Origin of the sequence: Burkholderia territorii (assembly GCF_902833055.1) — a bacterium.
Classification (GTDB): domain Bacteria; phylum Pseudomonadota; class Gammaproteobacteria; order Burkholderiales; family Burkholderiaceae; genus Burkholderia; species Burkholderia territorii.
This window is the reverse complement of sequence record NZ_CADFEJ010000006.1, coordinates 170,440-282,649: the sequence shown is the minus strand read 5'-3', so window position 1 is coordinate 282,649 and position 112,210 is coordinate 170,440. Positions and strand designations below refer to the sequence as shown.

The 112,210-nt window shown below is 65.9% G+C and carries 111 protein-coding genes, 1 other RNA gene and 2 pseudogenes (2 of these 114 running past the window's edge); 44 read left to right on the top strand and 70 right to left on the bottom strand.

The features are described from left to right. The 17 genes from HW466_RS15010 to ndk form a co-directional block, all read right to left on the bottom strand. Positions 1–1,214 carry the 5' portion of a potassium transporter Kup gene (locus tag HW466_RS15010; protein ID WP_059449860.1) on the bottom strand. 700 nt of this gene lie to the left of the window's left edge, so only the first 1,214 of its 1,914 coding nucleotides appear in the window; the start codon lies at positions 1,212–1,214; its stop codon lies off the left edge, out of view. 273 nt (positions 1,215–1,487) lie between these two features. Continuing rightward, positions 1,488–2,084 (bottom strand): phosphoribosyltransferase, encoded by a 597-nt coding sequence (locus tag HW466_RS15005; protein WP_059449861.1) that lies wholly within the window; start codon positions 2,082–2,084, stop codon positions 1,488–1,490. 8 nt (positions 2,085–2,092) lie between these two features. Next, positions 2,093–3,439, bottom strand: a complete 1,347-nt coding sequence (locus tag HW466_RS15000; protein WP_060348419.1) for an adenylosuccinate synthase — start codon at positions 3,437–3,439, stop codon at positions 2,093–2,095. A 113-nt stretch (positions 3,440–3,552) separates the two neighbouring features. Continuing rightward, positions 3,553–4,701, bottom strand: coding sequence for an ATP phosphoribosyltransferase regulatory subunit (locus HW466_RS14995; RefSeq protein WP_151005873.1), 1,149 nt, complete (start codon positions 4,699–4,701; stop codon positions 3,553–3,555). Between the two features lie 101 nt (positions 4,702–4,802). Continuing rightward, positions 4,803–4,994 (bottom strand): DUF2065 domain-containing protein, encoded by a 192-nt coding sequence (locus HW466_RS14990; RefSeq protein ID WP_009687995.1) that lies wholly within the window; start codon positions 4,992–4,994, stop codon positions 4,803–4,805. A gap of 36 nt (positions 4,995–5,030) precedes the next feature. Continuing rightward, complete coding sequence (gene hflC / locus HW466_RS14985; protein ID WP_151005871.1) at positions 5,031–5,930, bottom strand: protease modulator HflC; 900 nt, start codon at positions 5,928–5,930, stop codon at positions 5,031–5,033. A gap of 15 nt (positions 5,931–5,945) precedes the next feature. Continuing rightward, on the bottom strand, positions 5,946–7,301 hold the full coding sequence (gene hflK / locus HW466_RS14980) for an FtsH protease activity modulator HflK (RefSeq protein ID WP_060127628.1): 1,356 nt from the start codon (positions 7,299–7,301) through the stop codon (positions 5,946–5,948). 47 nt (positions 7,302–7,348) lie between these two features. Next, on the bottom strand, positions 7,349–8,524 hold the full coding sequence (gene hflX / locus HW466_RS14975; RefSeq protein WP_174906025.1) for a GTPase HflX: 1,176 nt from the start codon (positions 8,522–8,524) through the stop codon (positions 7,349–7,351). A 72-nt stretch (positions 8,525–8,596) separates the two neighbouring features. Further along, entirely contained in the window at positions 8,597–8,836 is a 240-nt protein-coding gene (gene hfq / locus HW466_RS14970; protein WP_006399927.1) for an RNA chaperone Hfq, read from the bottom strand. Between the two features lie 141 nt (positions 8,837–8,977). Then, a complete protein-coding gene (gene der / locus HW466_RS14965) occupies positions 8,978–10,315 on the bottom strand; it encodes a ribosome biogenesis GTPase Der (RefSeq protein WP_059449867.1) in 1,338 nt (445 codons plus the stop codon). A gap of 247 nt (positions 10,316–10,562) precedes the next feature. Continuing rightward, positions 10,563–11,708, bottom strand: a complete 1,146-nt coding sequence (bamB, locus tag HW466_RS14960; protein ID WP_060348417.1) for an outer membrane protein assembly factor BamB — start codon at positions 11,706–11,708, stop codon at positions 10,563–10,565. A 40-nt stretch (positions 11,709–11,748) separates the two neighbouring features. Then, positions 11,749–12,378, bottom strand: coding sequence for a tetratricopeptide repeat protein (locus tag HW466_RS14955; protein ID WP_059449869.1), 630 nt, complete (start codon positions 12,376–12,378; stop codon positions 11,749–11,751). Positions 12,379–12,434: 56 nt separating this feature from the next. Continuing rightward, on the bottom strand, positions 12,435–13,775 hold the full coding sequence (gene hisS / locus HW466_RS14950) for a histidine--tRNA ligase (protein WP_151005240.1): 1,341 nt from the start codon (positions 13,773–13,775) through the stop codon (positions 12,435–12,437). Between the two features lie 21 nt (positions 13,776–13,796). Then, positions 13,797–15,101 (bottom strand): flavodoxin-dependent (E)-4-hydroxy-3-methylbut-2-enyl-diphosphate synthase, encoded by a 1,305-nt coding sequence (gene ispG / locus HW466_RS14945; protein ID WP_059449871.1) that lies wholly within the window; start codon positions 15,099–15,101, stop codon positions 13,797–13,799. 106 nt (positions 15,102–15,207) lie between these two features. Then, positions 15,208–16,194: a helix-turn-helix domain-containing protein gene (locus HW466_RS14940; RefSeq protein ID WP_174906020.1), complete on the bottom strand. Its 987-nt coding sequence runs from the start codon at positions 16,192–16,194 to the stop codon at positions 15,208–15,210. Positions 16,195–16,330: 136 nt separating this feature from the next. After that, the gene (rlmN, locus tag HW466_RS14935; RefSeq protein WP_151005549.1) at positions 16,331–17,470 is read right to left on the bottom strand and encodes a dual-specificity RNA methyltransferase RlmN; all 1,140 of its coding nucleotides are present in this window, start codon (positions 17,468–17,470) and stop codon (positions 16,331–16,333) included. 55 nt (positions 17,471–17,525) lie between these two features. After that, the gene (gene ndk, locus HW466_RS14930; protein ID WP_006478674.1) at positions 17,526–17,951 is read right to left on the bottom strand and encodes a nucleoside-diphosphate kinase; all 426 of its coding nucleotides are present in this window, start codon (positions 17,949–17,951) and stop codon (positions 17,526–17,528) included. 250 nt (positions 17,952–18,201) lie between these two features. Between ndk and HW466_RS14925 the strand changes: the two genes are divergently transcribed. After that, positions 18,202–18,900, top strand: a complete 699-nt coding sequence (locus HW466_RS14925; RefSeq protein ID WP_151005547.1) for a Bax inhibitor-1/YccA family protein — start codon at positions 18,202–18,204, stop codon at positions 18,898–18,900. A gap of 67 nt (positions 18,901–18,967) precedes the next feature. On the opposite strand, the gene rlmD is transcribed toward HW466_RS14925, so the two are convergent. Continuing rightward, the gene (gene rlmD / locus HW466_RS14920) at positions 18,968–20,365 is read right to left on the bottom strand and encodes a 23S rRNA (uracil(1939)-C(5))-methyltransferase RlmD (RefSeq protein ID WP_081084495.1); all 1,398 of its coding nucleotides are present in this window, start codon (positions 20,363–20,365) and stop codon (positions 18,968–18,970) included. Positions 20,366–20,575: 210 nt separating this feature from the next. Between rlmD and HW466_RS14915 the strand changes: the two genes are divergently transcribed. Then, positions 20,576–21,430, top strand: coding sequence for an endonuclease/exonuclease/phosphatase family protein (locus tag HW466_RS14915; protein ID WP_151005545.1), 855 nt, complete (start codon positions 20,576–20,578; stop codon positions 21,428–21,430). Positions 21,431–21,457: 27 nt separating this feature from the next. On the opposite strand, the gene HW466_RS14910 is transcribed toward HW466_RS14915, so the two are convergent. The 10 genes from HW466_RS14910 to ffs form a co-directional block, all read right to left on the bottom strand. After that, the gene (locus HW466_RS14910) at positions 21,458–22,234 is read right to left on the bottom strand and encodes a 3'-5' exonuclease (protein ID WP_059449876.1); all 777 of its coding nucleotides are present in this window, start codon (positions 22,232–22,234) and stop codon (positions 21,458–21,460) included. A gap of 3 nt (positions 22,235–22,237) precedes the next feature. Next, positions 22,238–23,323 (bottom strand): RNA polymerase sigma factor RpoS, encoded by a 1,086-nt coding sequence (gene rpoS / locus HW466_RS14905; RefSeq protein WP_040144287.1) that lies wholly within the window; start codon positions 23,321–23,323, stop codon positions 22,238–22,240. An 11-nt stretch (positions 23,324–23,334) separates the two neighbouring features. After that, positions 23,335–24,216: a peptidoglycan DD-metalloendopeptidase family protein gene (locus HW466_RS14900; protein ID WP_059449877.1), complete on the bottom strand. Its 882-nt coding sequence runs from the start codon at positions 24,214–24,216 to the stop codon at positions 23,335–23,337. A 5-nt stretch (positions 24,217–24,221) separates the two neighbouring features. Next, positions 24,222–25,151, bottom strand: coding sequence for a protein-L-isoaspartate(D-aspartate) O-methyltransferase (locus HW466_RS14895; RefSeq protein ID WP_174906019.1), 930 nt, complete (start codon positions 25,149–25,151; stop codon positions 24,222–24,224). After that, complete coding sequence (surE, locus tag HW466_RS14890) at positions 25,148–25,909, bottom strand: 5'/3'-nucleotidase SurE (protein ID WP_060127618.1); 762 nt, start codon at positions 25,907–25,909, stop codon at positions 25,148–25,150. Before surE ends, HW466_RS14895 begins: the two co-directional genes overlap by 4 nt. Before the next feature lie 223 nt (positions 25,910–26,132). Then, complete coding sequence (locus tag HW466_RS14885) at positions 26,133–27,338, bottom strand: CaiB/BaiF CoA transferase family protein (RefSeq protein ID WP_151006440.1); 1,206 nt, start codon at positions 27,336–27,338, stop codon at positions 26,133–26,135. Between the two features lie 48 nt (positions 27,339–27,386). Next, positions 27,387–27,983 (bottom strand): recombination mediator RecR, encoded by a 597-nt coding sequence (gene recR, locus HW466_RS14880; protein WP_059449881.1) that lies wholly within the window; start codon positions 27,981–27,983, stop codon positions 27,387–27,389. Between the two features lie 49 nt (positions 27,984–28,032). Next, positions 28,033–28,359 carry a YbaB/EbfC family nucleoid-associated protein gene (locus HW466_RS14875; RefSeq protein ID WP_006755698.1) on the bottom strand — a complete coding sequence of 109 codons (327 nt, stop codon included), beginning with the start codon at positions 28,357–28,359 and terminating at the stop codon, positions 28,033–28,035. Positions 28,360–28,453: 94 nt separating this feature from the next. Beyond that, positions 28,454–30,811, bottom strand: a complete 2,358-nt coding sequence (gene dnaX, locus HW466_RS14870) for a DNA polymerase III subunit gamma/tau (protein ID WP_176316087.1) — start codon at positions 30,809–30,811, stop codon at positions 28,454–28,456. A 127-nt stretch (positions 30,812–30,938) separates the two neighbouring features. Further along, positions 30,939–31,037, bottom strand: an RNA gene (gene ffs / locus HW466_RS14865) — signal recognition particle sRNA small type. Positions 31,038–31,448: 411 nt separating this feature from the next. On the opposite strand from ffs, the gene trxA reads away from it, so the two are divergent. The 8 genes from trxA (at position 31,449) to HW466_RS14825 (ending at position 40,052) form a co-directional block, all read left to right on the top strand. Beyond that, positions 31,449–31,775 carry a thioredoxin TrxA gene (trxA, locus tag HW466_RS14860; RefSeq protein WP_006402348.1) on the top strand — a complete coding sequence of 109 codons (327 nt, stop codon included), beginning with the start codon at positions 31,449–31,451 and terminating at the stop codon, positions 31,773–31,775. Positions 31,776–31,969: 194 nt separating this feature from the next. Continuing rightward, positions 31,970–33,232 (top strand): transcription termination factor Rho, encoded by a 1,263-nt coding sequence (gene rho, locus HW466_RS14855; protein ID WP_006478662.1) that lies wholly within the window; start codon positions 31,970–31,972, stop codon positions 33,230–33,232. A 132-nt stretch (positions 33,233–33,364) separates the two neighbouring features. Beyond that, entirely contained in the window at positions 33,365–33,865 is a 501-nt protein-coding gene (locus HW466_RS14850) for a MerR family transcriptional regulator (RefSeq protein ID WP_059449883.1), read from the top strand. Continuing rightward, positions 33,862–35,418 carry an MFS transporter gene (locus HW466_RS14845; protein ID WP_060348410.1) on the top strand — a complete coding sequence of 519 codons (1,557 nt, stop codon included), beginning with the start codon at positions 33,862–33,864 and terminating at the stop codon, positions 35,416–35,418. Before HW466_RS14850 ends, HW466_RS14845 begins: the two co-directional genes overlap by 4 nt. Before the next feature lie 38 nt (positions 35,419–35,456). Then, positions 35,457–36,290, top strand: a complete 834-nt coding sequence (locus tag HW466_RS14840) for a M90 family metallopeptidase (protein ID WP_151005109.1) — start codon at positions 35,457–35,459, stop codon at positions 36,288–36,290. Between the two features lie 157 nt (positions 36,291–36,447). Next, entirely contained in the window at positions 36,448–36,711 is a 264-nt protein-coding gene (locus HW466_RS14835; protein WP_040144297.1) for a type B 50S ribosomal protein L31, read from the top strand. Between the two features lie 225 nt (positions 36,712–36,936). Then, entirely contained in the window at positions 36,937–38,694 is a 1,758-nt protein-coding gene (locus HW466_RS14830; RefSeq protein ID WP_059450028.1) for an ArnT family glycosyltransferase, read from the top strand. Between the two features lie 2 nt (positions 38,695–38,696). Further along, complete coding sequence (locus HW466_RS14825; RefSeq protein ID WP_174905996.1) at positions 38,697–40,052, top strand: MATE family efflux transporter; 1,356 nt, start codon at positions 38,697–38,699, stop codon at positions 40,050–40,052. 15 nt (positions 40,053–40,067) lie between these two features. Here the strand turns inward: HW466_RS14825 and lipA are convergent, their stop codons facing one another. The 5 genes from lipA to HW466_RS14800 form a co-directional block, all read right to left on the bottom strand. Further along, positions 40,068–41,033 (bottom strand): lipoyl synthase, encoded by a 966-nt coding sequence (gene lipA / locus HW466_RS14820; protein ID WP_174905995.1) that lies wholly within the window; start codon positions 41,031–41,033, stop codon positions 40,068–40,070. Between the two features lie 2 nt (positions 41,034–41,035). Then, positions 41,036–42,151: an acetoin dehydrogenase dihydrolipoyllysine-residue acetyltransferase subunit gene (locus HW466_RS14815; protein WP_151006438.1), complete on the bottom strand. Its 1,116-nt coding sequence runs from the start codon at positions 42,149–42,151 to the stop codon at positions 41,036–41,038. A gap of 4 nt (positions 42,152–42,155) precedes the next feature. Continuing rightward, complete coding sequence (locus HW466_RS14810; RefSeq protein ID WP_151006439.1) at positions 42,156–43,160, bottom strand: alpha-ketoacid dehydrogenase subunit beta; 1,005 nt, start codon at positions 43,158–43,160, stop codon at positions 42,156–42,158. Positions 43,161–43,228: 68 nt separating this feature from the next. Then, complete coding sequence (locus tag HW466_RS14805) at positions 43,229–44,212, bottom strand: thiamine pyrophosphate-dependent dehydrogenase E1 component subunit alpha (RefSeq protein WP_059449890.1); 984 nt, start codon at positions 44,210–44,212, stop codon at positions 43,229–43,231. Positions 44,213–44,313: 101 nt separating this feature from the next. Continuing rightward, positions 44,314–45,372 (bottom strand): ATP-NAD kinase family protein, encoded by a 1,059-nt coding sequence (locus HW466_RS14800; protein WP_174905994.1) that lies wholly within the window; start codon positions 45,370–45,372, stop codon positions 44,314–44,316. Positions 45,373–45,893: 521 nt separating this feature from the next. On the opposite strand from HW466_RS14800, the gene HW466_RS14795 reads away from it, so the two are divergent. Then, positions 45,894–47,825, top strand: coding sequence for a sigma-54-dependent Fis family transcriptional regulator (locus HW466_RS14795; protein ID WP_174905993.1), 1,932 nt, complete (start codon positions 45,894–45,896; stop codon positions 47,823–47,825). Positions 47,826–47,844: 19 nt separating this feature from the next. On the opposite strand, the gene HW466_RS14790 is transcribed toward HW466_RS14795, so the two are convergent. Together HW466_RS14790 and HW466_RS14785 are read right to left on the bottom strand one after the other, a co-directional pair. Further along, positions 47,845–48,279 carry a carboxymuconolactone decarboxylase family protein gene (locus HW466_RS14790; RefSeq protein WP_151007060.1) on the bottom strand — a complete coding sequence of 145 codons (435 nt, stop codon included), beginning with the start codon at positions 48,277–48,279 and terminating at the stop codon, positions 47,845–47,847. Beyond that, positions 48,263–48,724 carry a MerR family transcriptional regulator gene (locus HW466_RS14785; RefSeq protein WP_059503126.1) on the bottom strand — a complete coding sequence of 154 codons (462 nt, stop codon included), beginning with the start codon at positions 48,722–48,724 and terminating at the stop codon, positions 48,263–48,265. The genes HW466_RS14790 and HW466_RS14785 overlap by 17 nt, the downstream gene beginning before the upstream one ends. 285 nt (positions 48,725–49,009) lie before the next feature. Here HW466_RS14785 and HW466_RS14780 point away from each other — a divergent pair, with 285 nt between their 5' ends. Both HW466_RS14780 and HW466_RS14775 read left to right on the top strand, forming a co-directional pair. Then, positions 49,010–49,612 (top strand): ComEA family DNA-binding protein, encoded by a 603-nt coding sequence (locus HW466_RS14780; RefSeq protein WP_059790393.1) that lies wholly within the window; start codon positions 49,010–49,012, stop codon positions 49,610–49,612. An 89-nt stretch (positions 49,613–49,701) separates the two neighbouring features. Next, positions 49,702–50,133, top strand: a complete 432-nt coding sequence (locus HW466_RS14775) for a YidB family protein (protein ID WP_059449895.1) — start codon at positions 49,702–49,704, stop codon at positions 50,131–50,133. Between the two features lie 128 nt (positions 50,134–50,261). Here the strand turns inward: HW466_RS14775 and clpB are convergent, their stop codons facing one another. Both clpB and HW466_RS14765 read right to left on the bottom strand, forming a co-directional pair. Continuing rightward, positions 50,262–52,859: an ATP-dependent chaperone ClpB gene (gene clpB, locus HW466_RS14770; RefSeq protein WP_059449896.1), complete on the bottom strand. Its 2,598-nt coding sequence runs from the start codon at positions 52,857–52,859 to the stop codon at positions 50,262–50,264. A gap of 156 nt (positions 52,860–53,015) precedes the next feature. Then, positions 53,016–53,534: an Rrf2 family transcriptional regulator gene (locus HW466_RS14765; protein ID WP_151005898.1), complete on the bottom strand. Its 519-nt coding sequence runs from the start codon at positions 53,532–53,534 to the stop codon at positions 53,016–53,018. Positions 53,535–53,800: 266 nt separating this feature from the next. Here HW466_RS14765 and HW466_RS14760 point away from each other — a divergent pair, with 266 nt between their 5' ends. Then, positions 53,801–54,361 (top strand): group III truncated hemoglobin, encoded by a 561-nt coding sequence (locus tag HW466_RS14760; RefSeq protein WP_059798048.1) that lies wholly within the window; start codon positions 53,801–53,803, stop codon positions 54,359–54,361. 64 nt (positions 54,362–54,425) lie between these two features. Here HW466_RS14760 and HW466_RS14755 read toward each other — a convergent pair whose 3' ends face one another. The 6 genes from HW466_RS14755 to HW466_RS14730 all read right to left on the bottom strand — a co-directional run bounded on the left by HW466_RS14755 (position 54,426) and on the right by HW466_RS14730 (position 60,790). Next, on the bottom strand, positions 54,426–54,902 hold the full coding sequence (locus HW466_RS14755) for a molybdenum cofactor biosynthesis protein MoaE (RefSeq protein ID WP_059806662.1): 477 nt from the start codon (positions 54,900–54,902) through the stop codon (positions 54,426–54,428). 10 nt (positions 54,903–54,912) lie between these two features. Beyond that, a complete protein-coding gene (gene moaD, locus HW466_RS14750) occupies positions 54,913–55,170 on the bottom strand; it encodes a molybdopterin converting factor subunit 1 (protein WP_059456793.1) in 258 nt (85 codons plus the stop codon). 19 nt (positions 55,171–55,189) lie between these two features. Then, positions 55,190–56,437: a molybdopterin molybdotransferase MoeA gene (locus HW466_RS14745; RefSeq protein WP_059790399.1), complete on the bottom strand. Its 1,248-nt coding sequence runs from the start codon at positions 56,435–56,437 to the stop codon at positions 55,190–55,192. Positions 56,438–56,705: 268 nt separating this feature from the next. Further along, positions 56,706–58,157 (bottom strand): threonine synthase, encoded by a 1,452-nt coding sequence (thrC, locus tag HW466_RS14740; RefSeq protein ID WP_151006255.1) that lies wholly within the window; start codon positions 58,155–58,157, stop codon positions 56,706–56,708. Positions 58,158–58,171: 14 nt separating this feature from the next. Next, positions 58,172–59,500 carry a homoserine dehydrogenase gene (locus tag HW466_RS14735; protein WP_059449902.1) on the bottom strand — a complete coding sequence of 443 codons (1,329 nt, stop codon included), beginning with the start codon at positions 59,498–59,500 and terminating at the stop codon, positions 58,172–58,174. A 51-nt stretch (positions 59,501–59,551) separates the two neighbouring features. Continuing rightward, positions 59,552–60,790 (bottom strand): pyridoxal phosphate-dependent aminotransferase, encoded by a 1,239-nt coding sequence (locus HW466_RS14730; RefSeq protein ID WP_059503141.1) that lies wholly within the window; start codon positions 60,788–60,790, stop codon positions 59,552–59,554. A gap of 315 nt (positions 60,791–61,105) precedes the next feature. Here HW466_RS14730 and HW466_RS14725 point away from each other — a divergent pair, with 315 nt between their 5' ends. The 9 genes from HW466_RS14725 to HW466_RS14685 all read left to right on the top strand — a co-directional run bounded on the left by HW466_RS14725 (position 61,106) and on the right by HW466_RS14685 (position 69,472). Beyond that, a complete protein-coding gene (locus HW466_RS14725) occupies positions 61,106–61,480 on the top strand; it encodes an Mth938-like domain-containing protein (RefSeq protein WP_006754746.1) in 375 nt (124 codons plus the stop codon). A 136-nt stretch (positions 61,481–61,616) separates the two neighbouring features. Next, the gene (locus HW466_RS14720; protein ID WP_059503143.1) at positions 61,617–63,293 is read left to right on the top strand and encodes a glycosyltransferase family 39 protein; all 1,677 of its coding nucleotides are present in this window, start codon (positions 61,617–61,619) and stop codon (positions 63,291–63,293) included. Between the two features lie 13 nt (positions 63,294–63,306). After that, entirely contained in the window at positions 63,307–63,678 is a 372-nt protein-coding gene (locus HW466_RS14715) for an EamA family transporter (RefSeq protein ID WP_014896865.1), read from the top strand. A gap of 138 nt (positions 63,679–63,816) precedes the next feature. Next, entirely contained in the window at positions 63,817–64,968 is a 1,152-nt protein-coding gene (locus HW466_RS14710) for a DegT/DnrJ/EryC1/StrS family aminotransferase (RefSeq protein WP_151006091.1), read from the top strand. Between the two features lie 6 nt (positions 64,969–64,974). Continuing rightward, positions 64,975–65,997, top strand: a complete 1,023-nt coding sequence (locus HW466_RS14705) for a glycosyltransferase (RefSeq protein ID WP_151006090.1) — start codon at positions 64,975–64,977, stop codon at positions 65,995–65,997. Further along, positions 65,994–66,941, top strand: coding sequence for a formyltransferase (locus tag HW466_RS14700; protein ID WP_174905992.1), 948 nt, complete (start codon positions 65,994–65,996; stop codon positions 66,939–66,941). The genes HW466_RS14705 and HW466_RS14700 overlap by 4 nt, the downstream gene beginning before the upstream one ends. Then, the gene (locus tag HW466_RS14695) at positions 66,938–67,993 is read left to right on the top strand and encodes a bifunctional UDP-4-keto-pentose/UDP-xylose synthase (RefSeq protein WP_059464368.1); all 1,056 of its coding nucleotides are present in this window, start codon (positions 66,938–66,940) and stop codon (positions 67,991–67,993) included. Before HW466_RS14700 ends, HW466_RS14695 begins: the two co-directional genes overlap by 4 nt. Positions 67,994–68,005: 12 nt before the next feature. Next, positions 68,006–68,902: a polysaccharide deacetylase family protein gene (locus HW466_RS14690; RefSeq protein ID WP_059538091.1), complete on the top strand. Its 897-nt coding sequence runs from the start codon at positions 68,006–68,008 to the stop codon at positions 68,900–68,902. Positions 68,903–69,010: 108 nt separating this feature from the next. Beyond that, positions 69,011–69,472, top strand: a complete 462-nt coding sequence (locus tag HW466_RS14685; protein ID WP_006756046.1) for a peroxiredoxin — start codon at positions 69,011–69,013, stop codon at positions 69,470–69,472. Between the two features lie 192 nt (positions 69,473–69,664). Here the strand turns inward: HW466_RS14685 and HW466_RS32290 are convergent. Continuing rightward, positions 69,665–69,910: pseudogene (locus tag HW466_RS32290) on the bottom strand (hypothetical protein); the annotation flags it as partial. On the opposite strand from HW466_RS32290, the gene HW466_RS14680 reads away from it, so the two are divergent. Continuing rightward, positions 69,806–71,614, top strand: a complete 1,809-nt coding sequence (locus tag HW466_RS14680) for a PhoH family protein (protein ID WP_059450031.1) — start codon at positions 69,806–69,808, stop codon at positions 71,612–71,614. The pseudogene HW466_RS32290 and the gene HW466_RS14680 sit on opposite strands and share 105 nt — an antisense overlap. Positions 71,615–71,850: 236 nt before the next feature. After that, positions 71,851–72,909 (top strand): C40 family peptidase, encoded by a 1,059-nt coding sequence (locus HW466_RS14675; RefSeq protein ID WP_174905991.1) that lies wholly within the window; start codon positions 71,851–71,853, stop codon positions 72,907–72,909. Positions 72,910–73,029: 120 nt separating this feature from the next. Here the strand turns inward: HW466_RS14675 and HW466_RS14670 are convergent, their stop codons facing one another. From HW466_RS14670 to HW466_RS14625, 10 genes are all read right to left on the bottom strand, one after another. Further along, positions 73,030–74,040, bottom strand: a complete 1,011-nt coding sequence (locus tag HW466_RS14670; RefSeq protein WP_059449911.1) for an inorganic phosphate transporter — start codon at positions 74,038–74,040, stop codon at positions 73,030–73,032. Between the two features lie 10 nt (positions 74,041–74,050). Continuing rightward, positions 74,051–74,677, bottom strand: a complete 627-nt coding sequence (locus HW466_RS14665; protein WP_044847234.1) for a DUF47 domain-containing protein — start codon at positions 74,675–74,677, stop codon at positions 74,051–74,053. 146 nt (positions 74,678–74,823) lie between these two features. Next, entirely contained in the window at positions 74,824–77,247 is a 2,424-nt protein-coding gene (gene dnaB, locus HW466_RS14660) for a replicative DNA helicase (protein WP_059503147.1), read from the bottom strand. A gap of 139 nt (positions 77,248–77,386) precedes the next feature. Next, the gene (gene rplI / locus HW466_RS14655) at positions 77,387–77,839 is read right to left on the bottom strand and encodes a 50S ribosomal protein L9 (RefSeq protein ID WP_059449913.1); all 453 of its coding nucleotides are present in this window, start codon (positions 77,837–77,839) and stop codon (positions 77,387–77,389) included. 27 nt (positions 77,840–77,866) lie between these two features. Then, positions 77,867–78,142: a 30S ribosomal protein S18 gene (gene rpsR, locus HW466_RS14650; RefSeq protein ID WP_004193360.1), complete on the bottom strand. Its 276-nt coding sequence runs from the start codon at positions 78,140–78,142 to the stop codon at positions 77,867–77,869. A 4-nt stretch (positions 78,143–78,146) separates the two neighbouring features. Beyond that, positions 78,147–78,446: a primosomal replication protein N gene (priB, locus tag HW466_RS14645; RefSeq protein WP_006486250.1), complete on the bottom strand. Its 300-nt coding sequence runs from the start codon at positions 78,444–78,446 to the stop codon at positions 78,147–78,149. Positions 78,447–78,486: 40 nt separating this feature from the next. Then, on the bottom strand, positions 78,487–78,861 hold the full coding sequence (rpsF, locus tag HW466_RS14640; protein WP_060348399.1) for a 30S ribosomal protein S6: 375 nt from the start codon (positions 78,859–78,861) through the stop codon (positions 78,487–78,489). 229 nt (positions 78,862–79,090) lie between these two features. Next, positions 79,091–79,990 (bottom strand): anti-sigma factor family protein, encoded by a 900-nt coding sequence (locus HW466_RS14635; protein ID WP_176316086.1) that lies wholly within the window; start codon positions 79,988–79,990, stop codon positions 79,091–79,093. Beyond that, positions 79,980–80,639, bottom strand: a complete 660-nt coding sequence (locus HW466_RS14630) for an RNA polymerase sigma factor (RefSeq protein WP_174905729.1) — start codon at positions 80,637–80,639, stop codon at positions 79,980–79,982. Before HW466_RS14630 ends, HW466_RS14635 begins: the two co-directional genes overlap by 11 nt. A 162-nt stretch (positions 80,640–80,801) precedes the next feature. Continuing rightward, positions 80,802–81,713 (bottom strand): LysR family transcriptional regulator, encoded by a 912-nt coding sequence (locus HW466_RS14625; protein WP_059449916.1) that lies wholly within the window; start codon positions 81,711–81,713, stop codon positions 80,802–80,804. 171 nt (positions 81,714–81,884) lie between these two features. Here HW466_RS14625 and gcl point away from each other — a divergent pair, with 171 nt between their 5' ends. The 4 genes from gcl (at position 81,885) to lysM (ending at position 86,381) form a co-directional block, all read left to right on the top strand. Further along, on the top strand, positions 81,885–83,660 hold the full coding sequence (gene gcl, locus HW466_RS14620) for a glyoxylate carboligase (RefSeq protein ID WP_059449917.1): 1,776 nt from the start codon (positions 81,885–81,887) through the stop codon (positions 83,658–83,660). Positions 83,661–83,704: 44 nt separating this feature from the next. Beyond that, entirely contained in the window at positions 83,705–84,514 is an 810-nt protein-coding gene (gene hyi, locus HW466_RS14615) for a hydroxypyruvate isomerase (RefSeq protein WP_151005920.1), read from the top strand. A 25-nt stretch (positions 84,515–84,539) separates the two neighbouring features. Then, a complete protein-coding gene (locus HW466_RS14610) occupies positions 84,540–85,448 on the top strand; it encodes a 2-hydroxy-3-oxopropionate reductase (RefSeq protein WP_338144915.1) in 909 nt (302 codons plus the stop codon). Positions 85,449–85,910: 462 nt separating this feature from the next. Beyond that, positions 85,911–86,381, top strand: coding sequence for a peptidoglycan-binding protein LysM (gene lysM, locus HW466_RS14605; protein WP_021162125.1), 471 nt, complete (start codon positions 85,911–85,913; stop codon positions 86,379–86,381). A gap of 81 nt (positions 86,382–86,462) precedes the next feature. Here lysM and HW466_RS14600 read toward each other — a convergent pair whose 3' ends face one another. Next, positions 86,463–87,485, bottom strand: coding sequence for an asparaginase (locus HW466_RS14600; protein WP_059798054.1), 1,023 nt, complete (start codon positions 87,483–87,485; stop codon positions 86,463–86,465). A gap of 272 nt (positions 87,486–87,757) precedes the next feature. On the opposite strand from HW466_RS14600, the gene HW466_RS14595 reads away from it, so the two are divergent. From HW466_RS14595 to HW466_RS14585, 3 genes are all read left to right on the top strand, one after another. After that, complete coding sequence (locus tag HW466_RS14595) at positions 87,758–88,048, top strand: PsiF family protein (RefSeq protein ID WP_044843641.1); 291 nt, start codon at positions 87,758–87,760, stop codon at positions 88,046–88,048. A 320-nt stretch (positions 88,049–88,368) separates the two neighbouring features. Further along, complete coding sequence (locus HW466_RS14590) at positions 88,369–88,830, top strand: hypothetical protein (RefSeq protein ID WP_059449921.1); 462 nt, start codon at positions 88,369–88,371, stop codon at positions 88,828–88,830. Between the two features lie 236 nt (positions 88,831–89,066). Then, entirely contained in the window at positions 89,067–89,654 is a 588-nt protein-coding gene (locus tag HW466_RS14585) for a BPSL1445 family SYLF domain-containing lipoprotein (RefSeq protein ID WP_059449922.1), read from the top strand. Between the two features lie 99 nt (positions 89,655–89,753). Here HW466_RS14585 and HW466_RS14580 read toward each other — a convergent pair whose 3' ends face one another. From HW466_RS14580 to mltG, 9 genes are all read right to left on the bottom strand, one after another. Beyond that, complete coding sequence (locus tag HW466_RS14580; RefSeq protein ID WP_059449923.1) at positions 89,754–90,818, bottom strand: glycosyltransferase family 4 protein; 1,065 nt, start codon at positions 90,816–90,818, stop codon at positions 89,754–89,756. A gap of 289 nt (positions 90,819–91,107) precedes the next feature. Beyond that, positions 91,108–92,283 (bottom strand): AAA family ATPase, encoded by a 1,176-nt coding sequence (locus HW466_RS14575; RefSeq protein ID WP_059503156.1) that lies wholly within the window; start codon positions 92,281–92,283, stop codon positions 91,108–91,110. A gap of 33 nt (positions 92,284–92,316) precedes the next feature. Further along, positions 92,317–93,489 (bottom strand): mechanosensitive ion channel family protein, encoded by a 1,173-nt coding sequence (locus HW466_RS14570; protein WP_059503157.1) that lies wholly within the window; start codon positions 93,487–93,489, stop codon positions 92,317–92,319. A 97-nt stretch (positions 93,490–93,586) separates the two neighbouring features. Then, a complete protein-coding gene (locus tag HW466_RS14565; RefSeq protein ID WP_059449926.1) occupies positions 93,587–93,943 on the bottom strand; it encodes a Rap1a/Tai family immunity protein in 357 nt (118 codons plus the stop codon). Positions 93,944–94,062: 119 nt separating this feature from the next. Then, positions 94,063–94,773, bottom strand: a complete 711-nt coding sequence (locus HW466_RS14560; protein ID WP_059449927.1) for an ankyrin repeat domain-containing protein — start codon at positions 94,771–94,773, stop codon at positions 94,063–94,065. 43 nt (positions 94,774–94,816) lie between these two features. Next, a complete protein-coding gene (locus HW466_RS14555; RefSeq protein WP_151006955.1) occupies positions 94,817–95,596 on the bottom strand; it encodes a TatD family hydrolase in 780 nt (259 codons plus the stop codon). A 79-nt stretch (positions 95,597–95,675) separates the two neighbouring features. Continuing rightward, the gene (locus HW466_RS14550) at positions 95,676–96,704 is read right to left on the bottom strand and encodes a DNA polymerase III subunit delta' (RefSeq protein ID WP_059547420.1); all 1,029 of its coding nucleotides are present in this window, start codon (positions 96,702–96,704) and stop codon (positions 95,676–95,678) included. Positions 96,705–96,722: 18 nt separating this feature from the next. Then, positions 96,723–97,343, bottom strand: a complete 621-nt coding sequence (gene tmk, locus HW466_RS14545; RefSeq protein ID WP_059449930.1) for a dTMP kinase — start codon at positions 97,341–97,343, stop codon at positions 96,723–96,725. Further along, entirely contained in the window at positions 97,343–98,362 is a 1,020-nt protein-coding gene (gene mltG / locus HW466_RS14540; RefSeq protein ID WP_059449931.1) for an endolytic transglycosylase MltG, read from the bottom strand. Before mltG ends, tmk begins: the two co-directional genes overlap by 1 nt. 77 nt (positions 98,363–98,439) lie before the next feature. Here mltG and ygfZ point away from each other — a divergent pair, with 77 nt between their 5' ends. Both ygfZ and HW466_RS14530 read left to right on the top strand, forming a co-directional pair. Beyond that, on the top strand, positions 98,440–99,474 hold the full coding sequence (ygfZ, locus tag HW466_RS14535) for a CAF17-like 4Fe-4S cluster assembly/insertion protein YgfZ (protein ID WP_174905730.1): 1,035 nt from the start codon (positions 98,440–98,442) through the stop codon (positions 99,472–99,474). A gap of 76 nt (positions 99,475–99,550) precedes the next feature. Beyond that, the gene (locus HW466_RS14530; protein ID WP_059790427.1) at positions 99,551–100,396 is read left to right on the top strand and encodes an NRDE family protein; all 846 of its coding nucleotides are present in this window, start codon (positions 99,551–99,553) and stop codon (positions 100,394–100,396) included. A gap of 14 nt (positions 100,397–100,410) precedes the next feature. Here HW466_RS14530 and HW466_RS14525 read toward each other — a convergent pair whose 3' ends face one another. From HW466_RS14525 to HW466_RS14510, 5 genes are all read right to left on the bottom strand, one after another. Then, a complete protein-coding gene (locus HW466_RS14525; RefSeq protein ID WP_059449934.1) occupies positions 100,411–100,851 on the bottom strand; it encodes a GNAT family N-acetyltransferase in 441 nt (146 codons plus the stop codon). Between the two features lie 34 nt (positions 100,852–100,885). Continuing rightward, positions 100,886–101,845: an alpha/beta hydrolase gene (locus tag HW466_RS14520; RefSeq protein WP_151003713.1), complete on the bottom strand. Its 960-nt coding sequence runs from the start codon at positions 101,843–101,845 to the stop codon at positions 100,886–100,888. A gap of 40 nt (positions 101,846–101,885) precedes the next feature. Next, positions 101,886–102,020: a hypothetical protein gene (locus HW466_RS32105; protein ID WP_269112259.1), complete on the bottom strand. Its 135-nt coding sequence runs from the start codon at positions 102,018–102,020 to the stop codon at positions 101,886–101,888. A 109-nt stretch (positions 102,021–102,129) separates the two neighbouring features. Next, positions 102,130–102,609: a PaaI family thioesterase gene (locus HW466_RS14515; protein ID WP_059449936.1), complete on the bottom strand. Its 480-nt coding sequence runs from the start codon at positions 102,607–102,609 to the stop codon at positions 102,130–102,132. Next, positions 102,606–102,920 carry a Dabb family protein gene (locus HW466_RS14510; protein WP_059449937.1) on the bottom strand — a complete coding sequence of 105 codons (315 nt, stop codon included), beginning with the start codon at positions 102,918–102,920 and terminating at the stop codon, positions 102,606–102,608. The genes HW466_RS14515 and HW466_RS14510 overlap by 4 nt, the downstream gene beginning before the upstream one ends. Before the next feature lie 178 nt (positions 102,921–103,098). Between HW466_RS14510 and HW466_RS14505 the strand changes: the two genes are divergently transcribed. From HW466_RS14505 to HW466_RS14490, 4 genes are all read left to right on the top strand, one after another. Continuing rightward, on the top strand, positions 103,099–104,346 hold the full coding sequence (locus HW466_RS14505) for a tyrosine-type recombinase/integrase (RefSeq protein ID WP_151003711.1): 1,248 nt from the start codon (positions 103,099–103,101) through the stop codon (positions 104,344–104,346). A 304-nt stretch (positions 104,347–104,650) separates the two neighbouring features. After that, positions 104,651–105,844 carry a DUF262 domain-containing protein gene (locus HW466_RS14500; RefSeq protein WP_203385161.1) on the top strand — a complete coding sequence of 398 codons (1,194 nt, stop codon included), beginning with the start codon at positions 104,651–104,653 and terminating at the stop codon, positions 105,842–105,844. Then, positions 105,837–106,916, top strand: a complete 1,080-nt coding sequence (locus HW466_RS14495; RefSeq protein ID WP_151003709.1) for a DUF3696 domain-containing protein — start codon at positions 105,837–105,839, stop codon at positions 106,914–106,916. The genes HW466_RS14500 and HW466_RS14495 overlap by 8 nt, the downstream gene beginning before the upstream one ends. Next, positions 106,852–107,805, top strand: a complete 954-nt coding sequence (locus HW466_RS14490; RefSeq protein WP_151003707.1) for a hypothetical protein — start codon at positions 106,852–106,854, stop codon at positions 107,803–107,805. Before HW466_RS14495 ends, HW466_RS14490 begins: the two co-directional genes overlap by 65 nt. Positions 107,806–107,860: 55 nt before the next feature. On the opposite strand, the pseudogene HW466_RS14485 reads toward HW466_RS14490, so the two are convergent. Beyond that, positions 107,861–108,223: pseudogene (locus HW466_RS14485) on the bottom strand (DNA adenine methylase); the annotation flags it as partial. Positions 108,224–108,355: 132 nt separating this feature from the next. On the opposite strand from HW466_RS14485, the gene istA reads away from it, so the two are divergent. The 6 genes from istA to HW466_RS14455 all read left to right on the top strand — a co-directional run. Continuing rightward, entirely contained in the window at positions 108,356–109,834 is a 1,479-nt protein-coding gene (gene istA / locus HW466_RS14480; protein ID WP_151003704.1) for an IS21 family transposase, read from the top strand. Next, positions 109,824–110,633, top strand: a complete 810-nt coding sequence (gene istB, locus HW466_RS14475) for an IS21-like element helper ATPase IstB (RefSeq protein WP_151003702.1) — start codon at positions 109,824–109,826, stop codon at positions 110,631–110,633. The genes istA and istB overlap by 11 nt, the downstream gene beginning before the upstream one ends. A 123-nt stretch (positions 110,634–110,756) precedes the next feature. Continuing rightward, positions 110,757–110,894, top strand: a complete 138-nt coding sequence (locus HW466_RS14470) for a hypothetical protein (RefSeq protein ID WP_174905731.1) — start codon at positions 110,757–110,759, stop codon at positions 110,892–110,894. After that, positions 110,891–111,337: a hypothetical protein gene (locus HW466_RS14465; protein WP_174905732.1), complete on the top strand. Its 447-nt coding sequence runs from the start codon at positions 110,891–110,893 to the stop codon at positions 111,335–111,337. The genes HW466_RS14470 and HW466_RS14465 overlap by 4 nt, the downstream gene beginning before the upstream one ends. Positions 111,338–111,351: 14 nt before the next feature. Further along, positions 111,352–111,555 (top strand): helix-turn-helix transcriptional regulator, encoded by a 204-nt coding sequence (locus tag HW466_RS32285; protein WP_081712955.1) that lies wholly within the window; start codon positions 111,352–111,354, stop codon positions 111,553–111,555. Between the two features lie 469 nt (positions 111,556–112,024). Further along, a protein-coding gene (locus HW466_RS14455; protein ID WP_151003700.1) for an HD domain-containing protein crosses the window boundary here: on the top strand, positions 112,025–112,210 show its 5' portion. The gene runs 2,403 nt beyond the window's last position; only the first 186 of its 2,589 coding nucleotides appear in the window; it begins with the start codon at positions 112,025–112,027; its stop codon lies beyond the right edge, outside the window.

Below are 112,210 nucleotides of genomic sequence, written 5' to 3'. Positions count from 1 at the left end.
TTCCACACCTTCACCATCACGACGGCCGCGAGTACGGTCGTGATCACCATCGTGGCCGTCACCGCGATACCGTACGCGGCCGCGAGGTTGTCGGAACTCTTGAAGCCGATCACGATGCAGAGGATCACGAACAACAGAAGCCAGTTCACGACCGGCACGTAGATCTGGCCGATCGCCAGCTCGGACGTGTGCAGCACCTTCATGCGCGGCACGTAGCCGAGCTGGATCGCCTGCGACGTCAGCGAATACGCACCCGAGATCACGGCCTGCGAAGCGATCACCGTCGCGACCGTCGAGAGCACGACGAGCGGCAGCAGCGCCCAGTCCGGCGCCAGCAGGAAGAACGGGTTCTCGATCGCCTTCGGGTTCTGGATCAGCAGCGCGCCCTGGCCGAAGTAGTTCAGCACGAGCGACGGCATCACGAGCCCGTATGCGGCCAGCCGAATCGGCTTCGCGCCGAAGTGACCCATGTCCGCGTAGAGCGCTTCCGCGCCCGTCAGCACCAGCACGACCGAACCGAGCACGACATACGCCTGCAGCACGTGCTCCGACATGAACGACGCCGCGTAATACGGGTTGATCGCCGCGATGATGCCCGGCACGCGCACGATGTGATACACGCCGAGCGCCGCGATCGCGATGAACCACAACACCATGATCGGCCCGAACAGCTTGCCGACCGTCGCGGTACCGTGCCGCTGGATCCAGAACAGCGCGATCAGGATCACGATCGTGATCGGCATCACGAGATGGGACAGGTGCGGCGTCGCGATCTCGAGGCCTTCGACCGCCGACATCACGGAAATCGCCGGCGTGATCACGGCGTCGCCGTAGAACATGCACGCGCCGAAGATCCCCAACGCCATCAAAGCGCCCGCGACACGCGTTTTCGAGTCGAGCGGCCGCAACGACAGCGCCATCAGCGCAAGCACGCCGCCCTCGCCATTGTTGTCGGCCCGCATCACGAACAGCAGATACTTGATACCGACCACCAGGATGATCGCCCAGAACAACAGCGAGATCACGCCGAGAATCGAGCTTTCGGTGAGCGGAATGCCGTGTGCGGGGCTGAACGCCTCTTTCAGCGAATACAGCGGGCTGGTGCCGATGTCGCCGAATACGACGCCGATGGCCGCTATCGCAAGCGCCCGCATCGAATGTTGGTGCGTCGAATGCGCATGGGCTGCGTCGGTCGCCTGGATCGTGTCGTTCATATGAAGCTAAATAATCGGGTCCGGTTCGGACAAAACGAGCGCTATTCTACTCGCGCCCCCCTGAAAAACCGTCCTGCCCTGTTGCCCTGAAGCCACGTGATCCACGCTGCGCATGCAATCCTGCGCAAGCTGTGGCAGGGCTGCCATCATAGCCGGGGCCGCGCAATCTGCCTATCACGAGGCCCCATTGTGGCGCCCGCCGGCCCGGCGCCGCAATAAAAAACGGCGCCGCAAGCGGCGCCGTACAAGGCTTTCCTTCGATCGGCCGGCCGCTCACGCGCCCGAGCCGTCGCGCTGCGCGCGACCGCGCTTGATCCATGCCTCGAGATTGTGCGGACGAACCGTGTCCCACTCTTCGAACGGCTGATGAATCCACGGATTCGTCGGCAGATATTGCGTGTGATAGTCGGGCTTGACCTTGGAGCACCCCTTGTACCAGAGCACCGCCGAACGCACGGCCTTGACCGCCGGATAGCGCTCCTTCAGGTGCTCCTGCACGCGCGCGAGCGTAACGCCCGAGTCGACGAGATCGTCGACCAGCAGCACGTTGCCCTCGAGGTTGCCACGCGTCATCGTGATGTACTGCGCGATGTCGAGTTCGCCCTGCTGGGTGCCGGCCGCTTCGCGATACGAACTCGTCGCGAGGATCGCGAGCGGGACGTCGTAGATGCGCGAAAGCTGGTCGCCGACGCGCAGGCCGCCGCGCGCGAGGCACAGGATCTGGTCGAACTTCCAGCCCGATGCATGCACCTGGAGCGCGAGCAGCTCGATCAGACGATGGTATTCGTCCCAGCCTACCCACAGGTTCTTGTCGTCGTTGCGCGGATCGGTCATCAAGTCTGCCGCCGTCATCGTGATTTGCTGCGTCATGCTGAGAATTACACCTTGAACGGGTGGCGAAGCAGGATCGTCTCGTCGCGATCCGGCCCCGTCGAGACCATGTCGACCGGCACGCCGGCCACTTCCTGGACACGGGTCAGGTATGCCTGGGCATTCGCCGGCAGCGCATCCCACGTCTTGATGCCGACGGTGCTTTCCTTCCAGCCGGCGAACGTTTCGTACACGGGCTCGCAACGCGAGACATCGGCCGCGCCGCGCGGCAGGATGTCCACGTCCTTGCCGTCGATCTTGTAGCCGACGCACAGCTTCACTTCGTCGAGACCGTCGAGCACGTCGAGCTTCGTCATGCACAGGCCCGACACACCGTTGATCTGGATCGAGCGGCGCAGTGCCGCCGCGTCGAGCCAGCCGGTGCGGCGCGGACGGCCGGTGACCGAGCCGAATTCCTTGCCGACGTTCGCCAGCGTGACGCCGACCTGATCCTGGCGCTGCGGATTGTCCGCGTCGTACAACTCGCTCGGGAACGGGCCCGAACCGACGCGCGTGCAGTATGCCTTCGTGATACCGAGGATGTAGTTCAGCTTCTGCGGGCCGACGCCTGCGCCGGCCGATGCCGCGCCCGCGACGCAGTTGCTCGACGTCACGAACGGATAGGTGCCGTGGTCGATGTCGAGCAGCGTGCCTTGCGCGCCTTCGAACAGCAGGTTCTGACCGGCGTTGTTCGCGTCGTACAGGCGGCGCGACACGTCGGCCACCATCGGCTTCAGGCGATCGGCGTAGCCGAGCATCGTGTCGAGCGTGGCCTGGAAATCGACGGCCGCGCCACCCAGGTACTGGGTCAGCACGAAGTTGTGGAAATCGAGGTTTTCGCGCAGGCGATCCGCGAAGGTCTTCGCGTCGAACAGGTCCTGCACGCGCAGCGCACGGCGGCCGACCTTGTCTTCGTACGCGGGGCCGATGCCGCGGCCGGTCGTACCGATCTTGCCCGCGCCCTTGCGTGCTTCGCGCGCCTGGTCGATTGCGATGTGGTACGGCAGGATCAGCGTCGTGGCTTCGGAGATGAACAGGCGATCGCGCACGTTCACGCCGGCCTCTTCCAGCTCGCCGATTTCCTTGAACAGTGCCTCGGGGGACAGGACGACGCCGTTGCCGATGTAGCAGGCGACGCCTTCACGCATGATGCCCGACGGAATGAGGCGCAAGATGGTTTTCTTGCCGCCGATGATGAGGGTGTGGCCGGCGTTGTGACCGCCCTGGAAACGCACGACGCCCTTAGCGTGGTCCGTCAGCCAGTCGACGATCTTGCCCTTGCCTTCATCACCCCATTGCGTTCCCACGACGACGACATTGCGCCCGGGAGTCACGTTCACTGCGCTGGCAGACATGTTGATTCGTTAGCTGGTTAAAAACGTATTCTACCTATGTTCGCGGGCGATTCCGAATTTTTCCGTTTCGCTTCAACGATATGCACGCCGAACGACGGCCCGCGAACGCCTGTTTAACGGGGTTCGATCACCCATGCGCCGTTACGCTCGACGAGCGAACGGTCGCAGGCGAACTCGTCGAGCACGTGGTCGTGTCCCGGCAACGCCTGGATCACGACCTCGCCCGCATCGCGCAGCGCCGCGACGGCAGCGCTGAGCGCGTCGTCCTGCGCCCACGGCGCGAGAATCGCGGTGCCGCGTGCCTCGATCGGCGAAATCCGGGCGAGCTCGCGCAGGTCGAGCGAGAAGCCCGTCGCCGGGCGGGCGCGCCCGTACGCCTGCCCGACATGGTCGTAGCGGCCGCCGCGCGCGATCGCGTTCGGCACGCCGTCGATGTATGCCGTAAACATCGCTCCGCTGTGGTACGCGTAGCCGCGCAGGTCGGCGAGGTCGATCGCCACCTCGACGCCCTTCGCCTGCGCCGCGAGCTGCGCGAGATCGTCGAGCGCGCGCGTGATCTCCGGCAGCACCGGCAGGCGTGCGCGCGCCTCGTCGAGCACGCTCGCGTCGCCGTACAGATGCGGCAGCGCACGCAGCGCCGCGCGCGTATCGGCCCCGAGATCGTCGGTGAGTTCGTTCAGCAGCGGCACGTCCTTGCCGGACAGCGCGTCGTACAGCGCCTCGCCGCGCTCGGTGGCCTGCGCGTCGCGTGCGAGCAGCGCCGCGAGCACGCCCGCATGGCAAAGATCCAGACGAATCCGCGACAGCCCCGCGAGATGCAGCGCGTCGAGCATCAACTGCTGGATCTCGAGATCGGCTTCGAGCCCGGCATGCCCGTAGATTTCGGCACCGATCTGGATCTGTTCGCGCGTCGCATGCAGGCCGCGCGGACGCGTGTGCATCACGTGGCCCGCATAGCAAAGGCGCGTCACGCCCTGGCGGTTCAGCAGGTGCGCATCGATACGCGCGACCTGCGGCGTAATGTCCGCGCGCAGGCCGAGCGTGCGACCCGACAACTGATCGACCAGCTTGAAGGTGCGCAGGCGCAGGTCGGCGCCGCCGCTCGTCAGCAGCGACTCGAGATATTCGAGCAGCGGCGGCATCACCATTTCGTAGCCGTACGAACGGAAGCGATCGAGCAGCCTGCGGCGCAGCTCCTCGATCTTGCGCGCTTCCGACGGCAGTACGTCGGCGATATTCTCGGGAAGTAACCAGGTCGACATCGGTACGGTCCTACGACAGGAAACAGGGCGCGACACGCGCGCCGCGAGATGAATCGGAAATCGGAAATCGGGCGGAACGAACGGCGGGTGCGCCGTCCGGATCAGGTGGCGAGCAGCAGCAGGACGAGCCCGAGCGCCATCACGATGAGCCCGCCGATCCGGATATGATGCGGCGGCCGCTCCGCTATTCTACGAAACGTGTCGCGCCAGGCGACGGGAAACACGAAGGGGAACGCCCCCTCGATGATCAGCATCAGTGCTACCGCGAGCAACAACGAGCCAGCCAGATCCATGCGAGCGACGGCGCCGCTCGACGCGGCGCCCCAAGGTCAGTGTTTGCGGGGAGCGGGTGCCGCCGGTGCGGCACCGCCCGTCGGACTGCGCATGAAACGGAAAAACTCGCTGTCGGGATCGACGACGATGATGTCGTTGCGCTTGAAGGTATTCCGGTAAGCCTGCAGGCTCGCGTAGAACTGGTAAAACTGCGGATCGCGGCCGAATGCATCGGCGGCGATCGATGCGGCCTTCGCGTCGCCCTCGCCCTTGATCGTCTGCGCGGACTTGTACGCATTCGCGAGCACCGCCTGCTGTTCGCGTTCCGCGTCGGCCTTGATCTGCTCGACATCGGCGGCGCCCTCCGCGCGCACCTGTGCGGCCTGGTCGCGCAGCGCGGCGATCATCCGCTGATAGACGGCATCCGTCTGCGCGGCCGGCAAGTCCACGCGCGTCAACTGCACGTCGACCACGTCGATACCGACGCCGGACGCCGTCGCGCGCACCGCTTCGCGCACCGCATTGGCGACGTCGCGCTGGCCGCCGAGCGCGTCGTCGAGCGCGCGCTTGCCGAATGCGTCGCCGAGCGCGCTCTTCATCTCGCCGGCCAGACGCTCGGTGGCAGCCGCCGGGTCGCCGCCCGTCGCCGTGAAATACTTCATCGGATCGCTGATCCGGTACTTGACCACATACGCGACGAGCAGGTCGTGCCTGTCTTCGGTCGCCAGCTGCAGCGGATCCGACGACTCGAGCGATTGCAGGCGCGTGTCGATCAGCGTCGCCGTCTGCAGGGGCGGCGGCAATTTGAAATGGATGCCGGGGCCCGCGAGTTCGGGTTGCGCGCCATCGCGGCCCGACAGCACGGCAGTGTGGCGCGGGTCGACGGTCAGGACGGTCGACGACGCCGCGAAGGCGGCGATCACGATTGCGACGACGAGCGCAATGATTCGGTTCATGTTCTGCGCTCTCCGTTACTTCGTATCGTCTTCACGCGAGCGGCTGCGGAACGCTTCGCGCGACCGCAGCACGTCGCTGCCCGGCGCGGGCGCCGCCGCGGCCGAAGCCGAAGCCGCGCTCGCGGGTGCGCTCGATGCCGCGGCGGCCGGAGCCGACGCCGCATCGGGCGCCGATGCACCGGCGGGCAGGGCGGCATTCGCGGCGTTTTGCCGCCCCTGCTCGACGAGCTTGTCGAGCGGCAGATACACGACGCTGTTGCCGCCCTTGTTGCCGACGAACACCTTCGTCGCTTTCGAATAGATGTCCTGCATCGTCTCGAGGTACATCCGCTCCCGGATCACCGCGGGCGCCTTCGAGTACTGCGCATAGACCTGCTTGAACCGGTCGGCATCGCCTTCCGCTTCCGTGACCACGCGATCGGCATACGCCTTCGCCTCGTCGGCGAGTTTCGCGGCATCGCCCTGCGCCTTCGGCAGCAGGTCGTTCGCATAGGCCTGCGCGGCACGCTTCGCGGCCTCGCGATCCTCGCGCGCCTTCGCGACTTCGGCGTATGCGGCCTGCGTCTGCTCGGGCGCCGCGACGCTCTGCATCGTGACGGCCGTGATCTCCAGCCCTGACTGGTAGCGATCGAGATCGCGCTGGATCGCGGCGGACAATTGCTCGCGCAGGGCGTCGCGATCCTGGTTGAGCATGTCGGCGGCGCTGCGCGTGCCGACGATCGCGCGTACCGCGGCCTGCGCGGCCTGCGACACGCTGCGCTCGGGATCGACGCTGCGGAACAGGTAGTCGGTTGCGGAACGAATCCGGTACTGGACGATGAAACGGACATCGACAATGTCGGCGTCGCGCGTCAACATCGCCGCTTCCTTCACGTTTGCGAGGCGCACGACATTGTTGCGGCCGATCTCGATCGAACGGACCTGCGAAGTGTCGACGATTTCGTGCGACGCAAACGGATACGGCGCGCGCCAGTGGACGCCCTGCCCAACCGTGCCGGACAGCTTGCCGAACTGCAGCACGACGCCCGTCTGGCCGTCCTGCACGACGAACAGCCCGCTGCCCGCGTAGACCGCGACCAGCACGCCGATCACGATGCCGACGCCAACGCGCGCGGCCCGGCCGTTGTCGGGCCGGAAGCCGTTGCCGCCCTTGCCGCCGAACAGGCCGCTCAGACGCCGGTTGAAGTTGCGCCACATCTCGTCGAGATCGGGCGGACCGTCACCGTCGCCACCGGGCGGACGCTTCGATTCGTTCGCACGCGGACGGGATCCGTCGTTGCCCTTGCCGTCGCCGCGTCCCCAGCGGGGATCGTTGATCGACAGCAAGGCGCGCATCCGCCGCCAGGTACTCCGCTCGTTGTATTCGTTCACCAGAGTTTGTTCACCAGATTGGACGCCGGCGAACCGGCCGGGACCGGTTAGCGCCCGTGTTCGGAAATCGTGTGGTCTTCGCGTGGTTCAGCGGGTGCGCCGTCGAGCGCGCCGTTGGGTAACGTCGCGCCGGAAAGGTGTTCCGCGGAGGCGATCTCGGCGATGGCGGCACGCAACGTATCCAGACCTTGACCGGTGCGTGCGCTCAAAAAGACGCGCGAAATATTACCATACTCGTCCCGCTCGACCGCGTCGCCGCGGGCCGCCAGCTCGGGCACCGCGTCGATCTTGTTGAACACCAGCACCTGTCGGATCGTGTCCGCACCGATCTCGTGCAGCACGCCGTTGACCTGCTCGATCTGCTCGAGCCGCACCGCGCTCGACGCGTCGACGACGTGCAGCAGCAGATCCGCGTGGATCGTTTCCTCGAGGGTCGCGCGGAACGCGGCAACCAGTTGGTGAGGCAGTTCGCGAATGAACCCGACCGTGTCGGACACGACGATCTGGCCCGCCTCGTCGCCGAGGTACACCCGGCGCGACGTCGTATCGAGCGTGGCGAACAGCTGGTCGGCCGCATAGGCCTGCGCTTTCGTCAGTGCATTGAACAGCGTCGACTTGCCCGCGTTCGTATAGCCGACCAGCGACACCGACATCGTGCCGCTGCGCGCGCGCTGGCGTCGCTGCGTGCTGTGCTGCCGGCGCAACCGGTCGAGCCGCGACTTGAGCATCTTGATGCGCTCGCCGATCAGCCGGCGGTCGGTTTCGAGCTGGGTTTCACCGGGGCCGCGCAGGCCGATACCGCCCTTTTGCCGCTCCAGGTGGGTCCACGCGCGAATCAGGCGGGTCGACAGGTATTGCAGTTGCGCGAGCTCGACCTGCAGCTTGCCTTCGTGGCTGCGGGCACGCTGCGCGAAGATATCGAGGATGAGGCTCGTGCGATCGACCACCCGCCTGTTAAGCGCCTGCTCCAGATTGCGTTGCTGGGCCGGTGCCAGGGCGTGATTGAAGATGACGATTTCGACGTTGTGCGCGTCGCACGCGAGCCGCAATTCTTCGGCTTTACCGCTGCCGATGAACATCTTGGCATCGGGACTGGCGCGACGACCGGTGAGGGTGACGGCGGGACGGGCCCCCGCACTGGAGGCGAGAAGACTGAGTTCTTCGAGACTGGCTTCGAAATCGGTCTTGCCGAAATCGATGCCGACGAGCGCTGCGTTGATCAAATTATCGGGTGTCAAGATAAGGCGGCTGGCATCGGTCGCTCGCGGCGACCGGACGCCGGCCGCTGCGATGGGTTAGGACGAGGCTTCCGCGTCCGGGTGGAAATTCACCGGGCGCGCCGGCACGACCGTCGAGATGGCGTGCTTGTAAACCATCTGGGTCACCGTATTACGGAGCAACACGACGTACTGGTCGAACGATTCAATGTTCCCTTGCAGCTTGATGCCGTTGACGAGATAGATCGAAACGGGAACGTGCTCTTTGCGCAGTGCGTTCAAAAACGGGTCTTGTAACAATTGCCCTTTGTTGCTCATGGCGTACTCCATCTTGTTTTGCAGGTTGATCTGGATTGGCGACGAAGAAAAAGAGATCCGGCGCCAATCGCTACACTATAGCTGATTTTGCATGCCCCGCCCGGGCATAGGCCATGCGGCCTGGTCGTTGCGGGACCTGCTTCAGCCCTTGTCCGCGTACGGGTTGTTCGACGAACGGAACTCTATGCGCAATGGAGTCCCGGTCAGTGAGAAAGTTTCGCGGAATCGGTTTTCCAGGTAACGCTTGTAGGTTTCCGTCACCGCGTCGAGCGCGTTGCCGTGGATGACGATCAGCGGCGGATTCTGGCCGCCCTGGTGCGCATAGCGCAGCTTCGGACGCACCGGGCCGCGACGACGCGGCTGCTGGAACTCGACTGCCTCGATCAGCGCGCGCGTGAGCTTCGGCGTCGGCAGTTTCGCCATCGCGGCCGCATACGCGTCGTCGACCGAGCGCATCAGCGCGCCGATGCCGGTCTTCTTCGCGGCCGAAATGTAGTGCGATTTCGCGAAATCGAGGAATTTCAGCTTGCGGGTCAAATCCGCTTTCGCACGATCGCGCGCGTGGTCGTCGAGGCCGTCCCATTTGTTGACGCCGATCACGAGCGCGCGGCCCTGCTCGACGACGAAGCCGGCGATGTGCGCGTCCTGGTCGGAGATGTCCTGCTGCGCATCCAGCAGAAGAATGACGACGTTCGCGTCGGAGATCGACTGCAGCGTCTTCACGACCGAGAATTTCTCGATCGCCTCGAACACCTTGCCGCGGCGTCGCAGGCCCGCGGTATCGATCAGCGTGTACTTCTTGCCGTTGCGCTCGAAGTCGACGTAGATCGAATCGCGCGTCGTGCCCGGCATGTCGAACGCGATCACGCGGTCCTCGCCGATCAGCGCGTTCACGAGCGTCGACTTGCCGACGTTCGGCCGGCCGACGATCGCGATCTTGATGCCGCGCGACGGATCGTCCTCGTCCGCTTCCTCCGGCTGGCCCGCGTATGCGACTTCCAGCGCTTCGTTGATCATGTCGGTCACGCCGTCGCCGTGCGCGGCCGAGATCGCGCGCGGATCGCCGAGCCCGAGCTCGTAGAAGTCCGTCGCGACCGCCGTGTACTTCATCCCCTCGGCCTTGTTCACGACCAGGAAGATCGGACGGCCGGTCTTGCGCAGGTAGTCGGCGATCGACTTGTCCTGCGGCGCGAGGCCGTTACGGCCGTCGACGATGAACACGACGATGTCGGCTTCCTCGACGGCCTGCCGCGTCTGACGTGCCATCTCGTGCAGGATGCCGTCCTTCGCGACAGGCTCGAAGCCGCCGGTATCGACGACCAGGTAAGGCCGTGCGCCGACCCGCCCTTCGCCATAATGGCGATCGCGCGTCAGGCCGGGCAAGTCGGCGACCAGCGCATCGCGCGAGCGCGTGAGCCGGTTGAACAGCGTGGATTTCCCCACATTGGGGCGCCCAACGAGGGCAATGACCGGTTTCATCTGTGTTTTCTACGGTGATGCGCAGCAGCGGGAGGCCCGCTGCTGCGGGCGGCTGCGCTGAATGAAAATATCACGAATTCGCGCCGCGCCGGATGCGCGCGCCGGGCGCGCGTTGCGCGCCGTCGTCTTTCGTTTCGAACTGCCTTTCAAATACCGAGCGGCCGGGAACACCGGCCGCCTTCATGTCGCGCAACCGCGCGCGCGGGACGAGCCCGCCGCGCCGCGATTGCGCTCGTTGCCTGGCGCGTCAGCGCGGACGGAACCCGTACAGGCCGCCGTCCTGCGTCTGCACGACGAGCGTGTTGCCCGCCAGGACCGGCGCCGCGGTAATCGCGCTGCCGTCGGTCTTCATCCGGGCGATGAAGCTGCCGTCTTCGCGCGACAGGAAGTGCACGAAGCCCTGGTAGTCGCCCATCACGACCGCATGGCCGAGCAGGTAAGGCACGCCGACGTCGCGGCTCTTCAGCTTGTCGTTGCGCCAGAGCTGGTTGCCGGTCGCCGCATCATAAGCCGACACGACCGACCAGTCGTCGCCGCCGGCAACGACCGAATCGTCCTGCGCGAGGCCGCTGCGGCTCGAGAATGCCTTTTCCCACAGCGGGCGACCCGAGTTCGCGTCGAAGCAGCCGAGCTGACCCTGGAACGTGACCGCGCACGTTTCGGCACCCACGAGCGTCGGCGGACCGCTGACGTCGTTGATGCGCTCCACTTCGGTCACGCCCTTCGGGAACGACACGGGCGTCTGCCAGAACGGCTCGCCCGTCTGCAGGTTGATCGCGACGAGACCGCCACCGGGGAAGCCCGCCAGCACGGCCGCATCGCCGGCGAACGTCATGCCGGCCGACACGCGCAGGTTCAGCGGCACCGCGCGGTTGCGGTAGTTCCACTTCTGCTCGCCCGTCTGCGCGTTGAACGCGATCACCTGGCCGTCGATCGTGCGCACGATCACGAGACCGTTGCCGACCAGCGGCGGCGAGAAGATCTCGCCCTGCACGTTCGTCTTCCACAGCTGCTTGCCGTCCGCGCCCAGCACGAACACGCCGCCCTTCAGCGCGCCGACCGCGGTCAGGTTGCCGTCGCTGCCGACACCGGCCGACAGGTCGGAACCGACCTTCGTGCGCCACAGCGTCTGGCCCGTCTTCGCATCGATCTTCTCGACCGAACCGTTCTCGCCCGCCGCGAAGACGGCGTCGCCAACGGCCACCGGCGAGAACAGGTAGCGCCCGCCCTTGCCGACGCTCGCCTTCCAGACCTGTTGCACGTCCATGACGGGCTTGAACTCGGTGAGCGGCGTCGGCACGCGGCGCGCGTCCTTCGACGACGAGCAGGCCGCCAATGCCAGGACAGCCGCCGCGCAGGCTACGGGCACAGCGTAACGTTTCAGCAAATTCATCGGTTAGCGAAGCAGAGTTAAGAGGTTGAGGGGGCCGGGATCAGCCGCCGAGCGCATCGAGCTTGAACTGCACGAGCTGACGCGCGGACTGGTCGTCCTGCGACAGGCCGTCGAGCGCAAGCTTGTACGCGGCGCGCGCATCGTCGGTCTTGCCTTGCGCCGCCAGCAGATCGCCGCGGCGATCGGCCACGAGGCCCTTGAATGCATCGACCGGCGTGCCGGACAGCAGCGCGAGGCCCGCATCGTACGCCTTCTCGTCGAGCAGCAGCGATGCGAGACGCAGTTTCGCAATCTGCTTGTATTCGTCGTCCTTGGCGTGATCGACGGCCCATTGCAGCTGCGCCTTCGCACCGGCGGCGTCGCCGGCCGCGTACAGCGTCTTGGCGGCCGTCAGCGCGGTCATCTGCGCATACGGCGTGCTGCCGAACTTGTCTTCCATGTCGGCGGCCGCGCGGGCCATCGTCGCCTTGTCGTTCGCGGCGGCGGCCTTCTGCACCTGCTCGTACAACCCGGAAGCCTCGGCGGCCTGACGGCGCTGCCAGTAATTCCAGCCGTTGAAACCGGCCGCGACGACCAGCGCCGCAAGCACGATCCACGTGGTGAGATTGCCCCAGCGGGCCCACCACGCCTTCAGACTTTCAATCGATTCTTGTTCGTCGTGATAACTCATCGGCGAGCGATTCCTTCCTTTTTCAGGCTTTTCTTGTCGAGCGAATGCCAGCGCGATCAGTCGTCGCCGTCTTCGGCGGATGCAACCATCGCATTGATTAGGAATTCGGTCAAGCTTTCGACCGCTACGGTCTGCTGAACGTTCTTTTCCCCGTCCTCGCCCGTGCCGCGCAACGCTTTCACGCCCACCGTGCCGTTCGCGACCTCTTCTTCGCCGAAGATCACCGCGAATGCGGCACCGCTCGCATCGGCCCGTTTCATCTGCGACTTGAAGCTTGCCGGGCCGCCGTCTGCGCTGCAGTGGAAAATCACGTCGAGGCCCGTGTCGCGCAGACGCTCGGCCGCGATGAACGCCTGTTCGCGCGCCGTCTCGCCCTGGTGCACCACGTAGACGTCGACACCTTCCTGCTCGGGCGCGAGATCCTCTTCCTTCAGCAACTCGAGGATGCGCTCGATGCCCATCGCCCAGCCGCACGCGGCGGTCGGCTTGCCGCCGAGTTGCTCGATCAGCGGATCGTAGCGACCGCCGGCCGCGACCGTGCCCTGCGCGCCGAGCTTGTCGGTCACCCACTCGAACACGGTCAGATTGTAGTAGTCGAGGCCGCGCACGAGACGCGGGTTGATCTTGAACGGGATGTTGTTCGCGAGCAGCAGGCGCTGCAGCCCTTCGAAATGGGCACGCGACTCGTCGCCGAGGAAGTCGATCAACTTCGGCGCGTTCTGCGCGATTTCCTGCAGCGCGGGGTTCTTCGTGTCGAGCACGCGCAGCGGGTTCGTATACAGGCGACGCTTCGCGTCCTCGTCCAGCACATCGACGAACTGCTCGAGATACTTGATCAGTTCGACGCGGTGAGCGGCACGCTCCTCGGCGAGGCCGAGCGAGTTGATCTCGAGCTTGATGCCGGTCAGGCCGAGGTCGTCCCACAGGCGCTGGCACATCATGATGATCTCGGCATCCGCGTCCGGGCCCGCGAAGCCGAGCGCCTCGACGCCGACCTGGTGGAACTGGCGATAGCGGCCGCGCTGCGGACGCTCGTGACGGAACATCGGGCCGATGTACCACAGGCGCTTCGGGCCGTCGTACAGCATGTTGTGCTCGATCGACGCGCGCACGACGGCCGCGGTGTTTTCCGGGCGCATCGTCAGGTTCTCGCCGTTCAATGCGTCGGTGAAGCTGTACATCTCCTTCTCGACGATGTCCGTGACCTCGCCGATGCCGCGCGTGAAGAGCTGCGTATGCTCGACGATCGGCGTGCGGATGTTCTGATAGCCGTACGCGCGCAGCAGCGATTTCACGGTAGCTTCGAAGAACTCCCAGAGGCCGGCATCCTGCGGAAGGATGTCGTTCATGCCCTTGACGCCGGTGAGCTTCTCGATCTTGCGTTTCTGTTCAGTCATCGTTCGTGTGTGTGGACGAATTTAATTCAGGGCCTCGGTGCGGCCGTAATTGCGTGCGACGTAGTCGCTGACGATCTGCTGGAATTCCTCGGCGATCCGCTCACCGCGCAGCGTCCTGACCTTCTCGCCGTCGATGAAGACGGGCGCGGCCGGGTTTTCGCCCGAACCCGGCAGGCTGATGCCGATGTTCGCGTGCTTCGACTCGCCCGGGCCGTTGACGATGCAGCCCATCACCGCGACGTTCATCTTCTCGACGCCCGGATATTCCTTGCGCCAGACCGGCATCTGCTCGCGCAGATACGTCTGGATCTGCATCGCGAGTTCCTGGAACAGCGTGCTCGTCGTGCGGCCGCAGCCCGGGCACGCGATCACCATCGGCGCGAACGAGCGCAGGCCCATCGTCTGCAGGATTTCCTGGCCGACGACCACTTCGCCCGTGCGCGATGCGCCCGGCTCCGGCGTCAGCGAAATGCGGATCGTGTCGCCGATTCCTTCCTGCAGCAGCACGCCGAGCGCGGCGGTCGACGCGACGATGCCCTTCGAGCCCATGCCGGCCTCGGTCAGGCCGAGGTGCAGCGCGAAGCCACAGCGGCGGGCGAGCTCGCGATACACGGCGATCAGGTCCTGCACGCCGCTGACCTTGCACGACAGCACGATGCGGTCGCGGCCGAGACCCAGCTCGACCGCGCGCTCGGCCGAGCCGATCGCCGACTGGATCAGCGCTTCGTACATCACGCTCTGCGCGTCCCACGGCTGCGAACGCGCGGCGTTCTCGTCCATCATGCGCGCGAGCAGGTCCTGGTCGAGACTGCCCCAGTTCACGCCGATCCGCACCGGCTTGTCGTACTTCGCCGCCGCTTCGATCATCTGCGCGAACTGCGTGTCGCGCTTCGCGCCCTGACCGACGTTGCCCGGGTTGATCCGGTACTTCGACAGCGACTCCGCGCAACCCGGGTAGTCGCGCAGCAGCAGGTGCCCGTTGTAGTGGAAATCCCCGACGAGCGGGACGGTCACGCCCATCCGGTCGAGCTGCTCGCGGATCGCCGGCACGGCGGCGGCCGCCTCCGGCGTATTGACCGTGATGCGCACCAGCTCGGAGCCCGCATTCGCGAGCTCCTTGATCTGGATCGCCGTGCCGATCGCGTCGGCCGTGTCGGTATTCGTCATCGACTGCACGCGCACCGGCGCATTGCCGCCGATGGTCACGAGCTGCCCGCCCCAGCGAACATCCACCGCATGCGACACGCGACGCGGCTGATGCCCGCCGAACACCGGCTCGGTTGAACAAATCTGACTGCTGCGTGGGGATTGAGCTTCGGATTGCATCGATAGATCCATTTACGCGGAATGCGCCGCAAGGCGGCGCATGAATTGAAATAGCGCCGTGCCCCAGCGACCCGTCCAGGACGGGCCTGCGTCACGGCGCTTGACGTCAGGGCAACGTGAACCGCGCCACGTTACCCCGCGCTGCCGAATATTTCGCCGGATCGACAGGTTTTCCGTCGAACGCGACCGTATCGAGACCGGCCTTGTTGCCGATCGTGACCTTGAACGGCCCGTCGCCGGCGACCTGCTTCGTTTCGCCGGCCCGCACCAGCGCCGAGAACAGCTCCTTGCCGTTCTTGTCGCGCACGCTGAACCAGCAATCCTGCTTGACCTTCAGTTCGACCATCGACTGGCCTGCCGCCACGACGACGCTCGCGGGCTGCGCCGACTCGGCCGCGCTGCTCGCCGCTGCCGTCGCGACGATCGGTTGCGACGCAGGTACGGCGGCCGTCGGGGCCGGCGCCGAGGCGGACGCTGCGCCCTGCGCCGGAACTTCGTTGCCGGCGGCCGTCGATGCGCCGCCCGCGGCCGCCTCTTCGGCGGAAGACGCCGCCGGCGCGCTCGCCGCCGATGCGTGTTCGGTCTCGGCGCCGCCCTTGAAGCGCGCAAGCCAGCTCGACGAGTCGCCGCCAGTGTGCCACATGAGTACCGCGATCACCGCGACGACGACGATCGCCGTTCCCCACAGCCACGGGTGATGGCGCGACGAGCCGCCGAGCGGAATCGACACGCGGCCGCGCGGCAGATCGGTGCCCGACGACGCGGGCATCGACAGATCGACTTCCGGCACCCCGCGCTCCCGGCGCAATGCCTGCGCAAACGGCTCGGGATCGACACCGAGCATCTTCGCGTAGCTGCGCACGACACCGAGCGCGAACGTCACGCCCGGCAAATGGCTGATATCGCCTGCCTCGAGCGCACGCAGCTTCTGCGGCGCGACCTTGAGCCGCGCCGACACGTCGTCGACCGTCCAGCCCTTCGCTTCCCGGAGCTGCGCCAGCCGGCTGCCGACGGCCGCCAGCGATTCAAGCCCTGCCTGCGCCGGCTTCGCGGCATTCGTCTCTGCGCCGTTTGTCGGCTGCGGCTCACTCATCCTTGTCCTCGCGTCGATTCTTCTTCACTGGCGGGCGCCGCCGGCTCCCGCAACCGTCCATATCATGCGCGGCGCAGAGGCACCGCGACCGATCGCTATTCGCGTGTTGTACCGCCAAAAAGTCCGGGCATCCCCGTCAAACCGCCCGAATCTCGATGATTTTTGCTGCTGCGCCCGTTCGCTCCGCCAGGCGCGTGCGGTCCTTCACGGCGCCGGCCAGCTGGCCGCACGCGGCGTCGATGTCGTCGCCGCGCGTCTTGCGCACGGTCGTGACGACACCCGCGTCGATGAGGACCTGTGCGAAGCGCTTGATCTGCTCCGGTTTCGAGCGGATGAGGCCCGACTCCGGAAACGGATTGAACGGGATCAGGTTGAACTTGCAGGGCACGTCGCGCGTGACGGCCAGCAGTTCGCGCGCATGCGCTTCGGTGTCGTTGACGCCGTCGAGCATGCAGTATTCGAAAGTAATGAAGTCGCGCGGCGCAACTTTCAGATAACGCTGGCACGCAGCCATCAGCTCGCGAAGCGGATGCTTCTTGTTGAGCGGCACCAGCTCGTCGCGCAACGCGTCGTTTGGCGCGTGCAGCGAAACGGCGAGTGCAACCGGCAGTTCGGCGCCGAGGCGGTCCATCATCGGCACCACGCCGGACGTCGACAAGGTGACGCGGCGGCGCGACAGCCCGTAGGCGTTGTCGTCGAGCATCAGCCGCATCGCGGGCACGACCGCGCTGTAATTCAGCAGCGGCTCGCCCATGCCCATCATCACCACGTTGGTGACGACCCGCTCGGCCTTGCCGTTCGGACCGGGTGCGCGACCGAGCGACGCACGCAGCGCAAATTCGGCCATCCGGAGCTGGCCGATGATTTCGGCTGTCGACAGGTTGCGGGAGAAACCCTGCTTGCCCGTCGAGCAGAAGCGGCAGTTGACCGCACACCCGGCCTGCGACGACACGCACAGCGTGCCGCGCGTCTCTTCCGGGATGAAAACGGTTTCGACCGCATTGCCGTTTCCGACGTCGATCAGCCACTTGCGCGTGCCGTCGGTGGAAACGTGATCGCTGACGATATCGGGCATCACGATCGACGCACGGCCCTTGAGCTTTTCTCTCAGGGACTTCGCGAGATCGGTCATGCCGTCGAAATCGGCAGCGTTGTACTGATGGATCCAGCGCTGCAACTGCTTGGCGCGGAACGGCTTCTCGCCGAGGCTGCCGCAGTACGCGACAAGGCCCTCGGCATCGAAGTCGAGAAGATTGACGGAAGTTTCGCTCGTCATGATGTGCTGCCTTGCCGCGTGCGCTGAATCCTGCCTACGTATTGCCAGCCAGGGCTTAGCGCGAGTAGACGTTCATTTCCGGGAAGAAGAACGCGATTTCGACCGCGGCCGTTTCGGCAGCGTCCGAGCCGTGCACGGCGTTCGCGTCGATGCTGTCGGCGAAGTCGGCGCGGATCGTGCCCTTTTCCGCCTTCTTCGGATCCGTCGCGCCCATCAGGTCGCGGTTCTTCAGGATCGCGCCTTCACCTTCCAGAACCTGGATCATCACCGGGCCCGAGATCATGAAATCGACGAGATCCTTGAAGAACGGACGTGCCGCGTGAACTGCGTAGAACTTCTCTGCGTCCGCACGCGACAGGTGTGCCATGCGCGATGCGACGATCTTCAGGCCGGCGCCTTCGAAACGGCTGTAGATCTGGCCGATCACGTTCTTTGCCACCGCATCCGGCTTGATGATCGACAGGGTGCGCTCGATTGCCATAAAAACTCCAAGAAATTAAGAAGTTACAGGTTCAAATGAATCCGCTATTGTAGCACGATCCCGTGTATCATTGCGATTGAACCCTTACACGAATGAAAGGTTCAGAATCCATATGTTTTTGCGCCGCGCGGCCATTGAAACCTCGAGGCACGGAACGTATCTTAGCCATAGCTGCTCCGGTTTGCTGCGCCGCACACCGCGTGCGCCGAACCGGCCCCGGACGCCCACGCGTTCAATGTTAGGAGAAACCATGAACGACTATCCGTACAATTTCGGCCGCGGCGGCTCCGTCAGCACCGCGGAGCTTCGCAATCGCGTGCTGCGGAACACGTACTGGCTGCTCGCGCTGTCGATGGTGCCGACGGTGCTGGGGGCATGGGTCGGCGTCGCGACGGGCTTCTCGCTGTTCGCGGCCACGAGCCCGATGATGAGCCTGCTCGCGTTCTTCGCGATAGCGTTCGGCTTCATGTTCGCGATCGAGCGAACGAAAAACAGCGCGGCCGGCGTATTCGTGCTGCTCGGCTTCACGTTCTTCATGGGCCTGATGCTGTCGCGCCTGTTGAGCTTCATCCTCGGCTTCTCGAACGGCCCGTCGCTGATCATGCTCGCGTTCGGCGGCACCGGCATCATCTTCGCCGCGATGGCGACGATCGCCACGGTCAGCAAGCGCGACTTCTCGGGGCTAGGCAAGTGGCTGTTCATGGGCGTGATCGTGATCCTGCTTGCGTCGGTCGCGAACATCTTCCTGCAACTGCCGGCGCTGATGCTCACCGTGTCGGTGCTTGCGATCGCGATCTTCTCGGCCTACATGCTGTTCGACGTCCAGCGCGTCGTGAACGGCGGCGAGACGAACTACATCTCGGCCACGCTTGCGATCTACCTCGATCTGTACAACGTGTTCACGAACCTGCTCGCGTTGCTCGGCATCTTCGGCGGCAACCGCAACTGACGGTCGCTGCCTCCCATGAAAAAACCGGCCTCGAAGGCCGGTTTTTTTACGTCCACCGCCCGTCCGCTCAGTCCCGCTCGAACAGCGCGATCGACTCGACGTGCGACGTATTCGGGAACATGTTCACGACCCCGGCGCCCTTCAGCCGATAGCCGGCCTCGTGCACGAGCAGCCCTGCATCGCGCGCGAGCGTCGACGGATTGCACGACACGTAGACGATACGCTTCGGCAGCGGGCCTTCGCCGCTCTGCGCGATTTCGGCCAGCGCCTTCGACACCGCGAGCGCGCCTTCGCGCGGCGGGTCGATCAGGAACTTGTCGAACGCGCCGAGCGCACGAAGGTCGTCACCCGTAACCTCGAACAGGTTCCGGCACGCGAACGTCGTGTGGCCGTCGACGCCGTTCTCGCGCGCATTCGCCAGCGCGCGCGTGGTCAGCGTCTCGCTGCCTTCGATGCCCATCACCTCGCGCGACAGCCGCGCGAGCGGCAGCGTGAAGTTGCCGATCCCGCAGAACAGGTCGAGCACGCGATCGTCGCGCGACGGCGCGAGCAGGCGCAGCGCGCGGCCCACCAGCACACGGTTGATCTGATGGTTGACCTGCGTGAAGTCGGTCGGCTTGAACGGCATGCGGATACCGAACTCCGGCAGCGTGTAGTCGAGCGGCACGTCGAGCGGATAGAACGGCGTGACCGTGTCCGGGCCCTTCGGCTGAAGCCAGAACTGCACCTTGTGCTCGTCGGCGAACGCGCGCAGCAGCGCTTCGTCGTCCGCGTTGATCGGCTCCAGCACGCGCAGCACCAGCGCCGTGACTTGCGAGCCGACCGCGAGCTCGATCTGCGGCATCCGGTCACGGATCGACAGCCCTTCCACCAGCCGACGCAGCGGCACGAGCATCGCCGACACGTGCGGCGGCAGCACTTCGCAGCTCGTCATGTCGGCGACATAGCTGCTCTTCCTTTCATGAAACCCGACCAGCACGCCGCCCTTCTTCGCGACGTTGCGCACGGTCAGGCGCGCACGATAGCGGTAGCCCCACGACGGGCCGTGGATCGGCGCGAACACCGTTTCGGCGCGCAGCTTCGACAGGTGCCACAGGTTGTCCTCGAGCACGCGCTGCTTGATCGCCACCTGCGCGCGCATGTCGAGATGCTGCATCGAGCAGCCGCCGCAGGTGCCGAAGAATTCGCACTTCGGCTGCGTGCGCAGCACGCTCGGGCGCAGAATATCGACAACGGTCGCCTGCTCGTAGCTCGGCTTGCGCCGATAGCTCGAATAGGTCACGCGCTCGCCGGGCAGCGCGCCTTCGACGAAGATCACCTTGCCGGGCGAGCCGTCCTCGGTCGCCGTGCGGCCGACACCGCGCGCTTCCATGTCGAGCGATTCGATCTCGAGAACCGGGGCAGGCCCGGGCGCGACGGGCGCATTTTTCGATTTGCGCGCAGAAGTGGGGACGGCTTCGGACACCAGCTTTTCCTGACAAAACGTTGAAGAAGGCGAGATTGTAGACGACGAAAGCCCGCACCGCCCGCTTTCGTCGCGCAAGCATCGATACGGATACGTCTGCCGCATCGCGTGATGCACGAAGGCGCTGTCGGCACCTGCATGCGCGGCGTCTCGCAGGCCACCGGGCGGCACAAGCCCTGCTCACTCGCACGAGACTCAGGAGACTCGACCATGAGACTGATCGACTGGAATGTTCAATGGGGTCGGGACGCCGATGGCGTCGTCGATCTCCCGCGCACCATCGCCGCCGCCCGCCAGCTCGGCGACTTCGACGTGTTGTGTGTGCAGGAAGTCACGCGCGGCTTCGGCGCACTGCCCGGCCGGCCGGGCCCCGACCAGTTCGCCGAACTGGCGGCGTTGCTCCCGGGCTATACGGTCGTCGACGCGATCGGCGCCGACCTGCCGGCGCTCGAACCCGGCGCGCCGCGCCGCCAGTTCGGCAATGCGATCGCCACCCGGCTGCCCGTTCGGCGCGTACTGCGCCAACTGCTGCCATGGCCGGCCGACGCAGGCGCGCCGTCGATGCCGCGTGTCGCGCTCGACGTCGAGGTGGTGACGCCGTCGGGCTCGCTGCGGGTCGTCACGACGCACCTCGAATTCTATTCGGCGCGCCAGCGACTCGCGCAGGTCGATGCGTTGCGCGACCGGCACCGCGAAGCCTGCGCCCACGCGGATCGGCCCGCGCCGGCGGAAAATGCGACGGGCCCGTTCAGTGCGACCAACCAGCCGCGCGATGCGATCGTCTGCGGCGATTTCAACAGCGCGTTCGGCAGCGACGCGTACCAGCGCATGCTGGCGCCGCTCGCGGACGCGCCGTCGTTCGTCGATGCGTGGGTTGCCCGCCACCCGGGCTGCACGCCGCCGCCGACTGCCGGCGTCTACGACACGGCGCAATGGTCGGAAGGACCGCTCACGTGCGATTTCGTGTTCGTGACCGATACGCTGCTGCCACGGGTCACGCGCTGCGAGATCGACGCAGGCCTGCGCGCGTCGGATCACCAGCCCGTCGTGCTCGAACTCAACTGATCGCTGCCGCAGCGCGGGCCGCCCGCGTCACACGTCGAAACCGGCCAGATATTCGGCCCAATGCGACGCGGGCTCCTGTGCCAGCGCGTTCTTCACGAGCAGGATCTCGTCGGCATACTCGCTCGGCGTCAGGCCGCCGCGCATCAGCTGGAATCGGCAATACAGCAGGTAAGTATTGACGACGTCCGTTTCGCAATAGTTGCGGATTTCCTCGATCCGGCCGTCCTGGAACGCGGGCCACACCTGGCTGCCGTCCATCCCGAGCTTGCCCGGAAAGCCGCACAGCTTCGCGAGCGCGTCGAGCGGCGCATTCGCGCGCGCCTGATACATCGCGAGCACGTCCATCAGATCGGTGTGCCGCGAGTGATAGCGCGAGATGTAGTTGTTCCATTTGAAGTCGCGGTCGTCCTCGCCCAGATCCCAGTAACGCGTCGCGGGGATGCCGTGCACGAGCGCACGATAATGGAGCACCGGCAGGTCGAAGCCGCCGCCGTTCCACGACACGAGCTGCGGCGTGTATTTCTCGATCACGCGATAGAACGACTGGACCAGCGTCGCCTCGTTGTCCTGCGGCGTGCCGAGCGAGCGCACGCGAAAACCGTTGTTGTCGCGGAACACGCAGGAAATCGCCGCGATCCGCTGCAGGTGATGCGGCAGAAAATCGCTGCCCGTCTTCTCGCGACGTGCGGCGAACGCATGTTCGGCCACCGCGGCATCGTCGAGCGTCGCGGGCAGATCTTCCAGACGGCGAATGCCGTCGACATCGGGAATGGTCTCGATGTCAAAAACGAGAATCGGAGTCATCAGTTACAGAACGGCGTCCTTGCGCACGCCGTTGGAGGCAAAGAACCGCTTGAGGCGCACCAGCGCTTCCTGCTGGATCTGTCGCACGCGTTCGCGCGTGAGGCCCATCTCGTCGGCCAGCTCCTCGAGCGTGGCGGGTTCGATGTGGTTCAAGCCGAAGCGGCGCTCGATCACGTGCCGATGCTTGTCGGACAGACGCGACAGCCACGCGCGCGTGAGCGTCTCGAGTTCGCGGTGCTGCACCTCGGCATCGGGCGACTGGCTCTGGTCGTCGGGCAGCAGGTCGAGCAGGCTGCTCGCGGGATCGAGATCGAGCGGTGCGTCGAGTGACGCCGTGTGCTCGTTGAGCGCGAGGATGTCGGTGACTTCCTCGGCGGTCTTGCCGGTGAGATAGGCGATGTCGTCGATACTGGCTTCGCGGCGCTCTGCCGCCTCGCCCGTCGACATCGAATTCTTTTCGAGGTGGCGCTTCGCGCGCAGCACCTGGTTCAGTTCGCGGATGACGTGCACGGGCAGGCGCACGGTGCGAGCCTGGTTCATGATCGCCCGCTCGATGCTCTGCCGGATCCACCACGTCGCATAGGTCGAGAAACGAAAGCCGCGCGTCGGATCGAATTTCTCGATCGCATGCATCAAGCCGAGGTTGCCTTCCTCGATCAGGTCGAGCAACGGCACGCCGCGGTTCAGGTAGCCCTTCGCGATGCTGACGACGAGACGCAGGTTGCGCTCGATCATCACCTGCCGTGCCTCGAATTCGCCGGCCTTCGCGAGACGCGAATAGCGCTGCTCCTCCTCGACGGTCAGGAGCGGCTTCACGCTGATGCGATTCAGGTAATGCTGGATCGTGTCGGCCGTGAGTTCGGCCTGCAGCAATGCGCGAAAATCGTCGACGTCGGGCGCGGCTTCCGCGCGGCCTTCGTGCTCGTCGTCGCCGTCCGCTTCGGCGTCGCGTGCCTCGAGATCACGTTCGTTTTCCGCGACGTCGTCTTCGTCGTCCGTCGAAGCGCCAGCTCGCTCCACCGATGCTTGCGTGGCACGACTGATCTTCTCAGACTCGGCTTGCGGCTCGTGGCGCTTCGATTTCGGCATGGTCGTCTCGGTTATTGAGGCGGCAAATACTTCAGCGGATCGACAGGTTTACCCTGACGGCGAACCTCGAAATGCAGCATCACGCGGTCGGCATCGCTGTTACCCATCTCGGCGATCTTTTGCCCTTTCGTTACCGCGTCCCCCTCTTTTACCATCAAAGCGCGATTGTGTGCATACGCCGTGAGGTAAGTTGCATCGTGTTTGATGATAATGAGATTGCCGTAGCCACGCAGGCCATTGCCCGAGTAGACGACGCGGCCGTCGGCCGCCGCCTTCACGGCCTCGCCCGACGTGCCGCCAATATTGACGCCCTTGTTCTTCGCGTCGTCGAAACCGTTCAGCACCGGTCCGCGCACGGGCCATGCAAACGTCACGGGGCCGCTCGGCGCGGCAGCCGTGTCGCTCGATGCGGCGGCAGCCGGCGGCGTGACCGCGGACGACGAGCCAGCGGCCGGCGTGGCGGGACCGCTGCTGAGCGGTGCGGTCGCGACGGCGGCGCCGGCGATCGGCGCGGCGACCGGCGAGCCGGCCACTGCGGCACCGCCCGGCGGCGCGACGCGCAGCAACTGGTCGACTTCGATCTGGTTCGGGTTCGCCAGATTGTTCCACGCGGCGATGTCGCGATAGTTCTGCCCGTTTTCGAGTGCGATCCGGTACAGCGTGTCGCCCGGTTTCACGCGGTAGAAGCCGGGCGGTGGCGGGCCGAGCGGCACCGCCGGCTGCGCGGCGGCGGTCGTGCCCAGTGCGCCGGAGCGATCGACGACGGGCGCGTTGTCGAGCCGCGTCGCACAGGCGGCCAGTAGCGTGGAGAACGCAGCCACACAGATCGCGCGCTGGGCGAACGTGAGCGGTTCCCTGGTTCGGTTGTTTTGCATCGCGCGCAACATACTCATCGGTTTCAAATCACTCCGGATTTTAAAGGGACAAAGAAAACGCGATCAAGCCGCGACTCCCGCCATTGCGCGTGCGCGACGCGCTCGACGAGCGTCAGCACCTGGGGCTGCCCGCTCTGCGCGCCGACCGGCGCGACGAGCCGCCCGCCGATCGCGAGCTGCTCGAGCAACGCCTGCGGCACGTCGAGCCCCGCCGCCGCGATCACGATCGCGTCGAACGGGCCCGCTGCCGGCAGGCCGACACGCCCGTCGCCGTAATGCAGACGGATGTTCGGCACGCGCAGCGGCCGCAGGTTCAGCTTCGCGCGCTCGTAGAGCGGCTTGATGCGTTCAATCGAATACACGTCGCGCGCCACGTGACTGAGCACCGCGGCCTGGTAGCCGCAACCGGTGCCGATCTCGAGCACGCGCTCAAGCGTGCGGCCGGCCATCGCGAGCTCGATCATGCGCGCGACGACCGACGGCTTTGAAATCGTTTGCTGGTGGCCGATCGGCAGCGCGGCATCCTCGTACGCCTGCGTCGCGAGCCCGGGATCCACGAACATGTGGCGCGGCACCGCGGCCATCGCATCCAGCACGCGCGCGTCGGTGACGCCGTTCGCGCGCAGGCGTTCGACCATGCGCTCGCGCACACGTTCCGACGTCAGCGCGAACGTACCGGCCGGCGCGACGCTCGGCGCGGCCGGCTTGGGCATCGCGGGCTTCGGCGCGGTCGGTTTCGGCGCGCTCGCAGGCTTCGCGGTGGTCGTGCCGGACACCGTGCGGGCCATGCCGGCCTTCACCGCCACGGGTTTCGGCACGGCGGCGGACTTGTCGACGGCCTTCGCCACCACGCCCGCCGCATGGCGATCGCCGGCCCGACCTTCCGATTTGCGTGGCGCTCGCTTGAGATCTTCGAGCGCGAGCGGAAACCGCTTCGCGCGCTCGCCGCTCATGAAGCCCGCCCTCCTGCACGCGCCCATTCGCGCGTTGCAGGCAGCATTTGCGTATGCGTGAGATCGAGTTGCAGTGGCGTGATCGATACGAAACCGTTTGCGACGGCGTGAAAATCAGTGCCCTCGCTCGCGTCCAGCGCCGCACCCGCGGCACCGATCCAGTAGATTGGCTCGCCGCGCGGGTCGGTCTGGCGAATCACCGGCTGGGACGGGTGACGCTTGCCGAGACGCGTGACCTGCCAGCCTTTCAGTTCGTCGTACGGCAGATTCGGAATATTGACGTTCAGCAACGGATGACCGGGCAGCGGATGCGCAAGATAGTGTTCGACGATTTCCGCGGCGACGCGCGCCGCATCCGCCAGATGCGCCCAGCCCTTGTCGGCCAGCGAAAACGCGATGGCCGGCACGCCGAACATGATGCCTTCGGTGGCGGCTGCAACTGTCCCTGAATAGAGCGTGTCTTCGCCCATGTTCTGGCCGTTGTTGATCCCGGACACGACGAGGTCCGGCCTCGCGTCGGCCATCCCCGTCAACGCGACGTGCACCGAATCGGTGGGCGTGCCGTTCACGTAGAAGAAACCCGTATTCGCCGCGCGCTGCACCGACAGCGGCCGCGACAGCGTGAGGGAATTCGATGCGCCGCTGCAGTTCTGCTCGGGCGCGATCACCGTGAGGTCGGCCAGCGGCTGCAGCGCGTCGCTGAGCGCGGCGAGACCGGGGGCGAGATAGCCGTCGTCGTTGCTGAGTAGGATTCGCATCCGGCGATTGTAACCGAGGAAAGATGGCGCGAGAGCGACAGTCCGGCGGCTGCGCGCAGGCCGAAACGCACGACGTGCGCGCGGTGCGCCGCCGCATTGCGGGCCGGCGTTGCGCGCGTGCGAGACGACGTTGCGCCGGCCTGCGTTTTCCGGCCCGAAGGGTTGCCTCTCCGGAGACGCCGTCTCGCGAAAGCCCGGCGCGACGCGCCCGGCCTCGTCACACTCAGATCGCGCCAGCCTCACGCAGCGCGGCAATCTGCTGCGCGTCGTAGCCGAGGCCACGCAGCACCTCGTCCGTATGCGCGCCGAGCTCGGGCCCGAGCCAGCGCGTTTCGCCCGGCGTGTCGGAGAGCTTCGGCGTGATGTTCGGCAGCGGAATGTCGGTGCCGTCGGCCAGCTTGAAACGCTGGATCATCTGCCTCGCGACGAACTGCGGATCGGTGAACATGTCAGCAGCGCTGTAGATGCGCCCGGCCGGCACGTCCGCCGCGTTGAGCACGACGAGCGCCTCGTCGATCGTGCGCGGTGCGAGCCACGCGGCGATCGCATCGTCGATTTCCCGGGTGCGCGGCACGCGTCCGTCGTTGCTTGCAAGCGCCGGATCGCCGGCGAGGTCGTCGCGCTCGATCGCCTTCATCAGCCGCTTGAAGATCGGGTCGCTGTTGCCGCCGATCACGATGCTGCCGTCGCGGCACGCGTAAGTGTTCGACGGCACGATGCCCGGCAGCGACGCGCCGGTGCGCTCGCGCACCATCCCGTACACGCCGTACTCGGGCACCACGCTTTCCATCATGTTGAACACCGCTTCATACAGCGCAACGTCGACCACCTGCCCCGCGCCGCCATTCACCTTGCGGTGGTGAAGTGCCATCAGCCCGCCGATCACGCCGTGCAGCGCGGCGATCGAGTCGCCGATCGAGATGCCGATGCGCGGCGGCGGCAGGTCGGGATAACCGGTGATGTGACGCAACCCGCCCATCGATTCGGCAATCGCGCCGAACCCCGGGCGGTCGCGGTAGGGGCCCGTCTGCCCGTAGCCGGACAGGCGCACCATCACGAGACCGGAGTTGTCGGCCGACAGCACGTCGTAGCCGAGGCCGAGCTTCTCGAGCAGCCCCGGGCGGAAGTTTTCGATCACGATATCGGCCTCGCGCGCGAGTTGCCGCGCGATCGTCTTGCCTGCATCGGATTTCAGGTTGAGCGTGACCGATTTCTTGTTGCGCGCCTGGACCGACCACCACAGCGACGTGCCGCCCTGCTCCGGATACAGCTTGCGCCACTTGCGCAGCGGGTCGCCGCCATTCGGATCCTCGATCTTGATGACTTCCGCGCCGAATTCGGCAAAGAGGCGCGACGCGAACGGCCCCGCGATCAGCGTCCCGAATTCGAGCACTTTGACGCCCGCGAGGGGGCCCTGGCTGGTGCTCATGTGTCTCCCTGACATGAGGAACGGCGCCGCCGGCCGGCGGCGCCCGGCTTAGATCGTCCGGCGGTCGAGCATCGCGCGGGCGATCGTGCCCGCGTCGACGTATTCGAGCTCGCCGCCCACCGGCACGCCGCGCGCGAGGCGCGTGACCGCCAGCCCGCGTGCCTTCAGCGTCTGGCCGAGGTAGTGCGCGGTGGCCTCGCCCTCGTTCGTGAAGTTGGTCGCGAGCACGACCTCCTTGACGATCCCGTCGGACGCGCGCCGCACGAGACGATCGAAATGGATTTCCTTCGGACCGATTCCGTCGAGCGGGCTGAGCCGCCCCATCAACACGAAGTACAGCCCGCGATACGTCATCGTCTGCTCGAGCATGATCTGGTCGGCCGGCGTTTCGACGACGCACAGCAGCGTCGGATCACGCTCCTCGTCGCTGCACACCTCGCAGATCTGCGCTTCCGTGAACGTGTTGCACTTCTCGCAGTGCTGCAGGTGCTCGGTCGCGAACAGCAGCGACCGGCCGAGCCGCTCCGCGCCCTCCCGATCGTGCTGCATCAGGTGGTACGCCATGCGCTGCGCGGACTTCGGCCCGACGCCGGGCAATACGCGCAGCGCTTCGACGAGCGCTGACAGGGCGGACGGCTGTTTCATACGGCGGCTGAAAGCTGAACGAACGGATCGGGCTGAACGGACGCTGCGCTCAGAACGGCAGCTTGAAGCCCGGGGGCAGCGGCAGGCCCGACGTCATGCCGCTCATCTTTTCCTGCGACGTCGCCTCGGCCTTGCGCACGGCATCGTTGAACGCGGCCGCGACCAGATCCTCGAGCATGTCCTTGTCGTCCGCGAGCAGGCTCGGGTCGATCGCCACGCGACGCACTTCGTTACGGCAGGTCATCGTCACCTTGACGAGGCCCGCACCCGACTGCCCTTCGACTTCGATCTGCGCAAGCTGCTCCTGCATCTTCTTCATGTTTTCCTGCATTTGCTGCGCTTGCTTCATCAGTCCGGCGAGGTTGCCTTTCAACATGGGAATACTCCTTCTTGATCGTGTGAAAACCGGCACGCGGCGCGTGCCGGTCAATGTGTGCGGGCGTGATTGTGCCTGTCGCGGTGCGATTCGTTCAATGCAGCGTCGGCGGCGTGCCGTCCGGCGCCGAATCGGCGAGCGGCCGCACCGAGCCTTCGACGATGCGCGCACCGAAGTCACGCACGAGTTGCTGGACGAACGGATCGCCATGGATGTCCTGCTCGGCCTCGCGCTGGCGTGCCGCCCGCGCGGCCGCGTCGAGCGCCGCCGCGGTGCGCCGCGCGGGCCCGACCTCGACCGCGACCTCGACGGGCTTGCCGAGCGCGTCGGCCAGGGCGGCCTTCAGCTTCGCGACCTGGGCGGCGTCCGCATACTGCGGCACCGGCACGGACAGTTTCAACGTCGTCGCGTCGACGGCCGTCAGTTCGCTGTTGAACGCGAGCTGATACGCGACGCCCTTCAGCGGCAACCGCGCGGCCAGCGCCGGCCATTCGCCGTCGAAGCCGACCGGATCGAGCGCGATCGCGGGCGGCAGCGGACGCGTGTCGACCGGCGCGGACGGGCGCGCCTCCGCCGGCTTCGGCGCAATGCGCACGTCGTCGGGGCCGCTGTCGAACACGGGCACGAAGCCGTCGTCCGCCGCGCCGCCGAACATCTCGTCCGCGCTGAGCGGCACGTATTCGTCCGGCGGGATGTCTTCCCACGGCGGCGGGGCCTGACGCGTGTCGGCCGGCTGCGGCGCGCGGGCCGCAGCGCGCGGCGTCGGCACCTGCACGGCGGGTCGCGATGCCGCCGGTTTCTCAGCGGCCGGCGGGGCCGCCGCCGGTTTCGGCGCGACGCCCGCCCGCGAGCGGTCGGACGACACGCGCATGCCGGCATTGCGCAGCACGTCGAGTGCGGCGGCCGCACCGCCACGGGCCGCCGGGCGCACGGCCGGCTCGGCCGGGCCAGCACGCGGCGCCGGTTCGGCAGCCGGGGCCGGTTCGTCGTTGCGCTTGGCGGCGGCAGGCGCTTCGGGTTCGTTGCGGACGGCGGGCAGCGCATCGCTTGCCGGCGCCGCCTGCGGCGCCGGGGCCGCTTCCGGCTGCGGCGCGACCGGCGCTGCGGCAGCAGGCGCAGCCTGCGTCGGGACAGGCTGCGCAGCAGGCGAAGCCGCTGCATCGCCGGACGCACGCGCAACCGCAGCGACCGGAACGGCCGGCGTAACCGGCGCGGCCGCTTGCGGGCGTGCTGCGGGCTCGGCGGCTGCCGGCACGGAAGACGGCTTGGGTGCCGCCGACGCGGCCGCAGCCACGCGCGGCGCAGGTGCAGTTGCGGCACGCGGCACGGCCGACTGACCGCCCGGCGCACTGCCGGTGCCGGTGCCGACGGTCGGCTCGAACGCGAGCATCCGCAGCAACGTCATCGTGAAGCCGGCGTATTCGTCCGGCGCGAGGCCGAGCTCCGCGCGTCCGACCGTCGCGATCTGATAGAACAGCTGCACCTGCTCGGGGCTCAGCGTCTCCGCGAAGCGGCGCAGGTCGGCCGCTTCCGGCCATTCGTCGAGGACCGAGCCCGGTGCGAACTGCGCCCACGCGATCCGGTGCAGCAGGCTCGCAAGATCCTGCAACGCGGTGGAAAAGGACAGGCTGCGCAGCGACATCTCGTCGGCGATCGCGAGAATCTCCGGGCCATTGGCGGCCGCGAGCGCATCGAGCAGGCGCACCATGTAGGTCTGGTCGAGCGCGCCGAGCATGCCCGACACGGCCGCTTCGGTCACTTCGTTGGCCGAATAGGCGATCGCCTGATCGGTCAGCGACAGCGCATCGCGCATGCTGCCCTGGGCGGCACGCGCGAGCAGGCGCAGCGCCTGCTGCTCGAACGAGATCCGCTCTTCGCCGAGGATGCGCTCGAGATGCGACACGATGTGCCCGGCCGGCATCTGCTTCAGGTTGAACTGCAGGCAGCGCGACAGCACGGTGACGGGAATCTTCTGCGGGTCGGTGGTCGCGAGGATGAACTTGACGTGCGGCGGCGGCTCCTCGAGCGTCTTCAGCATCGCGTTGAACGCGTGATTCGTCAGCATGTGCACTTCGTCGATCATGTAGACCTTGAAGCGCGCATCGACGGGCGCGTACACCGCGCGCTCGAGCAGCGCGGCCATTTCGTCGACGCCGCGGTTGCTCGCCGCATCCATTTCGACGTAATCGACGAAGCGGCCTTCGTCGATCTCGCGGCACGCACGGCACACGCCGCACGGCTGCGACGTGACGCCGGTTTCACAGTTGAGCGCCTTCGCGAAGATCCGCGACAGCGTCGTCTTGCCGACGCCGCGGGTTCCGGTAAACAGATAGGCGTGATGGAGACGCCCGCCGTCGAGCGCGTGCGTGAGCGCCCTGACGACGTGCTCCTGGCCGACGAGCGAAGCGAAATCCTTCGGACGCCACTTGCGTGCGAGAACTTGATAGGTCATCGGGAAATTGTATCAGTAACGCTGCGTCGCGCCGACACGCGAAACGGTGCCGAAAACGGGCAACGCGCACGAAACAACGGAGAATGATGCAGAAATAAAAAATGCCCGGCGAACGGGGCAAGAGGAAGGTGACGAGCCCGACCCTCGGCACTGGCGGAAAACGATTGTGGCTGCTTCGTTCCCGACCTGACCAGGTTCACCGCCCCACCATGCGAGGAGGCCCGTCACGGCATATTCTATCACCGCTTCTGCCCGAATGCGACCGTTTGTTCGCAACAACGCGAAAGATCGAACAAACCGACGCGCTGCGGGCAGGCCGATCCGGCGCGAACTTGCGGATGTATCGCAACCATCGGCGTCTCTTGTATTTCGTACGCCAGCCTCCACCTTCGGAGGGCAGTGGTCGAACGGCGCGTCGTACCCCTACTCGCGTAGCGGCTACTATCGCCGCCCGCAGCAGATAGCAATTTAGGCTAATATGACGCCCGAACGACCCGCGAGCCGCGCCATGCAGCGCTTACGCCCCTCCTTCCGGGGAGCGGAGTGACCTGCCGCAGCGGCCGGCAGCCGACGAGGCCGCCGGAGCGCCGCAACGCGCCGAGCAGGCAGTCCCCGAACCGTAAGAGGTATTGACCCAATGAGCGAACAGATCAAACACATCAGCGACGCATCGTTCGAACAGGACGTCGTCAAATCCGACAAGCCCGTGCTCGTCGACTTCTGGGCCGAATGGTGCGGCCCGTGCAAGATGATCGCCCCGATCCTCGACGAAGTCGCGAAGGACTACGGCGACAAGCTGCAGATCGCGAAGATCAACGTCGACGACAACCAGGCAACGCCCGCGAAATTCGGCGTGCGCGGCATCCCGACGCTGATCCTGTTCAAGAACGGCGCGGCCGCCGCGCAGAAGGTCGGCGCGCTGTCGAAGTCGCAACTCACCGCATTCCTGGACAGCCACCTGTAATACCGGCCGTCGCGCGGACGTGTTGTCAACCGACAACACGTCCGCCGTCAAGCCGCCGATCGGCCGCTCAGGCGCGAATCGGCGTATGCTAGAATCAAAAAACGTCTACAAGACGCATTAAGTCTCAGAGCGCTTCCGCTCGCCCTCCTCCCTTATTTCTTTTCGTCGCTTCTCCTCCCTGGCGGGTTCTCCGTATGCATTTATCCGAGCTCAAGTCTCTGCACGTGTCCGAACTGATCGAAATGGCCAATGGCCTGGAGATCGAAAACGCGAACCGCCTGCGCAAGCAGGAGCTGATGTTCGCCATTCTCAAAAAGCGCGCCAAGACGGGAGAGACGATCTTCGGCGACGGCACGCTCGAAGTGCTGCCGGACGGTTTCGGCTTCCTGCGCTCGCCGGAAATGTCGTACCTCGCGAGCACCGACGACATCTACATCAGCCCGTCGCAGATCCGCCGCTTCAACCTGCACACCGGCGACACCATCGAAGGTGAAGTCCGCACGCCGAAGGACGGCGAGCGCTACTTCGCGCTGGTGAAGGTCGACAAAGTCAACGGGCAGCCGCCCGAGGCCTCGAAACACAAGATCATGTTCGAGAACCTCACGCCGCTGCACCCGAACAAGCCGCTGTCGCTCGAACGCGAAATGCGCGGCGAGGAAAACGTCACGGGCCGCATCATCGACATGATCGCGCCGATCGGCAAGGGCCAGCGCGGCCTGCTCGTCGCGTCGCCGAAGTCGGGCAAGACCGTGATGCTCCAGCACATCGCGCATGCGATCAAGCAGAACCATCCGGACGTCATCCTGTTCGTGCTGCTGATCGACGAGCGCCCCGAGGAAGTGACCGAAATGCAGCGCTCGGTCGCCGGCGAAGTGATCGCGTCGACGTTCGACGAACCGGCCACGCGTCACGTGCAGGTCGCCGAAATGGTGATCGAGAAGGCCAAGCGCCTCGTCGAAATGAAGCACGACGTCGTGATCCTGCTCGACTCGATCACGCGTCTGGCACGCGCATACAACACCGTGATCCCGGCGTCGGGCAAGGTGCTGACCGGCGGTGTCGACGCGAACGCGCTGCAGCGCCCGAAGCGCTTCTTCGGCGCGGCGCGCAACATCGAGGAAGGCGGCTCGCTGACGATCATCGGCACCGCGCTGATCGAAACCGGCAGCCGCATGGACGACGTGATCTACGAAGAGTTCAAGGGCACCGGCAACATGGAAGTGCACCTCGAGCGCCGTCTCGCGGAAAAGCGCGTCTATCCGTCGATCAACCTGAACAAGTCGGGCACGCGCCGCGAAGAAATGCTGATCAAGCCCGAGATCCTTCAAAAGATCTGGGTGCTGCGCAAGTTCATCCACGACATGGACGAAGTCGAGGCGATGGAATTCCTGCTCGACAAGATCCGCCAGACGAAGAGCAACTCCGAGTTCTTCGACCTGATGCGCCGCGGCGGCTGATCGCCCCGCTCCGCAACGAATGGCCGCCCGCGCATGTCGCCCGGCGGCCGTTTTTTCATCTCAACCTGAACGTGAACGTACAGGTTGATCTATAATCGCGCCATTGCCACCTCCCGAAGCCCAGCGATTCCGATGCCGAACGATGCCTCCCCCTCGCTGCTGACCGTGAGCGACGCCGCGTCGCGGCTCGGCGTCACGCCTCGCACACTGAAGTATTACGAAGAGCGCGGGCTCGTCACGCCGTCACGCAGCGGCGGCCGCTATCGCCTTTACGACGAAGCCGATCTCGAGCGCTTCGCCCGCATCCTGCGGCTGCGCGCACTCGGCTTTTCGCTACACGGCATCACCGAGATGCTCAAGCGCCCGCTGGAAGAAACGGGCGACGGCCGGCGTCGGTATTCGGACGCGTCGTTGCGCGACATCCGTTCGGGCCTTGCCGGGCAAATCGACACGCTCGACAAGCGGATCGCGGCCGTGCAGCGTGAGCTGAAGGAGGCCGTCGCGCTGCGCAAGGAACTGCAGCACGACATCGACTACATCGAACGGCGGCTCGCCGGCGAAAACCCGGACAAGCTGATCGCGCAGCGGCAAGCGCAAGCCGGCACGCGGCGCGCGCGCAAGGACCGGGAATGAACGTCGCGCCCGGTCGCCCGCCGCTGTGGAGCCGCGCGAACCTGCGCGCGGACCTGTTCCCGTGGGCGCTCGCGCTCGTCACCGGCATCGACTACTTCGACAACGCGGCCTTCTCGTTCTTCGCGAGCTACATCGCGGGCGGCATCAATGCATCGCCCGACGAACTCGTGTGGTCGTCGAGCGCGTATGCAGTCACGGCCGTGCTCGGGATCCTGCAGCAGCAATGGTGGGTCGATCGCCTCGGGCATCGCCGCTACGTCGCCGGCTGCATGCTGATGTTCTCGTTCGGCGCGATCGCGGCCGCGCTCGCCGACACGTCGCTCGAGCTCGCGTTCGCGCGCGGCTTCCAGGGCTACTTCATCGGCCCGATGATGGGCGCATGCCGGATCCTGATCCAGATCAGCTTCAAGCCGCAGGAGCGGCCGCCCGCCACACGCGCATTCCTCATCATGATTCTGCTCGGCAGCGCGCTCGCACCGATCGTCGGCGGGTTGCTCGTCGCGCACTCGACGTGGCGCGCGCTGTTCGCGTGCACGGCACCCGCGGGCATCGCGTTCGCGATTCTCGCGCTCCTCACGCTGCCCGATTCCGGCAGGACGCCCGACGACGAACGCGGCTCCGGACACTTCTGGCCGTACGTCGTGTTCGCGCTCGCGCAGGGAGCGCTGCAGATCGTGCTGCAGCAGGTGCACTACCAGCTCTACAGCGGCTCGCCGATGCTGATCGCGCTGACCTTCGCGGGCCTCGGCGCGCTCGCATGGTTCGCCTACCACCAGTGGAACCATCCGACGCCGCTCGTGCGGCTGCACGCGTTTCGCGAGCGCACCTTCCAGGTCGGCCTGCTGCTCTACATGTTCTATTACTACGAGTCGACGGGCTTCAGCTATCTCACTTCCCGCCTGCTCGAAGGCGGCCTCGGCTATCCGGTCGAGAATGCCGGGCGACTGGTCGGCACGATGTCGCTGATCTCGGCGACCGCGCTGTTCGTCTACCTGCGCCATGCGAAGCGCGTCACGCACAAGAAATGGTTCGTCGTGCCCGGGTTCGCGATCGCGATCACGGCCGCCCTGTGGATGACGCGAATGACGCCGCAAGTCGGCGAAGCGGCGCTGATCGTGCCGCTGCTGCTGCGCGGGCTGTTGCTGCTGTTCATCGTGCTGCCGGTCGCCAACCTCACGTTCCGCATCTTCGCGATCGACGAATACACGCACGGCTACCGGCTCAAGAACATCGTGCGGCAACTGACGATCTCGTTCGCGACGTCGTCGGTAATCATCGTCGAGCAGCATCGGCTGGCCGTCCATCAGACGCGGCTCGTCGAGCGCGCGAACGTGTTCGATCCGCTGTTCCAGCAAACCGTCGACGCGCTCGCGCACGGCTACGCGGCTGCCGGCCATGCGCCGAACGAAGCGCACGCCCTCGCGATCGCGTCGATCGCGCGGATGGTCGCGCAACAGGCGTCGTTCCTCGCGTCGCTCGACGGTTTCTATTTCCTCGCGGGCGTCGCGCTCGTCGGCGGCCTCTTCGCGGCATGGCAAAAAGAGATCGATTGAGTTAAAAGACAGGCTTTGGATTATCCCGCGCCGCCTCCATGCTCTCGAAACTGACCCGCTGGTTCGACGACCGCCGCCGCGACCGCGCGCTGCGCAGCCACCCGATTCCGGATACGCTGTGGCAGGACACCGTCGCGCGCCTGCCGTTCCTCGACGCGCTGCCGCCTGCCGACCTCGCCCGGCTGCGCGAGCTGACGAGCCTGTTCATCGCGAAGAAATCGTTCTCGACCGCGCACGGCCTCGAGCTGACCGACGAGATGATCGTCGCGATCGCCGCGCAGGCTTGCCTGCCCGTGCTGAACCTCGATTTGTCGCTGTACGACGGCTGGGTCGGCGTGGTCGTGTATCCGGGCGAATTCGTCATCCGCAAGACGGTGCAGGACGAGGACGGCGTCGTTCACGAAGTCGAGCAGGATGCGAGCGGCGAAGCGTGGGAAGGCGGCCCGGTGATCCTGTCCTGGGAAGACGCGCAGATGACGGACGGCCGCGACGCGTACAACGTCGTGATCCACGAGTTCGCGCACAAGATCGACATGGTCAATGGCGCGGCCGACGGGTATCCGCCCCTTTTTCGCCGCTGGCATGCGCCGCACCTCGACGCGCAGGCGTGGGCCGACGTGTTCGAGCACGCGTACGACCAATTCTGCGCGCGCGTCGATGCGGTGCCGGAGCGCGCATGGGCGCGCTTCGAGCGCGACTCGCTGATCGATCCGTATGCGGCCGACCACCCGTCGGAGTTCTTCGCCGTGTGCAGCGAGGCGCTGTTCGTGCGGCCGCGCGCGTTCGAGTCCGAATTTCCGGAGCTCTACCGGCTGCTCGCCCGCTACTATCGGCAGGATCCGGCCCGGACTGGGGCCCTCGACGCGCGATGAAAATTATTCGTCAACCGTCTGATTTTCTGGCATAATCGCCGTTTTTCGACCTTAGGCAAGTGGCTCGCGCCGGGCTTGACGTCGGCTGAATCGTGCAAATGCGTGCGGTCCGGCACGGCAAGCGGCGGGTTGGCTACCGCTCTCACCAAGGAAAATCATGAAACCTGGCATTCACCCGGACTACCGCGAAGTCGTCTTCCAAGACATGTCGAACGGCTTCAAGTTCATCACGCGCTCGACGATCCAGACGCGTGAAACCATCGAACACGAAGGCAAGACCTACCCGCTCGCCAAGATCGAAGTGTCGTCGGAATCGCACTCGTTCTACACGGGTCAGCAAAAGATCATGGACACGGCAGGCCGCGTCGAGAAGTTCAAGAACAAGTTCGGCGCACGCGCCAGCGGCAAGGTCGCGAAGTAAGCTTCGCACCGCTCCGGTGGTTGCAACGCACCGGTACCGCACGAAAGGGCAGCCCAGGCTGCCCTTTTTTGTCTCCGCTCGCCGGAAAGCGCCGTGCGGTCGGCAGGCGGCCCGGCAATCATCTGACGCGCACCGGCCGGCGCGTCTACAATGCCGGATGCTCGAATCCCGCGCCGTCGGCGCATGACCGCGCCGGCCGCCGCCCATAACAAATCGCTCATCTGCATGAAGCCAGTCGTTCGTCTCACCGCCTCCGCCACGCGCGCGCTGCCGCGCTGGCTGCTGCTCACGCTCTGCCTCGTCTACGCGGCGTTCGGCCTGTTCGGCCGCGACCCGTGGAAGAACGAGGACGCAGCAGGTTTCGGCGTGATGTGGACGATGGCCACCGGCAGCTGGCACGACTGGCTGCTGCCGAATCTCGTCGGCAAGTTCATCACGACCGACGGGCCGCTCGGCTACTGGCTCGGCGCGCTGTCCATCCGCGCGCTGGCGCCGTGGGTCGACGCGAGCAACGCGTCGCGCATCGACACGGGCGTGCTGTTCTGCGTCGCGTGCGCGTTCGTCTGGTACGCGGCCTACCTGCTCGGCCGGCGCGCCGAAGTCCAGCCGTTCAAATACGCATTCGGCGGCGAGCCGGAGCCGCGCGATTACGGCCGCACGCTCGCCGACGGCGCGCTGCTGATCCTCGTCGCGTGCTTCGGGCTCGCGGAGCGCGGCCACGAAACGACGCCGCAGCTCGCGCAGTTCGCGTGGATCGCGATGTTCGTGTACGGCATCGTGCGCGGCATCGACAAGCCGATGCAGGGTGCGCTCTGGTGGGGTGTCGCGATCGGCCTCGTCGCGCTGTCCGGCAACCCGGTGCTCGTCGTCGCGCTGCTCGCCGGCACGGCCGCGCTGTGGCTCGTCACGCCGGAGATGCGGAACCTGCGGCTGCCGCTGATCGGCCTGCCGCTCGCTGCCGCGATCTTCGCGCTGTGGCCGCTCGCCGCGCTGCGCGCGGCACCCGACGACGCCGCGTGGTTCTTCAATCAGTGGATCCACGGCAGCCTGATGCGCTTCTCGGGCCCGCCGACCGCGGTGCTCGCCTACGCGGCGAAAAACCTGCCGCTGTTCACGTGGCCCGCGTGGCCGCTCGCGATCTGGGCCTGGTGGAGCTGGGCCGGCATGCGCCGCCGCGCGCATATCGCGATTCCGCTGTCGGTCGTGGTGCCGCTCGTCGCGCTCGTGATCCTGCAGAGCCAGCAGTCGAACCGCATGTACATGCTGCTGTTGCCGCCGCTCGCGGTGCTCGCCACCTTCGCGCTGCCGACGCTCAAACGCGGCGCGATCAATGCGTTCGACTGGTTCGCGGTGCTGAGTTTTACGATCCTCGGCACGTTCGTGTGGCTCGTCTGGCTCGCGTCGCTCACCGGCTTCCCGCACCCGCTCGCACGCAACCTCGCGCGCCTCGTGCCGGGCTACGAACCGCATTTCAAGATCCTGTCGTTCATCTGCGCGGTGATCGTCACCGGATGCTGGTGCCTGCTCGCGCGCTGGCGCATCTCGCGCCAGCCGAAGGTGCTGTGGCGCAGTGTCGTGCTGTCGGGCGCCGGCACCACGCTGATGTGGGTGCTGCTGATGACGCTGTGGCTGCCGATCGTCAACTATGGCCGGACCTACAGCGACGTCGCGCAACAGATCGCGTCGCATCTGCCGAAGGACTACGAGTGCATCTCGCCGGTGCGGCTCGGCGACGCGCAGATCGCGACCTTCGCGTACTTCGGCGACATGCACTTCGAATTCTCGGGCGACTGCGACGTGATCCTGCGCCAGGACCGCGCCGACTTCGGCGAGCCCAGCGCGATGTCGCAATACGTGTGGCGCCTCGTGTGGGAAGGCCGCCGCGTCGCCGACCGCGACGAACGCTTCCGCCTGTACGAGCGCATCGAGCGGCCGACGACGCCCGCCAAGCGCCGCGGCCCGCGCCACCGGACGGTCGATTGACGATGTTCGCCGACATCCGCCGGATCGTCAGTCTCGCGTGGCCGGTGCTCGTCGGCCAGCTCGCGATCATCGCGTTCGGCGTGATCGACACGGCGATGGTCGGCCGCTACTCGGCCATCGACCTGGCCGCACTCGGGCTCGGTTCGTCGATCTACGTGTCGGTCTACATCGGGATGACGGGCATTCTGTCCGCGCTGCAGCCGATCACCGGGCAGCTTTACGGTGCGCGACACTACGCCGAAATCGGCGAGGAGGTCCGCCAGGCGCTGTGGCTCGCGCTGATGCTCGCGGTGCCCGGCTTCCTGCTGCTGCATTTTCCCGAACCGCTGCTGCGCCTCGCGCACGCGCCGCCCGCGCTGCACGAGCGCACCGTCGATTACCTGCGGATCCTGTCGTATGGCCTCCCGGCGAGCCTCGTGTTCCGGATCTACAACGCGCTGACCAACGCGGCCGGCAAGCCGCGCCTCGCGATGATCCTGCAGGTCGGCGCGCTGCTGCTCAAGTTTCCGCTCAACGTGTGGTTCATCTTCGGCGGCTTCGGCGTGCCGGCCCTCGGCGGCCCCGGCTGCGGGCTCGCGAGCACGCTGATCAACTGGGCGCTCGCGCTGATCGGCTTCACGCTGCTCGCGAAGCTCGACGTGTTCTCGCCGCTTTCGATCTTCTCGCGCTTTTGCTGGCCCGTGTGGGCTCGCCAGAAGGCGATCCTGAAACTCGGCGTGCCGATGGGCCTGTCGTACCTGATCGAGGTCACGTCGTACACGTGCATGGCGCTCTTCATCGCGCAATTCGGCACGACGACGCTGGCCGGCCACCAGATCGCCGGCAACATCGGCGCGGTGCTGTACATGACGCCGCTGTCGATCGGCGTCGCCGCATCGACGCTGGTGGCACGCGCGCTCGGCGCCGGCCGCCCGGACGAGGCGCGCCTGCTCGGCCGGCACAGCGTGATGCTCGCGTGCGCGATCGCGGCCGCCTACGGCGTGCTCGTGTTCACGCTGCGTCCGCTGATCGTCGGCGCCTACACGCCGAACCCGGCGGTGGCCGCCGCCGCGCTGCCGCTGGTCGCGATCGTCACCTGCTACCACTTCTTCGACGCGCTTCAGATCACGTCCGCCTTCGTCCTGCGCGCGTACAAGGTCGCGATCGTGCCGACCGTGATCTATGCGGTCGCGCTCTGGGGCGTCGGGCTCGGCGGCGGCTACGTGCTCGGCTTCGACGTCGGCGGCATCGCGCCCGCATGGCTGACCGGCGCGCGCGGCTTCTGGTTCGCGAACATGGTCAGCCTGTTGCTCGCGGGCGCAGGCCTTGCCCTCTACCTGCGCCACGTCAGCCGCACGCACCTTGCCGTGCAGCCCTGACGCGCGGCGCGCGACCTACGCGTCCTCCAGCACGTCGGCCGCGTGATACGACGACCGCACGAGCGGGCCCGCGACGACTTCCCTGAAACCGAGCGACAGCCCCTCGTCGCGCCACGCGGCAAACGCCTCGGGGCTCACGTAGCGGCGCACCGGCAGGTGATGCGCGGACGGCGCGAGATACTGGCCGAGCGTCAGCACGTCGACCTCGTGCGCGCGCAGGTCGCGCAGCGTGTCGCACACCTCGTCGTCGCGCTCGCCGAGCCCGAGCATCAATCCCGATTTCGTCACGAGCGTCGGGCGCGCGGCCTTCGCCTGCGCGAGCAGTTCGAGCGAACCGCGATAGTCGGCGCCCGGCCGCGCCGCCCGATACAGCGACGGCACCGTCTCGATGTTGTGATTGAACACGTCCGGCCACGCCGACGAGAACGCATCGAGCGCCCGCGCGACGCGGCCGCGGAAATCGGGCGTCAGCACCTCGACGCCGATGCCCCGCACGCGCGCGCGCACCGCCGCGATGCAGGCCGCGAAATGCGCAGCGCCGCCGTCGCGCAGATCGTCGCGATCGACCGACGTGATCACGACGTAGCGTAGTTCGAGCGCCGCGACCGCGTCGGCGAGCCGCGCGGGTTCGTCGGGGTCGAGCGGCTCGGGCCGGCCGTGCGCGACGTCGCAGAACGGGCAGCGCCGCGTGCACAGTCCGCCCATGATCATGAAGGTCGCGGTGCGCTGCGCGAAGCATTCCCCGATGTTCGGGCACATCGCCTCCTCGCAGACGGAATGCAGCCGGTGATCGCGCAGCACGGCCGCCATGTCGGCGACCGCCCCGCTCATCATCGGCCGCGCCCGCAGCCACGGCGGCTTCGGCAGCGCCGCGCCGGCCGCGGGCTCGACGCGCACCGGAATGCGCGCGAGCTTGTCGCGGCTGCGCGCGCCCGGCTGGCCGAGTGCGGTGAGGCTGGGTCGTTCGAGCGCGGCGGTCATCGTCAGTCTCCGAGAAACGCGACGATCAGGCGGTTCACGTCGGCAGCCGCCTCCATCTGCACCATGTGGCCGCTGCCGGCGATCACCTCGACCCGCACGCCGTCCGGCAACCCGTGCGCGTGCTGCACCGGAATCACCTGGTCGCGCTCGCCCCAGATCACGAGCGTACGCGGCGCGAGCGATGCGACGCGGTCGCGGAACACGCGCCGCTGCGACGCGCCGTCGAACGCGGCATTCGCGATCTTCTCCAGCGCGGCCTGCACGCCTTCGAGCCGCTTGTACTTGACGAGATCCTCGACGAGTTGCCGCGTGACGAGCGCGTTGTCGGCGAACAATGCGCCGAGGTGCGGCTTCAGCGTATTGCGGCTGTTGCCGGCGACGAAGCCGTCGATGTAGCCGCGATTGATGTCGGTGCCGAGCCCGGCGCTCGCGATCAACGTCAGCGAGGCCACGCGTTGCGGCGCGCGCTCCGCCGTCGCCATCGCGACCGCGCCGCCCATCGAATGCCCGATCAGGTGCGCGCGGTCGATATGCTGCGCGTCGAGCAGCGCGAGCACTGCGTCGGCCAGCTCGTCGAGGCTGCCGGTGTCGACCGCCTTGCCGGACTCGCCGTGCCCGGGCAGGTCGAGCGCCCAGACGGGCCGATGCGCGGCCAGCTCCGCATGGTTGAACAGCCAGTTGTTCAGGTCGCCGCCGAAGCCGTGGATCAGCACCGCGGGCGTGCCCGGACCGTCGCCCAGCTTCAGGAACCGGAGCGTGCGTCCGCCGATCTGCGCCTTCTCGGGTTGCGGGCCCGCCGTGTCGTCGGCGGCCGCGGCCGGCACGAAATCCCGCTGGAATTCGGCGATCGCCGCGTCGATGTCGGCATCGCTTGCGTCGGCCGTGGCCACCACGCCGAGCAGCGCACCGACCGGCAGCGTCTCGCCTTCCTGCGCGACCTGCCGCCGCAGCGTGCCGTCGAACGCGCACTCGACGCCCGACGAAATCTTGTCGGTCTCGACGTCGAGCACTTCGTCGCCCTTCGTCACGCGCTCGCCGACCGCCTTCAGCCAGCCGTTGACCTGCCCCTGCTCCATCGAAAGCCCCCACTTGGGCATCGTGATCATGTGAATCGACATCGTGTCAGCTCCTCGTCTTCAGAACCGCCTGCGCGATCGCGTCGGCGGACGGGATGTAAAGGTCTTCCAGCACGCCGGCGAACGGTGCGGGCGTGTGCGGCGCGGTCACGAGCTCGATCGGCGCCTTGAGCGACCGGAACGCGCGCCGTGCGACGAGCGCGGCGATGTCGGTCGCGATCGAGCAGCGCGGGTTCGCTTCATCGACCACCACGACGCGCCCGGTGCGCTCCGCGCTTTCGAGGATCGTTTCCTCGTCGAGCGGCGACGTCGTGCGCAGGTCGATCACGTCGACCTGGATGCCGTCCTTCGCGAGCCTGGCGGCCGCGTCGGTCGCCAGATGCACCATGCGGCCGTACGTGACGATCGTCGCGTCGTCGCCGTCGCGCACGACGTTCGCCTCGCCGAACGGGATCGCATAGGATTCCTCGGGCACGTCGCCTTCGCGCGTGTAGAGCAGCTTGTGTTCGAGGAAGATCACGGGATCGTTGTCGCGGATCGACTGGATCAGCAGCCCCTTCGCGTCGTAAGGCGTCGACGGGCACACGACCTTCAGCCCGGGGATGTGCGTAAACAGCGACGTGAGCATCTGCGAATGCTGCGCGGCCGCGCGCAGGCCGGCGCCGTACATCGCGCGGATCACGACCGGCGTCACGGCCTTGCCGCCGAACATGTAGCGGAATTTCGCGGCCTGGTTGAAGATCTGATCGAAGCACACACCCATGAAATCGATGAACATCAGCTCCGCGACGGGCCGCATTCCGCACGCGGCCGCACCGACCGCCGCGCCGATGTAGCCGCCTTCCGACAGCGGCGTATCGAGCACGCGGCCCGGAAACTTGTGGAACAGCCCCTTCGTCACGCCGAGCACGCCGCCCCACGCGTCGTCCTCGCCCGGCGCGCCCGCGCCGCCCGCATTGTCCTCGCCCATCACGATCACGCTGTCGTCGCGCGCCATTTCCTCCGCAAGCGCCTCGTTGATCGCCTGCGAATAAGTGATCTTTCTTGCCATGTCCGTCTCCTGGAATATTGGTTTCGCCATGCCGGCCGCGGGCCGGTGGCCGCCATGTCACATCGCGCTCACGGGTACGACACGTACACGTCGGTCAGCAGGTCGGCCGCGTCGGGCAGCGGCGCGGCCTTCGCCTGCGCGACCGCGTCGTCGATCAACGACTTCACCTGCGCATCGACCGCGCGCAGCTCGTCGGTCGTCAGCACTTCGGCACGTACCACGCGCGCTTCGAAATGCTTCAGGCAGTCCTTCTCGTCGCGCAGCTTCTGCACTTCGCCCGGCGCGCGATAGGTCTGCGCGTCGCCTTCGAAGTGACCGAAATAGCGGGTGAACTTCACCTCGACGAGCGTCGGGCCGCCACCGTTGCGCGCGCGTGCGACCGCTTCGCCGAGCGCCTCGTGCACCGCGAAGAAGTCGAAGCCGTCGACGATCACGCCCGGCATCCCGAAGCCGTTCGCGCGGTCGGCGATGTTGTCGGTCGCGACCGACCAGCTCGACGACGTCGCTTCCGCATAACCGTTGTTTTCGGCCACGAAGATCGCCGGCAGCCGCCACACCGACGCGAGGTTCATCGATTCGAAGATCACGCCCTGGTTCGACGCGCCGTCGCCAAAGAAGCACACGCCGACGCCGCCCGTCTTCTTGTGCTTGGCCGCGAGCGCCGCGCCGCACACGAGCGGGCCGCCCGCGCCGACGATCCCGTTCGCGCCGAGCATGCCCATCGACAGGTCGGCGATGTGCATCGAGCCGCCCTTGCCGTGGCAGACGCCCGTCTTCTTGCCGTAGATCTCGGCCATCATCCCGTGCACGTCCACGCCTTTCGCGATGCAGTGGCCGTGTCCGCGATGCGTGGTGGCGACATAGTCTTCAAGGCCGAGGTGCAGCATCGTGCCGACGGCGGAGGCCTCCTCGCCGGCGTACAAATGAACGAAGCCGGGGATTTCGCCGGTCGCGAACTCGACGTGCAGGCGCTCCTCGAATTCGCGGATCGTGCGCATCAGCCGGTAGGCTTCCAGCAGCGTGTCCCGGCCGAGATGTGTCGAAACGGTCATGTGTGTCTCCTGAGTAGGTCTGACTGCGAATGCCGCCGCGGCAACGCCCCGGCGACGGATTGCACGGCGGCCGCGGCCGCCGGTGAAACGTGAAGCCGTGGTCAGCCGCGCCACCCGCCGGCATCGCGCAACAACTGCCGCGACGACGCGTAACGCAGCGTGCGGCCGACATCGACGGTCAGCGGCCCGCGCCAGTCGAGCGCGATCTCGTAGCGGTCGCCGCGCGTGACCTCGATCTCGCGCTCGCCATCGAACGCGAGCGTGCCGTGCTCGAACGGGATCGTCTGCCACGCGCCCGGTTCGAGCCGCTCGCAGCTGCGCATCACGACACGATCGACGCGCCCGGGGGCGATCGGCGCGACGAGCGGCGTGCCGGCGTGCTTGCCGTCGGCGGCGAAACGCATCGCGAGCCCGTGCGGCGCGCTGCGCTCGAGCGGCGCCCACGCGCCGCCGAGCGCGGACAGGCCGATGCCGTCCGGCTCCGCGAAAGTCAGATAGAGCGAGTCGATGTCGTCGGGCCCCGAGATCGCGCGCGCACCGATGAAGCGCTGGCGGGCCGCGCACACGTCGACGAGCGCGATCTCCTCACGCCCCGCGCTCGCGCCTGCCGTGCAGCGCACGACGAGCCGCTTGTTGCGCGCGAACGCGACCTCGGCCGGCACGACGCCGGTCGCGGCGAGCCCTGCCGCGACGCCCGCGACGGTCGCCTCGCGATACTCGGGAAACGCGTTGTTGGTGCCGGTGGACAGCGCGACGAGCGGCGTCGCGCCGCAATGCGCGGCGACCGCGCGATGGGTGCCGTCGCCGCCGAGCACGACGATCAGCGCGACTTCCATCCGGCGCATGTAGGCGGCGCCCGCGTGCGTGTCGGCGACGGAATCGGAGATCGGCAGGTCGACGAATTCGACGGCGGGCCAGCGCTCGTGCGGCGCGACCGCGCGATGCGTATCGAGCGCACGCATCAGCAGCGTCGAGATGCCCGTCTTGTCGCGCAAGGTCAGCACGCGCTCGACGCCCATCGCGCCGAGGCCGGCAAGCAGGCGCACGACCATGTTGGCTTTCTCCGCCGTCGGGAACACGGATGCATGCGTCGTCAGGCGGCGGATGTCGCGCCCCGATGCGGGGTTCGCGATCACGCCGACGGTCACGGGCGTCGTCACGGGTTTGTCTCCATCCAGTGGACCGGCGCTCGCGCCGGCCCTGCATGTGTCGTCCGCCGTCGTCGAGGGCAGCGGACCGTCGTCGCCGACGCAACCGCGCCGGGCTTGCCGTGACATCTGCAAGCGGCGTGCCACCGCGCGTGCAACGACCGCGAAACCCGCTTGCAGACTGGCGCGGCGGCGGTGCCGCCCATCGCCAGCCTGCTGCCGCGATCGCCCGACGCCCGCGAAATCGTCCGCGCGTCTCACGCCGTCGATCTCCCGGCGCGCCGGTTTCGGCACCTTCGCCCGGATGCGCGTCGCGCCGGCAAGCCGCGCGCATCGCGGCGCGGCGCGCAACGCCGTGAGGTTGGTCGCCCGCACGCGTGGCATGCCCGTGCGTCTCAGCGTCGCGAGAGCGGCTGAGATGCCGCTGAGACGAACGTCTCACGTCGCGCGCGTGCTGCGATGCAATGTGATCGGCGCAGGCGGATGTGCTACAAGAACATCGAATTCCCCGCCGTACGGAACCGGAGCCGACCATGCCCTATGCCGTCCCCCAGGCCCAGCACGCCGACCGTGTGCTCGGCGCGCTCGCCGGGCGCCTGCCCGCGCCGGCCGATTCCGCGCGCCTGGTGTCGTCGTGGCAGCGCTCGCTCGAGCGCTACGCGCTCGACCCCGCGTCGTCGATCGGCCCGCGCGTGCTGACCGCGGCCGAGCTGCGCGAGGTGCGCGACAAGGAGGAAGCGTTCCTGCGCGCATCGGGCCAGTGCCTGACGCGCCTGCACGACATGATTCGCGTCGCCGATTACTGCGTGATGCTGACCGACGCGCACGGCGTGACGATCGACTACCGGATCGATCGCGAACGTCGCCACGACTTCCGTCATGCGGGGCTGCACATCGGATCGTGCTGGTCGGAAAGCGAGGAAGGCACCTGCGGGGTCGCGAGCGTGCTGACCGATCTCGCACCGATCACCGTGCACAAGACCGACCACTTCCGCGCCGCGTTCACCACGCTCACCTGCAGTGCGGCCCCGATCTTCGCGCCCGGCGGCGAACTGATCGGCGTGCTCGACGCGTCGGCCGTCCAGTCGCCGGACGGCCGCGACAGCCAGCGTCTCGTGTACCAGCTCGTTCGGCAAAGCGCGGCGCTGATCGAGGACGGCTACTTCGTGCACAGCACCGCACAGCACTGGATATTGTTTGGGCATCCGAATCGTCATTACGTCGAGGCGCAGCCCGAATGGCTGATCGCGTTCGACGAATGCGGCAACATCGTCGCGTCGAACCGGCCGGCACGCGACGCGCTGCCCGCGCTGCGCGAACCGCGCCATATCGACGAGATCTTCGATGCGACCGAAATGCCGCTGCGCGATGCCGCGCGGCTCGATACGATCATCGCGCTGCGGCTGCGCGCGACCGGCGCTCCGCTCTATGCGCGGCTGCGCGCGCCGCTACGGCGCACCGGCCGCGAAACCGGCACGGCACGGGCCGCCCCGGCATCGCGCCGCCCCGGCGCCGCGCAGCGCCACGTCGGCGCGCTGACACCGTTCCTGCACAGCAGCGACACGCGCGTCGCTCAACAGGCCGAACTTGCGTTGCGGGTCGCGAGCAAGCGGCTGCCGATTCTGGTGCTGGGTGAAACCGGCGCCGGTAAGGAAGTATTCGCCCGCGCGATCCACGATGCCGGTGCACGGCGCGCACGGCCGTTCGTCGCGGTCAACTGCGGCGCGCTGCCCGAGGCGCTGATCGAAAGCGAGCTGTTCGGCTACGCGGCCGGCGCGTTCACCGGCGCACGCAAGCACGGCGCACGCGGCAAGATCGCGCTCGCCGACGGCGGCACGCTGTTTCTGGACGAAATCGGCGACATGCCGCTCGCGCTCCAGACGCGCCTGCTGCGCGTGCTCGCCGACGGCGAAGTCGTGCCGCTCGGCAGCGATACGCCCGTGCGCGTCGATCTCGACGTGATCTGCGCGACGCACCGCGATCTCGCCGCGATGGTGGCCGACGGCACGTTCCGCGAGGATCTGTATTACCGGCTGAGCGGCGCGACGTTCGAACTGCCGCCGCTGCGCGAGCGCGCGGACGTGCGCGACGTGATCGCCGCGGTATTCGCCGAGGAAGCGCAGGCGACGGGCCACGTGCTCACGCTCGACCCGGCGCTCGCCGAACAACTCGCCGCGTACGCGTGGCCCGGCAACGTGCGCCAACTGCGCAACGTGTTGCGCTACGCGTGCGCGGTGTGCGATACCGCGCGCGTGACGCTGCGCGACCTGCCGGCCGATCTCGTCGCGCGGCTCGGTGCCGGTCCGGCCGGCGCGCTGCCCGACGACGAACGCGGCCGCATCGTCGCGGCACTCACCGCGCACCGCTGGCGGCCCGACGCGGCCGCGCACGCGCTCGGCATGTCGCGCGCGACGCTGTACCGGCGCATCGCGAAGCACCGGATCGTCGCGCCGCACCGCGCGTGACGCGTAAGCGCACGCTTCGTCATGCGGGCTGCCCGGCCGCTTCGTTCGCGGCGTCCGTCACGCCGGCCGCCTCGTCGCGCCGCTTGAATACCTCGTGCGCGGCAAACAATGCGTTCAGCGCGGCCGGCATCCCCGCATACACGGCCATCTGCATGAACACCTCGACGATCTCGTTGCGCGTGCAACCGACGTTCAGCGCGGCCTCGATATGCACCTTCAATTGCGGCTGCGCGTTGCCGAGCGCGGCCAGCGCGGCGATCGTCGCAATTTCGCGCGCTTTCAGGTCGAGCTGCGGCCGGCTGTAGATGTCGCCGAAACTGAATTCGACCAGGAGCCGCGCGAAGTCCGGTGCGATCGGCGCAAGCGCCGCGATCACGCGTTCGCCCACTTCGCCGTCGATTTCCTTCAGTTTGTTCCAGCCGCGCGTGTAGCGATCCTCAACGAGTCGTTCCATCGTGTCCGTCCTGTTCCGATAATGAGAGAGAAGGTTTCGCCCGTCGTGCCGTTTCCCGTCCCTGCGCCTCGTAGTACGCGATCTTGTCGCCGATCGCATCGAGGTTCGCCTGCAGCTCCGCGATATGCGCACGCACCGCGTCGCGATGCGCGACCAGCAAGTCGCGCCGCGCGCCGAACGTCGACTCGCCCTGCTCGCGCAGCACCGCGAACGCCTGGATCTGCGCGATCGGCATGCCGGTCGCCTTCAGGCGCATCACGAAGGCCAGCCCGGCAAGGTCGGCCGGCGCATAGAGCCGGTGCCCGGCCGCCGTGCGCGAAATCGCGCGCAGCAGGCCGGCCTGCTCGTAGTACCGCAGCGTGTGCGTCGACACGCCCGTCAGTTCGGCGACTTGCCCGATCGTCAGCGGGCCTGCGGCGGAAGGTTGGGATACGGTTTTCGACATGGCAGGAACAAGGTTAGGAGTTAGAGTTCACTCTAAGTCAAGCGTGATCGCACGACCAGCGCGACGACGATCCGCTCGCCCCCTCAACACCGTAAACAATGGTCAAAATCGGCGACTGGCGCCGGTTTCGGCCTTTACAGCATCGCAAGCCTTCAGCAAGATTCAGTCAGCCTGTCTTAAAAAGGGCACGCATTTGTCCTATGCTTAACGGCGACGCCCGGCCAGGTCTCGCCGCGCCGTCCGTTGCAACAGCCATTCATCCGTCAGAACCAGGGAGCCCTTGCCATGCTGAAAAAGCTGCTGATGCTGTTCGTCGCGCTGTCGCTGTCGCTCGCCGCCGGCCTTGCCGCGGCCGTCGAAGTCAACACGGCCGACCAGGCCGCGCTCGAATCGGTGAAGGGCCTCGGGCCCGTGAAGTCGAAGGCGATCATCGACGAGCGCACCAAGAACGGCCCGTTCAAGGACGCGGACGATCTCGCGAACCGCGTGAAGGGTCTCGGCACGAAGTCGGTCGGGCATCTCGAGGAAAACGGCCTGACGATCGGCGGCTCATCGGCGCCGCCGAAGGGCGTGAAGCTGTCGAAGCCGGCCGCGACGACGCCGGCGACCACCTCGGCCACGACGTCGGCCGGCACCGCTGCGACGTCGCCGGCCGCTACGCCGGCGCCCACGCCGGCCCCGGCCGCCAGCGCGCCGGAAGCGGCGTCGAAGCCGGCCAAGAGCAAGCGCGCGTCGAAGAAGGAAAAGGCGGCCGCGGCTGCAGCGGCATCCGCCGATGCGGGCGCGAGCGCGCCGGCCGCAGCGTCGTCCACGAAGGCGACGAAGGGTTCGAAGAAGAAGAGCAAGAAGGACAAGGCCGCCTCCGCCGCTGCGGCGTCGGGCGCCTGATGTACGCCGCGCGCACGCGTCGCGTGAGCGCGGCATTCGATCAACGGGCGCCGTCGTTGCGGCGCCCTTTTCTGTGAAGGTGAAGAACCATGGGTCTCCTCGACATCGTTGGCGGTCTGATCGGCGGCCAGTCCGGCGGCAACTCGCAAAGCGCGCTCATCACGACCGCGCTCGAATTCATCAACAACCAGCCGGGCGGCCTGAACGGGCTGATCGAGAAGTTCAAGGCCGGCGGCGCCGGCGACATCATCGGCTCGTGGGTCGGCAACGGCGAAAACCAGCCGATCTCGCCGGACACGCTGCAGAACGTGCTCGGTTCCGAGGTCGTCGGCTCGCTGGCAAGCAAGGTCGGCATCGACCCGTCCCAGGCATCGTCGATCCTCGCGCAGGTGCTGCCGCACGTCGTCAACGGCGCGACGCCGAACGGCGAAGTGCCGGCCGGCGGCCAGATCGATACGTCGAACGTGCTCGGCACGCTCACGCAGCTCGCCGGCATGTTCGGCGGCAACAAGCAGGCCTGAGCACGCATCGCGCCGCCTGACGGCCGCGACGGCGGTTTCGGCCGCCCCATATGCAAACACCCCGCCTGGGCGGGGTGTTTGTTTTTGTGCGCCCGGTGCGAACCGGGCGCGCGGGCGGCCACCGGCGATCAGTGAACGACGCGGTCGAACACGAACGTGCCGTCGTTGACGTCGACCGGGATCACGTCCTTCGGACCGAAGCGGCCCGCGAGGATCAGCTTCGCGACCGGGTTCTCGATCTCCTGCTGGATCGCGCGCTTCAGCGGCCGCGCGCCGAACAGCGGATCGTAGCCGACCTTCCCGATCTGCTCGAGCGCCGCCGGCGACACGTCGAGCGCCATGTCGAGCTTCGCGAGCCGGTCGTGCAGGCGCGCGAGCTGGATCTTCGCGATCGATTCGATGTTGCTGCGATCGAGCGCGTGGAACACGACGACGTCGTCGATCCGGTTCAGGAACTCGGGGCGGAAGTGCTGCTTCACTTCGAGCCACACGGCGTCCTTGATCTCTTCCTGCGGCGAACCCGTCATTGCCTGGATCACCTGCGAGCCGAGGTTCGACGTCATCACGATCACCGTGTTCTTGAAGTCGACCGTGCGGCCCTGCCCGTCGGTCATGCGGCCGTCGTCGAGCACTTGCAGCAGCACGTTGAACACGTCCGGATGCGCCTTCTCGATCTCGTCGAGCAGGATCACGCTGTACGGCTTGCGGCGCACGGCTTCCGTCAGGTAGCCGCCTTCCTCGTAGCCGACATAGCCCGGCGGCGCGCCGATCAGCCGCGCGACGCTGTGCTTCTCCATGAACTCGCTCATGTCGATGCGGATCAGGTGCTCTTCCGAGTCGAACAGGAACGATGCGAGCGCCTTGCACAGCTCGGTCTTGCCGACGCCAGTCGGGCCGAGGAACAGGAACGAGCCGTACGGGCGGTTCGGATCGGCGAGACCGGCGCGCGAACGACGGATCGCGTCCGCCACCGCGCTGATCGCCTCGTCCTGGCCAACCACGCGCTCGTGCAGCTTTTCCTCGATGTGCAGCAGCTTCTCGCGTTCGCCCTGCATCATCCGCGACACCGGAATCCCGGTTGCACGCGACACGACCTCCGCGATTTCTTCCGCACCGACCTGCGTGCGCAGCAGACGCGGACGCGTCGGGTTGTGCTGCTCCTGCTCTTCGGCCTGCGTGACCTGCTTCAGTTGCGACTCGAGTTGCGGCAGCTTGCCGTACTGCAGCTCGGCAACCTTCTCGAGCTTGCCTTCACGCTGCAGGCGCGCGATGTCGGCCCGCACCTTCTCGATCTCTTCCTTCAACTGCGCGCTGCCCTGCACCGCTGCCTTCTCGGCGGTCCAGATCTCTTCCAGGTCCGCATATTCGCGGCCGAGGCGTTCGATCTCTTCCTCGATCAGCTGCAGGCGCTTTTGCGACGCCTCGTCCTGCTCCTTCTTCACGGCCTCGCGTTCGATCTTCAGCTGGATCAGCCGGCGATCGAGCTTGTCCATTTCTTCGGGCTTCGAATCGATCTCCATCTTGATCTTCGACGCAGCCTCGTCGATCAGGTCGATCGCCTTGTCCGGCAGGAAACGGTCGGTGATGTAGCGGTGCGACAGTTCGGCCGCGGCGACGATCGCCGGGTCGGTGATGTCGACGCCGTGGTGCAGTTCGTACTTTTCCTGCAGCCCGCGCAGGATCGCGATCGTCGCCTCGACGCTCGGCTCGTCGACGAGCACCTTCTGGAAGCGGCGCTCGAGCGCGGCGTCCTTCTCGATGTACTTGCGGTATTCGTCGAGCGTGGTCGCGCCGATGCAGTGCAGCTCGCCACGCGACAGCGCCGGCTTCAGCATGTTGCCCGCGTCCATCGCGCCTTCGGCCTTGCCGGCACCGACCATCGTGTGGATCTCGTCGATGAACACGATCGTCTGGCCTTCGTCCTTCGCGATGTCGTTGAGCACGGCCTTCAGGCGCTCCTCGAACTCGCCGCGATACTTCGCGCCGGCGAGCAGCGCGGCCATGTCGAGCGACAGCACGCGCTTGCCCTTCAGCGTCTCGGGCACTTCGCCGTTGACGATCCGCTGCGCGAGACCTTCGACGATCGCGGTCTTGCCGACGCCCGGCTCGCCGATCAGCACCGGGTTGTTCTTGGTCCGGCGCTGCAGGATCTGGATCGAGCGGCGAATTTCGTCGTCGCGGCCGATCACCGGATCGAGCTTGCCCGCGCGGGCGCGCTCGGTCAGGTCGACCGTGTATTTCTTCAGCGCCTCGCGCTGGCTTTCCGCATCCTGGCTGTGCACCTGCGAGCCGCCGCGCACCGCCGCGATCGCGGCTTCGAGCGCCTTGCGCGTGAGGCCGTGCTGACGGGCAAGCTTGCCGGCTTCGCCCTTGTCGTCGGACACGGCGAGCAGGAACATCTCGCTCGCGATGAACGTGTCGTTGAGCTTTTGCGCTTCCTTGTCGGCCTGGTTCAGCAACCCGGCCAGCTCACGGCCGACCTGGATGTCGCCGCCCGTGCCCGTGACTTGCGGCAGGCGCGAAATGGCTTCGTTCAGCGCGCCTTGCAGCGCCTGCACGTGAACGCCCGCGCGCGACATCAGCGAGCGGGCGGAGCCGTCCTGCTGCGCGACCAGCGCCGCCAACACGTGAACGGGTTCGATGTATTGATTGTCGCGGCCGGCCGCGAGGCTTTGCGCGTCCGCGAGTGCTTCCTGGAACTTGGTGGTGAGCTTGTCGATTCTCATTTGGCGAGACCTCCAATTTTCGATTAACACCAAGATGAGGATGGTTATACGGGTTTCAAGCGAAATTCCGGTTGATTCAGCGCAAAAATCGCCGTGCGGCGACGCGACGGCTCGTGGGAGACCCGGTACCCGAATGGCGGCGGCGGTGCGGGCGCGTCAACCGACCTTCGACGGCGATTCGGCCGACGCGACTGCGTCATCGCCTGACGGCTCGCCACGAACCGGCGCGACCGGACGAATGCCGAGCAGCGCGACGAGCGGCGACGCGGGCGCGGCCAGCTCACCGATCGTAAGACGGTCGAGTTCGGCGAAGAACGCATCGCGCGCGGCAGCCAGCACGCCCTTGAGGCGGCACTGCGGCTCGATCACGCAGCCTTTCGACTCGCCGCCGTCGGCCGTAAAGCAGCCGACCAGCGCGAAATCGTTCTCGGTCGCGCGCACCACCTGGCCGACCGTCAGCTTCAGCGATTCGCGGAACAGCCGCAGCCCGCCGTTGCGGCCGCGGACGGTATCGACCCAGCCGAGCTCGCCGAGCTGCTGCACGACCTTCATCAGATGGTTCTTCGAGATGCCGTAGGCGTCCGAGATCTCCTGGATCGTCGCGAGCCCTTCGCCGCGCACGGCGAGGTACAGCATGACGCGCAGCGAATAGTCGGTGTAGTCGGTGAGTCTCATGAGCGAATACGGAAAATGGGCGATCGCGCCCCGATCAACCAGGCCGGGCCAATCGGAGCGCGCGCCGGCACGGTTCGCGACGCCGCTCGGGGGCGCCGGGTTGCCGGGACGACCTGTGCGCAATAAGATGCATAATATCTACGCATTTTTCAGGCATTGGTGGACGCTATTTTGCGTCAAAATTCCGTCCGCGTCCTGCGCGTTGCCCGCGCGGCCGCGCCGACGGCACGCCACCGACGCCCTGATCTTCCCGGCCCTTTTTTGCCATGACCGCCCTGCCTGCCTCGCCCGATACCGCCCCGGCCCGTCCTCGCGACGCCGAACCGACGGAAGACAACATCCGCGACCTCGTGTACGCGTTCTACGACCGCGTGCGCGCCGATCCGCTGCTCGGCCCGGTGTTCGACGCGAAGCTGGACGGCCGCTGGGACGACCATCTGCCGAAGATGGTGAACTTCTGGTCGAGCCTCGTGCTTGGCACCAAGGGCTATCGCGGCAACGTGCAGCAGGCACACCAGCCGCTCGACGGGATCGAGCCCGCGCATTTCAGCCGCTGGCTGTCGCTGTTCCTGAAGACCGTCGAGGGGCGCTACACGCCGCCCGCGGCCATCCGCTTCATGGAACCGGCGCTGCGTATCGCGCAGAGCCTGCAGTTGAGCCGCTTTGGCTGGGATTACCAGATTCCGCCCGAGCAGCAGGCGCTGCTCGACGCGATCGCGCCACGCCGGCGCGACACGGGCGACGATCCGCATGCGCTGCCGTCACGGGCGCGTGGCGAGCCGTTCCCGGCGAAGATCATCGGGCGCGGCACGGATCCGGACGCCTGAACGACGAATCGCTGGGTCGGCGCGCGTGCCTGCGGTGCATCGCCGCACGACACAAACGCCGCGCTCAACGCGGCGTGTTGCCCGATTCGACACCCCAGCGCGCGAGCGCCGCGTCGTCGGTGCTGCGGGCATCGACCCAGCGCTCGCCGTCCGGCGTCGTTTCCTTCTTCCAGAACGGCGCCTCGGTCTTCAGATAGTCCATCACGAACTCGCACGACGCGAACGCATCGCCGCGATGCGATGCGACCGTCGCGACCATCACGATCTGGTCGAGCGGCAGCAGCCGGCCGACGCGATGCACGATCGCGACGTCGATCCCGGGCCAGCGCCGGCAGGCCTCGGCGGCAATCTTCTCGAGCGCCTTCTCCGTCATCCCCGGATAGTGCTCGAGCTCCATCGCGGCAACCGATTCGCCTTCGTTCAGGTCGCGCACGGTGCCGACGAAGCAGGCAAGCGCGCCGATCTTCGGGTTGCGCGCGCGCAGCGCCGCCACCTCGGCGTTCAGGTTGAAATCGCCGGTCTGCACTCGTACCGTAGCCATCGCCTGCCTCTCAACCGCCCGTCACGGGCGGAAAAAACGCGACTTCGCAACCGTCGGTGAGCCGCGTATCGGCGTCGGTCATCTCGTGATTGCATGCCATGCGCAGCGCGCGCCCTTCGGCGAGCGTCTCGGCCCACGCGCCGCCGCGCAGGCGCAGCCACGCACGCACGTCGCCGACGGTCGTCACGCCGTCCGGCACGTCGGCCTGTTCGTCGGACACGCCCAGCGCCTCGCGCACGCTTGCAAAGAATTTCAGCTGAATCTTCATGGTTCGGGAAGCCGCCGCGTTACGACAGCAGTTCGGAAAACGGAATGAAACGCACGGTCTCGCCCGCGCTGATCGCGTGCTGCGGCGGATTGTCGATCAGGCCGTCGCCCCAGACGGTCGATGTCAGCACCGCCGAGCTCTGGTTCGGGAACAGGTCGAGGCCGCCGGCCGCGTTCACGCGCGCGCGCAGGAATTCGTTGCGCCGGTCGCCCTTGCTTTGCGAGAAGTCCGCACGCAACGACAGCGCACGCGGCGCGACGTCGCGCACACCGGACAGGCGCAGCAGGAATGGCCGGACGAACAGCAGGAACGTGACGAAGCTCGACACGGGATTGCCGGGCAGCCCGATGAAGTGCGCGTCGGGCCGCGCATCGCCGCGGCGCACCGCGCCGAATGCGAGCGGCTTGCCCGGCTTCATCGCGATCTGCCAGAGCGCGATCCGCCCTTCGGCCTCGACAGCCGGCTTCACGTGATCCTCGTCGCCGACCGATACGCCGCCGCTCGTCAGGATCACGTCGTGATCGCGCGCGGCCTCGCGCAGCGTGTCGCGCGTCGCGGCGAGCGAGTCGGGCACGATCCCGTAGTCGGTCACGTGGCAGCCGAGCCGCTCGAGCAGCCCGCGCAGCGTGAAACGGTTCGAGTTGTAGATCGCGCCGGGCTTCAGCGGCTCGCCCGGCATCGTCAGCTCGTCGCCGGTGAAGAACACCGCGACGCGAATCCGCCGCGCGACCGACAGCTGCGCGCAGCCGACCGACGCGGCCAGCCCGAGCGCCTGCGGCGTAAGCCGCGTGCCGGCCGGCAGGATCACCGAACCCTGGCGGATGTCCGCGCCCTGCGCGGTGATCCATTCACCGGCCTTCGGCGTGTGGAGGATTTCGACCGCATCGCCGTCGGCCGACGTCTGCTCCTGCATCACGACGGCATCGGCGCCGGGCGGCACCGTCGCGCCGGTGAAGATCCGCGCGGCCGTGCCGGCCGCGAGCGGCGCGGCCGGGTGGCCGGCCGGAATCCGCTGCGACACCGGCAGGCGCCGCTCGCCGTGCAGCAGGTCGGCCACGCGTACCGCATAGCCGTCCATCGCGCTCGTATGCATCGGCGGCACGTCGAGCGGCGAGCTCACGTCGGCCGCCAAGACGCGGCCGAGCCCGTCGAGCGTGGCGACGGTTTCGGCGCCGGGCAGCGGCGTCGCGGCTTCGAGCAGCGCGGCGAGCGCTTCGGCGGTCGACAGCATCGGCGCGCGCGGCGCCGCGGGATTCGGGTTCGACATCGATGGAATCGGGGATCGTTGGAATCAATACGCCATTGTAGCGACGCCGTCGCGCCCACGCGCGATATGCCGGCCATGCGAGAACTGTGATCGGCACGAACGCGCGGCACTGGCACTTGTTTCGCTCGCGATCCGGCAATTCGCGTGCGCGCGGCCGCCACGAAGCGAAACGGCCGGAACCCCGATCCGTGCGACGAATCGGCATTCCGGCCGTCCTGCAGCGCCGGGCTGGGGGCCCGGGGCCGCCCGGGTGCTACCCGGCGCTACGTTATGCGCCCGTGTGCGCGGCGATGAAGTCCTTCACCTGCTGCGCATCGGCCTTCACGACCTCGAAACGCTGCGGCAGCGCCTCGAGCCCGTCGAACGCGGCCGGCCGCTCGGCCTCGCGATCGAGTGCTTCGCGGATCGTCTCGCCGAACTTGATCGGCTGCGCCGTCTCGAGGACGACCATCGGCACGCCCGCGTCGAGATGCTCGCGCGCGACCTTCAAGCCGTCGGCCGTGTGCGTGTCGATCATCGTGTCGTAGCGCGAGAACACGTCGCGGATCGTGGCGATGCGGTCAGCGTGGCTGCTGCGGCCCGACACGAAGCCGAACTCGGCCACGCGCGCGAAATCGCCGCTCGCCGCGAGATCGAAACCGCCCTTCTCCTCGACGTCGCGGAACAGCTGCATCACGCGGGCCGGATCGCGGCCGAGCAGGTCGAACACGAAGCGCTCGAAGTTCGACGCCTTCGAGATGTCCATGCTCGGGCTGCTCGTGTGATACGTGTTTTCCGCGCTGCGCACGCGATATGCGCCGGTGCGAAAGAACTCGTCGAGCACGTCGTTCTCGTTGGTCGCGACCACGAGCTTCGCGATCGGCAGGCCCATCATCCGCGCGATGTGGCCCGCGCAGACGTTGCCGAAGTTGCCCGACGGCACCGTAAACGACACGCGTTCGTCGTTGGACGTCGTCGCCGCGAAATAGCCCTTGAAGTAGTACACGACCTGCGCGACGACGCGCGCCCAGTTGATCGAGTTGACCGTGCCGATCTTGTGACGCGCCTTGAACGCGTGATCGTTGGACACGGCCTTCACGATGTCCTGGCAGTCGTCGAACACGCCTTCGACCGCGAGGTTGAAGATGTTCGGATCCTGCAGGCTGAACATCTGGGCCGTCTGGAACGCGCTCATCTTCTTGTGCGGCGACAGCATGAACACGCGCACGCCGGCCTTGCCGCGCATCGCGTATTCGGCCGCGCTGCCCGTGTCGCCCGACGTCGCGCCGAGGATGTTCAGCGCCTGGCCGTGCTTCGCGAGCGTGTACTCGAACAGATTGCCGAGCAGCTGCATCGCCATGTCCTTGAACGCGAGCGTCGGGCCGTTCGACAGTTCGAGCAGCGAGACCGGCGCACCGTTCTCGGTGCCGAGCGTCTTCACCGGCGTGATGTCGGACGCGTTCTCGCCGTGGCGCGTGTTGCTGTACACGGCGGCCGTATACGTGCGGCGCGTGATCGCGCGCAGGTCGTCGGCCGGCACGTCGTCGCAGAACTTCGACAGGACCTCGAACGCGAGATCCGCATACGGCAGCGTGCGCCAACGCGCGAGTTCGTCGGCCGATACCTTCGGGTACTCGGCCGGCAGGTACAGCCCGCCGTCTTTCGCGAGACCGCCGAGCAGGATGTCGGAGAACGTGTGGCGCTCGCCGATGCCGGCGCCGCGCGTGGAGATGTAGTTCATGTCGTTCCTGGTCCTCAGTTCAGCGCTTCCATGCGCAGCTTCGTCACCTTCGAGACCACCGTCGCGAGGCCTTCGATCTGCGCGATCGCCGCGTTCACGTGCTTTTCCTGCGTCTCGTGCGTGATCAGGATGATGTCAGTCTCGCCGTTCGCGTCGTCGACCTGCTCCGATTCCTTCTGCAGCAGCGCGTCGATCGAGATGCCCGTCGCGGCGAGAATGCGCGTGATGTCCGCGAGCACGCCCGTCTGGTCGGCCACGCGCAGGCGCAGGTAGTAGCCGCTCGTCACTTCCTCGATCGGCAGGATCGGCGTGTTCGACAGGCTGTCCGGCTGAAACGCCAGATGCGGCACGCGATGCTCGGGGTCGGCCGTGTGCAGGCGCGTGACGTCGACGAGATCCGCGACGACCGCCGACGCGGTCGGCTCCGCGCCCGCGCCCTTGCCGTAGTACAGCGTCGTGCCGACCGCGTCGCCGTGCACGACGACCGCGTTCATCGCACCCTCGACGTTCGCGAGCAGGCGCTTCTCGGGAATCAGCGTCGGATGCACGCGCAGCTCGATGCCGTTTTCCGCGCGGCGCGCGATGCCGAGCAGCTTGATCCGGTAGCCGAGCTCTTCCGCGTAGCGGATGTCCGTCGCGTCGAGCTTGCTGATGCCTTCGACGTACGCGCGGTCGAACTGGACCGGCACGCCGAACGCGATCGCGCTCATGATGGTCGCCTTGTGCGCGGCGTCGACGCCTTCGATGTCGAAGGTCGGATCGGCTTCCGCGTAGCCGAGCTCCTGCGCGGCCTTCAGCGCGGTCGCGAAGTCGAGGCCGCGGTCGCGCATTTCCGACAGGATGTAGTTCGTCGTGCCGTTGATGATGCCCGCGATGTACTGGATGCGGTTCGCGGTCAGGCCTTCGCGCAGCGCCTTGATGATCGGGATGCCGCCGGCAACCGCCGCCTCGAACGCGACCATCACGCCCTTCTCGCGCGCCGCCTCGAAGATCTCGGTGCCGTGCACCGCGAGCAGCGCCTTGTTCGCCGTCACGACGTGCTTGCCGTTCGCGATCGCGCGCAGCACGAGCTCGCGCGCGATGCCCGTGCCGCCGATCATCTCGGCGATGATCGAAATCGACGGATCGTCGACGACCGCATTGAAATCGTCGGTGATCTGCGCGGCGCCGGCATGAGCGCCGAGCGCTGCCTGCGCCTTGGCCGGGTTGCGCACCGCAATGCGCGCGACCTCGATCCCGCGCCCCGCGCGTCGCTTGATTTCTTCCTGGTTGCGGTGCAGCACCGTGAAGGTGCCGCTGCCGACGGTGCCGAAGCCCAACAGGCCAACTTTGATCGGTTCCATGCTGCGTGTGATCGATGAGTAAGAATGAATGAATGCCGAGGAGCGTGCCGCTCAGACCGAATGGCGCTTGCGATAGCCGTCGAGGAAGCGCGCGATCCGGTTGATCGAATCGGTCAGATCGTCGAGGTTCGGCAGGAAGACCACGCGGAAGTGATCCGGCGCCGCCCAGTTGAAGCCCGTCCCCTGCACGAGCAGCACGCGCTCCTCGAGCAACAGGTCGAGGATGAACTGCTGGTCGTTCTGGATCGGATAGAGCTTCGGATCGAGGCGCGGGAACATGTACAGCGCGGCCTGCGGCTTCACGCACGTCACGCCCGGGATCGACGTGAGCATGTCGTACGCCAGCTCGCGCTGCTTGTACAGGCGCCCGGTCGGCACGATCAGCTCGTTGATGCTCTGATAGCCGCCGAGCGCGGTCTGGATCGCGAACTGCCCGGGCACGTTCGCGCACAGGCGCATCGACGACAGGATCCCGAGCCCTTCCAGGTAATCCTTCGCGCGCCGGCGGTTGTCGCCGCCGAGGCCGGACACGGCCATCCAGCCCGCGCGGTAGCCGCACGAGCGATAGCTCTTCGACAGGCTGTTGAACGTGACGGTGATCACGTCTTCCGACAGCGAGCCCAGCGCCGTGTGCTCGAGCCCGTCGTAGACGATCTTGTCGTAGACCTCGTCGGCGAACACGATCAGCCCGTGCTGGCGCGCGATCTCGAGCAGCTCCAGCAGCAATTCGTCGGAATAAAGCGCGCCGGTCGGGTTGTTCGGGTTGATCACGACGATCGCCTTCGTGTTCGGCGTGATCTTGCGGCGGATGTCGTCGAGGTCGGGCATCCACGCGTTCTGCTCGTCGCACACGTAATGCACGGGCGTGCCGCCCGACAGACTCACGGCGGCCGTCCACAGCGGGTAGTCGGGTGCCGGCAGCAGCACTTCGTCGCCGTCGTTCAGGAGCGCCTGGGTCGCCATCACGATCAGCTCGGACGCGCCGTTGCCGATGTAGATGTCGTCGAGACCGACGCCGACGACGCCCTTTTGCTGCGTATAGTGCATCACGGCCTTGCGGGCCGAGAACACGCCCTTCGAATCCGAATAGCCGGACGACGCCGGCAGGTTGCGGATCATGTCCTGGATGATTTCGTCCGGCGCGTCGAAACCGAACGGCGCGAGGTTGCCGATGTTCAGCTTGATGATGCGGTGGCCTTCTTCCTCGAGGCGCTTCGCGTGCTCGAGCACCGGGCCACGGATGTCGTAGCAGACGTTGAGCAGCTTGTTCGACTTCTGAATCGGTTTCACGACGACACGGTTCCTGGGTTGGCCTTGCGGCCGGGGGACGGGATCAAAACTGGAGAGCGGCCGGTCTGTGCGCGCTGTCTAGACTGGGAAAATGCGGGCGATCGGACGCAGCTTGTGGCAATGCCCGATGCAAGTGGCGCCCGGGGGCGACCAAAAAGTTATAATTTAGCGGATTTTGGCCGACTTTCGCAATGCACCATGGCCGCTGCGGGCCCGCGCCGTCGGGCGTCCCGTGCGCGGCGCCCGCGAAACCGGCCGCCCGGGCCCGTGCGGCCCGTGCCACACATTTCCTCCACGGAACCGCGGATTACCGATTTGAAACTGCACCAGGACACGAGCGGCGCGCTCAACACCGTCACCGGCTACGGCCCCGATTATGTCGACGTCAACCTCCAACGCCACGAAGGCAGCGTCATCGTGCTGCCCGGCGCACCGGTGCGGGACTGGCCGGTGTCGTCGTTCGACGCGCTCGCGCCCGAGCATTTCGCGATGCTGCTCGACCCGGCACCCGAACTCGTGATCTTCGGCAGCGGCGCGCGGCTGCGCTTCCCGCACCCGCGCCTCGTGGCCGCGCTCACGGCCAAGCGGATCGGCGTCGAGACGATGGATTTCCAGGCGGCCTGCCGCACCTACAACATCCTGATGGCCGAGGGCCGCAAGGTCGCCGCCGCGCTCTTAATTGAACGTTAATCACCGATGCGGTAAAACACGGGCCGGCACCCCGGGTCGATCCCCGGATCGTCGTCCGGCTCGATGACCGGCAAGCCGGCCGCCGTCGGCGCAACCCGCCAACGGCTCTTACAACAACCAACAGGCTGAAAAATCCATGAACGATACGCCGTCGAGGCTACCGCTCAATCGCATCACGCTCGTCCTCCTGCTCGTCGCGTTCGCGATCGTCTGGTTCGCGCCGCTCGGGCTGCGGCACCTGATCCCGAGCGACGAAGGCCGCTACGCGGAAATGGCGCGGGAAATGTTCGTCACCGGCGACTGGATCACGCCGCGCTACAACGGCTACAAGTACTTCGAGAAGCCGCCGCTGCAGACCTGGCTGAACGCGCTGACGTTCGCGTGGTTCGGCATCGGCGAATGGCAGGCGCGCCTCTACACGGGCCTCGCCAGCTTCGCCGGCGTGCTGCTGGTCGGCTTCACGGGCGCGCGCCTGTTCAACCCGCTGTCCGGCCTCCTCGCGGCCGTCGTGCTCGCATGCTCGCCGTACTGGAACCTGATGGGCCACTTCAACGCGCTCGACATGGGCCTCGCGTTCTGGATGGCGCTGTCGCTCTGCTCGTTGCTGCTCGCGCAGCGGCCCGGCCTGCAGCCCGGCGCGACGCGCGGCTGGATGTGGGCGTGCTGGGCCGCGATGGCGTTCGCCGTGCTGTCCAAGGGCCTCGTCGGCGTGATCCTGCCCGGCGCCGTGCTGGTGCTCTACACGCTGATCGCCCGCGACTGGGCACTGTGGAAACGGCTGTACCTGGTCAGCGGCCTTGTGATCTTCTTCGCGATCGTCACGCCGTGGTTCGTGCTCGTCCAGCAGCGCAATCCCGAATTCTTCAACTTCTTCTTCATCGTCCAGCAGTTCCGCCGCTACCTGACCCCGGAGCAGAACCGCCCGGGCCCGCTCTACTATTTCGTGCCGGTGCTGCTGGTGGGCTTCCTGCCGTGGCTGTCGGTCGCCTGGCAGAGCATCCGCCACGCGCTGCGCATGCCGCGCCAGCCGAACGGCTTCTCGCCGATGCTCGTGCTGCTGATCTGGAGCGCGTTCATCTTCCTGTTCTTCAGCGCGTCGCACTCGAAGCTGATTTCCTACGTGCTGCCGGTCGCGCCGGCGCTCGCGCTGATCATCGGCGCCTACCTGCCGCTGATGAGCGCCGAACGGTTCCGCCGTCACCTGCTCGGCTACCTCGTATTCTTCGTGGTCGCGGCATTCGGGATCATCTTCCTCGCGTATCAGGGCGACGCCCGCACGCCGAACGCGCTGTACCGCGCGTTCCAGCTGTGGCTGTACGCGGGCCTCGCGGTGGCCGGTGCGCTCACGCTCGCGGCCGCATGGCTGAACCGCCGCGCGGGCGTCACGGCCGCGATCACCGCGTTCGGCGCCGCGTGGCTCGCGTTCGGCACGATCGGCGGCACCGGTCACGACGAATTCGGCCGCTACAGCTCGGGCGCGCTGCTCGCGCCCGCCGTACGCGCCGAACTCGCGAAGCTGCCGCCCGACACGCCGTTCTACTCGATCGAGATGCTCGATCACACGTTCCCGTTCTACATGGGCCACACGACGATCATGGTCCAGCGCCAGGACGAACTCGCATTCGGGATCTCGGTCGAGCCGAACAAGTGGATCCCGACCGTCGACCAATGGATCGAACGCTGGAAGCAGGAAACCCATGCGCTCGCGATCATGCCGCCCGGCCAGTACGACACGCTGGTCGGGCAAGGCGTGCCGATGCGCGTGATCGCGCGCGACAACCGCCGCGTGATCGTCGAGAAACCGCAATCGTAAGGACGCCCGCCGCATGAATCCCGTTTCGTTCGTCTGCATCATCACCGGCGTGATGCTCAACGCCTGTGCGCAACTTCTGCTGAAAGCCGGCGTCAACGCCGTTGGACACTTCGAATTCAGCCGTGCGAACATCATCCCGGTCGGCCTGAAGATCGCGACCCAGCTGCCGATCATCGGCGGCCTCGGCTGCTATGTACTGAGCGTCGTCGTGTGGATCCTGGGGCTGTCGCGGGTCGACGTGTCGATCGCGTACCCGATGCTGTCGCTCGGCTACGTGGTCAACGCGTTCGCCGCCTGGTACCTGTTCGGCGAGGTGCTGTCGGTCCAGCGGCTCGTCGGCATCGGCATCATCCTGATCGGCGTGCTCGTGCTCGCGCGCAGCTGAGCGGCCCGTCGTGGATTGCGCATTAAGCGTTCGCCTACAAAAAATCACGGAACGAATCCGGCAACCGGTGTTTAATGCCGGTTTCGGGCCGGATCGCCCGACTCCTTTATTACCAGCCATTACAGGCCACAAGCTTTCATGAGCCAGACTACCGCTCCGTTTCTGCCGTTCACCCGCCCCGAGATCGACGAGGAAACCATCCAGGGTGTCGTCGAGGTGCTGCGCTCGGGCTGGATCACCACCGGCCCGCAAAGCCAGAAATTCGAAGCCGCGCTGTCCGAGTATTGCGGCGGCCGCCCGGTCCGCGTGTTCAATTCGGGTACCTGCACGCTCGAGATCGGCCTGCGCATCGCGGGCGTCGGCCCCGGCGACGAGGTGATCACGACCCCGGCGTCGTGGGTGTCGACCAGCAACGTGATCCTCGAGACGGGCGCGACGCCCGTGTTCGCCGACATCGACCCCGTCACGCGCAACATCGACCTCGACAAGCTCGAGCAGGCGATCACGCCGCGCACGAAGGCGATCATCCCGGTCTACCTGGCCGGCCTGCCGGTCGACGTGGACCGCCTGTACGCGATCGCGCGCGCGCACAACCTGCGTGTGATCGAGGACGCCGCACAGGCGCTCGGCTCGTCGTGGAAAGGCAAGCGCATCGGCGCGATCGGCGACATCGTGTCGTTCAGCTTCCACGCGAACAAGAACCTGACGACGATCGAAGGCGGCGCGCTCGTGCTGAACAACGAGGACGAGGCGACGCTCGCGCAGAAGTACCGGCTGCAGGGCATCACGCGCACCGGCTTCGACGGAATGGACTGCGACGTGCTCGGCGGCAAGTACAACCTGACCGACGTCGCCGCGCGCGTCGGCCTCGGCCAGCTGCCGCACCTCGAGCGCTTCACCGCGCAGCGCCGCGCGCTCGTGCGTGCGTACTTCGCCGCGCTCGACGGCGGCCCGGCCGTGAAGCTCGGCCTCGGCCTGCCCGTGGCCGAGTTCGAGAACGGCAACTGGCACATGTTCCAGGTCACGCTGCCGCTCGAGCGGCTGTCGATCTCGCGCGCCGATTTCATGGCGCAGATGAAGGAACGCGGGATCGGCACCGGCGTGCACTACCCGGCCATCCATCTTTTCACGCTGTATCGTGCACGCGGCTTCAAGGAGGGCATGTTCCCCCACGCCGAACGATATGGCGCATCGACCGTCACGCTGCCGCTCTTCACGCAGATGACGGAAGACGACGTGCGTCGCGTGGCCGACGCCGTCAATCAGATTTGCGAACAATACGGAAAATAAGCGTACATGAATCACCTTGAAGCACGCGCCGGGCATCCGGGCGCCGCGAACCCGGAGGTATCGGTCATCATCCCCGTGTACAACGAGGAAGACGGCCTGGCCGCGCTGTTCGCGCGGCTGTACCCGGCACTCGACGCACTCGGCACGTCGTACGAAGTGATCCTGATCAACGACGGCAGCCGCGACCGCTCGGCCGCGATGCTGGCGGACCAGTTCCACGTGCGCCCCGACACGACGCGCGTCGTGCTGCTCAACGGCAACTACGGGCAGCACATGGCGATTCTCGCCGGCTTCGCGCAGTCGCGCGGCGACATGGTCATCACGCTCGATGCGGACCTGCAGAACCCGCCCGAGGAAATCGGCAAGCTGATCGCGAAGATGCGCGAGGGCTACGACTACGTCGGCTCGATCCGCAAGCAGCGTCAGGACAGCCTGTGGCGGCGCAAGGCATCGCTGATGATGAACCGGCTGCGCGAGCGCATCACGCGGATCAAGATGACCGACCAGGGCTGCATGCTGCGCGCGTACAGCCGCCGCATCATCGATACGATCAACGTGTGCGGCGAAGTCAACACGTTCATCCCCGCGCTGGCCTATACGTTCGCGCAGAACCCGACCGAAATCGAGGTCGCGCACGAGGAGCGCTTCGCGGGCGAGTCGAAATACTCGCTGTACAGCCTGATCCGGCTGAACTTCGACCTCGTGACGGGCTTCTCCGTCGTGCCGCTGCAGTGGCTGTCGTTCATCGGCGTGATCCTGTCGCTCGGCTCCGCCGCGCTGTTCGTGCTGCTGCTGGTGCGCCGCTTCATCGTCGGCGCGGAAGTGCAAGGCGTGTTCACGCTGTTCGCGATCACGTTCTTCCTGCTCGGCGTGATCATCTTCGCGCTCGGCCTGCTCGGCGAATACGTCGGCCGCATCTACCAGCAGGTGCGTGCACGGCCGCGCTACCTGATCCAGGCCGTGCTCGAGCAGCATGAAGGCGTGCCGCCGGTGCCGGCTGCCGCGAACCGCGCGGGAGCCGTGCAATGAAGCCGCGCGCGGTCGTCTTCGCGTATCACAACGTCGGCGTGCGCTGCCTGCAGGTGTTGCTGGCGCGCGGCGTCGACGTCGCGCTGGTCGTCACGCACGAGGACAACCCGAACGAGAACATCTGGTTCGGCAGCGTCGCCTCGGTGGCCGTCGAGCACGGGATCCCGGTCCTCACGCCGGCCGACCCCGCCGATCCGGCACTGCGCCGCGCGGTATCCGACGCCCGGCCCGACTTCATCTTCTCGTTCTACTACCGCCACATGCTGCCGGTGGACCTGCTCGCGATCGCACCGCGCGGCGCGTACAACATGCATGGCTCGCTGTTGCCGAAATACCGGGGTCGGGTACCGACCAACTGGGCGGTGCTGAACGGCGAGACGGAAACCGGCGCGACGCTACACGAGATGGCCGCGAAGCCCGACGCCGGCGCGATCATCGGGCAGACCGCGGTGCCGATCCTGCCCGACGATACGGCCGCGCAGGTGTTCGACAAGGTGACGGTGGCCGCCGAGCAGACGCTCTGGCGCGTGCTGCCCGCACTGCTCGCGGGCGATGCGCCGCATCTGCCGAACGATCTCGCGAACGGCAGCTACTACGGCGGACGCAAGCCGGAGGACGGCCGCGTCGACTGGTCGAAGCCGGCCGCGCAGGTCTACAACCTGGTTCGCGCGGTCGCGCCGCCGTATCCGGGCGCGTTCACCGACGTCGGCGGCACGCGCTTCGTGATCGCCCGCGCGCGCCTCGCGGCGCCCGGCAGCGCGATCGCCGCGGCCGCGGCGGATTTGCCGCCCGGCCTGCACGTAAGCGATAATGCGCTATTCGGCGTCTGCGGCGACAGCCGCGCCCTATCCATTCTCGAGCTGTGGCAGCAGCGCGACGGTAGCGAAACCGTCGTGACGCCCGCGCAATTCGCGCAGTTCATTCATTCTTCCCGTCATTCATGAAAGCAAAAAAAGTCCTGATCCTGGGTGTGAACGGCTTCATCGGCCATCACCTGTCGAAGCGCATTCTTGAAACCACCGATTGGGAAGTGTTCGGCATGGACATGCAGACCGATCGGCTGGGCGACCTCGTCAACCACGAGCGGATGCACTTCTTCGAAGGCGACATCACGATCAACAAGGAGTGGGTCGAGTATCACGTGAAGAAGTGCGACGTGATCCTGCCGCTCGTCGCGATCGCGACGCCCGCGACCTACGTCCAGCAGCCGCTGCGCGTGTTCGAGCTCGACTTCGAGGCGAACCTGCCGATCGTGCGTTCTGCCGTCAAGTACGGCAAGCACCTCGTGTTCCCGTCGACCTCCGAGGTCTACGGCATGTGCTCGGACGAGCAGTTCGACCCGGACGCGTCGGCCCTCACCTACGGCCCGATCAACAAGCCGCGCTGGATCTACGCGTGCTCGAAGCAGCTGATGGACCGCGTGATCTGGGGCTACGGGATGGAAGGCCTGAACTTCACGCTGTTCCGCCCGTTCAACTGGATCGGCCCGGGCCTCGACTCGATCTACACGCCGAAGGAAGGCAGCTCGCGCGTCGTCACGCAGTTCCTCGGCCACATCGTGCGCGGTGAGAACATCAGCCTCGTCGACGGCGGCTCGCAAAAGCGCGCGTTCACCGATATCGACGACGGCATCAGCGCGCTGATGAAGATCATCGAGAACAAGAACGGCGTCGCGTCGGGCAAGATCTACAACATCGGGAATCCGAAGAACAACTTCTCGGTTCGCGAGCTCGCGCACAAGATGCTCGAACTGGCCGCCGAATATCCGGAATACGCGAGCTCCGCGAAGCAGGTTCAGCTCGTCGAAACGACGTCGGGCGCGTACTACGGCAACGGCTACCAGGACGTGCAGAACCGCGTGCCGAAGATCGACAACACGATGCAGGAGCTCGCGTGGGCGCCGCAATCGACGTTCGACGATGCGCTGCGCAAGATCTTCGAAGCCTATCGCGGCCATGTCGCCGACGCGCGCGCGCTGGTCGAGCAGCAGAACTGACGGGACGCTCGCTTGGCTCGTATCGTCCTCAAGATCGACGTCGACACGCTGCGCGGCACGCGCGAAGGCGTGCCGAACCTCGCGCGCATCTTCGACCGCTTCAGCGCGCGCGCGACCTTCCTCTTCAGCCTCGGGCCCGATCACACGGGCTGGGCGCTGCGGCGCGTGTTTCGCCCGGGCTTCCTGAAGAAGGTGTCGCGCACGTCGGTGGTCGAGCATTACGGCGTGAAGCAACTGATGTACGGCGTGCTGCTGCCGGGCCCCGACATCGGCCGCCGCGCGATCGCCGACATGCGCGCGATCCACGAGGCCGGCTTCGAATGCGGGATCCATACATGGGATCACGTGTACTGGCAGGACAACGTGCGCGTGCGCGATCGCGACTGGACCGCGCGTGAAATGCAGAAGAGCCACGCACGCTTCGTCGACATCTTCGGCGCGCCGCCCGTCACGCACGGCGCAGCCGGCTGGCAGATGAACGACGCGGCGTTCGAGCAGATCGACGCATGGGGCATGCGCTACGCGTCCGACGGCCGCGGCCATTCGCCGTACCTGCCGGTCGTCGGCGGCCGCACGCTGTCGCACGTGCAGATGCCGACCACGCTGCCGACGCTCGACGAAGTGCTCGGCATCGACGGCATCGACACGCACAACGTCGCCGCGCATATCCTGAAGTTCACGCAGACCAATCCGCACGACCAGGTCTTCACGCTGCATGCGGAACTGGAAGGCCAGAAGCTCGCGCCGGTGTTCGAGCAACTGCTCGCCGGGTGGCGCGCGCAGGGCCATACGTTTGCGACGATGGGCGATTACCACGCGACGCTGGACCGCGACTCGCTGCCATCGTACCCTGTCACGTGGGGCGAAATTCCCGGCCGCTCCGGCGAACTGATCGTCCAGCCCGACTGAGTTCGCGCGCGCCGGCGCAGCCGGCCCTGCCCTTGCGGTGTGCCGCCGCGACGTCCCGCCGTACCGCGCCGCCCGAGCGGCGCCTTTCCATAACAACAGGAGAAACACGTGTCCGTCGAAGTTGACCGTCAAGTTCCCGATTTCACCGCACCGGCGACGGGCGGCGACATTTCGCTGTCCGACCTGAAAGGCAAGAAGCTCGTCCTGTATTTCTATCCGAAGGACAACACGCCGGGCTGCACGACCGAGGGCCTGCAGTTCCGCGATCTGTATCCGAAGTTCAAGAAGGCCGGCGCCGAAGTCATCGGCGTATCGCGCGACAGCCTGCGCTCGCATGACAACTTCAAGGCAAAGCTCGAACTGCCGTTCCCGCTGATCTCCGATGCCGACGAAGCGCTGTGCGCGCTGTTCGATGTCATCAAGATGAAGAAAATGTATGGCAAGGAAGTACGCGGCATCGAGCGTTCGACGTTCCTGATCGACGCCGACGGCGTGCTTCGCCAGGCATGGCGCGGCATCAAGGTGCCCGGCCACGTGGACGACGTGCTAAGTGCTGTACAAGCGCTTTGAGCCGCGTTATATTGGGCCGCAATGAATGCCAGTTCGCCCCATATTTCTCGTAGCTGCACCGGTGCCCGTTGCGATGCTTCCCGGCACCTGACGCGCATTACGACGGTATCAGCCGAGCCGCATGCCCCTGTCGACGGGGCAGCGGCTTTTTTTATGGATTGCGCGCCGGCCCTCGGTCCGGCCCTCACCCCGTCAAGGAGCTGATCGACACTTAGGCGAACCGGCTAAACGATATTCCTTGTGCGCCACCGCGCGCAAACTGCATGCGTGTACGTCACGCAGGATGCGATCAGCGGCGCACTTCATGCGACACGATTCCTCCCGAGGGACACCATGCCTTTGCCTACTCCCCCCAGCAAGCTCGGCAGCCTGCTGCCGCCCGACGAATACAAGGCGAAAGCGCGGCCCGCGAAAGCCGCGAAGAAATCCGCCGAAGGGGACGCATCCACAGCCGGTGACTATGGCCCGGCCAGCGTGGCCCAACCGATGACCGAAGCCGCGAACACGGCCGCGCCGCTGCGCGCTGTCGCGTCGTCGGCGCAACAAGCCGCGAGCACGCCTGCACGCGGCCGCAAGAGCAAACAGACCGCGGCGCTGTTGCAGCCGATGCAGGCGCCGGTCGAGACGGCACCCGCCGCACCGGTCGAGGCACGTCACGACAAGCCCGCCGCCGCGAAACCGGCCGCCGCGCCCGCGCGCGATGCCGGCGCCGCGACGAAGTCGCGCGGCCGCAAGCCGGCCGACGCCGAACTGCAGAAGCTGTTCGTGCTCGACACCAACGTGCTGATGCACGACCCGAGCAGCCTCTTCCGCTTCGAGGAACACGACGTCTATCTGCCGATGATGACGCTCGAGGAACTCGACAACCACAAGAAGGGGATGTCGGAAGTCGCGCGCAACGCGCGCCAGGTGAGCCGCACGCTCGACGCGCTGGTCGCCGACGCGGGCCCGATCACGAACGGCATTCCGCTGTCGCGCCTCGGCAGCCGCGAGGCGCTCGGCCGCCTGTACTTCCAGACGACGCTCACCAACATTCCGCCCGTCGAGGGCCTGCCGGAAGGCAAGGCCGACAACCAGATCCTGGGTGTCGTGCGCGCGCTGCAACGCGACCGGCCGGACCGCCAGGTCGTGCTGGTGTCGAAAGACATCAACATGCGGATCAAGGCGCATGCGCTCGGCCTGCCCGCGGAAGACTACTTCAACGACCAGGTACTCGAGGACAAGGACCTCCTCTATACCGGCGTGCGCGAACTGCCGCAGGACTTCTGGACCAAGCACGCGAAGGGCATGGAGAGCTGGCAGGACACGAAGACGGGCACCACGTATTACCGCGTGACGGGCCCGCTCGTCGCGTCGATGCTCGTCAACGAGTTCGTCTATCTCGAGCCGCAGAACGGCGAGCCGACCTTCCATGCGATCGTGCGCGAGCTGAACGGCAAGACGGCACTGCTGCAGACGCTGCGCGACTACAGCCACCACAAGAACAACGTGTGGGGCATCACCGCGCGCAACCGCGAGCAGAACTTCGCGCTGAACCTGCTGATGAACCCGGAGATCGATTTCGTCACGCTGCTCGGCCAGGCCGGCACCGGCAAGACGCTCGTCGCGCTCGCGGCCGGCCTCGCGCAGGTGCTCGACGACAAGCGCTACAACGAAATCATCGTGACGCGCGCGACCGTGCCCGTCGGCGAGGACATCGGTTTCCTGCCCGGCACCGAGGAAGAGAAGATGCAGCCGTGGATGGGCGCATTCGACGACAACCTCGAAGTGCTGCAGAAGACCGACGACGCAGCCGGCGAATGGGGCCGCGCGGCGACGCAGGAGCTGATCCGTTCGCGCCTGAAGGTGAAGAGCATGAACTTCATGCGCGGCCGCACGTTCGTCGACAAATACCTGATCATCGACGAAGCGCAGAACCTCACGCCGAAACAGATGAAGACGCTCGTGACGCGCGCGGGCCCCGGCACGAAGATCGTGTGCCTCGGCAACATCGCGCAAATCGACACGCCTTACCTGACCGAAGGCAGCTCGGGCCTGACCTACGTGGTCGACCGCTTCAAGGGCTGGGGCCACAGCGGCCACGTGACGCTGGCGCGCGGCGAGCGCTCGCGCCTCGCCGACTACGCGTCGGACATCCTGTAACGCGCGACCGGCCGTCTGCCGGCCGTCGACGCCATGCGGCGCTCCGTTTCCGGAGCGCCGTTTTTATTTTGGGGGTCGGAAACATTAGTCATGCTCTGTTACGCAATGACCTCACTTACGCGCGAAACTTCAAGTAAATTCTCAGGAATGGTTGCCTAAGCCCCGCCGGAACGTCTACCATCGGGTCTGTCTGTTGTCATACGATTCGCGAGCGCGCCGCGCTCGTCCGCCTTGTCATGCTTCGAATCTGGGTTCCCGTCGCCGTCGTTTCACTGCTCGCGGCCTGTTCCAGCGTGCCGCCGCAGTCGGCTTCGCGCACCTCCGGCATGAAGATCACGACGCCGCGCGCGTTTCCCGCGCCGGCCAATTTCCCGAAATTCGTCGATCACAGCGTCGGCCAGGAAGAGATCTCGATCCAGGCGATGAGCCTCGTCGGCGTGCCGTACCGCTGGGGCGGCAACACGCCGACGAGCGGCTTCGACTGCAGCGGGCTCGTACGCTACGTTCTCGGCCGCGCGGCCGACGTGAACCTGCCGCGCACGACCGCCGACATGAGCAGCCGCGGCGTGTCGATCGACCCCGAACAGATCGCGCCGGGCGACCTGATCTTCTTCAACACGACCGGCCGCCCGCATTCGCACGTCGGCATCTACGTCGGCAAGCTGCGCTTCGTGAACGCGCCGTCGACCGGCGGCACGGTGCGGCTCGACTACCTGACGAACCCATACTGGTCCAAGCGCTTCGACGGCATTCGCCGTGTCGCGCCGCCGCGCGGCACGCCGGCACCGTTCGATGCACCGACCTACGAGGCGCGGCGCGATGCACCGGCGGCCACGCCGGCGCCGGTTGTCGTGGCCGCCACGCCTCGGCAGCCGGCGTACGCGTCGTCGCAAGCCGGCGCGGCGCCGGCGACGGCGCCGGTCATGCAGGCGGCTGCGGTCGATACGACCGCAGCCGTTGCGCCGGCAACTGCAACGGCCACGGATCCGTACGAACATCCGCCGGCGCGCATGCCGGCAGCCCGGCAGCAAGCGGCATCCGCGAATGGCGACATGGCGGCCATGACGGCGAACGCAGCCCCGACGGAGATCGGCACGCAGATTCCGACGATGGCACTGACGGCCGCCGAGGCTGCCGCGTTCGATGCCGAGCCGCCGCCCGCGGCGGCCGCACCCTCGCCGCGCGGCACCGAGCCCGTGCAGGTGCTGCGTGCGTCGACGCAATCCGCGCCGCTCGCCCCGCGCACCGGTACTGCGGATGACCCGATCGCCCGCTTCGCGAACGGCAGTTACTGATCGCGCGCATCGCGACGGCAACCCCGCCATCCGCGGCCCCTCCCTTTCCCGACCACCAAAGAAAATGCGCCGCAACCTTTCGGTTTGCGGCGCATTTTGCGTCGTCCGGCTGTGTCGGAATCAGAAGATCTGATGACCGACCCACCATCCGCCCGCGGCGATCAGCGCGGACGCCGGAATCGTCAGCACCCAGGCCCACACGATATTGCCGGCCACGCCCCAACGCACGGCCGACAGCTTCTGCGTCGCGCCGACGCCGACGATCGCACCGGTGATCGTGTGCGTGGTCGACACCGGAATGCCGAGGAACGACGCGATGAACAGCGTGATTGCCCCGCCGCTCTCGGCACAGAAACCGCCGACCGGCTTGAGCTTCGTGATCTTCTGGCCCATCGTACGCACGATGCGCCAGCCGCCGAACAGCGTCCCGAGGCCCATCGACAGGTAGCACGCGCCGATCACCCACGCGGGCGGCGCATCGGAGGTCGCCGATGCATACCCCGACGCGATCAGCAGCATCCAGATGATGCCGATCGTCTTCTGCGCGTCGTTGCCGCCGTGGCCGAGGCTGTACAGGCCGGCCGACAGCAGCTGGAGCCGGCGGAAGCGCCGGTCGACCTTGCTGGGCGCGGTACGGAAATACAGCCACGACACGCCGAGCATGAACAGCGAGCCGAGGATGAAGCCGAGCAGCGGCGAGATGAAGATGAACGCGACGGTCTTCATCAGGCCGTCGATATTCAGCGAGCTCCAGCCCGACTTGGCGAGCGCGGAGCCGACGAGGCCGCCGATCAGCGCATGCGACGAGCTCGACGGAATCCCGTAATACCACGTGATCACGTTCCAGCCGATCGCACCGACCAGCGCGCCGAACACGACATAGTGGTCGACGATCTCGGGATCGATCGTGCCTTTACCGACCGTCTGCGCGACCTTCAGGTGGAAGATGAAATACGCGATGACGTTGAACGCGGCCGCGAACACCACGGCCTGCTGGGGTTTCAATACCCCGGTCGACACGACGGTGGCGATCGAGTTCGCCGCGTCGTGGAAGCCGTTCATGAAGTCGAATACGAGCGCGACGAGCACGAGCGTCGCGACCATCCATAGGGCGAGTTGTATCGAATGCATCGTGGTCCGCTCAGGCGTTTTCCAGCACGATGCCTTCGATGATGTTCGCGACGTCCTCGCACTTGTCGGTGATCTCCTCGAGCAGTTCGTAGATCGCCTTCAGCTTGATGAGCGTCTTCACGTCGTCTTCTTCGCGGAACAGCTTCGACATTGCCGCGCGCAGCACGCGATCGGCCTCCGACTCCCAGCGGTCGATCTCCTCGCACTGCTTGAGAATCTGTGCCGACTGTTTCATGTCGGACAGCAATCCGACCGCCTGCTGCACGTGCTGGGCCGACTGCGTGACGATGTGCGCGAGCTGGCTCGCCTCGGACGTGACGGACTGCACGTCGTACAGCGACACGGCCGTCGCGACGTCCTCCATCAGGTCGAGGATGTCGTCCATCGTCGTGATCAGCTTGTGGATCTCGTCGCGATCGAGCGGCGTGATGAAGGTCTTGTGCAGCAGATCGATCGCTTCATGCGTGAGCTTGTCAGCGGCCTTCTCGGCGGTCTGCACGTTTTGCTTGTGAATCTCGGCGTCGGCGAGATTGTCGATCAGCAGTTCGAGCTCGCGGCCACCGGAAACGATGTGCTTCGCGTGCGCGTTGAAGAGTTCAAAGAACTTGCCCTCGGTGGGCATGAATCGACCGAACATGGGATTCCTGAGAGATTGTCAAACGACTGTCACGAAAACGGGCGATATTGTACCGTTTTCGGTTGCGACGCGACGCGCGCATATGCGCGCGCCGGGATTGGATACAACGCTTGGTGAAATAACGGTTTACATCCGGCGAAGAAGTGTTACTCGCCGTAGAAGTTCTGCGCCCCCGCAAAGTTGTCGAACTTCGTGTATTGGCCTAGGAACGTGAGCCGAACGGGCCCGATCGGGCCGTTACGCTGCTTGCCGATGATGATTTCGGCCGTGCCCTTGTCCGGGCTGTCCGGGTTGTAGACCTCGTCACGATAGATGAACAGGATCACGTCGGCGTCCTGTTCGATTGCGCCCGACTCGCGCAGGTCGGACATCACCGGCCGCTTGTTCGGACGCTGCTCCAGCCCGCGGTTCAGCTGCGACAACGCGATCACCGGGACGTCCAGCTCCTTGGCCAGACTCTTCAGCGATCGCGAGATTTCCGAAATTTCGGTCGCACGGTTCTCGCCCTGCGACGAACCCGACATCAGCTGCAGGTAGTCGACGATGATCAGGCCGAGCTTGCCGCACTGGCGTGCCAGACGCCGCGCGCGCGAGCGCAATTCCATCGGGTTCAGGCCGCCCGTCTCGTCGATGAAGAGCTGCGCCTCGCTCATCTTCTGCACCGCGTGCGTCAGTTTCGGCCAGTCCTCGTCGGTCAGGCGGCCGGTACGCATCCGGTGCTGGTCGAGCCGGCCGATCGAGCCGAGCATACGCATCACGAGCTGGGTGCCCGGCATTTCCATCGAGAACACCGCGACCGGCAGCCCGTACTCGACCGCGACGTATTCGCCGATGTTCATCGAGAACGCCGTATTGTGGGTCACGACGTAATCGTCGGTCACGTAGAGCCGCGACGGATGCGAGACCGAAATGCACTGCGTGGCCGTCCGGCGCGTCGGCTCGATACCGGCGATGACCGGCATCTTGCGGCGCGCACGCCCGCCCGTGAGCCGCTCGCGCTTGCCCTCGAACAGGAACAGGCTCTGCGGATCCGGGTGACTGATCGTGCAAACGTAGGCCATCGCACCGGCCTTGCGTTCGCCGTCGACCGTGAAGCTCGTCGCCTTTTCGGTAATCTGGCACCACGCACCGAGCGAACGCGCCAGTTCGCGCACGTCGCTCGCCAGTTGCGCGCTGGCGGTCGAATAACGCACCGTGCCCCACGATTCGACCCAGCCGTCCGTGTCGAGCAGCCCACGCAGCAAATCCAGCCGCGCGCCCTTGTCCGCATCGAGGTAGATGCGCGGGATGAACTTGTCGTAGCTCGTCGCCCCCCACACACCGAGCTGCTCGAGCGCAGCCTTGAGCGGATTGGCGGACGGCCGGACCGCGCCGGCCGTCGATGACCGACGCTTGATGCGCCAGTCGTACTGGCCCGCGTATTCGAGTTCGAGCGATGCGTCGACGCGCGCGCGCATCCGGTTCAACGTTTCCTCGGCCTTCACACTGAAACGCACGGCCGTACCGCCGAGCGCACCGTCGCCCAGCAGCGCGCCGAGCACCCACGGATCGACGGGCAGCGCCTCGCGATGACCGAATTCACCGCTCGGCATGTCGATCCACAACCGGTTCCGGTAGCGCTCGCGCGTGAGCAGCGTGCGAATCTCCGCGGTCGACAGCACGCGCGGCTTTTCCCACTCGCGGAAATGGACGCACCACAGGTGCTCGTCGCAGCATTCGGCCGAGCGCCCATCCGAAAAGCTGACCCGGTAGACCTGGCGTTCGCCCTGCGGGTAGATGCCGGTCACGATCGACGGCGCGCCGTCGACCGAAGCAAGCGCATCGCCGACCGCCAGCTCGCCCATCGGCTTCCAGCCCGTCAGCGTCCGGACGCGCGCGTCGAGCGGCTGGGCCTTACCCATCGACGGTCGTCCCGCGACGATGATCAATTCGCCGCCGTGCATCCCGGACGTCATCCGGTCGAGGTCGACGAAGCCCGTCGGCGTGCCCGTGACGTCGCTTGGGTTCGCGGTGTGATACAGCGTGTCGATGCGCTCGACGACCTGCGTGAGCAGCGGGCCGATCTCGAGAAAGCCCTGGTTGCCGCGCGCACCCTCCTCGGCGATCGAGAACACCTTCGATTCGGCCTCGTCGAGCAGTTGGCGAACCTCCTTGCCCTGCGGATTGAACGCGTCGGCCGAGATTTCGTCGGCGACCGACACGAGCCGGCGCAGCACCGCGCGGTCGCGCACGATTTCCGCGTAGCGGCGGATGTTCGCGGCGCTCGGCGTGTTCTGCGCGAGTGCGTTCAGGTAGGCGAGACCGCCGACGTCCTCGGCCTTGCCCGACGTGGTCAGCGCTTCGTACACGGTCACGACGTCGGCCGGGCGTGTCGACGCGATCAGCCGGCCGATGTGCTCGTAGATGATCCGGTGGTCGTAGCGATAGAAGTCGCCCTGCGACAGGAAGTCGGCAATCCGGTCCCAGGCCGCGTTGTCGAGCAACAGGCCGCCGAGCACCGACTGCTCGGCTTCGACCGAATGCGGCGGGACTTTCAGCGATTCGATTTGAGGATCTTGCGGCGCGTTCATGGGTTGGGATTATCGCGAATTACACAGCTCGGCGCCATACCGGCCACCCGTGATGCGGCAATAAAAAAGGCAGGCCCCGGTTGCCCGGGCGCCTGCCCTTGTCCGGACGGCGGAAGCCGCCCGGCAAGCTTGCGTACGCTTACGCGTGGTCGCCGATCACGTTGATCGTGACGTCGACGACGACGTCCGTGTGCAGCGCGATCTGAACGACGTGCTCGCCGATCATCTTCAGCGGGCCTTCCGGCATGCGAACTTGCAGCTTCTCGACTTCGAAACCTGCCTTCTTCAGCAGTTCCGCGACGTCGCCGTTCGTGACCGAGCCGAACAGACGGCCGTCGACGCCCGACTTCTGCGTGATTTCGAACGACTGGCCGTTCAGCTTCTCGCCGACTGCCTGCGATGCCGCCAGCTTTTCAGCAGCGATCTTTTCGAGTTCGGCGCGGCGAACTTCGAATTCGGCGATCGCTTCCTTCGTTGCACGGCGAGCCTTGCGGTTCGGGATCAGGAAGTTGCGAGCGTAACCGTCCTTGACCTTGACGATATCGCCGAGGTTGCCCAGATTGGCGACTTTTTCCAACAGAATGATTTGCATTCGAATTCTCCTTATTGCGTCGCCTGATTACGCCTTGTGCTGATCGGTGTACGGCAGCAGCGCGAGGAAACGCGCACGCTTGATTGCCGTATCCAGCTGACGCTGATAGTGCGCCTTCGTACCCGTCAGACGAGCCGGCGTGATCTTGCCGTTTTCGCCGATGAAGTCCTTCAGCGTTTCCGTGTCCTTGTAGTCGATCTGCTCGACGCCGGCAGCCGTGAAACGGCAGAACTTCTTGCGCTTGAAGAGCGGGTTTTGTTGCTGACGACGCTTGTCGAATTTCTTACCAGTCGGGCGGGCCATGATTTCAGTCCTTTCCTATGTCCTGCAATGCAGTGATGTGAAACACCAAGGTTCTCGCGTTGCGGCTTTTCTTTGCCAGGAAGCCCGTGAACAGCGTTTCGACGCCCATTTCACGGCTTTCCAGCTTGCCGCTCGCCTCACCGGCCGCCACCGCCTCGATCGTCATTTCGACCTGACGGGGAATGCCTGCTTCGACGACTTCCGTGCGGTGATGCAACGTGGCGCTTGCAATCGGAACACCTGCCGGCGTATATCGCACCGGTGCGCGTTCGACGACGCTCGCCGTCAATTGCAACCTGTTCACGTGAGTGGCGCGCTCCTTGATGGCTTAATGAGTGACGAACTTAAGCCTGCGCTTCGGTCGGCTGAGCTGCAGCCGCCTTCTTGGCTTCTTCGCGCTGAACTTCCTTCATCATCGGCGACGGGCCGGTTTCGGCCTTCTTCATCTTGACGATGAGGTGGCGCAGCACGGCGTCGTTGAACTTGAACGCGTGTTCGAGTTCGTCGAGCGTCGTCTGGTCGCACTCGATGTTCATGCAGACGTAGTGAGCCTTCGCGAGTTTCTCGATCATGTAGGCCAGCTGGCGACGGCCCCAGTCTTCGACACGGTGGACCTGGCCGCCGTGCGTCGTGATTGTGGTCTTGTAACGCTCGATCATCGCGGGCACTTGCTCGCTCTGATCGGGGTGCACGATGAATACGATTTCGTAATGACGCATTACACACTCCTTGTGGATTGAAGCCACCCGGGCGTCTGAACCGGTGTGGCAAGTGAGAAGCCGAAGATTCTAACCCGGATACGGGGCGCATGCAACATCGATCGGCGATTTCCGACCGGATTCGGCCATGTTTTCAACGACTTGAATGGCTCCGGCCGCTGAAAGCGGTGCGAAAGCCAGTTCGCAAATCGGGGGCGGAGCATCCCGCGCGGGGCGACGGGCGCCGCAGTCACTCGCTGCGCACCCCGCCCAGCCGCGTGTCGAGCGCCGTCCTGAACGCGGCCAGCGCCGACGGCTCGGCATCGGTCACGGCCCACCACGTCATCCCGGCCGCATCCCAGCGGTCGAGCGCGTAACCCTGCGACACGGTCGCGTACGGCGCCGCCTGCCGCCCGACGCCGGCCGGCCACACGTACACGTCGATCACGTGCTGGCGGTATCGGTAGACCAGCACCGCGACGCGGCGCCGCCCCACGTAGTCGAGCCGGCCGCCGGCCAGCGGAAAGCCGCTCGCGGACAGGTCCTCGACCGGCGGCGCATAGTCGAGCCGACCGTTGAACCACGGCTTGACCGTATGCCGGTCGGTGGGGATCACGTCGATGTCGCGCGCCGACAGGCCGGCCCGCACGTGGCTCGAGACCAGTTCATCGACCGTCTGGCCGGTTTCGGCGCGGTGCGCGGACACCGCCATCCCGGCAGCCGCGGCCAGCGCGACCAGAAGCGCCACGCCCCAGCCGAGCCCCGGCAGCGCGGGCGCACGCGCTCCCGGCCCGGCGGGCGCCGGGCGAGCCGGCTCGCCGCGCCCGGTCGGCCATGAGAACCAGCGCCGGCCGTTCGGCCGGGGTCGCGGCCGCGCCGCCCCGTCGGGCCGCGCTTGCGCACGCGTCTGCGTGCGCGCTCCCGCGCCGCCCGCCGCCGGCAGCTGCGCGACGATGCTCGCGCGCAGCGCGTCCGGCGCGCGGTGATAATCGGCCTGCCGCACGATCCGCCCCAGCGCGACGATTCGTTCGCGTTCGCGACGGCACGCGTCGCACCCTTCGACATGCCGCTGGACGCGCAATGCGTCGGGCGCCGACAGCTCGCGGTCGACGTCCGCGTCCAGCAGCGCGCGCGCTTCGTTACAGTCCATCGATCGCCTCCGATGCGGTTCCGCTTGCCGACGCACGTCCCGGCGCGGGTCTGGACGCCGACGCCGACGCCGACGCCGGCCCCGCCGCGTCGCCCAGCAGCGCGGCGAGCCTGCGCCGGCCGCGCGCGAGCCGCGACATCACCGTGCCGACGGGCACGTCGGCAATCGTCGCGATCTCGCGGTAACTCAAATCCTCCATCTCGCGCAGCACCAGCACCTCGCGATATTCGGGCGGCAGCTTCGCGAGCGCCGCGTTCACGAGCCGCACGTTCTCGCCGCGCAGCAGCTGTGCGAGCGGATCCTCGGTCGCCGGCTGCCAGTCGTCGGGCGCCTCCGCGTCGTCGAGCGTGTCGGGCAGTGCCACTTCGTGCGCGTGAGTGCGGCGGCGCCACTCGGTGTACCAGGTGTGGCGCACGATCGTCAGCAGCCACGGCCGCGCGTTGTCGCCGCGACACGAATCGACGAAGCGCAGCGCGCGCATGCACGCATCCTGGACGACGTCGTCCGCGTCGCCCGCGTTACCGCTCAGCCAGCGCGCGAGGTTGTACGCGGCGTCGAGATGCGGCAGCACGAGCGCGCGAAAACGCTCGCCGCGCGCGAGCGCGTCGTTCTCCGTCCGTTCATCGACCGCCTGTCCGGCTTGCCCCACGTGGCCTCCCTGGTCCCGGCGGCCGAAGCCGCGCCCGTTCCGCGCCCGGTGCCCGGACAGACCGGCAGCGTGCGCACTCGATGACCTTACCGTCGCTGCGTCGAGTTTATTCCCGCGTGAAGCCGATGACGCGCAAAAAGATGCCGGAACCGGCCCCGCCCGTTACGGCGTGCTGCTCCAGTAACCGGGGCGCGCATACGCTTCGCGCAGATAGTCGATGAAGTAGCGCACGCGCGCGGGCACGTAGCGCTGCTGCGGATAGACCGCGAGGATGTCGTAGTCGGGCAGCGCATATTCGTCGAGCACCGTCTCGAGTTCGCCCGTTTCGAGCTGCGCGGCGATCTCCCAAGTCGAGCGCCAGCCGAGCCCGAGGCTTTCGGCGACCCAGCGGTGCAGCAGCTCGCCGTCGTTGCAGTCGAGATTGCCGGTCACCCGCATCGTCACGATCTTGCCGTGGCGCTGGAAATACCAGCCGCGGTTCTGCCCGCCCTGCAGGTTGAAGGCGAGACAGTTGTGCTTGAGCAGGTCGTCGAGCGACTTTGGCCGGCCGTGGCGGCGGAAGTACTCGGGCGTGCCGCACACGACGCGCCGGTTCGACGCGAGCTTCACCGCGACGAAGTTCGGATCGACCGAGCCGCCGATCCGGATCGACAGGTCGTAGCCTTCGCGCACAAGATCGACGACGCGATCGGTCAGGTTGAACGACAGCTGCATTTCCGGCTTGTCGGCGAGGAAACCGGGCGCGTGCGGCGCCACGTGCTTGCGACCGAACGCGGCCGGCGCCGACACGATCAGGTGCCCGCTGACCGCGCGGCGGCCGGCGGCCAGCTCGTTTTCGGCCTGGTCCCATTCCGACAGCAGCCCGCGGCAGCGCTCGAGGAACGCGGCGCCCTCCTCGCTGACCACCAGCCGCCGCGTCGAGCGGTACATCAGCTTCACGCCGAGGCGCTTCTCCAGCGCGTCGATGCGCCGCCCGAGCACCACCGGCGACACGCCCTCCTCGAGCGCGGCCGCCGCGAGGCTGCCCGCGTCCGCGACGCGCACGAACGTCTCGATCTGCTTGAAACGATCCATCTCCCGTCTCCGTCCCGGCTCCGACACCGGCGGGAAACCCCGTCCGGCCGTCATTCCATACTTTTAGTTTCGAAATAAGCGACTTCGGCTGATCTTATCAAACCTTTCCTGCATCCCTAAAGTGTCCCCAACAGACCGATTCGCAAGATCCGCACATTCAAGGAGACATTCATGGCCAAGATGAGAGCCGTCGACGCAGCCGTACTCGTGCTCGAGAAGGAAGGCATCCAGACCGCGTTCGGCGTGCCGGGCGCGGCAATCAACCCGTTCTATTCCGCGATGCGCAAGTCGGGCGGCATCAGCCACGTGCTGGCCCGCCACGTCGAGGGTGCATCGCACATGGCCGAAGGCTTCACGCGTGCCGCGCCGGGCAACATCGGCGTGTGCATCGGCACGTCGGGCCCCGCCGGCACCGACATGATCACCGGGCTCTACTCCGCATCGGCCGACTCGATTCCGATCCTCGCGATCACGGGCCAGGCGCCGCGCGCACGTCTGTACAAGGAAGACTTCCAGGCCGTCGACATCGAGTCGATCGCGAAGCCCGTCACCAAGTGGGCCGTCACCGTGCGCGAGCCGGCGCTCGTGCCGCGCGTGTTCCAGCAGGCATTCCACCTGATGCGCTCGGGCCGCCCGGGCCCGGTGCTGGTCGACCTGCCGATCGACGTGCAGCTCGCCGAAATCGAATTCGACATCGACACGTACGAACCGCTGCCGGTCTACAAGCCCGCGGCGACCCGCGCGCAGATCGAGAAGGCGCTCGCGATGCTCAACGACGCGGACAAGCCGCTGATCGTGTCGGGCGGCGGCGTGCTCAACGCGGCGGCCGAGGACCTGCTCGTCCAGTTCGCCGAAACGATCGGCGTGCCCGTGATCCCGACGCTGATGTCGTGGGGCGCGATTGCCGACGACCACCCGCTGATGGCCGGCATGGTCGGCCTGCAGACGTCGCACCGCTACGGCAACGCGACGATGCTCGCGTCCGACTTCGTGCTCGGCATCGGCAACCGCTGGGCGAACCGCCACACGGGCAGCGTCGAGGTCTACACGAAGGGCCGCAAGTTCGTGCACGTCGACATCGAGCCCACGCAGATCGGCCGCGTGTTCGGCCCGGACCTCGGCATCGTGTCCGACGCGAAGGCCGCGCTCGAGCTGTTCGTCGCCGTCGCGCAGGAATGGAAGGCTGCCGGCAAGCTGAAGGATCGCAGCGCGTGGGTGTCCGAGTGCCAGGAACGCAAACGCACGCTGCAGCGCAAGACGCACTTCGACAACGTGCCGGTCAAGCCGCAGCGCGTGTACGAGGAGATGAACAAGGTGTTCGGCCGAGACACGTGCTACGTCAGCACGATCGGCCTGTCGCAGATCGCCGCCGCGCAGTTCCTGCACGTGTTCAAGGCGCGCAACTGGATCAACTGCGGCCAGGCCGGCCCGCTCGGCTGGACGATCCCCGCCGCGCTCGGCGTGCGTGCGGCCGACCCGCGCCGCCCGATCGTCGCGCTGTCCGGCGACTACGACTTCCAGTTCATGATCGAGGAGCTGGCCGCCGGTGCGCAATTCAAGCTGCCGTACGTGCACGTCGTCGTGAACAACTCGTACCTCGGGCTGATCCGCCAGGCGCAGCGTGCGTTCGACATGGACTACTGCGTGCAGCTCGCGTTCGACAACGTCAACGCGCCAGAGCTGAACGGCTATGGCGTCGACCACGTGGCGGTCGCCGAAGGTCTCGGCTGCAAGGCGCTGCGCGTATTCAAGCCCGAGGAGATCGAGCCGGCGCTGAAGCAGGCGCAGGCGCTCGCGGACGAGTTCAGCGTGCCGGTGGTCGTCGAAGTGATCCTGGAGCGCGTGACGAACATCTCGATGGGCACCGAAATCGACGCGATCAACGAGTTCGAGGAACTCGCCGAGAAGGCCGAGCATGCACCGACCGCGATCTCGATGCTCGACTGATCCGCACGACATTTTTTGACTGACCGACCGAAGAGGCTTAGCTCATGCCGAAGTTTGCTGCAAACCTGACCATGCTGTTCAACGAAGTGCCGTTCCTCGACCGCTTCAAGGCGGCCGCGGACGCGGGCTTCGACGCCGTCGAGTTCCTGTTCCCGTACCCGTACGCGAAAGAGGAGCTCGCCGAGCGGCTCGAGACGCACCGCCTGCGCCTCGTGCTGCACAACCTGCCCGCCGGCAACTGGGACCAGGGCGAGCGCGGCATCGCGTGCCTGCCCGATCGCGTCGGCGAGTTCCAGGAAGGCGTCGGCCGTGCGATCGAGTACGCGAAGGCGCTGAAGGTGCCGCAGCTGAACTGCCTCGTCGGCATCCCGTCGGCGAGCACGGCGCGCGACAAGACGTTCGTCACGATCGTCGACAACCTGCGTTTCGCCGCCGATGCGTTGAAGCGCGAAGGCATCCGTCTGCTGGTCGAGCCGTGCAACAGCTTCGACATCCCGGGCTTCGCGCTGAACCGCTCGTCCGAAGGGCTCGACGTGATTCGCGCGGTCGGCTCGGACAACCTGTTCCTGCAGTACGACATCTATCACATGCAGCGCATGGAAGGCGAACTGGCCGCGACGATCGAACGCAATCTCGCATCGATCGGCCACGTCCAGCTCGCGGACAATCCGGGCCGCAACGAGCCCGGCACGGGCGAGATCAACTACGCGTTCCTGTTCGCGCTGCTCGACCGGCTCGGCTACGCCGGCTACGTCGGCTGCGAATACAAGCCGCGCACCACCACGACGGAAGGGCTCGGCTGGCTGCAAGGCGTCGCCGGCTGCGCACCGGGCTCGGCGCGTCGCGCTGTCTGAGATCCGCCCTTCCCTTTCGCCCCCTATAGGAGACATTCACATGGCAACCATCGGTTTCATCGGCCTCGGCATCATGGGCGCGCACATGGCGCGCAACCTGCTCAAGGGCGATCATCAGCTCGTCGTGAACGGTGCGTTCCCGATCCCCGACGACCTGCGCGCGAGCGCGAAGGTCGTCGCGAATTCGACCGAAGTCGCGCAGCACGCCGACATCATCATCTCGATGGTGCCGGACACGCCCGACGTGCGCAACGTGCTGTTCGCCGACGACGGCGTCGCGAAGGGCCTGACCGCCGGCAAGCTCGTGATCGACATGAGCTCGATCTCGCCGCTCGACACGCAGGAATTCGCGAAGCAGATCAACGCGCTGGGTTGCGACTACCTCGACGCGCCGGTGTCCGGCGGCGAGGTCGGCGCCCGCGAAGCGACGCTGACGATCATGGTCGGCGGCCCGGAGAAGGCGTTCGAGCGCGCGAAGCCGCTGTTCGAGAAGATGGGCAAGAACATCACGCTCGTCGGCGAGAACGGCGCGGGCCAGACGTGCAAGGTTGCGAACCAGATCATCGTCGCGCTGAACATCGAAGCGGTCGGCGAAGCACTGCTGTTCGCCGACCGCTCGGGCGCCGATCCGGAGCGCGTGCGCCAGGCGCTGATGGGCGGTTTCGCCGCGTCGCGCATCCTCGAAGTGCACGGCGCGCGCATGACGAAGCGCACGTTCGATCCGGGCTTCCGCATCGAGTTGCACCAGAAGGACCTGAACCTCGCGCTCGACGGCGCCCGCAAGCTCGGCCTCGCACTGCCGCACACGGCGAGCGCGCAGCAGCTGTTCAGCGTATGCGCGTCGCACGGCGGCAAGGCGTGGGATCACTCGGCACTCGTGCGAGCGCTTGAAATCATGTCGAACTTCGAGATCGGCCAGGCGCCGGCCGCGTAACGCCGACGCAACGACGCGCGTTTCGCTGCAACGGCGAACGCGCGACGCACACACGCGATCCGGCTGCGGCCGGTCGCATCGATGCGCGCCTCTGCCTTTGGCGTGCATCGCGATGGGGCGCCCTGCCGTGCATTGCCGAGATGCATGCGCGGCGGGGCGAAAAACGCCGCTCTGGGCTGAGAGCGGCGTGGTGGGGTCCGCAGCGGCACCCGGCGGCGCCGGGGAAGCCTTGGTCGGTCAGACGTCGTCGTCGGGTGTCCGCCTGTCGGATTTCGCGTATTACATTTCTTTACGTTCGGGTGTGCGATTTTTCATGCAATCGTCGCGATGAACGCCTACACTTTCGCCACGCCTTTCGAGAAATCCGCCGCGCTTGCGCTCACCCGGTGAGCGCGCCCAGCGCGGTGTTTTTTTCGCCACTTCACGGCGCGTTTTCTTTTCAACCACCTAGGGAGTGCAGCGATGGGTCTTCTTTCGTTTATCAAAGAGGCGGGTGAAAAACTGCTGGGTCACGCCGATGCGCAAGCAGCGGAAGATCCGAATGCCGCGAACCAGACCGCGGCCGATGCGATCAAGAACTACATCAACACGCAAGGTCTCGACACGTCGAACCTGACCGTCGCGTTCGACGGCGCATCGCGCACCGTCACGCTGTCGGGCAGCGTCGCCGACCTCGACACGAAGGCGAAGGTCAAGGTCGCGGCCGGCAACGTGCAAGGCGTCGCGGGCGTCAACGACGACGATCTGCAGCCGGACGATCCGGAAGTTCAGTACCACGACGTGAAGCCGGGCGACACGCTGTCGGCGATCGCCAAGGAAGTGTACGGCGACGCGAACAAGTACCCGGCGATCTTCGAGGCGAACAAGCCGATGCTGTCGAGCCCGGACCGGATCTATCCGGGCCAGAAGCTCGTGATTCCGCCGCAGTCCTGAGCATTCGCGCAGTGCTGACGCAAAAAGGCAGGCCGGTGGCCTGCCTTTTTTCATGCGCGCCGCCCGATCGACGGCGTGCGCTCACAGCGTGTCGAATGCGCGTTGCAGCGCGTCGCGCCCTTGCACGCCGTTCGCGAGCGCAAGCATCAGCAGCACGCGTGCCTTGAACGGGCTCAGCGAGCCGGCGCTCACGAAACCGAGCGCGTCGTCGTTCGCGGCGCCGTTGCGCATCACGTGCCCCGAGCCGACGCGCGACGCGCGTACCACGGCCACGCCCGCTTTCACCGCATCGGCAAGCGCCGCCTGCAGCGTCGCATGGATCGACCCGTTGCCGGTGCCCGCCACGACGAGGCCGCGCACGCCGGCCGCGACGAGCGCGTCGACGGCCGTGCGCGTCACGCCCGCGTAGCTGGCGACGACTTCGACCGGCGGCCACGCGGCCGCGATCGCGAGGCACGCGTCGCGCGATCGCGTCACGCGGCGCGCGAATTCGACGCGGCCGTCCTGCACCCAGCCGAGCGCGCCCAGTTCCGGCGACTGGAATGCGTCGACCGCGTAGGTGCTCGTCTTCACGACATCGCGCGCGCCGTGGATCCGGTTGTTGAACGCGACGAGCACACCCTGCCCGCGTGCGCCCGGGTGCGCGGCGACCGTCACCGCGTTCAGCAGGTTCAGCGGACCGTCGGACGACAGCGCGGTGGCCGGCCGCATCGCGGCCGTCAGCACGACCGGCTTGTCGCCGGTCACGACCAGATGCAGCGCGTACGCGGTTTCCTCGAGCGTGTCGGTACCGTGGGTGATCACGATGCCGTCGATTGCCGGATCGGCCATCAGCGCGTCGATGCGCGCGGCGAGCGTATTCCACAGCGGCAGCGCGAGATCCTTGCTGTCGATGCTGGCGACCTGCTCGGCATCGATGCGTGCGACCGACGCGAGCGCCGGCACCGCGTCGAGCAGGAAATTGACGCCGAGCGCGCCGGCCTGATAGCCGGCCGTGCTGGCGGCGTCCGGCGCGGCGCCGGCGATCGTGCCGCCGGTGGCGAGTACGGCGATGCGCGGCAGCGCCGGCGCGGACGAGGAAGTTGCGGAGTTCGGAGTATTCATGGCCGCGATTGTAATGGCTCGCGGCCGGCATCCGGTAGGTCACGTGCGCGGCAGCGGCGCCGAACGCGCCGCATCATGGTTTGTCCTGATCGCCGGCGTGCGCACGCCGTCAACGGCGACGCCGCCCACCGCGTTATAGGAATGCCGTTTTGGTGTTTTCACATTGATTTGCCATAATCGGAGCGCGCGGCGCGACTTGACCCTGTTCCCGTTGCGCCGGGCTTCGTGACGGCGTCGATATAAAACGCAATTCACCCCATGGGAGTGTCGAAATGAAAATCCAATCGCTCGTAGCCGCAGTGCTTCTCGGCGGCATGCTGGCTTCCCCCGCTTTCGCGGCGAACAGCCAGCAGGACAAGATGAAGGCCTGCAACACCCAGGCAGCCGGCAAGACGGGCGACGAACGCAAGGCGTTCATGAAGGACTGCCTGTCGGCCAAGCCCGCGAAGAAGATGTCCCAGCAGGAAAAGATGAAGGCCTGCAACACCCAGGCCGCCGACAAGAAGGGCGACGACCGCAAGGCGTTCATGAAGAGCTGCCTGAGCAGCCAGCCGGCTGCCTGAGGCCCGGCGCTCCCGCGCGAATGCCGCGCACCGCTTCGGCGGGCGCGGCATTTTCATTTTGGTTGCACGCGCATCGACGCGCGCGATGATGCCGGATGCGTCGCCGCGCCGCCCGTCCAGCGGCGGCGTCGCGGTCGTGGCCGCGAGATGCTCCACCGCCGTCCCCGCTTTCCCCACGCGCCGTACGAATACCGCCACATGGTGCGGCAATTCGCCGCGATTTCTTCTATGATGGCTGCATCGCGGCCCATCCAAGTACAAGAAGCGCCATCGGGCCGCCCTCGAGACGGACGCGCACGCCGCGTCAAACGGAGGCATGGATGGCATGGAGACAACACCGCTGGTTCCGCCGCTGGCTGATCGTGATCGTGTTCTGGGCCGTGCCCGTCGCGATCGTCGCCGTACGCGAGATCCGCGAGGAAATGGCGTACAACAATGCCGACCTGCAGCTCGCGCTGACCACCTGGCAGTTGACCGATGCGCAGCAGGCGGCGGGTGCCGCCGCGAAGTGCCACGGCGATCCTGACACGGCGCGCGCGGCCGGCTGCCCGGCCGATGTGCTCGCGGCCAATGCGGCGCGTCAGCAGGCGGCCCGCGACGAATACGTGGTGCGCCGCAATACGCTCGCCGGTTATCTGTGGCACGCATTCGTCGGCTACTGGGTCGTGCCGGCCGCGTTCCTGTTCGCCTGCGGGGTCGTGATCGCGCTGATCCGCCGCGCGCTGCGGCGCCCGCCGATCAAGCCGCCCGCGCCGCCCGCACCGCCCGTCACGCCGCACTGACGCGCGGCCACCGCTCCGCTTTGCCGCTTCCCTTTCCTGCCGTCCGTCGGCCGGCCGCGCGACGTATTGCCGTACGCGCGCCGGTCCGTCCGTTGGTGCGCCGCGACACCGCGAAACGATTTGACGCTTTTTGATGCGCGGACGAAAAGGGGTTGTAATCCACTGTGATATAACTGCCGACGTGATCCGCTCCTTGAGCGAGACTCACTCCGAACATCATCCGATGGAGAAGAACGATGCAAAAACGGAACCTCGTGCTGAAAGCCGCCGCTGCGCTCATCGTCGGCAGCCTTGCGCTCACCGGTTGCACCACTACCCCCGACAAGCCCGACAATGCCGCGACCAACGCGTCGAAGCGTCAGGCGATCGATTCGAGCGTCGACGCAACGCTGTCGCGCATGTATTCCACGGTCAAGGGCTCGCGCGAACTCGTCGCGAAGTCGCGCGGCGTGCTCGTGTTCCCGGACGTGATCCAGGCAGGCTTCATCGTCGGCGGCCAGACGGGCAACGGCGCGCTGCGTGTCGGCGGCAGCACGGTCGGCTACTACAACACGTCGTCGCTGTCGGTCGGCCTGCAGGCCGGCGCGCAGTCGAAGGCCATCGTGTTCCTGTTCATGACGCAGGAAGCGCTCGACGAATTCCGCGGCTCGGACGGCTGGGCAGCCGGCGCCGGCGCATCGGTCGCACTCGTGAAGATGGGCGCGAACGGCGCGGTCGACACGACCACGGCCACCGCGCCGGTCCAGGTCATCGTGCTGACCAACGCCGGCCTGATGGGCGACGTGTCGATCAACGGCACGAAGGTCACGAAGCTGAAGATCTGACGCCGAGGCGTGCACGCCCGTGCGCACCGCGCGCGGGCCACGTGCAAACGGCGATGTCCTTGCGGGCATCGCCGTTTTTTCATCCGCGCGCGTTGCGCGTCAGGTCGTCGAATCGATCACCTTGAAGCGCGAGCGCTTCTGCGCGCGGATCAACGACTGATACACGTCGACGTACTGCTGCGCCATCCGCCGCGACGTGAAGCGCTCCTCGAAGCGCTGCCGCACGCGGGCGCGCGGCAGCAGGTGCAGCCGGTTCACGGCGGCCACCGCGCTGATCTCGTCCTCGACGATGAAGCCCGACACGCCCTCGTCGACCACCTCGGGCACCGCGCCGCGATTGAACGCGATCACCGGCGTGCCGCACGACATCGCCTCGATCATGACGAGCCCGAACGGCTCCGGCCAGTCGATCGGAAACAGCAGCGCATGCGCGCCCGACAGGAATTCGGCCTTCTGGTGATCGGCGATCTCGCCGATGTATTCGACGTGCGGAAGCGCGAACAGCGGCTTGATCTCGCGTTCGAAGTATTCCTGGTCCGCCGCGTCGATCTTCGCCGCGATCCGGATCGGCAGCCCGCACTGGCTCGCGATGCGGATCGCCGTGTCGACCCGCTTCTCCGGCGAGATGCGGCCGAGGAATGCGAGATAGCGCGGCTCGACGGGCTGCGGCAGGTACAGCGCGTCGGGCAGCCCGTGGTACACGGTCGTCAGCCATTTCGCCTGCGGCAGCGGCTGGCGCTGCGAATTCGAGATCGAGATCACCGGCGCGGTGTTGAACGTGTCGAACACCGGTTGCTGCTCGGGCAGATCGAGCCGGCCATGCAGCGTCGTCACGAACGGCGTGTCCTGCCGGTTGAAAACCGAAAACGAGTAGTAGTCCATGTGGAAATGGAGCACGTCGAAATCCTTCGCGCGGCGCGCGACCGTCTCCATCAGCAGCATGTGCGGAGCGACGCGGTCGCGAATCGACGAGTCGAGCCGCAACGCGCGCGGCCACACCGGTTCGAGCTTCGCCCGGGTCGTCGAATCGCCGCTGGCGAACAGCGTCACGTCGTGACCGAGGTCGACGAGCGCCTCGGTAATGTAGGACACGACGCGCTCCGTGCCGCCGTACAGCTTCGGCGGCACGGATTCGGTCAGCGGGGCGATCTGCGCAATTCTCATGGTCGACGTCTCCTGTGTCCTCGGCCGGCCGGCACCGGACCGGCGCACACCGCGCTCGGGGCGGCATGCGGCGGGTCTCGCGCCAGCCGAATATCTCATTATTATTCGCGATCCCGACACCCGGAAGCACCGGGCTTTCATTTTATGGGCGTTGTTACAGACAGGATACATTCGCTGGCCGGGCCGCCCGTACCGGATCGGCGGCGGCTGGACCGGGGGCCGCGGGCTTCCGGCGACGGACTGCCGGCGGCATGCGGCGAAAGACCGGCCGCCCGCACCGTCTCGCCCGTCAGCGCGACGGCCACTTCCACGGCGGCAGGTCGCGCGTATCGGCGTCGACCAGCACGGTCGCACCGAGCTGCTTGTCGAGCACCAGCGACTCGCAGCCGGCCTCGCGTTCGAGCGTCGCGATGAGCCGTGCCGCGTGCGACACGACCAGCACCTGCGAATGCTGCGCGGCCTGCGCGATCAGGCGTCCAAGCGCCGGCAACAGGTCGGGATGCAGGCTCGTTTCCGGTTCGTTGAGCACCATCAGCGCCGGCGGCCGCGGTGTGAGCAGCGCGGCCGCGAGCAGCAAGTAGCGCAGCGTGCCGTCCGACAACTCGGCGGCCGACAACGGTCGCAGCAGCCCCGGCTGGCGCATCAGCACGTCGAAGCGACCGCGGCTGCCCGGATTGTCGATATCGATCGATGCGCCGGGGAAAGCATCGTCGATCGCCGCATCGAGCGCGGCGGCATCTCCGATTTCGCGAATCGTCTGCAGCGCGGCGGCCAGATCGGCGCCGTCGTCCGCGAGCACCGGCGTATGCGTGCCGATGTGCGACTGCCGGGCCGGCGCCTGCGCATCGGTGCGGAAATGGTCGTAGAAGCGCCACGACCGGATCCGCTCGCGTACCGCGATCATTTCCGGCGCGCCCACCGGATCGGCGAACTCGGTCATCATGCTGTCGAAGCTTGCGACCGGCTGCGGCACCGTGCGCCACTCACCCGAACCGGTGCGCGCGCGAATCTGCGCGCCCTGCCGGTCGACCAGCAGCGTCGACGGACGCAGCAACGCGCCGCCCCAGATGCATTCGCGCTTCACGACGGGATCGAGCGCGAACTGCGAACGGCTCGGGACCGGCAGGCCCAGATCGATTGCATAGCCGAAATCGTCGCCCGCGAAGCCGAGCTTGAGGCTCACGGGCCCATTGCGCACCGTGCCCGTCACCGGCGCATCGCCATCGAGCATCGCGCGCGAAAAGCGCTCCGGTCCGGCCCACAGCGTCGACGGCAGCCCGCCTTCGCGCGCGAGCGACGGAATCACGCGCCCCTGCGCCGTATCGGCGAGGAGCCGCAGCGCGCGATACACGCTCGACTTGCCGCTGCCGTTCGGCCCCGTGACGACGGTGAGCGCCGCAAGCGGCACGATCAGCTCGCGCAGCGAGCGGTAGTTGGCGATGGCGAGCGTGTTCAGCGCGTTCATGGAAGCAAGATGACGGCGGTTACCGGCACGCGTTCAGCGGCCTTCTGTGGCCTTCGGATCGGCCGCGGTGTTGGCCGCCGTGCTGGCAGCGGGCGGCCGCGCATGCGGCCGTTCGGGGCTCGGCTCGCCCGGCGCCGAATCGTGCGGATACAGTTCCATCCGGCTACGCGGCAGGCATTGCGGAAAGCGCGTCTGCAGATAGGCAATCAAGCCCTCGCGCACACGACAGCGCAAATCCCAGCACGCCGACGAGTCGGCCGCGCTGACGAGCGCGCGCAACTGCATCGTGCGCTCGGTCGCGTCCGTCACCTGCAGCACCTGCACGCGGCCGTCCCACTCGGGCGCCGCATGGACGAGCCGCGCGAGCTCCTCGCGCAGCGGCGCGAGCGGCGTGCGGTAGTCGACCGACAGGTACACCGTGCCGATGATTTCCGAGCTGCTGCGCGTCCAGTTCGTGAACGGGTTTTCGATGATCCACTGCAGCGGAACCACGAGCCGGCGCTGGTCCCACAGCCGCACCGACACGAACGAGCCGGTGATTTCCTCGATGCGCCCCCACTCGCCCTGGATCACGACGACGTCGTCGAGCCGGATCGGCTGCGTGAGCGCGATCTGCAGCCCGGCAATCAGGTTGCCGAGCACCGGCCGCGCGGCGATACCGGCGACCAGCCCCGCGACGCCGGCCGACGCCAGCAGGCTCGCGCCGACCTGGCGCACGTTCGGGAACGTCATCAGCGCGGCGCCGGTGCCGATGATCACGATCAGCACCATGACGGTCCGCACGAGTACTTTGGCTTGCGTGTGGATGCGCCGTGCGTGGAGATTGTCGACCGCATCCATCGGATGAGCCTGGATGATCGCATCGCCGACGCCGGCCGCGAGCCGCACCAGCAGCCAGGTCAGCGACACGATGGAGCCGACCGCGGCCGCGGTCCGCATGCCGCCCACGAACGACATGCCTTCGTCCGCCTGAAGCCACAGGAACTCGAGCGCGAGCAGCGCGAGCGTGACCAGCGACGGTTTGTCGATGTAGCGCAGGATCACGCTCATCAACGGATACGGCTGCGCGATGCGCTTGACGATGCGTGCGCCGACACGGTGCACGATCACGACGACAAGCACGACGATGACCGACACGCCCAGCGTGCCGAGCCACGCATGCAACGGCGCATCGGCGATGCGCTGCAATTCCTCGATTGAAACCATCGGCGCCCGGGATGCTTCGGTTATGAGGCTCGGCGGCCTCGTCCTGGATGCGTCGGCGACGTCCGGGCAACGCGCGTGCCCGGACCCGGCAGTCAGATCAGCTGCCGCCCCGGCAGGGGAACGCCTTGCCGAGACCGAGCGACACCGCGGTACTCGCGTTGTAGTCGGCCAGCCTCGGATTCTCCGCGATGTACTTGCGCACCGCGTCGGTCATCTGCTGCGCCCGGATGTCGGGCGGCAGGCAGAAATACTGCCCGACGCGCGGCCCCGTGGTGCCGCCGATCGCATCGATCGTGTTGTAGACGCCATCGGCGGCGCCTTCGATGTAGGCCGCGCACGACGCCCGCGACTTGACGTCCGTCTTCGCGCACAGCCGATCGAGATCCGCGCCCGTGAAAGCCGCCGCCGACAACGGCACGGCGAACGCCGCGGCACAAAACATAGCCCGCAACATGGTGTTCCTTATGTCAATGCGGCCCGAGGCCGCTCACTGCGCTGACCGGCGCGGCGGCCGCCCGCCCGCTGCCGGCCGGGTTGCGGCCGGCCGGGCGCTGGGCCACCGCGCCGAAACCGTCATTTTGCACTCTTTTGGGCATCTGCCGGCGCCGATGCACCGACGCGCACCGTCCGCTTGCTCAGGATGTCGATCGCGTCCGGCGCGTTGTAATGCTTCGCGAACTCGAGCGCGGTGATGCCGAGCTGGTTCTTCACCTGCGGATCGGCACCCTGGTCGAGCAGCAGGTTCACCGTCGACGCGTGGTTGCCGCGCGCGGCCATCATCAGCGGCGTCGTGCCGTTCGGCGACGCGGTGTCGATATACGCGTCGTGGTCGAGCAGGATCTTGACGACCTCGTCCTGGCCGTTGGTCGCCGCGTAGTGCAGCGGCGCCCAGCCCTTCTTGCTGACTTCCGCGCCCTTGTCGATCAGCAGCTTGACGAGCCCGACGTCGCCGTTCAGCGACGCGAGCATCAGCGCGTTCTCGCCGGCCTTGTCTTCCTTCTCGAGATCGACGTTCGGTGTCGTGGCGATCGCGGCGGCGACCTTGTCGGACTTCTCGCGCGCGGCGATCACGAGGATCGGGTCGCCGTTCGGCGCGAGCGTGTTCGGATCGAGCTTGCCGCTCTTGAGCTGCTTGCCGATGTCGGCGATGTCGTCGAACTTGACCGCCTTGACGATCGCGTCGAGCGACTCGGCATGCGCGCCGGCGGCGGCCAGCAGGCCGCTCGCGACGAGCGCGGCGGCGACGAGTGCGCGCTTGGGCAGGTATGTGGTCGGCTTCGTCATTGTTGTGGGCTCCTTCCCTGGGTTGTCGGCTGGCCGCGCGTCGTCAGCGGGCGATCTTGAACAGCCGGAAAAAGTTGCGTGTCGTCGCATCGGCGAGCGCCTCGACGGCGATCCCTCGCTCGCATGCGATAAAGCGTCCGACATGGCTGACGTACGCAGGTTCATTCGGCTTGCCGCGATACGGCACCGGCGCGAGGTACGGCGAGTCGGTTTCAATCAGCAGCCGGTCGAGCGGCACGCGCCGCGCGACGTCCTGCACGTCGGTCGCGTTCTTGAACGTGACGATCCCCGACAGCGAGATATGGAAGTTCTGCGCGAGCGCCTGCTCGGCGACGGGCCACGGCTCGGTGAAGCAGTGCATCACGCCGCCCGGCACGTCCGCGCGCTCCTCGGCCATGATCCGCAGCGTGTCCTCCGACGACGAGCGCGTATGGATGATCAGCGGCTTCATCGTCGCGGTCGCCGCGCGGATGTGCGTGCGAAAGCGCTCGCGCTGCCACTCCATGTCGGCGATCGAGCGGCCTTCGAGGCGGTAGTAGTCGAGGCCCGTCTCGCCGATCGCGACGACCTTCGGGTGCGCGGCCAGCTCGACCAGCTCCGCGAGCGTCGGCTCCCGTGCATCCTCGTGATCCGGGTGCACGCCGACCGACGCATACACGTTGTCGTGCGCGTCGGCGATCGCGAGCACGTCCGGCAGCGTCTCGAAGTCGACCGACACGCACAGCGCGTGCGTGACGTCGTGCTCGCGCATGTTCTCCAGCACGGCCGGCAGGCGGTCGGCGAGACCCTTGAAATTGATGTGGCAGTGAGAATCGACGAACATCGTGTTTCCTGAATACGGTTCGCGGGCGCTCATGCGCTCGCGGGCAATCGTTTCCTCACCCAAAGGAAACAATTCTCGCTCATGCGAACATTTCCCGATAACCGAGAAACAGTTCCTCGAATACGAGGCGGGCATTGAGCGGATGGTTCTCGACCGTGCGCTGCCGCGTCACGGCTTTCATGAAGCGCGCGAACGCATTCGCGTCGACCGCCTCGGCGCATCGTGCGAGCGCGGCTGCCTGCATCGGAAAGTAGCGCGGCGCGCCCGCCATGCGCTGCGCGAGCAGATCGTACAGCCAGCGCTGCAGCCAGCCGAGCACCAGCGGCACCGGCAGCTTCTGCAGCGTCTCGCCGCACGCGAACGGGTCGCATGCGGCGCCGGCGGCGAGCTGGCCGAGCGTGAAATCGCGCAGCGGGCGATTCTCGTCGCTCGCGAGCGCCAGCGCGGCGAGCGGCGCGCCGCCGGCTTCGGCGAGCAGCGCGCGCGCATCGTCGACGCCTTGCGCGGCGAGCCACGCCGCGGCCGCGTCGGGCGCCGGCACGGTCATCGGCCACTGCCGGCAGCGGCTGATGATGGTCGGCAGCAGCCGGTCGATGCGCGCCGACACCAGCAGGAACACGACGCCGGACGGCGGCTCCTCCAGCGTCTTCAGCAGCGCGTTCGACGCGGCGACGTTCAGCGCCTCGGCCGGGTACAGCACGACGACGCGCGCGCCGCCGCGGTGCGAACCCACCCCGCAGAAGTCGAGCAACGCACGCACCTGCTCGATCTTGATCTCCTTGCTCGGCGTGCGCGTCTTCTTGCCGCCTTCGTCCGCGTCGGCCGGCTTCGCGTCGTCGACGGCGCCCGGCGCCTCGCCCGCGAGCGCCTCGGGCAGCACGATCCGGTAGTCCGGATGATTGCCCTGCGCGAACCACGTGCAGGCCGCGCATGTGCCGCACGGCTCGCCGTTCGGCCGCGGCGCCTCGCACAGGAAGCCCTGCGCGAGATGCTGCGCGAACTGCAGCTTGCCGATCCCGGCCTGGCCGTGCAGCAGCAGCGCATGCGGCCACTGTGCACGCAGTTGCTGCAGGCGGTTCCAGTCGTCGGTCTGCCACGGATAGATCATGTGGTGCGTTCCTTCGTGTTACAGCGTGGCGAGCACGCGTTCGAGCTGCTCGCGGATCTCGGGAATCGTCTGCGTCGCGTCGATGATCGCGAAGCGGTGCGGCGCCTCCTGCGCACGCCGCAGGTATTCGCCGCGGGTGCGCGAGAAGAATGCGTCGGACTCGCTTTCGAACTTGTCGGGCATGCGCGCGGCGCCGCGGCGCTCGCTCGCCACCTGCGGCGCGACGTCGAACAGTACCGTCAGGTCGGGCTGGAAACCGCCCTGCACCCAGCGCTCGAGCGTCTCGAGCTTGTCGCGCGGCAGCCCGCGGCCGCCGCCCTGGTATGCAAACGTGGCGTCGGTGAAGCGATCGGACACGACCCAGTCGCCGCGCGCGAGCGCGGGCTCGATCACGAGCGCGAGGTGCTCGCGGCGCGCGGCGAACATCAGCAGCGCTTCGGTCTCGAGATCCATCGGCTGGTTCAGCAGGATCTCGCGCAGCTTCTCGCCCAGTTGCGTGCCGCCCGGCTCGCGGGTGACGACGACTTGTCGGCCGCTCGCGGCCAGCCTCGCCTGGAGACGTTCGCAGAACCATTGCAGGTGGGTGGTCTTCCCCGCCCCGTCGATCCCTTCGAACGTGATGAATTTACCGCTCGCCATTATTGACCTCGTATGTACTTGTCCACGGCCTTGTTGTGGTCGCCGAGCGTGTCCGAGAACACGCTCGTGCCGTCGCCCTTCGCGACGAAATAGAGCGCGCTCGTCTGGGCCGGATTAATTGCCGCCTGCAGCGCGGCGACGCCCGGCAGCGCGATCGGCGTCGGAGGCAGCCCGCGGCGCGTGTAGGTATTGTAAGGAGTGTCGGCCTGCAGGTCGCGCTTGCGCAGGCGGCCGTCATACGCGTCGCCCAGGCCGTAGATCACGGACGGATCGGTCTGCAGCGGCATCCCGATGCGCAACCGGTTCGCGAACACGGCGGCGACGAACGCGCGATCGGCCGCGTGGCCCGTCTCTTTTTCGACGATCGACGCGACCGTCAGCGCTTCGTAAGGCGTCTTGTACGGCAGCCCCGGCACGCGCGCGGCCCACGCTTCGTCGAGACGCGTCTGCATCAGATGATACGCACGACGATAGATGTTCAGGTCGCTCGTGCCCTTGTCGAACAGGTAGGTGTCGGGAAAGAACAGCCCTTCGCCGCTGCCACGCTGAATCACGTTCTCCGGCGCACCGATCGCACGCAGCAGTTCGGCGTCGCTCATGCCCGCCGTCGCGTGCGCGAGATCGGGATTGCCGTCGAGTTCCGCGCGCATCCGCTTGAAGGTCCAGCCTTCGATCACCGTCGCGACGTATTCGTTCACGTCGCCCCGCGCGATCTTCTGCAGCACCTCGTACGGCGTGATGCCGGTCTTGAATTCGTAGTTGCCGGACTTGAGCCGGCTCGACAGCCCGAGCACGCGCGTCATCGCGACGAAGCCGAGCGGCTCGACCGGCACGCCGCCGCGCTTGAGCTGCAGCGCGACGCTCTTCACGCTGCTGCGCGGCTTGATCGTGACGTCGAGCGATGCGGCACCCAGCAGCAGCGGCCGGGTCGCCCAGTAATACCCGCCGCCCGCGCCGGCAGCGGCCACAACGACGGCCAGCGCCACGACAGTCGCGGCGCATTTCTTCAGTAGGGACATGGAAACGAGACTCAGGTAAGACCCATATAATACTTGCTCGCCTTCGTCAAAGTCAGGGTTGACTGTTCCCTCATTCCATGAGCACACCGTTCGCTTCACCGGCTACCCAGCCCGCTTCCGTCTCGCTCCCCGTTTTTTCCCGCCCGTCCGCCGAAGATTTCGACGCGCCGGGCGCGTACATGCCGCTCCCGCAATTCGGCGTGATCGACGTGGCCGGCGACGACGCCGCGACGTTCCTGCACAGCCAGCTCACCAACGACATCGAGCATCTCGATGCCGCGAGCGCGCGCCTGTCCGGCTATTGCTCGCCGAAAGGCCGCCTGCTTGCGTCGTTCCTCGCATGGCGCGCCGGTCACGGCGTGCGCCTGCTTGTGTCGAAGGACGTCCAGGCTGCGGTGCAGAAACGGCTGTCGATGTTCGTGCTGCGTGCAAAGGCGAAACTGACGGACGCGAGCGACGCGCTCGCGGTGGTCGGCTTCGCGGGCGACGTGCGCAACGCGCTGTCGGGCATCTTCGACGCGCTGCCCGACGGCGTGCACGTGAAGGTCGACGGCCCGGCCGGCGCGCTGATCCGCGTGCCGGATGCGGCCGGCCGCAAACGCTACCTGTGGATCGGGCCGCGCGCGGAAGTCGACGCGCGTCTCGCCGCGCTCGCCGGCACGCTGCCGGTCGTGTCGCCTGCGGTATGGGACTGGCTCGACGTGCGCGCGGGCGAGCCGCGCATCACGCAGCCGGCCGTCGAACAGTTCGTGCCGCAAATGGTCAACTTCGACGTGATCGGTGCCGTTAACTTCCGCAAGGGGTGCTACCCGGGCCAGGAAGTCGTCGCGCGCAGCCAGTACCGCGGCACGATCAAGCGCCGTACCGCGCTCGCGCACGTCGCCGGCGAGACCGACACCGTGCATGCCGGCGTCGAGCTGTTCCACAGCGACGACCCGGGCCAGCCGTGCGGGATGATCGTCAACGCGGCGGCCGCGCCGGCCGGCGGCGTCGACGCACTCGTCGAGATCAAGCTGGCCGCGCTCGACACCGGCACGGTGCACCTCGGTTCGGCCGACGGTGCGGCACTCGCGTTCGACGCGCTGCCGTACGCATGGCCGACGCAAGCGTGACGCACTGACAACCCGTTCGCACGCCGGCTCCCCGATCGTGGCCGGCGCACGATGTTTCCTGCGAGAGATTCGCCCGATGTGTCTGATTGCCTTCGACTGGCAGCCTGATGCCGCCGCCGGTCCTGTCTTTACCCTGACCGCCAACCGCGACGAATTCTTTCGCCGTACGAGTGCGCCGCTTTCCTGGTGGGAAGATGTGCCGGGCGTGCTCGCCGGCCGCGATCTCGAAGCGGGCGGCACCTGGCTCGGCGTGTCGCGCGACGGTCGCTTCGCGGCGCTGACGAATTACCGTGCGCCGTTCGACATTCGCGCAGGCGCGCCGACCCGCGGCAAGCTCGTGTCGGATTTCCTGCGCGGCCCGTCCATCGCGCCGCTCGACTATCTCGGCGAGCTGGCCGAGCACGCGGCCGTATACAACGGCTTCAACCTGCTGGTCGGCGACTGGAAGCGGCGCGAGCTCGCGTGGTTCTGCAATCGCGCGGCCGAGGGCGAGACCGGCGTTGCGGCGCCGGTCGCGATCGGCGCCGGCGTGCATGCGCTGTCGAACGCGCGGCTCGATACGCCCTGGCCGAAAGTCGTGCGCAAGCGCGCGGAACTCGGCACGCTGTTGACCGACAACCCGAACCCGTCGCTCGACGAGCTGATCGAGCTGATGCGCGATCCGCACGTCGCGGACGACGACGCGCTGCCGCACACCGGCATTCCGCTCGAGCGCGAGCGGGCACTGTCGGCTGCGTTCATCGAGACGCCCGAATACGGCACGCGCGGCACGACCGCGCTGCGCGTGACGATGAAGGAAGGCGTGCGGCTGACGGTCGACATCAAGGAACGCTGCGACGACGATGGCTCGCACCGCACCGTTCGGCCGGGCAGTTTCGAGCGCGCGTTCACGTTCGACATCGACGCGACGCAGCCGCGTTGAGCCCAAGGCGCGCGCTAGGGTGCGCGCACCATCTCGACGTGCGGTACGCCGATTTCGACGAACGGTTCGCCGATCGCCGCGAAGCCGTGCCGCACGTAGAACGGCACCGCGGCAACCAGTGCGTAGAGCCGTACGATCGGCTCGCCGCGCTGCCGCGCCGCGTCCAGGAGTGCATGCAGCACGGCCGATCCCGCGCCCTGCCCGCGCGCGTCGGCCAGCACCGCAACGCGGCCGATCGTGCCGGTGCGCAGCAGCCGTCCCGTCGCGACCGCGCGGCGCGCGCCGGTCGCCGCATCGACCCGGTACGCAACCGCGTGCAGCGACACCGGATCCTCGTCGTCCAGTTCCCATTCCGGCGGAATGCGCTGCTCGCGCACGAACACCGCATCGCGAATACGTGCGGCGTCGCCGCCCAGCACGGCCCAGTCGCCCGTTTCCACCCAGCCGTCGGTCATCGCTTCCTCCGCGCGGCGCCCGGCGCCGCTGCCGTCAATCGTCGTCGAAAGCGGCCTTGAGCGCCGCCACCGCGTCGGCATGCGCGGCCCGCACCTCCGGCACGTAGCCGCCCATCTTGAAGAACTCGTGGATCATCCCCGGATAGCAGACCAGCGTTACCGTATTGCCGGCCGCGCGCAGCTTGTCCGCGTATGCGGCGCCTTCGTCGCTCAGCGGATCGTATTCGGCCGTCGCGATCCAGGCCGGCGCCACGCCGGCGAACGACGGCGCGCCACGCGTGCCGTCGAGCGGCGCGAAGCGCCAGTCGTCCCGGTCGGAGGGATCGCGCACGTATTGCGTGAAGAACCACTGGATCGTGTCCTGCGTCAGCAGATAGCCGTTCGCAAGCCGTCCGTGCGACTCGGTGTCCTGGTCGCGCGTCACGCCCGGATAGATCAGCAACTGCAGAGCAAGGTCGATGCCCGCGTCGCGCGCGAGCACCGCGCAGACGGTCGCGAGCGTGCCGCCCGCGCTGTCGCCGCCGACCGCGAGCCGCGTCGCGTCGATCCCGAATGCGGCGGCCTCGCGATGCAGCCAGCGCAACGCGTCGTCGGCATCGTTCACCGCGGTCGGAAAGCGGTGTTCGGGCGCGAGCCGGTAGTCGACCGACAGCACCGCGCACCCGGCGTCGCGCGCGAACATGCGGCACAGCGCGTCATGCGTATCGACGCTGCCGACCGTGAAGCCGCCACCGTGGTAATAGACGAGCGCCGGCAGCGGTTCGGCGAGGCTCGGCTCGACGGGCAGATAGAGCCGAGCGCCGATCGTGCGGCCATCGCGCGTCGGCACGACGCAGCTCTCGACCGAATGCATCGGCGCGGGCGCGACGTCGAGGATGGGTGCGCTCTTCTCGTACGCGGCGCGCGCCTGCTGCGGCGTCTGGTGGTGATAGGACGGGCGTTTCGCGCGCTCGACCATGTCGAGTATCTGGGCGATCTTCGGATTCAGCGGCATCGGGGAGAACGGCGCGTGCGGCGCCGTGAACGGACAAGCGTCACATGATGCCACGCGCGGATCGGACGAGCGGCACGAGCAGCACCAGCGGCGTTTCGGCGACCCGGAAATCGTCGGCGCTCGCCGCGCGTTGCGGGCATGACACGATCAGGAACTGGCGGTTGATCGCATTCATGGCCCGCTTCATTGGTTTCGCTCTCACCGTGACGCCGTCCCGCTGCGAATCCGTGCCGTAAAAAGAAACGGCCCTGCCCGTGACCAGGCAGGGCCGCACGTCCCGGCGCTTACGCGTCGCTCGGGCCGGGCTGCGCGTCCGGCGCCGTGCGCGTGCGTTGCCGCTTGATGTCGCGACCCACCGCGAGCCGCCGCATGTACTTGAACGTGCCGAGCGCCTTCGCGACGAAGTTGCCGTCGCTGTCGCGTACTTCGCCTTCGCAGTACGCCATCGTCGTCGAACGATGCATCACGCGCCCGTATGCGCGCAACTCGCCGCGGCCGGGCTGCATGAAATTCACCTTCATCTCGACCGTGACGACGCCGACGCCGTCATCGGTCAGGCTGCGGGCCGCCATCGCGAGCGCGATGTCCGACAGCGTCATCGTCACGCCGCCGTGCGCGATGCTCCACGTGTTCATGTGCCGCTCGTCGAGCGGCAGCACGATCTCGCTCGCACCATCCTTCGCGGACACGAGCCGCACGCCGAGGAGATCGACGAACGGGCTTTCGATCGACGGGCCGTCCGTCGGGGATGCCGCGTTGCTCATCGTGCGCTGTCGGACAGGTAGTCGACGCACTGGCGCGATTCGGCCACGGCCACGACGAATTTCTTCACCTCCTGGTGAACCGGGTGCACCTGGTACGCATCGAGCGCGGCCTGGTCCGTGAAATCGGACACGAGCACGACGTCCGACGTCGCTTCGAGGCCGGGCGTCGCGATGCCGACATCGAGTTGCAGGATGCCAGGCACGATGTCGCGGCAGCCTTCGAGCTTTTCCTTCAGCTTCAGCGCGTTCTGCGCGCGCGTGCCGCCTTCCGCCGATTCCTTCAGCTTCCACATGACGATATGTCTGATCACTTCGTTCGCTCCTGTTCGTGTTGGTTCGGGAATTTGCGCCAAACCCTTACCAGTTGGGTGCTCTACACCCTTCCGTTGTTCGCTTACGTTCGCCGAAAATCGTGTCCAGCCGAGAAAAAAGGGGGTACAAAAGGGGGGATCATTTCAACCATCCAGAGACGATACCCCCTTTTCCACCGTGCCACTTACCGACATCAAGATCCGACAAGCAAAGGCAGGCGACAAGCCTACCAAACTTACCGATGGCAATGGACTGTATCTGCTGGTAAAGCCGTCCGGCTCGAAGCTCTGGCGGTACAAGTACAGAATTGCCGGAAAGGAAAATGTCTTCGCGATCGGCGAGTATCCCGCCATCAGCCTTCAGGCCGCGCGCGTAGCACGCGACGATGCCCGTGAACTTGTCAAAAAGGGGCTACACCCGTCCCATGCACGACGGGAAGTCTTGTCTGCGCGCATTAGCGAAGGCAAAGCCACTTTTCGTGCCATCAGCGACGAGTGGCTGGAGAAGAAGCGCAAGACGTGGACGGAGCGGCACTTGGGCGAGATTCAGCGCATGCTCGAAGCAGACGCTTACCCGTACATCGGGAACCGCCCGATGCGCTCTATTACCGCGCACGAGGTGCTTACGTTGATGCGTCGGGTCGAAAAGCGCGGCTCCCCTTCCGTAGCGATCAAACTGCGTCAGTACGTATCCAACGTGTTCCAGTACGCGGTGATCACACTTCGCGCCGACACCGATCCAGCCTCGGTGTTGCGCGGAGCAGTTCTCAAGCCGCCGACCGAGCATGCTCGGCCGCTAAGTCGTGAAGAACTGAAGGCGCTCTTTCGGCAATTGCCTATGTACAGGAGCAGGAGAACCACGATTGCGATCCGCCTGCTGATGATGCTGTTTCCGAGAACGGCCGAGCTTTGTCGAGCGCGCTGGGAGGAAATCGATCTGGCCGCCGCCGAGTGGCGAGTTCCGCCGGAGAAGATCAAGTCGCGACGGCTGCACATCGTTCCGCTTCCTACGCAAGCGCTCAGTCTGCTACGCGAGTTGCAGGAAATCTACGGCGATCGCGGATATATCCTGCCGATCCTTCATAGCAATCGGAAGCGCCCCCACATGAGTCGAGCAACAATCAATCGGGCGCTCGATCCCATGATGCAGCATAACCCCGAACCGATAACCGGCCACGACTTCCGAGCAACCGCGTCGACGAACCTTCATGAGATGGGTTGGAAGGACGAAGTCGTCGAGATACAGCTTTCGCATAAGGACAAGGACAAGACTCGCTCGACGTACAACCACGCCAAGTACTTGCCAGAGCGACGGGACATGATGCAGGCGTGGGCGAACTGGCTAGATGTTGTCGAGGAAGAGGCCGGGACAAACAACGGTACCGTGGCCGCTTCTGTTGATGACAAATTATGCAGCGGTGCCTGAGTCTCAAAGGGACGGGTTCCGCCAGAGGAAACTACGCCGAAACCCGGTCACATGCCTCCGCGAACCATCACGCGCCGGGAAAGCCCTTCCCCGGGTGCTCCCAGAGATTTGACGGCTTGTTCTGCCTCAGGCGCGATCATTTGAACGCTCACAGCCTGCATTACGTGAGGGACGCTTGCAAGTTCGTGTCGACAAGGATTCGACCGCAAGGGCGCAGCGCAACAACGTCCTTCAGATAGAATCCCCGCATCACCATGCTTGGCATCTTGCCTCCCGAGGGAGGCGACCGTAGGGGAACAGTACAGTGACGATCCAAACAAACGCCGCTCCAGAGGAACTTGCCGACGAAGGGATGAAGGCTGGCGTAGAGCAAGAGGAGACGGAACACTTCTCTACCCATGAGCCTTTCGATCCGGCATCAATATCCATTTCGTCTAAGGTCGTCGCGTTAGATACTGTGCTGCGCCGTATCCGAAACTCGACGATCAAACTTGCACCGAGCTTTCAGCGCAATTATGTCTGGGACGATCAGCGGAAAAGTCTATTGATCGAATCGATGATGTTGCGAATTCCATTGCCAATGTTCTATGTTTCAGAGGACAAGGATGGTGTCTGGGAGGTCGTGGACGGGCTGCAACGGCTGACTACGATTCGCGATTTTATTCTTGGGCCGGATGACGATGGAAAGGGATTTGCCTTGAAGGGCCTCGAATTCTGGGGAGAACTCTTCGATGGAAAAATGTTCTTCGACATCGAGAAAAAGATGAACGTCGCAAGAATCATTAATAACATCATGGAAGCGGAATTATCGTTCACCATAATAAACCCAGACACACCCGAAAAGGTGAAGAGGAATATCTTCAAAAGAATTAATACCGGTGGGATGCGACTCTCCGCCCAAGAAATCCGCCATGCACTGTACCAGGGCGAGGCAACCGATTTACTTAAGCTACTCGTCAACTCGAACGAATACAAATCCGTTATCGGCGAAACCGTGAAAGACAATCGCATGGCCGGCCGCGAACTAATTATACGGTACCTTTCCTTTAATATAAGAGGCTGGCGAGCCTTTAAGGGCGACATGGATTCATTCCTCTCCGACACCATGCGATGGATAAACGGAGACATAACATTTGACAAAGTTAACCCGTATGACCGAGTGCGAATCTCGTCCACATTCGAGATGGCGCTGTCGCGAAACAAGATGTTATTTGGCGATCACGCATTTCGCCGTTCGCGGGGCGATCAGCGTCGCACACCAGTAAACAAATCACTCTTTGAAATGTGGATGTTCTGCTTTTCAAGAATATCGGATGACTTCTTCGCCGCGATCATTTCGCGAAAGAAGGAATTCCAAATAAAGTATTACGATCTACTCGATTACGACGATGACTTCATCGACTCAATCGGACGGCATGGCGGAGATCTGATTGGCGTAAAGAACAGATATACCAAAATTGTTGAATTGCTAAACGAATTTAAGCCGAGCAATGATTAATTCAATTCAAATAAACGCATTCAAATCCTTCCGATCGTGCGAAACCAAGCTCGGGCGACTGACAGTCCTTGCAGGACTGAACAACTCCGGAAAAAGCAGCTTGATGCAGGCGGTTCGGATGTGCCTGGCCGCACGAGATTACGACAATCCGTATATCGATGGATATGGAGGATATGGTGAATTGAAATCACGGTTGTCTGCGAGCGACGAGACCATGTCAATCACCCTCGAGATACAAAACAGAAAGACTGTTCTGAGTTTGTTCGAATCGAGGCATGAGATTACTCACTCCGAGATGCTACCCCTTGCCCAGTTTGTTTGCGCGGATCGCTATGGGCCTCGCGTCCAACTGCCAGCAATGAGGGAAGATATTGCGGCGATGACCGTCGGAGTTCACGGCGAATACTCGGCCCACTACGCCTCTATCCTCGAACGAATGATCGTTGCAGAACCTCTACGCCACGGTGAAGCTGCGGCGAACACCCTCAAGCATCAGCTAACGAAGTGGATGGGCGAAATTTCTCCAGGCATTAAGCTCGATTTCGATGTTTTGAAGAGGTACGACGCATCTCAGCTACAGGTAGACGGCGCCAGACCCACAAACTCGGGATTTGGAATTAGCTACGTCATGCCTATAGTGCTCTGCCTCCTGACGATGTCTGGGACGATGGGAGAAGACGACTCTGACTGGCGTGTCAGATCTTGGTTCACTTCCTTACAGCAACAAGGCGGTCTCCTCTTGATCGAAAACCCAGAAGCCCATCTGCACCCACGCGGTCAAACATGCCTTGGCCAGTTGGTGGCGCTTGCATCCTCTTGCGGCCTACAAGTAATTGTTGAAACGCACAGCGATCACTTCATAGACGGCATTCGTATCGCAGCGAAACACACCGAAATTGTTGAACCCGACAACATCTCAATAAAGTATTTCTCAAAGAACCGCGACGAGGAAACGGAAATAGAAGATATAGCCGTACTGCCCGACGGAAAGCTGTCGAAATGGCCAAATGGCTTCTTCGATCAAATGTCGATCAATCTTCGCGAGCTTGCCAAAAAAAATGCAAAAGGCTAAGTTGATTCTTGATGAGATAGATTTTTCGAGATTAGTGTTCGATATACAGAAGAATCAGCGAGATCTAGACAGCCTGATTTCGGCAGCAGAATCCGCCGACCCTGAGATTATGGACGTAATCGGAATTCAAGATGAAAAATTTTACTCCCTTGAATTGGACGGAAAAAATATAAATGAAGAACTATTCTCCGATGCCAACAGTGGCTCCCGAGACTTGGTTGTACGCTTACAAATACTAATATCGAAATGGAATTCTCTTCCGGAGAGCGGCACCAGCGACACAGCCGAAGGCATTGGGATTTCGGTGCTTAAAAGCGATGGCTCGGGTGCGCTACTCGCGAGCGTACACCCAGACCCATCGGATTGGTGGGACGATGCGAGAATGCATCTGGTTTCGGCACCCTCTCATCTTCCGACAGCAATACGCAAGCATTTTATCGCAGCAAAGATCGAGCAAAAACATTTCGCATTTTTCTGCAATGGAATGTTCCCAAACCTCTATTTCCACGAGTCGCCCGATAAGCTAAAAAACCTTGGCGTTCCGTATACAGAGCATGTTCGATCGATAATTGATTACTTCTCGTATCTAAATGATTTTGCTTCGGATCATTTCGACTCTGATGAAGATCACGTAATCATAGCAAATGCAGGTTCGAAGGGAGTGACAATCTCTCCAGAGAGCCCTAAGACCAGAAAAAACGGTGACGCTATGGAAGAGCGCGACATCAAAATCAATGGCGAGAAGCTGCGCTGCGAATGGCACGCAAAAATAACCAACACGTGCGGCCGAATTCACTTTTATGCACGAAAAGGAAGGCCAGAAAATGTCAAAATCGAAACAGGCACAAAAGTTATTATAGGGATATTGGCAGATCACCTGACACTTTAAGAATGGCGGCGCATAAGTGCGACGCCGGCGCGAAGGTTCACACCGGCATCGTAACTTAGAACAGACCAACCGGTTGCGCAGCGTCGTCCCAATTGAAGATGATCAACTCGTTTCGCTCGACGCCCCTCCCACCACCGACCGTGTATTGAATCGGCACGGTCTCGATGTGAAATCCGTCGAACACACGCCGAATATCGGGATGATCATTGAGGCTCACGATCGCGCGCCCTTTGATCGACCGCAAGCGCTGCGCCAGCTTCTCGTATTCCACGAACGGAAACGCCACGCCATACCCTTCCGTCTCGTAATACGGCGGATCCAAGTAGAACAGCGTATGCGGGCGGTCGTATCGATCGATGCAGGCTGCCCAATCCAGACGCTCTACGAATGTGTTTGCCAGTCGAAGATGCGCGGCTGTTGATAGCCGACCAAAACTGACCCGTTTGCGGCAAGTTTTTTCATCGAAAATTGACCCACATGTTCGAATGCCTGCTTGGGACGCCAAGCAGGAGAACCGGAGTGGTTACGGTGAGCATGTTGCATCCGGCGGATGCACTTCCGCGATGGCGTCCCTCTTCGGGACATTTCTCGACGTACCGGGCTGTCCAGAAACACGATCCGACGATGGCTTCGAGAGCCTTCCACGGGCGAGCCAAAGTATCCGAAGCGTGCCAGCAAGAGCGTCATCGATGCGTGGGCAGAGCAACTGCGTCAATGGCTGATTGCTGATTCACGCCGGCCGAAGCGGGATCGGCGGACAGCAACGCAGATGTATGAGGAGTTGCGCGCCGCTGGCTACGACGGAAGCTATCAACGCGTCTGTGCATTCGTGCGGAGCTGGAAACAGGAACGGGACGAAGGTCCGCAGCGCGGTGCGTTCGTGCCTATGTCGTTCGAATATGGGGACGCGTTCCAGTTTGACTGGAGCTGCGAATACGTCTTCATTAGTGGGCTGCGCCGGCGTCTCGAAGTAGCGCATGTGAAGCTCGCTGCAAGCCGGGCATTCTGGCTGGTTGGGTACCACACCCAAAGTCATGAAATGTTGTTCGATGCGCATGCTCGCGCCTTCGTGGCGTTCGGCGGGGTGCCGCGTCGCGGCATTTACGACAACATGAAAACTGCTGTCGACAAAGTTGGCCCCGGCAAGGAGCGGGCCATCAACGCCCGCTTCCATGCGATGCGCAATCACTACCTGTTCGAGCCGGAATTCTGCAACCGGGCCGCTGGCTGGGAGAAAGGAGTCGTCGAGAAAAACGTTCAGGATCGGCGCCGCCAAATCTGGCATGAGGCGATCCGGATGCGTTGGGAGTCACTCGACGTGCTTAATATATGGCTCGCGGAGCGCTGCCGTCAGGCATGGCATGAACTGAGGCATCCTCAATGGCCTGAGCTGACCGTGGCAGAAGCGCTACAAGACGAACAGCCGCGGTTGATGCAAAACCCCAAGCCCTTCGACGGCTACATCGAACAGCCGGTGCGAGTGTCAGCAACTAGCCTGATCCACTTCCAACGCAATCGCTACAGCGTCCCGACCGAGTACGCGAACCATGTCGTCAGCTTGCGTATCTACCCGGCCTTCCTGAGCATCGTGGCAGATGGCGCGGAAATCGCCCGACATACTCGCAGCTTTGACCGCTACCAGACGTTCTACGACGTCAATTTGGTAACGCGGAAACCCGGTGCGTTGAGGAACGGTGCGCCGTTCCTAACCATGCCCGAGCCGATGCTGCGCCTGCAGCGTCACCTCCTGCGGCAAGAAGGTGGCGATCGCGTAATGGTTCAAGTGTTGGCCGCAACCCCGATTCATGGCCTCGACGCCGTGCTGGTTGCGGTTGAGCTGGCACTAGAGTCAGGACGCCCCAGCGGGGAACACGTATTGAACATCCTTGCTCGACTGAAATCTCCACCGCCCGGCAAGGGCGAGAAGGTCAAGACCGCTCTGACTTTACAGATCGAGCCATTGGCTGACGTTCACCGCTATGAACGGCTCCGTCCACGTCCGAACGAGGAGGATGGTCATGTCGAATGAAACTGCCGCCCAACTACGGGCGTTAAAGCTGCACGGAATGGCTCAAACGTGGCCGGAACTGCTGGCTCAGGCGAGACACAACGACTTTGCGCCGGAGGCATTTATGCAGGCGTTGTTGAAAGCAGAGATCGCCGAGCGAGCAGTCCGCTCGATCAACTATCAAATGACCGCTGCGCGGTTCCCGGCTCACCGAGACATCGCCAACTTCGACTTCAACCAGTCGAACGTTGATGAAAGTCTGGTGCGCGAACTGCACACGATCAAGTTCTGCGAATCGGCGCAGAACATCGTCTTTATTGGTGGGCCTGGCACTGGCAAGACACACCTTGCGACAGCGTTTGGTATTGAGGCCGTGCAGCAACACGCCAAGCGTGTCCGCTTCTTTACGACCGTTGAGCTGGTCAATCAGCTAGAGCTCGAAAAAGCAGCGGGCAAAGCGGGACAGATCGCGAATCGACTGATGTACGTTGACGCCGTGATCCTCGACGAGCTCGGCTATCTGCCCTTCACGCAAACCGGTGGTGCCTTGCTCTTCCATCTGTTCTCGAAGCTATACGAGAGGACGAGCATCATCGTGACGACGAATCTGAGCTTTACCGAGTGGTCGAACGTCTTTGGCGAAGCGAAGATGACGACGGCCCTACTCGATCGCCTAACGCACCACTGCCACATAGTCGAAACGGGGAATGATTCGTGGCGCTTCAAGAACAGCACGGCGGGGCAGCCCACAAAGCGGGCTGCCCCGAGAAAAACAACAAGCAAACCCGCTGAAGACGAAGAGATTGACGCATCAAAGTAGCGTTTCTGATGTTTGAGGGGTGGGTCAGTTTTAGATGAAAAAAGTGGGTCAGTTTCTGGTGAACATCAACAGATCGAGTTCTCAACGGCCACTGCCAAAGGCGAGCGCCCAGACCTCACGGACGTGTTGACGGCCATCGAGCATAAGCAGCGGATCAAGTCGAACAGCGCGCTGCTCGCTTCTTCATTCCCGACGCAGAAGGTGAAGCCCGGCCTCGACCCCGCATCCGCATGGCCGTTCCCGACCGGAGCCGCGAATTGACCGCGCGCCCGGCCCCTTCTACCCAACGTCCGCTGCCGCGAAAGCGGGAACACGCAAAGAAGCGCCCGGCTATCGCACTGGCAAGCGTCAACGGTACTTCGATGCAGTCCGACTGCAACGGGCTAACGCCCGCACATGCGATCCAGAAGGACGAAGCGCCGCTCGCGCGGCGCAAACCTATTCAGACGAACGAATCCCTGGCGGAGACCCGCCAAGGCAGGCTCACGCGCCTCGACTCCCTTCGCATCGAGATCCGCGCGTTGATCACCGAGATCTCGCATGCGGCCGACGTCGAGCTACTGGACCTGATGGCCGACGAGATCGGATCGTTCGCTCGCCACAAGGCGGCGCAGGACGCACGCACTTGGGCTGCTACCGCCGCGATCACGCTTGAAACGGGACTCATGCAGCTCGCCCGAGCAACTCAGCCCGTGACCAAATAACGAGGAACAATGCAGTGAGCACCACGACTGAACGACTGTTGCGACTTCCGACCGTTCTCGACATGGTCGGCTTGGGCAAGACGACGATTTACGCCATGATGAAGGAAGGCAGTTTCCCGAGACCACGACGAGTTCGCAATCTCTCACTATGGGCAGAGACAGAGGTACAAGCATGGATCCGTTCCATCACGTCGCGCGAAACATCCACCGCCCAATAACATGTCCAGGTCTAGACCTGATCTCTCAGCCAGCGCCGGATCAGGTCTAAACTTACTTGGATACGGCCTCATGAAGGGCCGTGATCGACCCGGACCGGCCCCTCAAGCAGACGTTAGTGTTGTGACCGCTTTGGGGCCGATAGCGGCGGTCTCTATAGGCGGCGGAGATTAGCACTACTCCGGCGTTCGAACTTTGTTATTTCAACGACTGCCAGTCTCGCACTACCTCGCTTTGCATTTACGCAAACCAGTGCGCCTCCCCCCGTCAAAGCACGGGTCACCGAGAGCCTGCCACCGAAAACTTGACTGTTCGGTGCTGTTCAGAAAGCTGGTAATCTTCCAGATGGGTAGACAGCGTAATCTTCAACTAAGATCGACGTCTTGGACATATATGACTCGAGCTGGGATGCCCGAGCATTAGTTCCTGCGTACTACGACAAAATACTTACTCATTGCTTCGAGGAACCAGATGGCAGAGGAGAATTTTAAAAAAACAAGCTTGTGGAAAATGTCACTTGCGCCCGTTCAAGACGACCCCTTTGAACCACAACGTACACGTCTACGCGCAGCCTATATGGCTTGTCGAGACAAAGTTGCGCCTATTGTCGAACGGATTGCTCATGTATTGCCGGGCCTCACCGTCCACGATATCTCT

What these genes read in the sequence shown, in the direction of transcription:
- HW466_RS15005 (WP_059449861.1), bottom strand. Translation starts at nt 2,084, where the DNA reads ATGACGCAGCAAATCACGATGACGGCGGCAGACTTGATGACCGATCCG.
- HW466_RS15000 (WP_060348419.1), bottom strand. Translation starts at nt 3,439, where the DNA reads ATGTCTGCCAGCGCAGTGAACGTGACTCCCGGGCGCAATGTCGTCGTC.
- HW466_RS14995 (WP_151005873.1), bottom strand. Translation starts at nt 4,701, where the DNA reads ATGTCGACCTGGTTACTTCCCGAGAATATCGCCGACGTACTGCCGTCG.
- HW466_RS14990 (WP_009687995.1), bottom strand. Translation starts at nt 4,994, where the DNA reads ATGGATCTGGCTGGCTCGTTGTTGCTCGCGGTAGCACTGATGCTGATC.
- hflC (WP_151005871.1), bottom strand. Translation starts at nt 5,930, where the DNA reads ATGAACCGAATCATTGCGCTCGTCGTCGCAATCGTGATCGCCGCCTTC.
- hfq (WP_006399927.1), bottom strand. Translation starts at nt 8,836, where the DNA reads ATGAGCAACAAAGGGCAATTGTTACAAGACCCGTTTTTGAACGCACTG.
- der (WP_059449867.1), bottom strand. Translation starts at nt 10,315, where the DNA reads ATGAAACCGGTCATTGCCCTCGTTGGGCGCCCCAATGTGGGGAAATCC.
- bamB (WP_060348417.1), bottom strand. Translation starts at nt 11,708, where the DNA reads ATGAATTTGCTGAAACGTTACGCTGTGCCCGTAGCCTGCGCGGCGGCT.
- HW466_RS14955 (WP_059449869.1), bottom strand. Translation starts at nt 12,378, where the DNA reads ATGAGTTATCACGACGAACAAGAATCGATTGAAAGTCTGAAGGCGTGG.
- hisS (WP_151005240.1), bottom strand. Translation starts at nt 13,775, where the DNA reads ATGACTGAACAGAAACGCAAGATCGAGAAGCTCACCGGCGTCAAGGGC.
- ispG (WP_059449871.1), bottom strand. Translation starts at nt 15,101, where the DNA reads ATGCAATCCGAAGCTCAATCCCCACGCAGCAGTCAGATTTGTTCAACC.
- HW466_RS14940 (WP_174906020.1), bottom strand. Translation starts at nt 16,194, where the DNA reads ATGAGTGAGCCGCAGCCGACAAACGGCGCAGAGACGAATGCCGCGAAG.
- rlmN (WP_151005549.1), bottom strand. Translation starts at nt 17,470, where the DNA reads ATGACGAGCGAAACTTCCGTCAATCTTCTCGACTTCGATGCCGAGGGC.
- ndk (WP_006478674.1), bottom strand. Translation starts at nt 17,951, where the DNA reads ATGGCAATCGAGCGCACCCTGTCGATCATCAAGCCGGATGCGGTGGCA.
- HW466_RS14925 (WP_151005547.1), top strand. Translation starts at nt 18,202, where the DNA reads ATGAACGACTATCCGTACAATTTCGGCCGCGGCGGCTCCGTCAGCACC.
- HW466_RS14915 (WP_151005545.1), top strand. Translation starts at nt 20,576, where the DNA reads ATGAGACTGATCGACTGGAATGTTCAATGGGGTCGGGACGCCGATGGC.
- HW466_RS14910 (WP_059449876.1), bottom strand. Translation starts at nt 22,234, where the DNA reads ATGACTCCGATTCTCGTTTTTGACATCGAGACCATTCCCGATGTCGAC.
- rpoS (WP_040144287.1), bottom strand. Translation starts at nt 23,323, where the DNA reads ATGCCGAAATCGAAGCGCCACGAGCCGCAAGCCGAGTCTGAGAAGATC.
- HW466_RS14900 (WP_059449877.1), bottom strand. Translation starts at nt 24,216, where the DNA reads ATGAGTATGTTGCGCGCGATGCAAAACAACCGAACCAGGGAACCGCTC.
- HW466_RS14895 (WP_174906019.1), bottom strand. Translation starts at nt 25,151, where the DNA reads ATGAGCGGCGAGCGCGCGAAGCGGTTTCCGCTCGCGCTCGAAGATCTC.
- surE (WP_060127618.1), bottom strand. Translation starts at nt 25,909, where the DNA reads ATGCGAATCCTACTCAGCAACGACGACGGCTATCTCGCCCCCGGTCTC.
- HW466_RS14885 (WP_151006440.1), bottom strand. Translation starts at nt 27,338, where the DNA reads ATGAGCACCAGCCAGGGCCCCCTCGCGGGCGTCAAAGTGCTCGAATTC.
- recR (WP_059449881.1), bottom strand. Translation starts at nt 27,983, where the DNA reads ATGAAACAGCCGTCCGCCCTGTCAGCGCTCGTCGAAGCGCTGCGCGTA.
- HW466_RS14875 (WP_006755698.1), bottom strand. Translation starts at nt 28,359, where the DNA reads ATGTTGAAAGGCAACCTCGCCGGACTGATGAAGCAAGCGCAGCAAATG.
- dnaX (WP_176316087.1), bottom strand. Translation starts at nt 30,811, where the DNA reads ATGACCTATCAAGTTCTCGCACGCAAGTGGCGTCCGAAGGATTTCGCT.
- trxA (WP_006402348.1), top strand. Translation starts at nt 31,449, where the DNA reads ATGAGCGAACAGATCAAACACATCAGCGACGCATCGTTCGAACAGGAC.
- rho (WP_006478662.1), top strand. Translation starts at nt 31,970, where the DNA reads ATGCATTTATCCGAGCTCAAGTCTCTGCACGTGTCCGAACTGATCGAA.
- HW466_RS14850 (WP_059449883.1), top strand. Translation starts at nt 33,365, where the DNA reads ATGCCGAACGATGCCTCCCCCTCGCTGCTGACCGTGAGCGACGCCGCG.
- HW466_RS14845 (WP_060348410.1), top strand. Translation starts at nt 33,862, where the DNA reads ATGAACGTCGCGCCCGGTCGCCCGCCGCTGTGGAGCCGCGCGAACCTG.
- HW466_RS14840 (WP_151005109.1), top strand. Translation starts at nt 35,457, where the DNA reads ATGCTCTCGAAACTGACCCGCTGGTTCGACGACCGCCGCCGCGACCGC.
- HW466_RS14835 (WP_040144297.1), top strand. Translation starts at nt 36,448, where the DNA reads ATGAAACCTGGCATTCACCCGGACTACCGCGAAGTCGTCTTCCAAGAC.
- HW466_RS14830 (WP_059450028.1), top strand. Translation starts at nt 36,937, where the DNA reads ATGAAGCCAGTCGTTCGTCTCACCGCCTCCGCCACGCGCGCGCTGCCG.
- HW466_RS14825 (WP_174905996.1), top strand. Translation starts at nt 38,697, where the DNA reads ATGTTCGCCGACATCCGCCGGATCGTCAGTCTCGCGTGGCCGGTGCTC.
- lipA (WP_174905995.1), bottom strand. Translation starts at nt 41,033, where the DNA reads ATGACCGCCGCGCTCGAACGACCCAGCCTCACCGCACTCGGCCAGCCG.
- HW466_RS14815 (WP_151006438.1), bottom strand. Translation starts at nt 42,151, where the DNA reads ATGTCGATTCACATGATCACGATGCCCAAGTGGGGGCTTTCGATGGAG.
- HW466_RS14810 (WP_151006439.1), bottom strand. Translation starts at nt 43,160, where the DNA reads ATGGCAAGAAAGATCACTTATTCGCAGGCGATCAACGAGGCGCTTGCG.
- HW466_RS14805 (WP_059449890.1), bottom strand. Translation starts at nt 44,212, where the DNA reads ATGACCGTTTCGACACATCTCGGCCGGGACACGCTGCTGGAAGCCTAC.
- HW466_RS14795 (WP_174905993.1), top strand. Translation starts at nt 45,894, where the DNA reads ATGCCCTATGCCGTCCCCCAGGCCCAGCACGCCGACCGTGTGCTCGGC.
- HW466_RS14790 (WP_151007060.1), bottom strand. Translation starts at nt 48,279, where the DNA reads ATGGAACGACTCGTTGAGGATCGCTACACGCGCGGCTGGAACAAACTG.
- HW466_RS14785 (WP_059503126.1), bottom strand. Translation starts at nt 48,724, where the DNA reads ATGTCGAAAACCGTATCCCAACCTTCCGCCGCAGGCCCGCTGACGATC.
- HW466_RS14780 (WP_059790393.1), top strand. Translation starts at nt 49,010, where the DNA reads ATGCTGAAAAAGCTGCTGATGCTGTTCGTCGCGCTGTCGCTGTCGCTC.
- HW466_RS14775 (WP_059449895.1), top strand. Translation starts at nt 49,702, where the DNA reads ATGGGTCTCCTCGACATCGTTGGCGGTCTGATCGGCGGCCAGTCCGGC.
- clpB (WP_059449896.1), bottom strand. Translation starts at nt 52,859, where the DNA reads ATGAGAATCGACAAGCTCACCACCAAGTTCCAGGAAGCACTCGCGGAC.
- HW466_RS14765 (WP_151005898.1), bottom strand. Translation starts at nt 53,534, where the DNA reads ATGAGACTCACCGACTACACCGACTATTCGCTGCGCGTCATGCTGTAC.
- HW466_RS14760 (WP_059798048.1), top strand. Translation starts at nt 53,801, where the DNA reads ATGACCGCCCTGCCTGCCTCGCCCGATACCGCCCCGGCCCGTCCTCGC.
- HW466_RS14755 (WP_059806662.1), bottom strand. Translation starts at nt 54,902, where the DNA reads ATGGCTACGGTACGAGTGCAGACCGGCGATTTCAACCTGAACGCCGAG.
- moaD (WP_059456793.1), bottom strand. Translation starts at nt 55,170, where the DNA reads ATGAAGATTCAGCTGAAATTCTTTGCAAGCGTGCGCGAGGCGCTGGGC.
- HW466_RS14745 (WP_059790399.1), bottom strand. Translation starts at nt 56,437, where the DNA reads ATGTCGAACCCGAATCCCGCGGCGCCGCGCGCGCCGATGCTGTCGACC.
- thrC (WP_151006255.1), bottom strand. Translation starts at nt 58,157, where the DNA reads ATGAACTACATCTCCACGCGCGGCGCCGGCATCGGCGAGCGCCACACG.
- HW466_RS14735 (WP_059449902.1), bottom strand. Translation starts at nt 59,500, where the DNA reads ATGGAACCGATCAAAGTTGGCCTGTTGGGCTTCGGCACCGTCGGCAGC.
- HW466_RS14720 (WP_059503143.1), top strand. Translation starts at nt 61,617, where the DNA reads ATGAACGATACGCCGTCGAGGCTACCGCTCAATCGCATCACGCTCGTC.
- HW466_RS14715 (WP_014896865.1), top strand. Translation starts at nt 63,307, where the DNA reads ATGAATCCCGTTTCGTTCGTCTGCATCATCACCGGCGTGATGCTCAAC.
- HW466_RS14710 (WP_151006091.1), top strand. Translation starts at nt 63,817, where the DNA reads ATGAGCCAGACTACCGCTCCGTTTCTGCCGTTCACCCGCCCCGAGATC.
- HW466_RS14705 (WP_151006090.1), top strand. Translation starts at nt 64,975, where the DNA reads ATGAATCACCTTGAAGCACGCGCCGGGCATCCGGGCGCCGCGAACCCG.
- HW466_RS14700 (WP_174905992.1), top strand. Translation starts at nt 65,994, where the DNA reads ATGAAGCCGCGCGCGGTCGTCTTCGCGTATCACAACGTCGGCGTGCGC.
- HW466_RS14695 (WP_059464368.1), top strand. Translation starts at nt 66,938, where the DNA reads ATGAAAGCAAAAAAAGTCCTGATCCTGGGTGTGAACGGCTTCATCGGC.
- HW466_RS14680 (WP_059450031.1), top strand. Translation starts at nt 69,806, where the DNA reads ATGCCTTTGCCTACTCCCCCCAGCAAGCTCGGCAGCCTGCTGCCGCCC.
- HW466_RS14675 (WP_174905991.1), top strand. Translation starts at nt 71,851, where the DNA reads ATGCTTCGAATCTGGGTTCCCGTCGCCGTCGTTTCACTGCTCGCGGCC.
- HW466_RS14670 (WP_059449911.1), bottom strand. Translation starts at nt 74,040, where the DNA reads ATGCATTCGATACAACTCGCCCTATGGATGGTCGCGACGCTCGTGCTC.
- HW466_RS14665 (WP_044847234.1), bottom strand. Translation starts at nt 74,677, where the DNA reads ATGTTCGGTCGATTCATGCCCACCGAGGGCAAGTTCTTTGAACTCTTC.
- dnaB (WP_059503147.1), bottom strand. Translation starts at nt 77,247, where the DNA reads ATGAACGCGCCGCAAGATCCTCAAATCGAATCGCTGAAAGTCCCGCCG.
- rplI (WP_059449913.1), bottom strand. Translation starts at nt 77,839, where the DNA reads ATGCAAATCATTCTGTTGGAAAAAGTCGCCAATCTGGGCAACCTCGGC.
- rpsR (WP_004193360.1), bottom strand. Translation starts at nt 78,142, where the DNA reads ATGGCCCGCCCGACTGGTAAGAAATTCGACAAGCGTCGTCAGCAACAA.
- rpsF (WP_060348399.1), bottom strand. Translation starts at nt 78,861, where the DNA reads ATGCGTCATTACGAAATCGTATTCATCGTGCACCCCGATCAGAGCGAG.
- HW466_RS14635 (WP_176316086.1), bottom strand. Translation starts at nt 79,990, where the DNA reads ATGGACTGTAACGAAGCGCGCGCGCTGCTGGACGCGGACGTCGACCGC.
- HW466_RS14625 (WP_059449916.1), bottom strand. Translation starts at nt 81,713, where the DNA reads ATGGATCGTTTCAAGCAGATCGAGACGTTCGTGCGCGTCGCGGACGCG.
- gcl (WP_059449917.1), top strand. Translation starts at nt 81,885, where the DNA reads ATGGCCAAGATGAGAGCCGTCGACGCAGCCGTACTCGTGCTCGAGAAG.
- hyi (WP_151005920.1), top strand. Translation starts at nt 83,705, where the DNA reads ATGCCGAAGTTTGCTGCAAACCTGACCATGCTGTTCAACGAAGTGCCG.
- lysM (WP_021162125.1), top strand. Translation starts at nt 85,911, where the DNA reads ATGGGTCTTCTTTCGTTTATCAAAGAGGCGGGTGAAAAACTGCTGGGT.
- HW466_RS14600 (WP_059798054.1), bottom strand. Translation starts at nt 87,485, where the DNA reads ATGAATACTCCGAACTCCGCAACTTCCTCGTCCGCGCCGGCGCTGCCG.
- HW466_RS14595 (WP_044843641.1), top strand. Translation starts at nt 87,758, where the DNA reads ATGAAAATCCAATCGCTCGTAGCCGCAGTGCTTCTCGGCGGCATGCTG.
- HW466_RS14590 (WP_059449921.1), top strand. Translation starts at nt 88,369, where the DNA reads ATGGCATGGAGACAACACCGCTGGTTCCGCCGCTGGCTGATCGTGATC.
- HW466_RS14585 (WP_059449922.1), top strand. Translation starts at nt 89,067, where the DNA reads ATGCAAAAACGGAACCTCGTGCTGAAAGCCGCCGCTGCGCTCATCGTC.
- HW466_RS14580 (WP_059449923.1), bottom strand. Translation starts at nt 90,818, where the DNA reads ATGAGAATTGCGCAGATCGCCCCGCTGACCGAATCCGTGCCGCCGAAG.
- HW466_RS14575 (WP_059503156.1), bottom strand. Translation starts at nt 92,283, where the DNA reads ATGAACGCGCTGAACACGCTCGCCATCGCCAACTACCGCTCGCTGCGC.
- HW466_RS14570 (WP_059503157.1), bottom strand. Translation starts at nt 93,489, where the DNA reads ATGGTTTCAATCGAGGAATTGCAGCGCATCGCCGATGCGCCGTTGCAT.
- HW466_RS14565 (WP_059449926.1), bottom strand. Translation starts at nt 93,943, where the DNA reads ATGTTGCGGGCTATGTTTTGTGCCGCGGCGTTCGCCGTGCCGTTGTCG.
- HW466_RS14560 (WP_059449927.1), bottom strand. Translation starts at nt 94,773, where the DNA reads ATGACGAAGCCGACCACATACCTGCCCAAGCGCGCACTCGTCGCCGCC.
- HW466_RS14555 (WP_151006955.1), bottom strand. Translation starts at nt 95,596, where the DNA reads ATGTTCGTCGATTCTCACTGCCACATCAATTTCAAGGGTCTCGCCGAC.
- HW466_RS14550 (WP_059547420.1), bottom strand. Translation starts at nt 96,704, where the DNA reads ATGATCTATCCGTGGCAGACCGACGACTGGAACCGCCTGCAGCAACTG.
- tmk (WP_059449930.1), bottom strand. Translation starts at nt 97,343, where the DNA reads ATGGCGAGCGGTAAATTCATCACGTTCGAAGGGATCGACGGGGCGGGG.
- mltG (WP_059449931.1), bottom strand. Translation starts at nt 98,362, where the DNA reads ATGTCCCTACTGAAGAAATGCGCCGCGACTGTCGTGGCGCTGGCCGTC.
- ygfZ (WP_174905730.1), top strand. Translation starts at nt 98,440, where the DNA reads ATGAGCACACCGTTCGCTTCACCGGCTACCCAGCCCGCTTCCGTCTCG.
- HW466_RS14530 (WP_059790427.1), top strand. Translation starts at nt 99,551, where the DNA reads ATGTGTCTGATTGCCTTCGACTGGCAGCCTGATGCCGCCGCCGGTCCT.
- HW466_RS14525 (WP_059449934.1), bottom strand. Translation starts at nt 100,851, where the DNA reads ATGACCGACGGCTGGGTGGAAACGGGCGACTGGGCCGTGCTGGGCGGC.
- HW466_RS14520 (WP_151003713.1), bottom strand. Translation starts at nt 101,845, where the DNA reads ATGCCGCTGAATCCGAAGATCGCCCAGATACTCGACATGGTCGAGCGC.
- HW466_RS32105 (WP_269112259.1), bottom strand. Translation starts at nt 102,020, where the DNA reads ATGAATGCGATCAACCGCCAGTTCCTGATCGTGTCATGCCCGCAACGC.
- HW466_RS14515 (WP_059449936.1), bottom strand. Translation starts at nt 102,609, where the DNA reads ATGAGCAACGCGGCATCCCCGACGGACGGCCCGTCGATCGAAAGCCCG.
- HW466_RS14495 (WP_151003709.1), top strand. Translation starts at nt 105,837, where the DNA reads ATGATTAATTCAATTCAAATAAACGCATTCAAATCCTTCCGATCGTGC.
- HW466_RS14490 (WP_151003707.1), top strand. Translation starts at nt 106,852, where the DNA reads ATGGCTTCTTCGATCAAATGTCGATCAATCTTCGCGAGCTTGCCAAAA.
- istA (WP_151003704.1), top strand. Translation starts at nt 108,356, where the DNA reads ATGCACTTCCGCGATGGCGTCCCTCTTCGGGACATTTCTCGACGTACC.
- istB (WP_151003702.1), top strand. Translation starts at nt 109,824, where the DNA reads ATGTCGAATGAAACTGCCGCCCAACTACGGGCGTTAAAGCTGCACGGA.